Source organism: Candidatus Omnitrophota bacterium (assembly GCA_028712255.1).
Classification (GTDB): domain Bacteria; phylum Omnitrophota; class Gorgyraeia; order Gygaellales; family Profunditerraquicolaceae; genus UBA6249.
In genome coordinates, this window is sequence record JAQTQJ010000003.1 from 1 (window position 1) to 115,343 (window position 115,343).

Annotated in this window: 121 protein-coding genes, 8 tRNA genes, 1 other RNA gene and 2 pseudogenes (1 of these 132 running past the window's edge); 49 read left to right on the top strand and 83 right to left on the bottom strand. The window is 41.3% G+C overall.

Annotated elements, in window-relative coordinates:
• From PHC29_02065 to PHC29_02230, 34 genes are all read right to left on the bottom strand, one after another.
• Window positions 1-262 (bottom strand): hypothetical protein (locus tag PHC29_02065; protein ID MDD5108285.1); only part of this gene is annotated, 262 nt, incomplete at its 3' end.
• A gap of 146 nt (window positions 263-408) precedes the next feature.
• Window positions 409-1,020 (bottom strand): TetR/AcrR family transcriptional regulator, encoded by a 612-nt coding sequence (locus tag PHC29_02070; GenBank protein MDD5108286.1) that lies wholly within the window; start codon window positions 1,018-1,020, stop codon window positions 409-411.
• A 173-nt stretch (window positions 1,021-1,193) separates the two neighbouring features.
• Window positions 1,194-1,415 carry a hypothetical protein gene (locus tag PHC29_02075; GenBank protein MDD5108287.1) on the bottom strand — a complete coding sequence of 74 codons (222 nt, stop codon included), beginning with the start codon at window positions 1,413-1,415 and terminating at the stop codon, window positions 1,194-1,196.
• 195 nt (window positions 1,416-1,610) lie between these two features.
• Entirely contained in the window at window positions 1,611-1,835 is a 225-nt protein-coding gene (locus PHC29_02080; protein MDD5108288.1) for a hypothetical protein, read from the bottom strand.
• The gene (locus PHC29_02085; protein MDD5108289.1) at window positions 1,832-1,999 is read right to left on the bottom strand and encodes a hypothetical protein; all 168 of its coding nucleotides are present in this window, start codon (window positions 1,997-1,999) and stop codon (window positions 1,832-1,834) included. The genes PHC29_02080 and PHC29_02085 overlap by 4 nt, the downstream gene beginning before the upstream one ends.
• A 17-nt stretch (window positions 2,000-2,016) precedes the next feature.
• On the bottom strand, window positions 2,017-6,099 hold the full coding sequence (locus PHC29_02090; GenBank protein MDD5108290.1) for an NlpC/P60 family protein: 4,083 nt from the start codon (window positions 6,097-6,099) through the stop codon (window positions 2,017-2,019).
• Window positions 6,096-6,974 (bottom strand): phage BR0599 family protein, encoded by an 879-nt coding sequence (locus PHC29_02095; GenBank protein MDD5108291.1) that lies wholly within the window; start codon window positions 6,972-6,974, stop codon window positions 6,096-6,098. Before PHC29_02095 ends, PHC29_02090 begins: the two co-directional genes overlap by 4 nt.
• Window positions 6,975-6,980: 6 nt before the next feature.
• Window positions 6,981-7,562, bottom strand: coding sequence for a DUF2460 domain-containing protein (locus PHC29_02100; protein ID MDD5108292.1), 582 nt, complete (start codon window positions 7,560-7,562; stop codon window positions 6,981-6,983).
• Window positions 7,559-9,109: a hypothetical protein gene (locus PHC29_02105; GenBank protein ID MDD5108293.1), complete on the bottom strand. Its 1,551-nt coding sequence runs from the start codon at window positions 9,107-9,109 to the stop codon at window positions 7,559-7,561. Before PHC29_02105 ends, PHC29_02100 begins: the two co-directional genes overlap by 4 nt.
• Window positions 9,109-9,414: a hypothetical protein gene (locus tag PHC29_02110; protein MDD5108294.1), complete on the bottom strand. Its 306-nt coding sequence runs from the start codon at window positions 9,412-9,414 to the stop codon at window positions 9,109-9,111. Before PHC29_02110 ends, PHC29_02105 begins: the two co-directional genes overlap by 1 nt.
• Window positions 9,415-9,416: 2 nt before the next feature.
• Window positions 9,417-9,842 (bottom strand): hypothetical protein, encoded by a 426-nt coding sequence (locus PHC29_02115; GenBank protein MDD5108295.1) that lies wholly within the window; start codon window positions 9,840-9,842, stop codon window positions 9,417-9,419.
• Between the two features lie 18 nt (window positions 9,843-9,860).
• Window positions 9,861-11,003 (bottom strand): hypothetical protein, encoded by a 1,143-nt coding sequence (locus PHC29_02120; protein MDD5108296.1) that lies wholly within the window; start codon window positions 11,001-11,003, stop codon window positions 9,861-9,863.
• A gap of 11 nt (window positions 11,004-11,014) precedes the next feature.
• Window positions 11,015-11,473, bottom strand: coding sequence for a hypothetical protein (locus PHC29_02125; protein ID MDD5108297.1), 459 nt, complete (start codon window positions 11,471-11,473; stop codon window positions 11,015-11,017).
• On the bottom strand, window positions 11,470-12,075 hold the full coding sequence (locus tag PHC29_02130) for a hypothetical protein (GenBank protein MDD5108298.1): 606 nt from the start codon (window positions 12,073-12,075) through the stop codon (window positions 11,470-11,472). The genes PHC29_02125 and PHC29_02130 overlap by 4 nt, the downstream gene beginning before the upstream one ends.
• Entirely contained in the window at window positions 12,072-12,419 is a 348-nt protein-coding gene (locus tag PHC29_02135; GenBank protein ID MDD5108299.1) for a hypothetical protein, read from the bottom strand. Before PHC29_02135 ends, PHC29_02130 begins: the two co-directional genes overlap by 4 nt.
• A gap of 56 nt (window positions 12,420-12,475) precedes the next feature.
• Window positions 12,476-13,435 carry a hypothetical protein gene (locus tag PHC29_02140; GenBank protein ID MDD5108300.1) on the bottom strand — a complete coding sequence of 320 codons (960 nt, stop codon included), beginning with the start codon at window positions 13,433-13,435 and terminating at the stop codon, window positions 12,476-12,478.
• A gap of 23 nt (window positions 13,436-13,458) precedes the next feature.
• The gene (locus tag PHC29_02145; protein MDD5108301.1) at window positions 13,459-13,812 is read right to left on the bottom strand and encodes a DUF2190 family protein; all 354 of its coding nucleotides are present in this window, start codon (window positions 13,810-13,812) and stop codon (window positions 13,459-13,461) included.
• 20 nt (window positions 13,813-13,832) lie between these two features.
• On the bottom strand, window positions 13,833-14,843 hold the full coding sequence (locus PHC29_02150; GenBank protein ID MDD5108302.1) for a hypothetical protein: 1,011 nt from the start codon (window positions 14,841-14,843) through the stop codon (window positions 13,833-13,835).
• Between the two features lie 16 nt (window positions 14,844-14,859).
• Window positions 14,860-15,210, bottom strand: coding sequence for a hypothetical protein (locus PHC29_02155; protein ID MDD5108303.1), 351 nt, complete (start codon window positions 15,208-15,210; stop codon window positions 14,860-14,862).
• Window positions 15,207-16,406: a glycosyltransferase family 4 protein gene (locus tag PHC29_02160; GenBank protein MDD5108304.1), complete on the bottom strand. Its 1,200-nt coding sequence runs from the start codon at window positions 16,404-16,406 to the stop codon at window positions 15,207-15,209. Before PHC29_02160 ends, PHC29_02155 begins: the two co-directional genes overlap by 4 nt.
• A complete protein-coding gene (locus tag PHC29_02165) occupies window positions 16,393-16,890 on the bottom strand; it encodes a hypothetical protein (protein ID MDD5108305.1) in 498 nt (165 codons plus the stop codon). Before PHC29_02165 ends, PHC29_02160 begins: the two co-directional genes overlap by 14 nt.
• Window position 16,891: 1 nt before the next feature.
• On the bottom strand, window positions 16,892-17,725 hold the full coding sequence (locus PHC29_02170) for a hypothetical protein (GenBank protein ID MDD5108306.1): 834 nt from the start codon (window positions 17,723-17,725) through the stop codon (window positions 16,892-16,894).
• Window positions 17,718-19,463: a phage portal protein gene (locus PHC29_02175; GenBank protein MDD5108307.1), complete on the bottom strand. Its 1,746-nt coding sequence runs from the start codon at window positions 19,461-19,463 to the stop codon at window positions 17,718-17,720. Before PHC29_02175 ends, PHC29_02170 begins: the two co-directional genes overlap by 8 nt.
• Window positions 19,460-19,675 carry a hypothetical protein gene (locus tag PHC29_02180; GenBank protein ID MDD5108308.1) on the bottom strand — a complete coding sequence of 72 codons (216 nt, stop codon included), beginning with the start codon at window positions 19,673-19,675 and terminating at the stop codon, window positions 19,460-19,462. The genes PHC29_02175 and PHC29_02180 overlap by 4 nt, the downstream gene beginning before the upstream one ends.
• A gap of 205 nt (window positions 19,676-19,880) precedes the next feature.
• Entirely contained in the window at window positions 19,881-20,078 is a 198-nt protein-coding gene (locus PHC29_02185; protein MDD5108309.1) for a hypothetical protein, read from the bottom strand.
• A 39-nt stretch (window positions 20,079-20,117) separates the two neighbouring features.
• A complete protein-coding gene (locus tag PHC29_02190; protein MDD5108310.1) occupies window positions 20,118-21,968 on the bottom strand; it encodes a phage terminase large subunit family protein in 1,851 nt (616 codons plus the stop codon).
• Window positions 21,937-22,563 (bottom strand): hypothetical protein, encoded by a 627-nt coding sequence (locus tag PHC29_02195; protein ID MDD5108311.1) that lies wholly within the window; start codon window positions 22,561-22,563, stop codon window positions 21,937-21,939. Before PHC29_02195 ends, PHC29_02190 begins: the two co-directional genes overlap by 32 nt.
• Window positions 22,556-23,863, bottom strand: a complete 1,308-nt coding sequence (locus tag PHC29_02200) for a DNA methyltransferase (protein ID MDD5108312.1) — start codon at window positions 23,861-23,863, stop codon at window positions 22,556-22,558. Before PHC29_02200 ends, PHC29_02195 begins: the two co-directional genes overlap by 8 nt.
• Before the next feature lie 245 nt (window positions 23,864-24,108).
• Window positions 24,109-24,552 carry a helix-turn-helix domain-containing protein gene (locus tag PHC29_02205; GenBank protein MDD5108313.1) on the bottom strand — a complete coding sequence of 148 codons (444 nt, stop codon included), beginning with the start codon at window positions 24,550-24,552 and terminating at the stop codon, window positions 24,109-24,111.
• Window positions 24,553-24,563: 11 nt separating this feature from the next.
• Window positions 24,564-24,809 (bottom strand): hypothetical protein, encoded by a 246-nt coding sequence (locus PHC29_02210; GenBank protein ID MDD5108314.1) that lies wholly within the window; start codon window positions 24,807-24,809, stop codon window positions 24,564-24,566.
• Window positions 24,810-24,815: 6 nt separating this feature from the next.
• Window positions 24,816-24,998, bottom strand: coding sequence for a hypothetical protein (locus tag PHC29_02215; protein MDD5108315.1), 183 nt, complete (start codon window positions 24,996-24,998; stop codon window positions 24,816-24,818).
• Window positions 24,995-25,270 carry a hypothetical protein gene (locus PHC29_02220; protein MDD5108316.1) on the bottom strand — a complete coding sequence of 92 codons (276 nt, stop codon included), beginning with the start codon at window positions 25,268-25,270 and terminating at the stop codon, window positions 24,995-24,997. Before PHC29_02220 ends, PHC29_02215 begins: the two co-directional genes overlap by 4 nt.
• A 62-nt stretch (window positions 25,271-25,332) precedes the next feature.
• Window positions 25,333-25,905: a sigma-70 family RNA polymerase sigma factor gene (locus PHC29_02225; protein ID MDD5108317.1), complete on the bottom strand. Its 573-nt coding sequence runs from the start codon at window positions 25,903-25,905 to the stop codon at window positions 25,333-25,335.
• 116 nt (window positions 25,906-26,021) lie between these two features.
• Entirely contained in the window at window positions 26,022-26,237 is a 216-nt protein-coding gene (locus PHC29_02230) for a hypothetical protein (GenBank protein MDD5108318.1), read from the bottom strand.
• A gap of 170 nt (window positions 26,238-26,407) precedes the next feature.
• Here PHC29_02230 and PHC29_02235 point away from each other — a divergent pair, with 170 nt between their 5' ends.
• On the top strand, window positions 26,408-26,752 hold the full coding sequence (locus PHC29_02235) for a hypothetical protein (protein MDD5108319.1): 345 nt from the start codon (window positions 26,408-26,410) through the stop codon (window positions 26,750-26,752).
• Window positions 26,753-26,758: 6 nt separating this feature from the next.
• Here the strand turns inward: PHC29_02235 and PHC29_02240 are convergent, their stop codons facing one another.
• The 20 genes from PHC29_02240 to PHC29_02335 all read right to left on the bottom strand — a co-directional run bounded on the left by PHC29_02240 (window position 26,759) and on the right by PHC29_02335 (window position 46,000).
• A complete protein-coding gene (locus PHC29_02240) occupies window positions 26,759-27,073 on the bottom strand; it encodes a hypothetical protein (protein ID MDD5108320.1) in 315 nt (104 codons plus the stop codon).
• A 1,407-nt stretch (window positions 27,074-28,480) separates the two neighbouring features.
• A tRNA-Gln gene (locus tag PHC29_02245) sits at window positions 28,481-28,555 on the bottom strand.
• A gap of 107 nt (window positions 28,556-28,662) precedes the next feature.
• Entirely contained in the window at window positions 28,663-28,893 is a 231-nt protein-coding gene (locus PHC29_02250) for a hypothetical protein (protein MDD5108321.1), read from the bottom strand.
• 209 nt (window positions 28,894-29,102) lie between these two features.
• Window positions 29,103-30,395 carry a glutamate--tRNA ligase gene (gene gltX, locus PHC29_02255; protein ID MDD5108322.1) on the bottom strand — a complete coding sequence of 431 codons (1,293 nt, stop codon included), beginning with the start codon at window positions 30,393-30,395 and terminating at the stop codon, window positions 29,103-29,105.
• A complete protein-coding gene (locus tag PHC29_02260) occupies window positions 30,388-30,924 on the bottom strand; it encodes a 2-oxoacid:acceptor oxidoreductase family protein (protein ID MDD5108323.1) in 537 nt (178 codons plus the stop codon). Before PHC29_02260 ends, gltX begins: the two co-directional genes overlap by 8 nt.
• On the bottom strand, window positions 30,921-31,649 hold the full coding sequence (locus PHC29_02265) for a thiamine pyrophosphate-dependent enzyme (protein MDD5108324.1): 729 nt from the start codon (window positions 31,647-31,649) through the stop codon (window positions 30,921-30,923). The genes PHC29_02260 and PHC29_02265 overlap by 4 nt, the downstream gene beginning before the upstream one ends.
• Window positions 31,650-32,726, bottom strand: coding sequence for a 3-methyl-2-oxobutanoate dehydrogenase subunit VorB (locus PHC29_02270; GenBank protein MDD5108325.1), 1,077 nt, complete (start codon window positions 32,724-32,726; stop codon window positions 31,650-31,652).
• Between the two features lie 86 nt (window positions 32,727-32,812).
• Window positions 32,813-33,019 (bottom strand): 4Fe-4S dicluster domain-containing protein, encoded by a 207-nt coding sequence (locus PHC29_02275; GenBank protein MDD5108326.1) that lies wholly within the window; start codon window positions 33,017-33,019, stop codon window positions 32,813-32,815.
• Window positions 33,012-34,877, bottom strand: a complete 1,866-nt coding sequence (gene dxs, locus PHC29_02280; GenBank protein MDD5108327.1) for a 1-deoxy-D-xylulose-5-phosphate synthase — start codon at window positions 34,875-34,877, stop codon at window positions 33,012-33,014. Before dxs ends, PHC29_02275 begins: the two co-directional genes overlap by 8 nt.
• Window position 34,878: 1 nt before the next feature.
• The gene (gene xseB / locus PHC29_02285; GenBank protein MDD5108328.1) at window positions 34,879-35,121 is read right to left on the bottom strand and encodes an exodeoxyribonuclease VII small subunit; all 243 of its coding nucleotides are present in this window, start codon (window positions 35,119-35,121) and stop codon (window positions 34,879-34,881) included.
• Window positions 35,096-36,319, bottom strand: coding sequence for an exodeoxyribonuclease VII large subunit (gene xseA / locus PHC29_02290; GenBank protein ID MDD5108329.1), 1,224 nt, complete (start codon window positions 36,317-36,319; stop codon window positions 35,096-35,098). The genes xseB and xseA overlap by 26 nt, the downstream gene beginning before the upstream one ends.
• The gene (locus PHC29_02295; GenBank protein MDD5108330.1) at window positions 36,303-38,165 is read right to left on the bottom strand and encodes a hypothetical protein; all 1,863 of its coding nucleotides are present in this window, start codon (window positions 38,163-38,165) and stop codon (window positions 36,303-36,305) included. Before PHC29_02295 ends, xseA begins: the two co-directional genes overlap by 17 nt.
• On the bottom strand, window positions 38,166-38,945 hold the full coding sequence (locus tag PHC29_02300; protein MDD5108331.1) for a TIGR00282 family metallophosphoesterase: 780 nt from the start codon (window positions 38,943-38,945) through the stop codon (window positions 38,166-38,168).
• 59 nt (window positions 38,946-39,004) lie between these two features.
• On the bottom strand, window positions 39,005-40,561 hold the full coding sequence (gene rny, locus PHC29_02305) for a ribonuclease Y (GenBank protein MDD5108332.1): 1,557 nt from the start codon (window positions 40,559-40,561) through the stop codon (window positions 39,005-39,007).
• A gap of 46 nt (window positions 40,562-40,607) precedes the next feature.
• Complete coding sequence (locus PHC29_02310) at window positions 40,608-41,153, bottom strand: 5-formyltetrahydrofolate cyclo-ligase (GenBank protein MDD5108333.1); 546 nt, start codon at window positions 41,151-41,153, stop codon at window positions 40,608-40,610.
• A gap of 71 nt (window positions 41,154-41,224) precedes the next feature.
• Entirely contained in the window at window positions 41,225-41,662 is a 438-nt protein-coding gene (nifU, locus tag PHC29_02315) for a Fe-S cluster assembly scaffold protein NifU (GenBank protein MDD5108334.1), read from the bottom strand.
• Window position 41,663: 1 nt separating this feature from the next.
• Window positions 41,664-42,314 (bottom strand): methylenetetrahydrofolate reductase C-terminal domain-containing protein, encoded by a 651-nt coding sequence (locus PHC29_02320; protein ID MDD5108335.1) that lies wholly within the window; start codon window positions 42,312-42,314, stop codon window positions 41,664-41,666.
• A gap of 93 nt (window positions 42,315-42,407) precedes the next feature.
• Window positions 42,408-44,432: an ATP-dependent helicase gene (locus tag PHC29_02325; protein ID MDD5108336.1), complete on the bottom strand. Its 2,025-nt coding sequence runs from the start codon at window positions 44,430-44,432 to the stop codon at window positions 42,408-42,410.
• A gap of 93 nt (window positions 44,433-44,525) precedes the next feature.
• Window positions 44,526-44,999, bottom strand: a complete 474-nt coding sequence (locus PHC29_02330; GenBank protein MDD5108337.1) for a peptidylprolyl isomerase — start codon at window positions 44,997-44,999, stop codon at window positions 44,526-44,528.
• Window positions 45,000-45,064: 65 nt separating this feature from the next.
• Entirely contained in the window at window positions 45,065-46,000 is a 936-nt protein-coding gene (locus PHC29_02335; protein ID MDD5108338.1) for a hypothetical protein, read from the bottom strand.
• A gap of 418 nt (window positions 46,001-46,418) precedes the next feature.
• On the opposite strand from PHC29_02335, the gene PHC29_02340 reads away from it, so the two are divergent.
• On the top strand, window positions 46,419-46,781 hold the full coding sequence (locus PHC29_02340) for a response regulator (protein MDD5108339.1): 363 nt from the start codon (window positions 46,419-46,421) through the stop codon (window positions 46,779-46,781).
• 11 nt (window positions 46,782-46,792) lie between these two features.
• On the opposite strand, the gene ssrS is transcribed toward PHC29_02340, so the two are convergent.
• The 28 genes from ssrS to rpmH all read right to left on the bottom strand — a co-directional run bounded on the left by ssrS (window position 46,793) and on the right by rpmH (window position 65,715).
• A non-coding RNA gene (gene ssrS, locus PHC29_02345) (6S RNA) lies at window positions 46,793-46,952 on the bottom strand.
• 133 nt (window positions 46,953-47,085) lie between these two features.
• Window positions 47,086-49,116, bottom strand: coding sequence for a phenylalanine--tRNA ligase subunit beta (gene pheT, locus PHC29_02350; GenBank protein MDD5108340.1), 2,031 nt, complete (start codon window positions 49,114-49,116; stop codon window positions 47,086-47,088).
• Window positions 49,117-49,119: 3 nt separating this feature from the next.
• Window positions 49,120-50,133, bottom strand: a complete 1,014-nt coding sequence (gene pheS / locus PHC29_02355) for a phenylalanine--tRNA ligase subunit alpha (GenBank protein MDD5108341.1) — start codon at window positions 50,131-50,133, stop codon at window positions 49,120-49,122.
• A complete protein-coding gene (locus PHC29_02360; protein ID MDD5108342.1) occupies window positions 50,103-50,591 on the bottom strand; it encodes a DNA-binding protein in 489 nt (162 codons plus the stop codon). The genes pheS and PHC29_02360 overlap by 31 nt, the downstream gene beginning before the upstream one ends.
• Complete coding sequence (locus PHC29_02365) at window positions 50,588-52,093, bottom strand: TrkH family potassium uptake protein (protein MDD5108343.1); 1,506 nt, start codon at window positions 52,091-52,093, stop codon at window positions 50,588-50,590. The genes PHC29_02360 and PHC29_02365 overlap by 4 nt, the downstream gene beginning before the upstream one ends.
• Window positions 52,094-52,212: 119 nt before the next feature.
• Window positions 52,213-52,875 carry an NAD-binding protein gene (locus PHC29_02370; protein ID MDD5108344.1) on the bottom strand — a complete coding sequence of 221 codons (663 nt, stop codon included), beginning with the start codon at window positions 52,873-52,875 and terminating at the stop codon, window positions 52,213-52,215.
• A 2-nt stretch (window positions 52,876-52,877) separates the two neighbouring features.
• Window positions 52,878-53,531 (bottom strand): TrkA family potassium uptake protein, encoded by a 654-nt coding sequence (locus tag PHC29_02375; GenBank protein MDD5108345.1) that lies wholly within the window; start codon window positions 53,529-53,531, stop codon window positions 52,878-52,880.
• 91 nt (window positions 53,532-53,622) lie between these two features.
• A complete protein-coding gene (rplT, locus tag PHC29_02380) occupies window positions 53,623-53,970 on the bottom strand; it encodes a 50S ribosomal protein L20 (GenBank protein ID MDD5108346.1) in 348 nt (115 codons plus the stop codon).
• Window positions 53,971-54,083: 113 nt separating this feature from the next.
• Window positions 54,084-54,284 carry a 50S ribosomal protein L35 gene (gene rpmI, locus PHC29_02385; GenBank protein MDD5108347.1) on the bottom strand — a complete coding sequence of 67 codons (201 nt, stop codon included), beginning with the start codon at window positions 54,282-54,284 and terminating at the stop codon, window positions 54,084-54,086.
• A gap of 19 nt (window positions 54,285-54,303) precedes the next feature.
• Window positions 54,304-54,798 (bottom strand): translation initiation factor IF-3, encoded by a 495-nt coding sequence (infC, locus tag PHC29_02390; GenBank protein MDD5108348.1) that lies wholly within the window; start codon window positions 54,796-54,798, stop codon window positions 54,304-54,306.
• Between the two features lie 26 nt (window positions 54,799-54,824).
• Window positions 54,825-56,588 carry a threonine--tRNA ligase gene (thrS, locus tag PHC29_02395; protein MDD5108349.1) on the bottom strand — a complete coding sequence of 588 codons (1,764 nt, stop codon included), beginning with the start codon at window positions 56,586-56,588 and terminating at the stop codon, window positions 54,825-54,827.
• Between the two features lie 6 nt (window positions 56,589-56,594).
• Window positions 56,595-57,404 carry a hypothetical protein gene (locus PHC29_02400; protein MDD5108350.1) on the bottom strand — a complete coding sequence of 270 codons (810 nt, stop codon included), beginning with the start codon at window positions 57,402-57,404 and terminating at the stop codon, window positions 56,595-56,597.
• Between the two features lie 6 nt (window positions 57,405-57,410).
• A tRNA-Val gene (locus PHC29_02405) sits at window positions 57,411-57,487 on the bottom strand.
• 259 nt (window positions 57,488-57,746) lie between these two features.
• A complete protein-coding gene (locus PHC29_02410; protein ID MDD5108351.1) occupies window positions 57,747-58,172 on the bottom strand; it encodes a hypothetical protein in 426 nt (141 codons plus the stop codon).
• Window positions 58,173-58,253: 81 nt separating this feature from the next.
• Window positions 58,254-58,337: transfer RNA gene (locus tag PHC29_02415), tRNA-Leu, on the bottom strand.
• 9 nt (window positions 58,338-58,346) lie between these two features.
• Window positions 58,347-59,006 carry an LAGLIDADG family homing endonuclease gene (locus PHC29_02420; GenBank protein ID MDD5108352.1) on the bottom strand — a complete coding sequence of 220 codons (660 nt, stop codon included), beginning with the start codon at window positions 59,004-59,006 and terminating at the stop codon, window positions 58,347-58,349.
• 17 nt (window positions 59,007-59,023) lie between these two features.
• Window positions 59,024-59,095 (bottom strand) — tRNA-Cys (locus PHC29_02425).
• Window positions 59,096-59,100: 5 nt separating this feature from the next.
• The gene (locus PHC29_02430; GenBank protein ID MDD5108353.1) at window positions 59,101-59,646 is read right to left on the bottom strand and encodes a flavoprotein; all 546 of its coding nucleotides are present in this window, start codon (window positions 59,644-59,646) and stop codon (window positions 59,101-59,103) included.
• Window position 59,647: 1 nt separating this feature from the next.
• On the bottom strand, window positions 59,648-59,857 hold the full coding sequence (gene rpoZ, locus PHC29_02435; protein ID MDD5108354.1) for a DNA-directed RNA polymerase subunit omega: 210 nt from the start codon (window positions 59,855-59,857) through the stop codon (window positions 59,648-59,650).
• Between the two features lie 22 nt (window positions 59,858-59,879).
• Window positions 59,880-60,479 carry a guanylate kinase gene (gene gmk, locus PHC29_02440; GenBank protein ID MDD5108355.1) on the bottom strand — a complete coding sequence of 200 codons (600 nt, stop codon included), beginning with the start codon at window positions 60,477-60,479 and terminating at the stop codon, window positions 59,880-59,882.
• Window positions 60,479-61,315, bottom strand: a complete 837-nt coding sequence (locus PHC29_02445) for a YicC family protein (protein MDD5108356.1) — start codon at window positions 61,313-61,315, stop codon at window positions 60,479-60,481. Before PHC29_02445 ends, gmk begins: the two co-directional genes overlap by 1 nt.
• On the bottom strand, window positions 61,312-61,815 hold the full coding sequence (locus PHC29_02450) for a nucleoside-diphosphate kinase (GenBank protein ID MDD5108357.1): 504 nt from the start codon (window positions 61,813-61,815) through the stop codon (window positions 61,312-61,314). Before PHC29_02450 ends, PHC29_02445 begins: the two co-directional genes overlap by 4 nt.
• Before the next feature lie 3 nt (window positions 61,816-61,818).
• Complete coding sequence (locus PHC29_02455) at window positions 61,819-62,676, bottom strand: ParB/RepB/Spo0J family partition protein (protein MDD5108358.1); 858 nt, start codon at window positions 62,674-62,676, stop codon at window positions 61,819-61,821.
• A 59-nt stretch (window positions 62,677-62,735) separates the two neighbouring features.
• Window positions 62,736-63,500: an AAA family ATPase gene (locus tag PHC29_02460; GenBank protein MDD5108359.1), complete on the bottom strand. Its 765-nt coding sequence runs from the start codon at window positions 63,498-63,500 to the stop codon at window positions 62,736-62,738.
• 81 nt (window positions 63,501-63,581) lie between these two features.
• Window positions 63,582-63,782, bottom strand: a complete 201-nt coding sequence (locus tag PHC29_02465) for a Jag N-terminal domain-containing protein (GenBank protein ID MDD5108360.1) — start codon at window positions 63,780-63,782, stop codon at window positions 63,582-63,584.
• A complete protein-coding gene (gene yidC / locus PHC29_02470; protein MDD5108361.1) occupies window positions 63,779-65,356 on the bottom strand; it encodes a membrane protein insertase YidC in 1,578 nt (525 codons plus the stop codon). The genes PHC29_02465 and yidC overlap by 4 nt, the downstream gene beginning before the upstream one ends.
• Before the next feature lie 6 nt (window positions 65,357-65,362).
• Window positions 65,363-65,587, bottom strand: a complete 225-nt coding sequence (yidD, locus tag PHC29_02475; protein ID MDD5108362.1) for a membrane protein insertion efficiency factor YidD — start codon at window positions 65,585-65,587, stop codon at window positions 65,363-65,365.
• Entirely contained in the window at window positions 65,578-65,715 is a 138-nt protein-coding gene (gene rpmH / locus PHC29_02480) for a 50S ribosomal protein L34 (GenBank protein ID MDD5108363.1), read from the bottom strand. Before rpmH ends, yidD begins: the two co-directional genes overlap by 10 nt.
• Before the next feature lie 254 nt (window positions 65,716-65,969).
• On the opposite strand from rpmH, the gene dnaA reads away from it, so the two are divergent.
• The 46 genes and pseudogenes from dnaA (at window position 65,970) to mnmE (ending at window position 114,498) form a co-directional block, all read left to right on the top strand.
• The gene (dnaA, locus tag PHC29_02485) at window positions 65,970-67,304 is read left to right on the top strand and encodes a chromosomal replication initiator protein DnaA (GenBank protein MDD5108364.1); all 1,335 of its coding nucleotides are present in this window, start codon (window positions 65,970-65,972) and stop codon (window positions 67,302-67,304) included.
• Window positions 67,305-67,445: 141 nt separating this feature from the next.
• Window positions 67,446-68,540, top strand: a complete 1,095-nt coding sequence (dnaN, locus tag PHC29_02490) for a DNA polymerase III subunit beta (protein MDD5108365.1) — start codon at window positions 67,446-67,448, stop codon at window positions 68,538-68,540.
• A gap of 4 nt (window positions 68,541-68,544) precedes the next feature.
• Entirely contained in the window at window positions 68,545-68,829 is a 285-nt protein-coding gene (locus tag PHC29_02495; protein MDD5108366.1) for a hypothetical protein, read from the top strand.
• On the top strand, window positions 68,830-72,573 hold the full coding sequence (gene gyrB, locus PHC29_02500; protein ID MDD5108367.1) for a DNA topoisomerase (ATP-hydrolyzing) subunit B: 3,744 nt from the start codon (window positions 68,830-68,832) through the stop codon (window positions 72,571-72,573).
• 2 nt (window positions 72,574-72,575) lie between these two features.
• Window positions 72,576-73,424: a hypothetical protein gene (locus PHC29_02505; protein ID MDD5108368.1), complete on the top strand. Its 849-nt coding sequence runs from the start codon at window positions 72,576-72,578 to the stop codon at window positions 73,422-73,424.
• Window positions 73,400-75,832, top strand: a complete 2,433-nt coding sequence (gene gyrA / locus PHC29_02510) for a DNA gyrase subunit A (protein ID MDD5108369.1) — start codon at window positions 73,400-73,402, stop codon at window positions 75,830-75,832. Before PHC29_02505 ends, gyrA begins: the two co-directional genes overlap by 25 nt.
• Before the next feature lie 5 nt (window positions 75,833-75,837).
• Window positions 75,838-75,912 (top strand) — tRNA-Glu (locus PHC29_02515).
• Window positions 75,913-75,931: 19 nt separating this feature from the next.
• The gene (glmS, locus tag PHC29_02520) at window positions 75,932-77,770 is read left to right on the top strand and encodes a glutamine--fructose-6-phosphate transaminase (isomerizing) (protein ID MDD5108370.1); all 1,839 of its coding nucleotides are present in this window, start codon (window positions 75,932-75,934) and stop codon (window positions 77,768-77,770) included.
• Between the two features lie 75 nt (window positions 77,771-77,845).
• Complete coding sequence (rsmI, locus tag PHC29_02525) at window positions 77,846-78,499, top strand: 16S rRNA (cytidine(1402)-2'-O)-methyltransferase (protein ID MDD5108371.1); 654 nt, start codon at window positions 77,846-77,848, stop codon at window positions 78,497-78,499.
• A gap of 195 nt (window positions 78,500-78,694) precedes the next feature.
• Complete coding sequence (pyrR, locus tag PHC29_02530; GenBank protein ID MDD5108372.1) at window positions 78,695-79,234, top strand: bifunctional pyr operon transcriptional regulator/uracil phosphoribosyltransferase PyrR; 540 nt, start codon at window positions 78,695-78,697, stop codon at window positions 79,232-79,234.
• Window positions 79,234-80,166, top strand: coding sequence for an aspartate carbamoyltransferase catalytic subunit (locus tag PHC29_02535; GenBank protein MDD5108373.1), 933 nt, complete (start codon window positions 79,234-79,236; stop codon window positions 80,164-80,166). Before pyrR ends, PHC29_02535 begins: the two co-directional genes overlap by 1 nt.
• Entirely contained in the window at window positions 80,163-81,437 is a 1,275-nt protein-coding gene (locus tag PHC29_02540; GenBank protein ID MDD5108374.1) for a dihydroorotase, read from the top strand. Before PHC29_02535 ends, PHC29_02540 begins: the two co-directional genes overlap by 4 nt.
• A gap of 2 nt (window positions 81,438-81,439) precedes the next feature.
• Window positions 81,440-82,681 (top strand): endonuclease Q family protein, encoded by a 1,242-nt coding sequence (locus PHC29_02545; GenBank protein MDD5108375.1) that lies wholly within the window; start codon window positions 81,440-81,442, stop codon window positions 82,679-82,681.
• Window positions 82,681-82,752, top strand: a tRNA-Arg gene (locus tag PHC29_02550). Before PHC29_02545 ends, PHC29_02550 begins: the two co-directional genes overlap by 1 nt.
• Before the next feature lie 147 nt (window positions 82,753-82,899).
• Window positions 82,900-84,459, top strand: a pseudogene (carB, locus tag PHC29_02555) (carbamoyl-phosphate synthase large subunit).
• A gap of 45 nt (window positions 84,460-84,504) precedes the next feature.
• Window positions 84,505-85,305 carry a bifunctional DNA-formamidopyrimidine glycosylase/DNA-(apurinic or apyrimidinic site) lyase gene (gene mutM / locus PHC29_02560; protein ID MDD5108376.1) on the top strand — a complete coding sequence of 267 codons (801 nt, stop codon included), beginning with the start codon at window positions 84,505-84,507 and terminating at the stop codon, window positions 85,303-85,305.
• Window positions 85,302-85,988: an isoprenylcysteine carboxylmethyltransferase family protein gene (locus PHC29_02565; protein MDD5108377.1), complete on the top strand. Its 687-nt coding sequence runs from the start codon at window positions 85,302-85,304 to the stop codon at window positions 85,986-85,988. The genes mutM and PHC29_02565 overlap by 4 nt, the downstream gene beginning before the upstream one ends.
• Before the next feature lie 135 nt (window positions 85,989-86,123).
• Window positions 86,124-86,900: a dihydroorotate dehydrogenase electron transfer subunit gene (locus tag PHC29_02570; protein MDD5108378.1), complete on the top strand. Its 777-nt coding sequence runs from the start codon at window positions 86,124-86,126 to the stop codon at window positions 86,898-86,900.
• Window positions 86,894-87,829, top strand: a complete 936-nt coding sequence (locus PHC29_02575) for a dihydroorotate dehydrogenase (protein ID MDD5108379.1) — start codon at window positions 86,894-86,896, stop codon at window positions 87,827-87,829. Before PHC29_02570 ends, PHC29_02575 begins: the two co-directional genes overlap by 7 nt.
• Window positions 87,817-88,503: an orotidine-5'-phosphate decarboxylase gene (gene pyrF, locus PHC29_02580; protein MDD5108380.1), complete on the top strand. Its 687-nt coding sequence runs from the start codon at window positions 87,817-87,819 to the stop codon at window positions 88,501-88,503. The genes PHC29_02575 and pyrF overlap by 13 nt, the downstream gene beginning before the upstream one ends.
• Window positions 88,496-89,098: a hypothetical protein gene (locus PHC29_02585; GenBank protein ID MDD5108381.1), complete on the top strand. Its 603-nt coding sequence runs from the start codon at window positions 88,496-88,498 to the stop codon at window positions 89,096-89,098. Before pyrF ends, PHC29_02585 begins: the two co-directional genes overlap by 8 nt.
• A complete protein-coding gene (locus PHC29_02590; GenBank protein MDD5108382.1) occupies window positions 89,099-89,629 on the top strand; it encodes a DUF2764 family protein in 531 nt (176 codons plus the stop codon).
• 6 nt (window positions 89,630-89,635) lie between these two features.
• Window positions 89,636-91,372, top strand: a complete 1,737-nt coding sequence (locus tag PHC29_02595; protein ID MDD5108383.1) for a V-type ATP synthase subunit A — start codon at window positions 89,636-89,638, stop codon at window positions 91,370-91,372.
• 1 nt (window position 91,373) lies between these two features.
• A complete protein-coding gene (locus PHC29_02600) occupies window positions 91,374-92,672 on the top strand; it encodes a V-type ATP synthase subunit B (GenBank protein ID MDD5108384.1) in 1,299 nt (432 codons plus the stop codon).
• 78 nt (window positions 92,673-92,750) lie between these two features.
• The gene (locus PHC29_02605; protein MDD5108385.1) at window positions 92,751-93,368 is read left to right on the top strand and encodes a V-type ATP synthase subunit D; all 618 of its coding nucleotides are present in this window, start codon (window positions 92,751-92,753) and stop codon (window positions 93,366-93,368) included.
• Between the two features lie 8 nt (window positions 93,369-93,376).
• Complete coding sequence (locus tag PHC29_02610; protein MDD5108386.1) at window positions 93,377-95,131, top strand: hypothetical protein; 1,755 nt, start codon at window positions 93,377-93,379, stop codon at window positions 95,129-95,131.
• 59 nt (window positions 95,132-95,190) lie between these two features.
• Window positions 95,191-95,643 (top strand): V-type ATP synthase subunit K, encoded by a 453-nt coding sequence (locus PHC29_02615; protein ID MDD5108387.1) that lies wholly within the window; start codon window positions 95,191-95,193, stop codon window positions 95,641-95,643.
• A 94-nt stretch (window positions 95,644-95,737) separates the two neighbouring features.
• Window positions 95,738-95,814, top strand: a tRNA-Val gene (locus PHC29_02620).
• A 57-nt stretch (window positions 95,815-95,871) separates the two neighbouring features.
• A tRNA-Asp gene (locus PHC29_02625) sits at window positions 95,872-95,950 on the top strand.
• Between the two features lie 150 nt (window positions 95,951-96,100).
• Complete coding sequence (locus PHC29_02630) at window positions 96,101-97,615, top strand: hypothetical protein (GenBank protein MDD5108388.1); 1,515 nt, start codon at window positions 96,101-96,103, stop codon at window positions 97,613-97,615.
• 57 nt (window positions 97,616-97,672) lie between these two features.
• Window positions 97,673-97,999 (top strand): annotated as a pseudogene (gene metG / locus PHC29_02635) (methionine--tRNA ligase subunit beta).
• A complete protein-coding gene (locus PHC29_02640; GenBank protein MDD5108389.1) occupies window positions 97,999-98,505 on the top strand; it encodes a YkgJ family cysteine cluster protein in 507 nt (168 codons plus the stop codon). Before metG ends, PHC29_02640 begins: the two are co-directional and overlap by 1 nt.
• Entirely contained in the window at window positions 98,492-99,388 is an 897-nt protein-coding gene (locus PHC29_02645) for a phosphatidylglycerol lysyltransferase domain-containing protein (protein ID MDD5108390.1), read from the top strand. The genes PHC29_02640 and PHC29_02645 overlap by 14 nt, the downstream gene beginning before the upstream one ends.
• The gene (locus PHC29_02650; protein ID MDD5108391.1) at window positions 99,381-99,971 is read left to right on the top strand and encodes a 3'-5' exonuclease; all 591 of its coding nucleotides are present in this window, start codon (window positions 99,381-99,383) and stop codon (window positions 99,969-99,971) included. Before PHC29_02645 ends, PHC29_02650 begins: the two co-directional genes overlap by 8 nt.
• Before the next feature lie 144 nt (window positions 99,972-100,115).
• A complete protein-coding gene (locus PHC29_02655) occupies window positions 100,116-102,053 on the top strand; it encodes a PilZ domain-containing protein (protein ID MDD5108392.1) in 1,938 nt (645 codons plus the stop codon).
• A complete protein-coding gene (locus tag PHC29_02660; GenBank protein MDD5108393.1) occupies window positions 102,050-102,688 on the top strand; it encodes an endonuclease III domain-containing protein in 639 nt (212 codons plus the stop codon). Before PHC29_02655 ends, PHC29_02660 begins: the two co-directional genes overlap by 4 nt.
• Entirely contained in the window at window positions 102,660-103,805 is a 1,146-nt protein-coding gene (locus tag PHC29_02665; GenBank protein ID MDD5108394.1) for a M20 family metallopeptidase, read from the top strand. Before PHC29_02660 ends, PHC29_02665 begins: the two co-directional genes overlap by 29 nt.
• A 66-nt stretch (window positions 103,806-103,871) precedes the next feature.
• Window positions 103,872-104,861 carry a PAC2 family protein gene (locus PHC29_02670; protein MDD5108395.1) on the top strand — a complete coding sequence of 330 codons (990 nt, stop codon included), beginning with the start codon at window positions 103,872-103,874 and terminating at the stop codon, window positions 104,859-104,861.
• A gap of 174 nt (window positions 104,862-105,035) precedes the next feature.
• Window positions 105,036-105,692: an HAD family phosphatase gene (locus PHC29_02675; GenBank protein MDD5108396.1), complete on the top strand. Its 657-nt coding sequence runs from the start codon at window positions 105,036-105,038 to the stop codon at window positions 105,690-105,692.
• Window positions 105,693-105,851: 159 nt separating this feature from the next.
• Entirely contained in the window at window positions 105,852-106,841 is a 990-nt protein-coding gene (locus PHC29_02680) for an ATP-grasp domain-containing protein (protein MDD5108397.1), read from the top strand.
• On the top strand, window positions 106,842-107,843 hold the full coding sequence (locus PHC29_02685; GenBank protein MDD5108398.1) for an ATP-grasp domain-containing protein: 1,002 nt from the start codon (window positions 106,842-106,844) through the stop codon (window positions 107,841-107,843). It begins immediately after the preceding gene.
• Window positions 107,840-109,027: a lysine 2,3-aminomutase gene (gene ablA / locus PHC29_02690; protein MDD5108399.1), complete on the top strand. Its 1,188-nt coding sequence runs from the start codon at window positions 107,840-107,842 to the stop codon at window positions 109,025-109,027. The genes PHC29_02685 and ablA overlap by 4 nt, the downstream gene beginning before the upstream one ends.
• 185 nt (window positions 109,028-109,212) lie before the next feature.
• On the top strand, window positions 109,213-109,914 hold the full coding sequence (locus tag PHC29_02695; GenBank protein ID MDD5108400.1) for a DUF933 domain-containing protein: 702 nt from the start codon (window positions 109,213-109,215) through the stop codon (window positions 109,912-109,914).
• 96 nt (window positions 109,915-110,010) lie between these two features.
• On the top strand, window positions 110,011-111,567 hold the full coding sequence (gene purH, locus PHC29_02700; GenBank protein MDD5108401.1) for a bifunctional phosphoribosylaminoimidazolecarboxamide formyltransferase/IMP cyclohydrolase: 1,557 nt from the start codon (window positions 110,011-110,013) through the stop codon (window positions 111,565-111,567).
• A 128-nt stretch (window positions 111,568-111,695) separates the two neighbouring features.
• Window positions 111,696-113,129 carry a bifunctional folylpolyglutamate synthase/dihydrofolate synthase gene (locus PHC29_02705; protein MDD5108402.1) on the top strand — a complete coding sequence of 478 codons (1,434 nt, stop codon included), beginning with the start codon at window positions 111,696-111,698 and terminating at the stop codon, window positions 113,127-113,129.
• Window positions 113,116-114,498: a tRNA uridine-5-carboxymethylaminomethyl(34) synthesis GTPase MnmE gene (gene mnmE / locus PHC29_02710; protein ID MDD5108403.1), complete on the top strand. Its 1,383-nt coding sequence runs from the start codon at window positions 113,116-113,118 to the stop codon at window positions 114,496-114,498. The genes PHC29_02705 and mnmE overlap by 14 nt, the downstream gene beginning before the upstream one ends.
• A 10-nt stretch (window positions 114,499-114,508) precedes the next feature.
• Here mnmE and PHC29_02715 read toward each other — a convergent pair whose 3' ends face one another.
• Window positions 114,509-114,895 (bottom strand): response regulator, encoded by a 387-nt coding sequence (locus PHC29_02715; GenBank protein MDD5108404.1) that lies wholly within the window; start codon window positions 114,893-114,895, stop codon window positions 114,509-114,511.
• A 151-nt stretch (window positions 114,896-115,046) separates the two neighbouring features.
• Between PHC29_02715 and folE the strand changes: the two genes are divergently transcribed.
• Window positions 115,047-115,343, top strand: partial view of a GTP cyclohydrolase I FolE gene (folE, locus tag PHC29_02720; GenBank protein MDD5108405.1) — the 5' portion only. It continues 261 nt past the right edge of the window; the window shows 297 of its 558 coding nt (coding positions 1-297); its start codon is at window positions 115,047-115,049; its stop codon lies beyond the right edge, outside the window.

Sequence of the window (115,343 nt, forward strand, 5' to 3'; positions counted from 1 at the left end):
GGTAATCCATATTATTAGTCCAAGTCGATTGGCCGCTAATATGCGGCAATGCCTCGGAGCGGACTTCCCCGTAAACCCCTTTGCTTTTCTTAATCTCGCTATCCTTTATTTTTAATTCCTCGCTGGTATCCAGAGCCCGCTTGATAGTCTCATCCAGGCCTATTTGCAAAATAGAAACCTCCGCTGGGCTATCTGCTATAGCTATATTATAGGTAAATAGCGCAACTACACTGAAAGTTATAAGAAACATTATCCTTTTCATTTTATTCCTCAATGATGGTTTTGTGAACAATGCATCATTCTATGAACATTTGTTCACAATTAGAATATAACATTCACAATACCCTTTGTCAAGGCAATTTTATTAATATTTTAGTAAACTAACGGGAAGTGGTATTATGGTGGGAGCTACTTATTTGCAGTGCCGTTTAGGAATAATCTAAGGATTACGCCAGACAAATCAATTAAATTGTCGTTCTTTTCCTTCTTCTCTTCCAGCCATCTTTGAATAATCGTTTTTATAATAGAAGTAAACACCTCTGCGATTTGTCCCGCTTCAAAATCCCTGCTGACAACTCCCTGCTTTTGCGCCTCTTTCAACAGGCTAGTTGTATATTCTTGCATTTGTAGCCCTGTGGGAGATTTTAAAATTCTTCTTTCCGACAATAATTCGTTTCCCTCAGAAATAAATATACAAAAGAAATCCTGGTTCTTCTCAAAAAAGGCTAAACCTTCTTGCACAAAAATCTCCAGCTTCCTTCTTGCATCTTTCGCCTGCCCTATCTTTTCCTTAATTGATAGAAACATACTTTTCAATTTCTCTTCAAGCAAAGCAAGATAAAGAGCATTCTTATCTTTAAAATGCAGGTAAACCGTTCCAGTAGCGTACTGTGCTTCTCTTGCAATATCTCTTATTGTTGCTTTGTGATAGCCTTTTAAAGCAAATAAATGTTCGGCCGCTTTCAGGATATCGGATCTGCGTAATTGGTTATCTCTTTCTTTTCTGCTTAATACGGCCACTTGTTCTCCTTATGAATACTGTCTAATTAGTGAACAACTGTTCACAAATAAAATATAACATTCAAGTTTGCTTCTGTCAAGGTGAATTCTCCAATTTAATCGTCCAGAAATACGGCACAATAAAAAGGCTCTCTTTATATAGCTATTACGTTTCGCTAATTCTCTTCGGATTATTAGAAATCTACTCTTACTCCGGCCTTGGCGCCTACACCCTTGCGCTCGTCGGATTCCACGAATCCATATCCCTCAACAAAAGGGCTAACTTCAATCCCGGACTTCTTCTCCTCTCGCTTCTGATCCACAGTCACCTGTGCGCCAGGCTGAGCGATGATATGCGTGATCTGTTTGGTGGTTTGCGTGGGCATAAAGAATGCCCGGTAAATCGTCAGGCCCACAAAGCCGACAAGCGCGATCCCTGCCGCATAGCGTAGGGTTTTCACCCATGGCAAGAATTGAAAGAAGCTCCCTGCGAATTTGAGCAGACTAAATCTTTCGCTTTCCGCCATCCTGCACCTTACCTTTCAGCCACAGGTAAAAAAACATCCCTAGGCCGCCGACAATATTCCCGAGAGTAAAAGCTATCAATACCTTCATTTCTCCACCTCCTCGATTTTCTTATCTATCCGCTCTACGAGCGTTTCGACTCTTACCAGGCGTTCCCTGATTTCCTCGATACAGCTTACCCTTGATTCCATCGCGTCCACTCTATTATTCAATTGCCCATATCCAAAGGCAATCCCGGTAAGAGTAAGGATCAAAGTAATAGCCGCGCCTACAAACCCGGCTTTTAATCTTATCTTAGTTTCGCCGTTCATTTTTTATCTTCCTCCACTTTCTTTAGTATTTCTATAATCTCTTCCAGCTGCGCTACACGGCCCACGGTCTGCCAGTAAGCCACCTTCGCCTTCTCCTGCGATTCCTTCAACTGCACTGCCGTACCTTCCAGTCGCTTTAACTGCTGCTTCAATTCTTCCAGCATTTAATCCTCCAGTTGGATTATTTTTTATTTTGCATCAATGAAAGTTTTATAGCAAATGAGTCACCTGCATAAGCAGTTATACCTGATCTTCCTACCTTCCAGCGGATAAGGACCGTATATGTTCCTGCATTAACGGCTTCCCAATGATGAATTTGTGTTGGAAGTCTTTGATTGTAGAAAAGTATGCCTCCGGAAATATCAGCAAAAAGCCCGCCCACCCTTGCTCCGGTTTTCTCTACGCTGTTAATTAAAACCTGGATATCTATCCAGTCAGCCTGATCTTCCTGATAGTCCAGTCTTAAATCGCCTGCTTGAAATAAAATCAATAATTTAGTTGCGTCTGGAGTCGTAATCTGCGCGCTGATCAAATCGACATAAGAAGTACTGCCTGTCGACTTATTCGTAGCAGTAGCTGTTATTATTTCTGAAATGGCATTGGTCTCTAAAACCCGGCCTTTTATCACTCCGGTATTTACTTCCAACCCTGCTCCTGAGCTTAACTTATATCCTGTGGCACCAGCCACATAATCTGAGCTTTTTATATATTCATCCACCGTCAGGCTTCCCGTATTGACTGCCAACGCATCCAATTGATTCACATTTATCTTGTCGGCGTCAATCGAATCCGTATAAATCTTTCCGCCGTCAATCTTGGTTATATCAGAGCCGTGCGCCCAGCCTGTCGCAGTAGCGGCATCTATCAATTCCCACTCTCCTGCAATTATCTGATCATCACCTGGATTGCTAGCGCGGTACATCTTGTCGCCGTCGTCAGTATCAATCCATAAATCACCTGTGGCTAAAGCCGTAGGAATGGCGTCTTGTCGGAAGACGGTTATGCCTCCGCCACCACCGCTCTCGGATACCACCTGCCACGTACCCGATTGGTAGATATACAGCTTATTATTGTCGTCCGTATCAATCCAATAGTCGCCTTCATTCATGCCAGAGGTAGGCGCCTCGTCCTGATAATATGTCTTAGGCGGAATAGCGTCGCTGGCTAATTTGGAAAGTGTTATGGACTCAGCCGTAATTTTACTTCCATCCAAATCAAGGATCTTGGCATTCGTTACAATAAGGTCTTTTATCTGAGCGGATAAAGTAATAAGCTCCCCGGCTATAAGCTTTCTTGCGGATATTATGGCGTCGCCTATTTCCGCCTCATCTAAAGGCGTAAAGTTAATGGTGACGGCGGAAGAAAAGCTCCCCGGACCGTAAGTGTCTACTGCCCTTACTTTATAATAGGCCCGGTCTTTTATGACAAACTCATCTCCAACATCAGGCGTTCCTGACGGCCAGGAAGCTACCGTTACCTGTCCGGTCGAATTGTTATAGGCCGCAACTATTGCCTCCTGACCTTTATATGTTCCGCTTGTCTGCACTATCACGTCGCCGACAAAGTAATTAGTGCCGTAGCCAGCAATATCCGCGTCCGTAATGCTTGTGGCATCAACTGCGTCAGCCTTGGCGTCAACCGGTGCATTGCCCTGGACTATGGCCTCTGTGCCGGGGACCTTTGCCTCTAAAGATTCTTCTCCACCCCAGACATTGGTTGGAGACTTATAAACCTCGTATTGCTTTAAATCCGTATCGTTAACATCAGTCCATTCAATCTTGGCAAACCCGAACCACTGTGTAGCCGCGATGCTCGGTGCTGCAGGAGCCGCGTTCACCGGCGTGACAGACTGCGCTGCTTGAGAGTAATTGCCGGAGGTGTCAAAAGCCTTGATATAGTAAGTACCCGGCGTCCTGGATGCAGGAGAAACAATGGTGAATTTATTGCTTAATCCGTTATATATGAGATTACTGTTTTGCACTCCCCAGTCTGCATCCTCCAGCCTTATCTCATATCCTCCTAGGTCTTTCTCCGTATTCCTATCCCATTTAAATACGATTTCATTTGTGAAGGTATAACCAAAGTTGCTTACATTTGCCGGAGGGGAAAGTTTTCCAAGCACCGTTAAAGGTAAAGAAACTGTCCCATCCGATATAATTCCGTTTACTGAGACAGTTCTGACTTTTATATAATAAGTCTGCTCATCCTCTACCCCGTAAATCGTAAAATTAATATTACTCGTGGTTCCTATAACGATATAATCTCCTGAGCCCTTTTTGAGCTCAATTTGATAATGGCTTAAAAACACGCGGGAATCATCTGCCGGAGCGTCGAATGAAACTAAGATATCGGAACCCACGGTACCGTCTTTATGCAAATAATAATCGCTTTCTGAGATAACGAGATTGCCTACATCTGTAACCGCGGCATAGGGGTTTGCGGGAGTGCCGTAATCAAATGTTTCAATAGTTGCTCCATGCCGATCATTGTAAATAGATGAATTGTATTCCTGCGCGGTGATTTTATAGACATCCTTTTCATCCTCTTCAATGCGCTGGATGATAAACTGTTTATTCGTCCAGCCCATGAGCGAATGCGTGACCTCGATCACATCCCCTATCTCTTGGCCTACGGCATTTAAGGAAGTAGTAAACTCAACTGATAAAGGGCAGAGTTTAAGTTCATAAAAATACTGATTGCTTAATCTTGAGGCTTGAGTCTTTCTGTTAATTGAGGGGATAGTTAAGGTCTGCTCAACCAAACCGCGCTCATCCTGATCTACCTTATCCTCTGCTCCCCAAGCGAGGATCCGCGCATCATCCTGAGTAGGATCAAAGTATTCAATGCCGAAACGGTTAATCTTCTGATCCAATCCTTTTTGAATAATCCTTAAATCACGAATATCATCCTCATCAAATGAAGCTACTGCTGCCTGCGGTTTGGCTATAATAAGCTTTAGTTTTGAACCGCTCCTAATAAGCGCCCCTGCAAAGCCCACCAGCATCTCGCTTAAGTTATCCGAGGCTGCGCGCTTCTGGTCTATGCAGAAGGAAACCGTATATCTTGGCTCCTGTCCGCCTTGACCATCGCTTATCAGTTCCTGACAATAATCATAAACCTCGGCAAATGCCAGATCATCAATGTCAGCTGCTAAATAACCGCAACCTCCTATCTGCAGTTTCATTAAGAGATAATCCCTGGTGCAGGCTGAAGGATTATCAGAATAACTTTTGCTGCTTGTCCATTCTGCGCCGGTCCAGGTTGAAACTTTTCTTCCCCTGCAGATGCAGGTGATATTAGGCCTTCCGCCTTTTAATTTATCAGAGGTCTCAAGATGCACATGCAGCATGGCAGTATTGCGGTACTGGATGCCGTCTAAATCAAGGCCGGTGTCGTCTTGCACATTCTGCGTCGGCGTACCTAAGAATGCATGATACGAACACCCTGGGAAACTACCAATCGGCTCGCCGTTTAAACGCACGTCGGTGATACTTTCGATTTCGCCTTGGCAAAGAACGATTAATAAATCTATCTGCTCACCGCCCATCACCGGATTTTGAAACACAATATTTCCAGCTAAGCGTGCCTCTCCGTAAAGAACCGGTACCGGATATTGATTGCTTGAGGTAGTCTGAAGTTCGCCGAACTGATAGCGGGGCGATGCCGATGATCCGCCTGATTGCGACTGCTGGCGCGCTTGAATCGCCAAGCCTATCGAATAGCCGATCATGGCCGTTCCGATAAGACAGCCTATGGTCGTTAAGGATAAGGAAATTAAACCTCCGGCGATAAATGAGGCAGCAGCGTAATCAGCAATGACTAGGGCAACAGCAATAGCAGCTGGCGGGCCTGCGGGCGGAATGTAAATTTGTCCGTCTTTTTCACGTATAGCGAATAAAAAGTATTTTTCCCAAGAGGGCGTGAGCCGGGAAATCCTGGACTTGCCGTCTTTACGCGCGTGCAACATCCTGCCGTAGCCTAAATAAAGCCCTACATGCAGCTCATCATTAATCTTAAAGACTAAAACATCCTCTGCTTGAAGACCGTCTTTACTTACAAGGGTATTAGTTTCAATGACCTTTTTGAGGATTTCATCCTGCTTAGCTGGGTCAACCTCGCTTATCTTAGGCGCAATTCCTTTTACTCCTTTGGCGTTAAAATAAAGCTGCATCAGGCCCACGCAGTCTGTGCCTGAATAGTCACGGCCATCCTCAAGCCATTTAATGCCCACCAGTTTATTTAAGAGGTCCCGGTCTGTTTTCATTCTTCTTTACTAATCGGATTTATCAGCTGCGGGATGTGTTTAAAGCCGCCGAAATTTGCATGATTATTGTGCCGGTTTTTGCAGACATCAAAAGACTTATCGCAGCCTTTCTCAACGGAATAGGTATCCCCTGCATCCGGCGCCTGAGGCAGCGCATAATCTAAAATAAGCTTGTATTCGGCAGCAATGAAATCCACTACCTTGCGCTTGAGACCGTTATTAACACCTGAAGTAAACTTAATCACTCCGTCATTCCAAAAATCATCTGCCTCGGTTCTTGCCGCATCAATAACAAACCCGGTAGCTGATCCTGCATCCGCTGTCTGGCCGTTTATTCTCGTAGCTGCAACATTAAACTGACAAAACTCATCTCCGAAGATATAATTGCAGTAAAGCTGCTGCATACGTCCGGTTTCCACAGCCAGGGACTTAAGCTTTGACTTACATTCAATCTTAATGCTGATCTCGGTAAGCTCGGCAACTGCATTGACAATACCGTCAAACATTACCTTGGCATGCGTCTGATCTGTAAGCAGGTCGAGGAAAACCTTTCTAATAACTACCCGCCTGCCTCTTAGATCAATAGTGTTGAGCCAGTTGCTCCAAGCCCGATCCACATTGTCAAACTCGCCTGACACTGCCTCAATCTCTAACTGATTGCTTGCTGGTACAGCCGAGCGCTTTATCTTCAGCGGAATGTAATACTGTAAGACTCCGTCTAAATTCCAGAACTGGCACCTTTTATTGTCCGTGCAGAAATAATAGGTTGACGAATCGCAAGGACCCTGCGAGCCTAAATAAAAATCATACAGTTCAATAGGCCGGTTTTCCTGTTTCTGCGCTTCGTCTTTATATTGAGTCGTCAAATCCTGCATTGTTTTTTAGGGCGCCTGATAAATATTCCAAAGCACCTCTTTAAACTTTAAGGTAGTGTTATACAGCTTATACTGCACCAGCTCCCGCGAGAGCTTGTCATCATCAAAGCGCACCTGGATGTAGTATTCATAATCCGCTGTAATCACCACGCCTGCACTCGGGGCCGCAGTAAAGGTGATTTTTGCGATCTCATTGGTAAGGTCATTTAAAACTGTATAGCCGGATACCTGCAAGATGCCGTTTAAATAGACCTTAGCTGCTGCAGCATCAACCGGAAAATAATCCAGATTAAAAACTGTCTGCTCTCCATCGCCTGCTCCAACCGCCTCGCCTGTAATCGTAAAGCTCGTCGGAAACTTTACCCAAAAAGTATCGAACTTGCCTTTGCGCGCCTTAAAGAATTCCCAGATTAAATTTACTGCTTCTTCGTTTTCATTCTCAAGCCAGGTGTCAAGGGTGCGTATCGGTTTAGACCATTTAGACCTGCGCTTTTCCCTGCCCGAGTCCGCCTGAAAAATCAGTGTAGAAAACTCCACATCCTCTTTTAAGCCGAATTCAGGAGTAAAGGTTAAAACTTCTACGCTCATATGCGGTTGCGGATTGCGCTTCTTATAGGTTTATTTTTGTTTAGAGCGTCAATGATTGCGCTCTCAAAGATATCCGGATGCTGCACGAGCATATCCCGGAATGACTTTGCGTCATTAGCATTGATGTAAACGTTAAAAACCTGAGCCCCTTCAGATATGCCTTCTCCGCGGTTTAGCTTACGCAGGTTATTCGCACCTAATGCTGCCATGCCGCGCCTGGAAACTACTCCCTCGCCGCTCTGCGCAATTATCGGCACTTCATCGGGCGATAGTCCTGCATGCGCGTATACCGGCTGAACCTTCCCGCCTGAATGATAAACCATGCCTCCTTTATGGAAAAAGGGGATCATCCCCGGGAATATTGCGCCTATGGTTTTAATCAGGATTATTTTTGCCAAAACCTCTGCTAAAATATCCAGCATCATATTGCCGAATTCAACAAAGTAATCCTTGGCATCCTCAATTTGGCCGCGGAAGGCATCGCTAAAGAAGTGCTTAAACGCGCTTCCTAATGACCTGGCAGTGCCTTCGCCTATTGCCTTTATGGCATCAAAGGATTGCGCTACTTCGTTAATCTTTATGTCCTTGCCTAAGTTTCTAAGCGAATTGATAAAGCTGCCGATAGCAGCGCGCGCCTTGTCATAGCCTTTAACCAAACTGCCTTCTCCGGTAACCAAGATATTCGAGATTTTGTTTCCCACTCTCTCCATCTCAGTATCCGAGGCATTAATCAAGCTGTCTAAATTCTCCCTGAATTTTTTGATATGCTCGGCTGCTTCTCTGTAAGGCTCGCCGAGCTTTCCGGGAAGCTTTCCTAAAACCTCGTAGAACTTTTCTAGGCCAAGAGCTAATTTGTCAAAGCCGACTAAGAGGTATTTGATCAGTTTTACAAAACCGATGTAGACCATCTCTGCGCCAATCTCTGTTGCATTTAAGACCGGCACAGCCACATCCCTGAATTTAAGAAAAACAACGATAAGAATAGACACAGCAATAGCAATACCGGCAATCCAAGGATGCGCCAGAGCGAGCAAGGCAAGCTTACCAACTAAATCTAAAATTATCCCGCTTACCCTGATTAAACGGCCCGCAAGGCTGACCACTACTCCGCTTAAGGTTAAGAATATTCCGGTTATAGCAATTCCCTGAATAATCATCTGTTGGGTTGCAGGCGGGATACTATTCCATATTGCAAGAAGGTTACCGAATACATTGGCCAGTTTATGCACTACCGGCACCAATGCCTCGGCAATACTGACGCGCAAAGCGATAAAAGCATTTTCTAAACGCTTAAGCTCATTGGATACGGAAAGAGAGTATTTCTCCGAAGATTTAAAAGCTAATGCCAAAGGACCGGTTATGGCAGCGCCCATAAAGGTTAAGGTTGAGCCTACCTGGGAGATCTCCCGTCCTACCTGGCGCATAGTCATGCCCAGCTGCCGGGTAGAATTAGCAAACTTCTGCAGATTGCCTTCTATACCGGCAAGGCGCTTTGAGACCTCATCCTTTAGCTTCATGATGATTTCCAGTTCCCTGTTGGTAGGCATTAGTCCTTTTCCTCTTTAATTTTTATTACTTCTGCTGCAATAAGGCGCATTGCCTGGATAAATTTAAGCGGCTGATCTAACCAGCCGCCGGGATTAGGAAGAAATCCTTCTTTAAAAAAGATGTATGCGTTTAAATATTCAATGCTCTTTATGGTAACCAGACCTCTTGGGCATCTTGAAAACTCCCAATCTCCTATCTTCCACATCTCCGGGATGTTTGAGTCAGCTGCGCAGCCCCGCTCAAGCTTCAACGCATCGCTGCACTTTTGGCAGTCTAGCCCAAACTTAGGCAGCCAGACTGCCAAGACTAGTTTTTTGCCTCTTCCTCACTCAGTATGTTCTCTGCCAAGATTACCTCAGCCAGCTCATCGATAAGCGTCTTAGGGAACATAGAAAGTATCTCTTCGCTGGCTGCGGTATAATTCTTGCCGATTATTGATACTGAAACTGAGTCAAACTTAACCGGCTTCTTATCCCTGGGATCCAGAAAGCTATCTAGACCTTTTAAGCCGAACCTGACTACCAAAAGATTCCTTTTTGAGGCATTGATATTTGCCTTGGCTGGATCCTTAGGATTCTTTGAGCTAAACTCAAAAGAAGTGGTCTGGTCTTCGATATAGGCTCTTAAATAAGAATCAAGAGAGCCGATATGAAAAATCGTGGGGTTGTCTTTGTCCGGATCGAGTTTTGAATGATAGGGCTTAGTCTCGTAAATATTAATTCCGGTAAGCATGAGATATCCTCCTTAGGTTTATAAAGCTAAAATTGTCAATTCATCGTCGCCGGATGAGAGCGATCCGTTTAAATTAAAGCTGCTTTTAGCCAGCTGCAGTCCGTCTCTATCCTCATCCTCAACTTTGGTGTATTGCGCACGCGGGATGTAAAACCTGAACTTATTTCCGGCAACTGAGCCGACTATAAAATCAACTACCATCTCAGTACCTTGAAACCACTTGCTATGGAAATCATGCGCTGCGCAGGAAACCATCTCCGGATTAAATGAGCCGGAGACTTCTCTGCCGGTAATAGCAAAGGATAAGATTCCCCGCGGGTCATTCACATCATCCCGGACCGCCAAAGTATTCCCTACATCAATATCCATCTCGCCTATCTTTGCGGAATAGGCATCCATCGAGAAAAGCGCATTTAAGAATGCGGGCGGTTTAGTGGTTTCGTAGGTTACGCCTGCAAGAAAGGACACATCCGCAACCCCGGCTTCTACCCCTTGGAACTCAAAATCCAGAAACACCGGCTCCCCTGATTTAAAGCCAAGTTTTACCTTGCCGCGGGAGCCCTTTAAGAGCTTGCGTACTCCGTCTTCGTAACTGCCCTGGGTAAGCGAAGGGATATTTTCCGAAATCAGCTTAAACTCATTGCCGACAGCTGAAGGCGCAGAAGACGTCATGGCAGTTGCGGTTGAGGTTTCGCCGGTGATGGTTTCGCCTGACTGAAATGTCCCTGAAATAGACACAAACATAATCGCAGCTTGGCCATTGGCAGTATTAATCACTACCCTCCCCGTTGCTACAGATGTCCCGCCGGTAATGGTCTCTCCGTGCTGAAAAGGCCCGTTGGTAACCACTCCGATATCCATGGACTTTAAGGCGTTCACTCCGAATCCGCAGGCTTGAAGCAGCTTTGCCCACTCCGGCGCAGTTACAGTTGCGCCTGAGCCTCGCAGCTCTAAGCGAAAACTTAAAGCCGCTGGCCGTTTGCCGGGAATCTTAGCGATATTGGAAAAAGACGGCCTGGCAGGATTGCGCTCAAACATGGCAATGTCAAAACTCACCTTCGGGTTATAAACTAAAATCTTGGCATCAGCTGCAGCTAAAGTTTCAGCAGTGCCCTCTGCTGCCTCAATCTTCGCGGCAAGCTGTCTTTTGCGTGTAAGCATGGTTTAACCTCCTATCCCGAAACTTCGGGATCATCTTGTTTATGCTGGTAAATTATCTCAAGCTCTATAACAATACCCGCCTGCGGCTGGCCTTCTAAGGTCTCAAAAAGAACATTAGATTTGATATTGGTGTCTTTGGCAAAACCACCCCGGGTGTAATCAGCCATAAGGGCCTTCTCCATATCGCCTAACAAGCTGTTTAAGAGTGAATCTGTGGGCTGAAGATCAGCTGCGTCCTGCCTCATCCAGACATCCAGATAAACTGTGAATCTGCAGGTGGTAAAAGGATTTGGGCTGGGTTCTTTTTCTTCAGGCCCGGCGTTAATCACAATGCAGGGCACATTCAATAAAGAATTGCCAGACTGCCTCCAGCGCTGGACACTGGCGATATCATTGTGATAGCCGTTTGAGATTAAAATAGTTTCAAGCGCTGTCTTTAAATTTTCTAAAATGCTTTCTCTGACGGTCATACTTTATTCAGCGTTTTTTCAATAGATTTGTTTAAAATCTGGATGCGCTCGTTTTGCATCTCATCCCAGGTTTTGTAGAACATCAGTCTCGGCCGGATGCGCACGCTGTTCTTTAAGACAAAAAGAGGCAAGAGTTCGCGCAGTTTCTTTTTAACCTTGGCTAGGAAGGTCTTACCTCTCAGTTGAATAGGCACAACATTTTTAAGCAATCTCGGCTGGCGGTATTGTTTTTTTAACCTGCCGTCTGCTGTAAATAATTCTTTGCGCGCCGATAAAGGCACTGCAAGCTTTCCGCCTCCTGGATTCTTAAGCGTTGCCCCTTCCTCGTGCATGCGCGCAATCTTTGAGTCTGAAAAAATCACCATACCCATGCCTTCAATATTCTGGGATAATAAACTTGCCCGGCTGAAGTGCGTGAATATGCCGTGCGGCCTGCCCTTTATTCCCGGAGGGCCCTGCAGCCGTTCCTGACGGAATGTTTTTAAGAACTTGCGGCTGATGTGATCCATGCCGTCGGCAATCTCGTATTTAAGCTCCTTCGGAAACATCCTCAAAGCCCGCTCAAGATTCCTGGTATTTATCTCTAACGTTAATTCGCTCATTTCTGCACCAGCAAATGCCAGATGCCCTCGTCATGGTCTAAAATATCCGCAACTATCCAGCTGATAACCGCGCCTCCGATTGTTTCAGCAAATGAAACAATATCTCCGCCTTTATTTATTGAGGTAACACCCGCTGCTGCATCATTGGCAATAAAGATTTCACCCTGATTAAGAAGCACGCGACCGGTATCTTCATAAGCCGGATCTAAGCGTTTGCGGATTATGACCGCTTTAATTATTTTCGGCACTCCAGCCTTAGGCGTATATGTCAAATCTTCCGCAAATGCAGCTCCGTCAAGAAAAACCTTTATTACATCCTGCGTAACTTGCGATTTAAAAGTCATGACCTGTCCTTTCAAAGAAAGCCGGGGGAGATTTGATTCCCCCCGGCTCACCTTATTTAGGCGTCGACTTTCATCAGATGCGCAAAATACGGGTCAATGATCAGCTCATCGACATGCTGGCGCACGCGAAAGATATCGCTTCTGGCTGCGTCATCCCGGTACTGTTCGACCGTTGCATTATCCGGGCTGTCTGCACTCCACAAGAAGGTCCTGCCTACGCTTGGCACAGAAAGCCTCTCTGAAGCGTCGATTACCGCAACCAGCGCGTAGTCATCGCTCCAGATATCCGCTGAAACAAAGGCCTTGCCTTCTTTTGCGGAATTGTAAATTCCTTTGCCGACAATGATCCTCTGAATACCCAGGATATCTGCCAGGGCATTTAAGATCTCCGCTTCCGTCAGGCGCGCCACGTACTTGATGGCATCCTTTATGCCGGTATTTACAAGCAGCCGATCAATGTTGGCCTTGCTTATAACCAAGACGTTTGGCTCTAAGCCGCTGTTCTGGCGCACCTTCTCCCGGGCCGCTCTTACCTGCGCTACGGCATCTGTAGCCACGTTATCCCAGGGGTTAGCGGAATTATCCGTATACAGAGGGGCGCCCGTAAAGGTAGTGGCGTTAAAAACTACCGCAGCAATCCGCCTTTCCTGCGCCTGCAGGACCCTGCGGGTTACGATCTGCACTGTGGTAAGCTCTGCGTCAAAATCGGTAGCATACAGGGCTCGCTCTCCGTCATCCAGAGGGCCTTCTAAGCCAAACTCCTCGCAGTTATACTGCCTGTCCTTGGCTGAAAAACCGTCACGGTTGTAATTGCCTCTTGGCGCGCGCTTGGTGTCAGCCTCTCTAGTGATGCTCTCCCGGGTGATTGCCGGGAATATGCTTGCTTTTTTCTTGGTAGAGAATATCGGCAAAACCTGAGTCCCGATAAACTCATTCTGCTGCTGGATAAACTCCAAAGCAGCCTCTCCTAATTCCATCCTTGGCACTGCTCTTGTTCCCTGATAATCAACTCCCATCTGAATCCTCCTGTTCTGTTTAATTACGCTAACAACCCTTCTACGATTTCTCCGTCTGAGCCTGTGGCTTCAAGGACCACGCCTTGAATCGATCCGCTTACTGTAGCGCTTACCTTGCCGTCAGCTGCGCCGTAGAAGCTCCCGCCTACAGCTATTGCTCCGGCTGCGACGACCTTAAAGGTCCTGCCGGTTGACTTTAGATCAACTGAGACCATCTCTCCGGACACTGCCTTGGCGCTGGTTATGCCGATAAATGCCTCGCCTGCGTCCGCATACTCAACCTGGGTTCCGCTTCCTGCGGATAACTTTACCCTGCGGTAAGCCTCTAAATCCTCTCCTGCCGTAAAAGCCTTTGAACCGATATTAAACTGTGACATTTTACTTTCCTCCTTCGTTATTAAGGTTTTCTTTTTTCTGCCGTAGCCCTTAATGCTTCGGTCATGCTGCAATTATGCTCATCCTTGTAGGCCCTGGCGAGCTCCAAGTGAGTTTTCTGTTTCTTAGGCGGATTTTTATCTGCGTCAGGCCCAAGATTTGAAGGCGCGTTCTTTTCGAGTTCTGCAAGCCTCTTGTCTTTGAATTTTCCCAGCGCAGCCTCCACGCTGTCGCCTTTTTCTATTGCCTCCTGGGCAAGATCTCCCATACCCTCAAATCCCTTAGCCTCTTTTAAAACAGCAAGAATCCTCTCGCGCTCCTTTTGGCTGCCTGTTTCCCTGCCTTCTTTCAAAAGGACTTCGGTTAAATCCGACCTCTCGGTCTTTAACATCTCCAATGTTAAAGTTGATAGTTCCATATTCTCCACCTCCTCATTTTTGTTTTTGATTATCTCGATATCTAAATCTATATTTTCGCCCTTATCCTTAAGGGCGGTAGCTGAGGTATGCTCATCCGCTCCCAAAGCGCAGAAAGAGACCTCCCTTAAAACAGACTTCCTGAATATCGTCCCGGGGCCTTTAAGCTTCTGGCCGTTGACCTCGGCTGTCTCGCCTTCCTTGACCCTCTCAATTGCCAGAGGCGGGATGTAAATAGAAGCCTGCCAGGGGAAGCCTTCATCGGCAAGCTCTAAGGCCTCTCTGCCGTCCTCGGTCTTTTCCGAGAAAATCCCATCGGCAATAATGCCTCTTTTCTCATCTATGTGAACGCCTTCGGTCCAGCCGACAATGCGGTTAGAATTATGCTCCCGCAGCGCAGGCTTTTTCTCACGGCCTATAGAGACTCCGGACAAATCTATGGCCAAATTTCCCCAGAGCCAGTGGTTAAGCATTACCTTCCCGCTGTGCGCAACCATGCTGAATTTCCGCTTGCTTGTTTTTTCGCCTTCTTTTAAGGCGAGAATTGCAACAGGCTCATCTGCTTCCCTGAACCTCAAGGCTGCTTTCGGTATGTTTTCGGTTTTGGAATATGGCATATTCATCCCCCTTTTTTTAATCGACTAATTTCCCCTCGACGTGTCCTTTGTCGATAAGGAATTTTGCTATGATTTCCGCTACATCGTCAGCCAATGACTTCGCTGTAGTCTTGATATTCCTCATCTCGTCATACTCCCTACCTTCGATTCTGAACTCTTCGCCGGGCCAGTTGGGAATCTCGATATAGATCCCGCCCTGCTTAAAACACTTGGCTGTATAAACGACGAAATACCCGGGCTTATCGCGATATTGGCCAGACCGATAGATTTCCTCTTCGTATTTGCATATCCGCAAATGCGTGGCCTGGTCTTGCCTGTAAATACCAGACGGTAAACTTTCGGGGTTTTTAAGCTGTATTACTTTCATATCATCGATAAATAAATATCTTTTGTGTGCCTTGCGATTTCCTTCCAGGAATATCGCTTAGCTGTTTCTTTTGCCTGCCGTAACTTTTCTGGAACGGCTTTATGATTTCTGATAGCCTTAATCAAGCTCTCTGCGGTGGGCTCAATCAAGATCGCATTATCGTCATTACAAAATTCTTTCAAGCCTCCGGTGTTGCTTACTATCAAGGACGCTCCCAGGCCCATCCATTCCAGGGCGGTGATTCCAAACGGCTCGTGTAGAGAGGGCATAATCGCGATATCCGCAATCTTCATCAATTTCCACTTCTCCTCTTGAGGGCAAAAGTTAAGCCATTCGAAATTCGCGTATCGCTCCTTCATCTTCTTGATTTCATGGGTAAGCGGGTTGCATGGCTCCAATGTCGGCGAAAGGGCAGAGATCAAAACGAAATGATGGTCTTGTATTTGCCTGATCGCCTCCAGAATCTGCCAGACCCCTTTGGTCGGGACCATGCGGCCCACGAATACCACCAGGGGCTTGTCGTATTTCCTTTTGAGTTCTTCGTCGTATTTAATGCCCTGCAAAAATTCGTAATCCACTCCGTTAGGCACCACTTCTATTTTTTCCTCCAGCCAGTACTCCTCCTGCATCGCCCGCTTGTAATACTCGGATACCGTCAACAGCTTATTGCACGAATACAAGGCCGAGCCCTCCTGCTGGATGTCATAAAGATAAAAGGGATCTTCGGGAATCCGCTCGTGGGATAAGAATAAATTAAGGTGACAGGACAAAAGGACAGGGCATTTATACAAGGCCTTCAAATGCCTGACCACGCCCCAGAGGTTGGTATCGTGCAGATGGATCAGATCAAATCTCTCCCGGCCAAGAAAGGCGAGCGCGTTCTCGAGAAAAATATCATCCGTAATAATCTTCTGCAGAAACCCGACCCTGGTCAAAAGCTGGTTGGTGTTATAAACCTCTAATAACCGGTAATGATTCGGCTCGTGTTTCCAATCCTCGGGCTGGACGCGCTTTTTCTTGTTTCCCATCAAATAAAGTCCGCCCTCCTGGGTGTAATAATCAGCGCAAATGAGCGTCAATTCTATGTCTTCGAATTTCCTGAGCCCATCGCATAAATAGCGGGTATGCACGCCCAGGCCACCGTTGCTATCGAACGGACTGCCATTGATAAACATGAGGATTTTATTTGTAGACATGATAATTGCCTTTTATGGTTACGCTTGCGTCCTGCGTGGCATGGGAGTTCTGAAGGACCAGTTCGATCGTATTGCCTACAATCTGAACGCTCTTTATCCTGACCAATTGCCAGCCCGTATTGTTATAAAAGTTCCCTGAAAGAAAACCGTCATCCTCGTAAGCGTACCCTTTCACCCACCAGTCGTAAAAAACGCAAAGGCTAATCATATTCGTGCTCATACCTGCGCTTTGGGCTTTGGCATTGTTTATGTCGGTGGTGAACATGATGTAAGAATGCGCCCTGCGCCAGGATGAAACCGCTGCCTGCGGGACGTATAAAAGCAAATGCCCCATCTTGTAGTCCGCGCGACCCAGGGGAATAACAAGCGTGTAAGTCGTGCCTGCCGGAATAGCCTGGTTCGTGCAACCGAAACTCCCTTCTTCCCGGCCGCCTTTTTCGACCACGTCCAGCTTGCCTGTGATGGGATTAAATTTCATCGACATATTAGTTCCTGGTTATGGTGGCGATCTCGTTTCCCGGATTATAAGCTAAAGTCAAGACCGCAACCGCGGTGCCTGAAACGCCGCCCTTTTTGTATGTCACGGTTTCGATTTCTCCCTGGCCATTTCCGGAAGATACATAAGTCAAGGCGATATAATCGAAAGCCGGGATTTCAAAGCCGATTAATTTCCTAAGTTCCGCTAAAATCGCGCCGTCGCTTCCGCCTCCGACGTAGACATTACCGGCCCGATAAAATTTCTCGCCGTCTTCAGTCACCAGCCTGACGGGTATTGCCTCTTTGGGCTTTGTGTTCTTGACAAAACTATTGAAGATAATCGCCTTGAGCTGTTTCCAGAACTCCTCGCTCGAATCTTTGAAAAAATTAAATAACTTTCCGAAATCGAACTCTTTATACCAAACAGGTCTTTTAATGCTTACCTCATCAGGAAATTCTTTAGGTTTTATTTCCTTTAAGTTGGATACCCTTATCTCTTTCGGGTGCTCGCTTCTTAAATCCTGCGCGTTGGATATCTTGACCTCTCTCACGGCGTCAGGAAAGTTACTGACGAACACCCTGAATTCTTTGCCAAGCGTTTCCTGATATTTATCCAGGGCTTGTATGAGCTCGCGGACTTCATTCCTGATATCCTCAAACGTCTGGGAATCCTTGCCGTCCTTTATCAGCACATAGACCTTAGCGATGATATCAACGATGTCCTTCTGCCGGTCTAAAGACTTAAGCAGAAAGATATTTCTCTCCAAGTTGTCGTCCTCGGTTTGGGTGCCTAATAGCCGGCTGATTTTGTTTCGTTCTAAAAGGACGGCTTTCTTATCCATTAGCTAAAACCTCCGAAAGCTTATTTTTTATTCCGCAGAGCTCTTCTTTTAAGGCGCTGTTATCGTTCCCTATCTTCGCAAGCTCGCTGCTTAAGTTCTCATTTCTCTTTGTAACTTCTCCGGCGTCTTCTAGAATCTGACGAATCTCTTCTTCTTGCTGTGCTTCCTCTGTTCCCCCGTCTTTAGGAATTTTTGAGTCAGCGGTTGTCTCCGGAAGGCCGAGCTCTTTTCTTTTCTGCTCTTCTCTTGCCCTCTGCTCCAAAATCTCCTCCCAGTCTTTGCCCTGCCCAGCTGCTTCATCTGCTAAGCTTGAGATATTTCCCGTAATAGCCTCCCTGGATGCCTTTACTTCTTTAAGCGGATCCACCCAGGACCAGCCGGGAGCAATCCATCTTGCCCTCAGCCATGCAGATCTTGGCCTGCCTTTTTCGTAAAACTCAGCGGCCTCCAGCTCGCCCTTTAAGTACGCCTCTTCCAAAAGCATCTCCCAGACCGGCTGGCAGAGCTTTTGGGAGAGCCATTCCTGCCTAACCTTAAAATATCTCCTGGCTTCTAAGAGAGCTGCCCTTGCGCTTGAGTAATTGGTCTTAGAGAAATCTTTTGCCACCAGCTCATACGGAAGGCCAAGGGCTGCGGATATGGCTTTTAAGATTCTGTCTACGAACGGTTCAAACGTCGCGCTCGGCCTCTGGGGATTAAATGAGGTGATAGTCTCCCCAGGCATAAGATGCTTAATCATCCCGGGCTCTAAGGATTCCAGCATCTGACCGGAAGGATTTCGCTCGTAGGCGGAATTGACTGCCACATCCATCGAGGCCTCGGAAGTTATAAAAAGTGAGAAGCATGCTGCAATACGGCTGGCAACCAGCTCTGCCTCGGTATACTCGGCTAAATCTTTAAAATAGGTCAATACCGGAGCAAAAAAGGGAACGCCTCTGGTCTGGCCTGAACGCAAAACATAATACAAATGAAAAATATTTCTTCTGCCCATTACGCCCTTGGACTGGATTTCTATATACTGCTTTGCTTCTTCCGCAGACCGGTGATAGATATCTCCGGGGTGCGTCTTTTGAATAAAGTAGGAAACCGGCTCGCCGTTTTCTCCGATCTTGACGCCAGACCTGACTGCCTTGTCGCTTTTTTTATCAGCCGGGGTGTTGAGCCTGTCTGACTCAATCACTTGCAGGGCCAACGGGTACGGCCTGCCGTTAGTTTCCAATCTCAACGGGACGATTATTGCCTCGCCGTTTTCTAAGATCTGCCTGTCTACTAACTGCTGGATCTCATAGAAGTCCATGCGCTCTCCGGCATCAGCATAAGGAGTCCAGCGCCTCCATACCTTTTCGGCTTTTCTTTGGAATTCGTCTGCCAGCCCCTCGTCTATGCCAAGTTCTTCCTTATCCACCCTGCTCTGAGGCCTGATGCCGGTGCCGATGACATTTACAGTCATCGTTGAGGTAATCCCTGCGGCGTGCGCGTCATTTCTGTTTAAATCGCGACTGCGCTCCCGGATATCGGATAATTCAGGCAGCAAGTCCTGGTCTGCCGAGCCTCCTCCGGGAATCCATGACGACCTTAGGCGGTCCCTGCTTGCGCCTTTATACGCGCCGAACTTCTGAGAAATATTTATTGCCTCGCGGTACATCCTGCGCTTAAACCCGGCCTTGGGGGAAAAGAAAGAAACGATATTGTCTATTGCGCCCGCGATTCTTTCTGAAAGTTTATTTTTAATTTTCATGACGGCTTATCAAATTTTGCGTATGTGGTAGTGTCGTTTGAGCCTGCGATTTCTCTGCGCAATTGGTCGCGCAGCTTTATTAGTTCAGTAAGGGGAATATATTGAAGATTCCTTCCGCCGATAGAATAAGATTGCACAGCGCCGCCAGTCGTCCTGGCGTTAATGGCATTCTCGACGTTATCAAGCATCTCCTGCTTCGTGGGCACGCTCACAAAAAACTCCTTTTGCCTCATCCCAATAAAAAACCCGACTCCAACCGATGCATCGGAATCGGGTTTTTGCTGCTATTGGGCGCGGCAGCAGTGATCAGCTACTGCCGCTTTTTAAGTTTCCTAATTCAATATTACCCAAATACAGTTTTTTGGCAATAGGGTCGTTATGCTGTTATAGTAATAATTCAAATTTAGCCCTCTTGCTCTATAGACTTAAAATTATAGCCGCATTCTTTGCAGCGGTGATACCTGACCGGCGGATGACTCGCATACCAGCGGATCTTCTTTGATCCGCATCTTGGACACCTAAGTGGAATAAACCTGACAGCATAATCATCGCCTGTATTCCCGGGGCGACCGGCGCTTCTTTTTCTAACATCAACATTTCCTGAATGATTTTCATTTTTTAACCAATTCTCTTTTCTCTCAAGCCATCGCCCCATCAAAGCCAAGAGCCCTCTCTTTTGCGGATCCAAGCCTCTCTTGAATGGCCTTGGACTTCAGTTTTCGGCTGATAAACTCTTGTCGAATCATCTTTGCGGATATTTAATGCCCGGATAATGTCTGCGGCAGCCAAGGCATAAACCTCTGCATCGAGAAAGTGATTTGCTGCCGCCTCTTTCTTTTTCTGCCACACTTCCTTTGCCCGGCCAGTCGTGCGGTTACGTATTAATATTTTGTGTTCGGAAGTAAACTGAGTTAAATACTCCTCGTTCGAATTTTTAAAGATGTGCCATTTAACCGGATCCCGAGAAGTGACGAGCCGATTGATTTTGTCTTTATACTGCGTTACGTTCAAATGCCATAAAACAAGGCCTCCTGGAATAACTGCCCCGGTCCGCGAATTGATATCTATTTTGTTTGCACGATAGAAACGACCTCCGCTAATTTCTTCAACTCCCTTGATCGCTTTAGTCTTATCGGCCCAGTGACGGCAAAACCGGTATACCTCATCGGTTTTAAATCCCGAATCGATACATGACATATAGACAGTGAGAGTTTCCGCTGAACTTAATCTTTTATATTCCGTTTTGAACAATTCCTCTACTAGGTCATCCCAATACTCAACTCGTCCTGCGCGGATGAGCCATGATTCTTCATAATATCCCCAGCCTCGTATGACGAAATAAAAATGATCCTTCTGCACGTCAACGCCTGCAGTCAAAACCAAAACATCATCCGGAACAATTCCCTCGTCATAATCCCGGGCGAGATTGCGCACCTTATCTACCGTTGTCTCTTCAATCTTTTCTTCCCAAACCTCCGCAAGCCACGAATTGACGAAATTCATCAACAGCTCAATGTAGTCCTTAGACTTTAAGAACTCTGCTGCGATATCGCTCCATGTAAGCCAAGGAGAATAAAGAGAGCTGATCCAGAAACCGCGGTTTCTGTTTTTCTCTTTCTTCTCCGGAATCCACTCTCCGCTTAACATTATCTTTTGCTTCTGCGCGTCTTCTATCTTTCTGCCGCAATAGAAACATTCATACCAGGCAAGCCGCTCGTTTTTAATTCTCTCCGGCGATGATTCCTCTCTCGGCCATTTGATTTGACCAAATACCAAAACTTGCAATTTCCCGCAATGAGGGCAGGGAACGTAAAATCTCCTTTGATCTGACTTCTCATATTCCCGGAAGATATAACCTTCGCGTGTAGTAGGCGTTGAAACCTTAATTGTCTTTTTATTCCAAAAAGTCTTCTGCCTCTCTGAAGCAAGTTTTATCGGATCTGCCTCGCGGCCCGAAAACTTCGGATATTTATCAACCTCATCCAGAAATAGATACCGGATAGGCCTTGACGCAAGATCAGCCGGGCTGTTTGATCCTGCGAAATACAGGATCATGCGGTCAAAATGATATTCGAGTTTCGTGATATCATCGAGATTCTCGGGGAGATATTTATTTAATACCGGCGATGCTTCAATCATCGGGCGGACTCTATTATACGAAACGCTCTTTGCATCATCGGCCCGCGGCGAGACCATAAGCGTCGGACCCGGGTCCTGGTCGATTACATAACCCAGCATATTATACATTGCCTCAGTCTTACCAACTTGAGATGCAGCCATAACTGTTATCTCATCAACAAACGGATCCGTGAAAGCATCCATGATCCCTTTTAAATAGGGTGTCCTTGTTGTCGACCACTGCCCGGGCTCTGCGGAAGTCTTAACATCAAGGCGTCTGAACGTATCCGCCCACTCGCTCACCGTCATCTTATTCGGCAAAACCCACTCTTCTGCCGCATAAGGCAATACGGTGCTAACTATCGCTTTTGCTATTTTTATCCCCATTTTTCACACCCGCGAATTGATTGATGATATAACGCAACTCCGCGTCTAACATTTCGCACATAACCTTCGGATCCTGTTGATACAATTTTGGCGCGATGTATTTCGGAAGCCGCAAAAAACCGGCCTTAATCCCTCTTATTTGATTCTTAACAATTGAAGCGTGATCCGCAAAAGGAATAAGTTCTCCTTCTTTCTGCTTCAGTTCAAGTTCGCTTAATTTAGCGCGGTTCTTGCGGTATTCGTTTTCCCAATAATCTTTGCTGCCGTCTTCGGGATTCTGCGAGGCATAGAACCATTTAAAAACATCGCTGACCTTAAAGCGTGAAATCTCGCCTGAAGCGTCCCGGATAACCGGCATTCCCTGTTTGATGTAACGCCGGACCATGCGGGGTGATTTTTCTAAGAATACTGAAATTGTTCCGAGGTCGACCGTCCCGTCAAATACATCGGTTTCTTTCTTCTGCTCGGATTTTTCAAACTCCTCGAGCTCCTTAAGCTCTTTGGCAGATAGTGTCCCCCGCTGGAGTTTCTCAACAAGAGAAATGTAGCGTTTCTTGCGGGCAATCTCTATTAGATTCTGACTTTTTTCATCCATTACTATTTTCTCTATGCGCCTTTCTCCCCGAAAATTCTTCCCATCTTTTGACGGCCACGTCGCAAAAGATAGGCTCGATCTCCATTGCATAACAGCGCCTAGTTAACCGTTCTGCTGCAATGATCTGCGAACCGGAACCGCTGAACGGCTCGTAGCAGATATCTCCGGGTGACGTATGCACGCGCATAGGAATAGCAAATACCTCGGTAGGCTTAACCGTTGGATGATGCAGTCCGGGATTACGTTTCTTACCTTCCCAGTCCAGCTCCCAAACATCAGTATGATATTCAGGCTTCGTAGGATCGCCGGACCGAAAGAAATTGACCATCCACACACTGCCGATAGATTTGTCCTTTGGCTTATAAAGCGGCTTTTTTCCTTTAACCCACATAAGAAGACAAGGCTCATGCCTCCACGAATAAAACGAATACGTTAATACTGCGCAAGGCTTCACCCAAATAATCTGCTGATGGACGAGAACTCCGAGATCATCGCAGATTTCATCAATCATGCCTCTTCGTTTTGAGGCATGCCAAAGATAGAGCGCTGTGTTTTCTTTGATATGTTTAAGCCCCACCTCATAAAACTTTTTTATGAATTCCTTGGCATCCGGAATGTCGACCTCATGATAAACACCGGACCAATCGTGACCGCCGGTAGGCCTATCAGCTCCGGTGTAGTCGACACAGTAAGGCGGATCAGTAGCAAACAAACTTGCTTTCTCTCCAGCCATAAGCCTTGCAACATCTTCGTCGCTTGTAGAATCCCCGCAGAGAAGCCGATGATCACCTAATATCCAAAGGTCGCCTTTTTTAGTAATCGTCTCCTTGGGCGGTTCAGGAATATCATCCGGAAGCGTTTTGCCGTCGCCAATATTCTCAACACCCATGTCGCCAACGCTATCCCGTAAATTTTTGAGCCGAAGCGCAAGATAATCATCAGCCGCCTCTTTGCGCAGCCTCTCTAAAAGCGGAATAAGAGCCTGTGTCCACTGTCCGGCAATCTCCTGGTTATTAAGCGTGACATTCATTGCCTGCTCTTGAATTTCGTCAACGTCAACTATGATAGCCGGTGCGGTCTCAACGCCCTCCGCCTGCAAAATCTTATACCGCTGATGCCCTGAAATGATATGCATATTGCGCTTATTTACCACCAATAGGTCCACATAGCCAAACTTCTCCAGGCTATGCCGCAGGCCCGCCAAGGCCTCGTTCGATATTTCCCTCGGATTATAAGGCGCCGGTTTAATTTCCGATATCTTTATGTCACTAATCGCAGGCTTAATATTGATTTTTGCCACGCATCCCTCCTTTTCCTAACATATTGACCCATATTGACTTAAATAATCAAAGGGACGCCCCGTTTTGCCCCGTAGGTGCCCATTTTCATTGACATTGACATCAATTTCTAAACCTACAATCACTGAAAGCCCGCGCCTCGCCCGACCCGCGCCGCACACCCGCCTGGAAGGACCCGCAAGCTTTCTTTTAAGCAATAACCAGAGTTATGCACAATTTCACAGCCTCTACTACTATCTTTTGTTAGTTATCTCTTGTTATATATCTCTTGTTCGGGTGACACACCGGTCACTACCTCTGGTGACACCTGTGTCACTACTCCAGTGACAGCCCTGTCACTGGTGACATCAATGTCACTACTTGGTTGTGGATAACTTTTCACTCCTGAAATATTAAGCAGCTTATAAATATTCGGCTTACCCTTCTTCCTCTCAATCGCAACAGCCTTCAACCGCTCCAGCTGCTTTACTGCCCGCATGATCGTGCGCCGGGATACTCCGCAGTGATATGCCAATGTGGTAACAGACGGAAAACAGTCCTGCGCCTTAAAATTAGCGTAATAACAAAGCCATGAATAAACAGCAACGCCCATTGTCCCGGCATTCTCGCTAATGAGTCTTAATGCTGCCTTATCTATCCAAAGGAATTTGCCGTCGCGCAAATCCCTGATATCTATCTTTTCGTTTCCCATAAAAATGCCTTTTAAGTGAATACAAATTCGTACCAGGCCATCTTGCCTTTGAGGTTACGCTGGACGCATTCTTCTTTGCTTATTTTTCTTACTATGCCTCTGCGGACAAAATCCCTGACTGTTCTGTCGGCCCGGAGATAATAATTCTTAGTGCCAAAGGATATAACTTCGGCTTTAGAGAAAATTCTCTTTTGCTTACACCAGTTCAAAAGCTGCTTCTCCTTGGATAAGAATAAATCTCCCTGGCCATCATCCATTGTTCTTTACCGCCTTCCAATGATTAAAATAATACCGATAAGGATCGACGAAATTACAAAGAGCCAAATCAGCATCCTTATGAATTCTTTTGGATCCTTGCCAAACGGCCGATTTGCCTCGGCAAGTTTATCGCGGTTATACCAGCTCAAGCCTTTATAGAGTTTATTTAGTCCCTGAGTAACTTTCATGGCTCCTCGCCCCTCCTTATTCTTTCCACGGTAAATTTATCCTCGCCAAGCTTGCGGGTCATTATTCCGATAAATATCTGAGCAATGTATTCGCCTACATCGCTAGAGGTATCAATAGCTATCTTGTCATTTGTGGCTAGATAGCTGGTATGAAGCCTTACCCGTGCCTGGCCAAAGTTGTATTCAGCGGTTTCAATCGCGCGGGCTATCTCTTTCTCAATAGCTTTCTTGCCTATCTTTTCCTGGAATTTGAACTTGCATATATCGGTCATTTTCTTTGCCTCTATATATGTATACAGATTTTTTTCTTAAACTGTCACACCTCGTGTAAGAATTATTTCAGGTAGTCCCTTAGTCCCTCCTTTTCAAAGAGTTCTCTTATCCGAGCTATCTCACGATGAATAATCATTCTATGTTTATTAAGCTGCCTAGAGGCCTCGCTGATAGTCAGGCCTTCTTCGCCAAGCAGCTTGCATAATTTCTGTTGCTGCGGAGTAAGCTTCTGGTAAACTCTGGAAAGTTCTAACTTGAGTTCAGACTTAATTTGCGGCAGGACATCATCGCTTTCAGCGAGTTTGTCTTTTAAGGCAGGCTCATCTTCATTGTCATCAAAGGGTTCATCCAGGGATACGCTTTCGTAAAACGCCCTCCTTTTATCAGCATTGGCTTTCTCGGCAAGATTGATAAGCATATTCCTAACAACCTCAGCCATATATGTCCTTTTTGAAGCGCCACGTTTTGTATCGTAGCGATCGCGGACCTCAAGCCAGTGCATAAGACATTCCTGCAATAAATCGTCCAATCCTTCACGCGCCAAATATGTGTGCTCTTTTCTGTAATCATTAATAACTTTCTTGGCAACTGCAATCTCCCAACTCTCAAATAAACCTCCGTAATTGAGACTCATGAGACACCTCCTTTTTTTATTTCTTGAGGTGTCTTTAAATGAGCCCTAACTAACGTTAGCCCTTTAAAACTATGAAGTAAATCACGGAGGTCTCATAAATATATAAAGAGATACCGCTATTTGTGCCTTTTTACTTTCGTAAGATCATCGATTCCAAACAGCTCTCTTTGCGTTGGCTCTCTGCCCAGGATGCCGGTTAAAACTTTTATCACTGCCTCGCAGAGTTTTCTATTTCGCTGCTCTCTCTGTGAAGGCGAAAGGTTCTTCGCGTAAACCACCTGAATCCGGTCCCCGAATCGCTTATTAAAATCGCCTTTTATCCCTCGTGCCATATTTGCTCCCTACAGATGTATACAGATTTTTTTCTCAAACTGTCACACTCCTGTGACAAATTGTTAAAAAAATCGGTATATACATATAGAGGCATCGATTCCTCTTGACTTGTAGGGGTTTTGTTATAGGGTTGGGGTGTCCAAAAAATCTGAAAGGAGGTGACTACCACATGACTGCAGAGCAGAAAAAGAAAGACCGTGAGTTTTTGCATAAGCTTCATGCCAAGCATTACGGCAAGAAGAAAACAAAAGTTCAAAAAGCCAAAGCGCCGGTCGATAATTCTCCGTCGCCTAAGGAAGGTATTGTCTTAGCGGCAGGCAGCACGCGCAACGAACTAATGCTGACGGCTAAGCAGCGCGGAGTTAAGAATTTCCGGGTGCTTAACAAGCAGGAACTCGCCGACGTTCTCAAGAACATCGGCGATCAGAAAGCTGTTGATGCTATTGTGGCCGGGGCTGTGGCCAGATGGAAGGCTGGCTGGGGCAAAGGCAAAACGCGGAAAGCCCAGGCATAGCTATTCTTAGCCGCCAGGCAGAAGATACTCCTCTGCCTGGCGGATGCCTGCACTCAAATGTGGTAGAAATCTATGATCATAAAACCTAAGACAGATAAAACAACCAACAAAAAACGATACGTTATCTATACGCGCTGCTCCACTGACGACCAGGCCCAGGGAGACTTTACCACCTTGGACAGCCAGGCTTATCACTGCAAGAACTTGCTGGACGCCTTTGGATACGAGCTCGCCAAGATAGGCAACAAAGGCCGAATAGACGATGACGGATACTCCGGCAAGGATCTCAACCGGCCCGGCATCCAGACGATTATCGACCATGTGCGTAAAGAAACTGCCCCTTTTGATGGAATAATCTTCTTCCGCCTTGACCGCCTAACCCGGAATACCCGTGACCTCTACTGGCTTATTGATCTATTCAACTCCAAAGAGATCTCTTTCGTATCCGTACGCGAGAATCTTGACAGCTCAACCGCCATAGGCAGAGTGGTCATTGGTATACTTGGGATCTTGTCAGCCTTTGAGCGGGAACTCACCGGCGAGCGTGTGAAAGCCTCTTGCATAGCGCGTGTTCGCCAAGGCAAGTGGGTTGGCGGGATGCTGCCTTATGGATATAAGCTTATACCAGACGGACAACCTCTGCCTAACGGCCGCCAGCCACACAAGATCGTCCTTGATGAGAAGACATCTCTCCATCTTAAAGCTATCTGGGAGATGGCCGCAGATAATAAATCGCTTACGCAGGTAGGTCTTGAACTACATAGGCGCGGGCTAAAAACTCTAAACGGCAAGGAATGGCGCAGACAGGTTATCTCAAGGATCTTAAAGAATCCCTTCTATAAGGGCTACATCCAGTACAGCGGAGAGTATCATAAAGGCACTCATCCTCCAATTGTAGAGGAGTGGCTCTGGGAAAGGGCTAATAAGATATTGAATGCAAGACTCCCCGGCCACAACTTTGTGCAGAAGGAAAGATTCTACGAATACCTCCTAGCCGGTATCATTAGATGCGGCGATTGCGGAAGCCATATGGTCTGCAATTTCTCAGGTGGCCGTGGCCGGAGAAAGTTCTTTTATTATGAATGCAGCCGCTCCAAACAGGCCCTGGGATGCAAGGCTGCGCGCATCTCAGCAACCACCTTTGACAAAGCCATAATCGATTATTTCAGGCGGGCATCCAAGGACAAAAACATTATCATAAAGGCCCTTGGGGACGCAATGCTTGAGTCGCAGGCAAAGCTTAAAAAGATAGAAGCGGATCTTAAAGAAAAGGAAGCCAAACTAAATGGCTTCCGGCACCAGGCCAATAAGCTGCTGGAATTGGCCATGGGTAACACAGTAACCAAAGGCTCAACCTATAAAGACAAAATGGCCGAATTGGAAACTGAGATCGTAAAGCTGGAAGACGAAATAGACAAGCTGCAGGCCCAGAAGAGAGTCACCAGCATAAACGCCTCCTCCGGTGAGCTCGTATACCGTACCATGGGCTTTGCCATCCAGCACCTCGAAGATGCCCCTCCGGAAGCCCAGAAAAGCCTTATTCAGGCCTTGATTAAGGATATCTATGTCTATAGCGACCGGTTGGTAATCAATATGTATATTGATGAGCCGCTGGAAAGCATCCTCCCCACCGAAATAGCCTCTACAAACGAAAAGCGCCCTACAGAAGCCTGTAAGGCGCTTGCATCCACTGTATCGCTACCCGGAGTTTCGGATAGTTGTCAACAATGGCTGCCCCGCTTGGACTCGAACCAAGATAGTCAGATCCAGAATCTGAAGTCCTACCGATTAGACGACAGGGCAAATGTGTTAGAAAGTATATCGTGGATAAAAAGTTAAATCAAGCAATAAAATAGGGCGTTTCTCATGGTGGAAAACGCCCTATTTTGTTTTATTTACTCTTAAAAAAGCTACCAAAGATTCTCTCTTACCCAATTGTCAGCTTTTTTAATAAAACCCACATCGTCTTTAAAACCCTGGCTAAACCCTCCTGCTGTGTTTTGAGCAACCGCAACAGCAGTACAACCAGTGCCCTGGGCAATACCATAAGCAGCACCGCCTGTTCCTTTAATTATAGTACATCCGCTAGCCAAAGAAACAAAAATAAAAAGAATACCAAATAAAACACTCTTCCCAATCATTATTCTCTCCCTCATTAACCTAATTTACTATTAATATAATACCATAAAATAAAAAGGCAAGGGGAAATTTTATTGGCTTTTACTCCTGGGCATTGCCTGCCCGCTGGTAGTTTACCCCTTGCCTTTGTCCAAACTTTCTACTCAAATATAACATAAATTTACTATCAATATCAAGTGAGAAGGAAAAATATTTTTTGGGCGCATAGTTCTTATCTTACCCATTTTAAGAGCCTCTTAATGCTTTTTTCTTTCCCCAGATAATAAATTACTTCGAATAAGCCAGGCCCGATAGTCTTTCCGGTAAGGGCAACGCGTACAGGATGTATCAACTTTTTAGCCTCAATACCTAACTCCACCACTAATTCTCGAAAAGCGCCTTCAATATTAACAATATTAAAATCAGCTAAATTCTTAAGCCTATCTGCGAAAAGTTTAAACTCTTTAGATAGATCAGTAGCTAAATATTTTTTTACTGCATCCTCATCCATTATCAGCTCATCAAGAAAGAAAAAATCCGCCCAATCTACAAAATCATTGAGCCTGGGAAGCCTGGCCTGAAATAATTTTACTAAACCTAAAAGGAAATCCCGGTCAAAATTATCTTTGTTTATATAGTTCTTGGCTGCAAGAAGCACAACAAGCTCATCCATTAACTTTTGCGGATCAGCAGCTTTAAGATATTGATTATTCATCCAATCCAGCTTCTTTAAATCAAAGGTAGCTGCAGTTTTATTTACATTTTTTATATCAAATAAATTTACCGCTTCTTTGATACTGATCAATTCCCGATTGTCTCCCGGAGCCCAGCTAAGTAAAAGAAGGTAATTTAATAATGCCTCAGACAAATAACCCATCTTGCGGTAATCACTAATAGCCGTTGCACCTGTTCTTTTGGAGAGCCTGCCACCGTCAACCCCCATAATCAAAGGAAGATGCGCAAAAAGCGGTAATGGGAAACCCAGGGCTTGATAAATAAGGACTTGTTTAGGTGTATTAGAAATATGGTCATCCCCGCGGATAATATGCGTAATATTCATCTCTGCGTCATCAACGACACAGGCAAAATTATAAGTAGGGGTTCCGTCGGATTTAATTAATACCTGATCCTTAATTAACGTAGAATCGAATTCAATCTGGCCGCGGATTAAATCATTCACTTTTATCTTCTGCTTCGGGACCTTGTAGATTATTGCTTCCTTGCCTTCAGGAGATTTTTCAATATAGGCAAGGCCTGCTTTTAACAATTTATCCGCGTGCATCCGGTAGCTGTCAAAACGCTCGCTTTGATAATAAAGTTCATCCCAGGCAAAACCCAACCATTTAAGGCTATCAAGAATTTCGTCGACAAATTCAGGCTTGGAGCGCTCCTTATCCGTATCTTCAATCCTTAAGATAAATTTACCTTTTTGCGACTGCGCAAAAAGCCAGTTAAACAAAGCGGTACGTCCTCCGCCGATATGAAGATTCCCTGTTGGGCTAGGAGCAAACCTTACTCTAACCATGATTTAATTTTTCTCCTTCTGCCAAGGCCAATTCATTAACCTCTAAAATTTTTAAATTACCCGCAGGAGCCATAAACTTAAATACCTCTAAAATATTCTTGGTCTTAATAATCTTCTTGGCAGCTAGATATACGCCTAATGCCACCATATTGGCAACTTTAATATTGCCTAACTTTATGGCAATATCGGTAAACGGGAATTGTAATATTTTTACTTTGGCATATGAATCGCTTTTAGCTAAAGAAGAATTAAGAATTAATAAACCATTATTTTTAAGCTTACCTTTAAATCTTCCCAGTGAAGGATTGTTTAAAATTATAAGCGAATCCGCTTTGGCTATATAAGGAGAGCCTACTTCCTGATCAGAGATCGTAACCATGCAATGGCTGGTTCCTCCGCGCACCTCCGGCCCGTAAGCAGGAAACCAGCTAACATGCCAGCCTTGACGCATAGCTGCCTCTGCCAAGACCTTTCCCAAAAGCATCACCCCTTGACCGCCGCTGCCTGCGATAATTATGCGTTCGGTCATTTAATCCTTCCTAAAGGGAACTCTTTTTGCATCACATCCCTAATCCAATCCAATGATTCTTTGGGGCTTTGCCCCCAATAAGTCGGGCAAGGAGAAAGCACCTCCACTAGAGAAAATCCCAAATTATTTATCTGGTTTTCAAACGCCTGCTTGATTGCGCGCTTAGCCTTTAATACTTCCTGAGGTGAATGCAGTGAGACCCTCTCAACATAGGCTACCCCAGGTAATATTGCCAACATCTCTGAAATTTTCAATGGATAACCGTGTTTCTCTTTTACCCTACCTTCAATAGAAGTAGAGGTTTTTTGGCCTAAAAGCGTAGTAGGAGCCATCTGTCCCCCTGTCATGCCATAAACCGTATTGTTAATAAAAATTACGCTTAAATTTTCTCCGCGGTTTGCCGCATGTATAGTCTCGTTTGTACCAATAGCAGCTAAGTCCCCATCACCCTGATAGGTAAAAACAATATTCTGCGGATGCACTCTTTTTATAGCCGTTGCCACAGCCAGCGCCCGGCCATGGGGAGCTTCCGAACAATCAAAATTCCAGTAATCATAAGCCACCACAGCACACCCTACAGGAGCTATCCCGACAGTTTTTTCTCTTATACCTAATTCATCAACTACCTGAGCAACCAGCCGGTGCGCAGTACCGTGGCCGCAACCTGGACAATAATGCGTGGGTACATCATACAAAGACTCTGGGCGAAAAAATGTTTTTTCCATTTACTGAAGTAATATTTTATTAACTTTATTAATAATTTCTTCCTCGCTTGGAACCCCACCACCTGAGCGGCCAAGAAAATCAACCTTTTGCCTACAACAAACTGCCAATTTTACATCTTCAAGCATCTGGCCATAGGACATCTCAACCACCAGAAATTTAACCTTTTTATTTTTTATGCTAAACGGCACCTGCGGAAACGGCCAAAGCGTAATCGGACGAATCAACCCTATCTTCTTTCCCTGATTCCTTAACTGAATAACAGCGCCTTTGGCAATACGCGCCATTGTTCCATAAGCCACCAGGATAACTTTTGCATCGGATAAAAATATGCCTTCATAACGGGCTTCTTTTTTCCTAATCTGTTCATAATTAGCCTGGAGCTTAAGGTTAAATTCTTCCAAGGCCCCTTCACGTAAAAAGAATGATTTAACAATATTGGGTTTTCTTCCTTTACAACCGGTAAGCGCCCAATTCTTAAAAGTATTAACCTTATTCTTTTTTTTAGATAAATGTACCGGCTCCATCATCTGGCCTAAGATCCCATCTCCTAAAATCATAATCGGAATACGATATTTATCCGCCAACTCAAAACTTATTTTGGTAAGATCATATGCCTCCTGAACACAGGAAGGAGCCAAAACTATCAAATGGTAATCTCCATGGCCGCCGCCGCGGGTAGCCTGAAAATAATCCGATTGGGCAGGAGCAATATTGCCAAGCCCCGGGCCGCCACGCATAATATTGACAATTACCGCCGGAAGCTGAGAGCCGGCAATATAGGATATTCCTTCCTGCATTAAACTTATCCCCGGGCTAGAAGAGGAAGTCATCGACCTTGCTCCGGCAGCGCAAGCGCCATAAACCATATTAATTGCAGCCAACTCTGATTCCGCTTGAATAAATACTCCTTTGGATTGCTCCCTGCCTGTCCGGCAGGCAGGCATACACTTAGCCATATAAGCAATAATTTCATTTTGGGGAGTAATAGGATAACCGGCATAGAAATTGCAGCCTGCCTGAAGGGCGCCTTGAGCAATTGCTTCGTTACCACTTAATAATATCTTCGCTTTAACCATGGTTTTTAATACTATACAAAAGTTATAAGTTGTAGGCTTTAAGTCTAAGGCTTATATCTTACGACTTACAGCTTATCCCAAGCTTCTCATTCTTTATACACATCAATACAACAATCCGGACAAATTACTGCGCATTGCATACAACCAATACATTCTCCATTGGTATCGAATTCCACAAAATTTAATCCCTTTTTGTTTAATTTGGCGCTTTTCTTAAGTAAGCCCTTGGGACAGAAATTTACGCACAGAAAGCAACCCTTACATCTATCAGGATTAATTTTAATCTTAGCCATTGTTTTTTATATGCTGGCGGATGCTTGTGGCAATCCCCAAACCAGTCAATCCATATTTTTCCAAAAGCAACCCTCTTGCCCCATGAGGAATAAATTCAAACGGCAGTCCGATACGTTCAACATGCTTATCTAATTCTTGGGCAATAGCGCTGCCAAAGCCTTCCTGTTTTATTCCCTCTTCAACTGTAAAAACAAATTTTGTTTTGGCGCTTACATCTTTAATTAATTTAATGTCTAAGGGCCAAACAAAACGCGCATTAATTAAATTACCAAATAATCCTTCTTTATTCAATATTTCAATTGCTTCCTGAGCAGCCAAAACCATAGATCCCAAAGCAACAATTGTAAAATCTTTGCCTTCTTTAATCAGCTCCGCCTTACCCAACTTTAATGGAATAGGCCTATCCTCTACCAGAGTGGTTTCTGCTCGCGGATATCTTATCGCCACAGGCTGATTCAACCCTATTGCAAATTCCAACATCTGCTCCAACTCCTGGCCACCCTTTGGCGCCATAACCACTAGGTTGGGAATACTGCTTAAGTAAGCAATATCAAATATCCCCTGATGGGTAACTCCATCTTCTCCCACAATGCCTGCTCGGTCAATAGCAAATATTACCGACAATCCCTGCAATGAAACTTCTTGAATGATCTGATCATATGCGCGCTGCAGGAATGTAGAATATACCGCAACCACCGGTTTAAATCCCTGCTTGGCAAGCCCGGCGGCAAAACAAACCGCATGGGGTTCGGCAATCCCGACGTCAAAAAATCTCGTTGGAAAACTATCCCGGAACTTATCCAGGCCTGTTCCTTCCGGCATAGCCGCGGTTATCGCCAGAATCCGCTTATCGGATCCTGCTAACTGCACTAATTTATTTCTGAATATTTCAGTATAGCTTTTTACTCCGACTTTAGATTTTTTTACTTCTACCTCTCCTGTATTTATATCAAAACAGCCAATCCCATGAAATTTTACCGGGTTTTTTTCGGCAAACTCACAACCTTTACCCTTTTTAGTTACTATATGCAAAAGCCGCGGGCCTCTAATCTCTGTGATATTCTTTAAGGTTACAGTTAGCTTACTTAAATCATGACCGTCAATCGGGCCAAAATAACGAAAACCTAATTCTTCAAATAGTATACCCGGAACAAACAAGCCTTTTAACCCCTCTTCAAACTTAGACATAAGTTTTAACAGGCGACTGCCGCGTGGGACACGGCTTTTTAGAAAATTTTCTATGTTATTATGGAAACGGTTGTAAACCGGCAAGGAAATAATCTTATTCAAATAGTTACTGATTGCTCCCACATTCGGAGCAATGCTTAATTCATTAGTATTTAAAACTACCAAAATGTCTTTCTTCAGGTGGCCGGCATTATTCAAGCCTTCAAAACAAAGGCCGCCACTTAAAGAACCATCACCAATCACAGAAACTACCCTGAACTGCTCCTGGCAAGGCAATAGGTCTCTTCCACAAGCAAGGCCTAGCCCCAAAGAAACAGCATTTGAGCTGTGGCCGCTAGTGAAAGAATCATAAATCGACTCATCCTTCGAAGGAAAACCACTTAGGCCCTGATATTGCCTAAGCGTTGAAAAATTAGAATTACGTCCGGTTAATATTTTATGTGCGTATGCCTGATGCCCAACATCAAATATGATTTTATCTTTGGGGGTATTCAGAGAATAATGCAGGGCAATAATCAGCTCTACTGCACCGAGGCTAGAAGCAAGATGCCCACCGACCCCAGAGACAACCTCAATCATTCTCTGACGGATCTCTTGAGCCAGGATTTTTAGTTCTTCAATATTTAATTTTTTTAAATCCTGCGGTGAATTTATCTTCTCTAAAAACATTTTATTTACCTTCCATCCTTAAGTCTTCAAATTTCTCTAAAGAAAATTTTCCGTCCTTTTTCATAAGCAGTTCGACTTTACGCTGGGCATCCATTAAGACTTGCGAGCAGGATTGGGCGATTTTTATCCCTTCTTCATATTTCTTAAGCGATTCCCCCAAACTAATTTTTCCGCTGGCAAGCTCCTCAACAATCTTCTGCAGCTTTTTTAGGTCTTCCTCAAATATTGGTTTTTCTTTCATCACTAAATACCTCCTGTATAACACTGATAAAGGACCCTTTATGTAAAACTGTCCGTAACTTATCCCCCGGTTTTATCTGAGAAGTGTCTTTAACAATTAACCCTTCTGGTAAAAGCATGCTTAAACTATAACCACGGGATAATATGGATAGCGGGCTTAGAGTTTGGAGCCTTTGAATTAACGAACCATAGCGTTCAGAGGCTAATTCCAAAGAGTGGCGTATATTATAATTTAATCCGGTAAATAATTCATCCACCTGTTGTTGCTTTTCAAACAGACGATCAGCCGGGCTTTTGAGCATGTGAGTTAAACCCGTAAGCCTGTTTTTTAGCTGTCCGATTTGATCGCTGGCGGAAAAATTCAATTCATGTAAAGAACCAGCTAGCTGTGCTAATAAAGAATTTTTCTTATCAACAATAATCTTTGCTGCAGCCGAGGGGGTTTCTACAAATTCATCAGCAACTAAATCTGATAAAGTAGTGTTGATCTGGTGGCCTACAGCTGAAATTACCGGAAGCCTGGAACTATAAATCGCACGTGCTACCACCTCTTCATTAAATGACCAAAGATCTTCGGTGCTACCGCCGCCACGACTGACAATAATCAAATCTAATTTACCAAAATCATTCAAGTCTTTTATCGCCTGGGCAATCTCTACGGCTGCCTGTTCACCCTGTACTCTTACATCGCATAAAACCACATCTACACAAGAGGCTCCTTTTTTAAGAATTTGCAGGATATCGCGCACTGCGGCGCCGCCAAGTGAGGTAACTATCCCCACAGAAAAAGGCATCTGCGGCAGAGGCTTTTTATGGCTTATTTCAAAAAGTCCCTCTAACTCTAATTTTTTCTTTAGTTGTTCAAAAGCCAGCTGTTGAGCCCCTACCCCTTTAGGCTCAATCCGTTCTACAATAATCTGATATTGGCCACGCGGGCCATATACATCAACTTTCCCAAAACAAATAACTTTCAGGCCATCTTCAAGCTTAAACTTCAACCCCTTATTTGCATTGGCAAACATCGCTGCCATGATAAGGGAATTTTGATCTTTGAGCGAAAAATAAAAATGCCCGCTGGTGGCGGCTTTAAAATTAGAGACTTCTCCTTCAAGCCAGATTTCACCAATACTATTTTCAAACAAGCCTTTAATTACCTGAGTAATTTCAGAAACAGTATAAATATGTTTACTTATTTTCTGCATTTCTCGTCTCCACAGTTTCAGCCTTATCCGCTGGTTTTACCTCAGGAGGATTCCCGGCTGGCTTTACTTCAGCGGGTTTTGTTTCCAAGGCTTTTTCCTCTGGTTTTATCTCGGAGGCCGCAGTCGTGGTTTGACCTGCATTATCCAAAACTACAGGAGGCGCCGCGGGCTTTTTCTTAAAAACTAGCAGCTGTACTGAATATGGGCTTAATTCCACTGTCTCAATATAGCCTTGGCTAAAATCCACAACCTTTTCATCTTTTGGTTTAAATTCACAATCACGGCTGCATTTATTATCTACGATATATCTGCTAAAAATATAGGTATCTTTTAGGCCTTTAATGGAAATTTTTATTTTACGATTTAACGAAGAAAATTTATTTACCAGGTTATTTAATTCTATGGCGCGGCCAAACATCTCTTTGACCTTGGCGCTAAGCCTCAAAGTAGCAATATCTAGCTGTTTGGAAAGTATCTTTTGCATCCTGTCAGATTTAACTATGCCTAAAACCGCTTTTCTATCGGCGCTATTCAAATAAACTACCTTGCGCGATAAATAATTCATCGCGGCTTGCGGATCTATATAGCTATAAATAAGAAATGCCAAATAATCAGGCGACTTAGTAGGGATCACTCCCACAAATTCGTCACTAAATTTGGAAACGAATAACTCTTTACCCAACAAATTGAGCATACGGAAAACATTATAGCTGGCTTTAGCGTGGCTCTTTGATTCCGGATGTTCCGTATCAAATGAAAAAACTCCTACATTCCTGGTTGCCCCCAGGTTATTACCGCCGAAATCCTCCAGGGAAAAATAAACCTGATAATCTATCTGGGCCTCGTACATATTTTTAAGCCGCGATGGTATATAGCTGGCGCAAATATAAGAGTCTTTATCTCTTCTAGGTGACATATTAGCAATACCATCAAAATTCCATTCATCGACAACCAGTGGGATATTATTGTCAAAATGAAAATAACTTAGCCACTCTCTGATAAGTTTAATAAAAGATTTATTATAAATAGTATCCTGTTTTTCTTCTTGGGGATCGCTCGAATAAGCATGCCATGAAATAAAATCCAGGGGTAGGCGATAACTATAGCAATATTTTATTAACTCATAGATCAAACTGCCCTCGGGTGAAAGTATATTGTTAGGTTGAATATTCCTAAACCAGGCACTTACCGAAGGCCCGCCTAGCGGTATATTCATTTTAGTTTCCTGGCGTAACTCTTTTACGGCCTCTGCTATTACACGGTAAAGATTCAAGTATTCTGATCTTTCCCCTAAAAAGAAATCCTCCAGATCGGGCGCACTCCAAACTTCATACCAAATATTATATTTCTTCTGACAGCTTAATTTACGGATGGTATTCTTTACCAACTCTTTATATGCCTTTAAATTGTGAGGCGCACTGTTTCTATCAAGCACTCTGCCTAAACCATTTGGAGTGCCAAACAAATTAAGGATTACTGTTCCACCGCTATCGCTTATTTTTTTGATAATCTCTTCATAATTACCCAGAAGTTTAGCTTGAGCAGTTTGGTCGCCGGCCAGCTGCTGAATCTCCCAAAGATTATATTGAAGGCGATAAAAATTATTGAAACCTAAATCCACCTGCCAGAGATCCCGGGCATCTTTAGCAGCTATTGTTTGAGGTAAAGCTATATCGCGATGGGCACCTCTACCGCTTAAATCAATATTTGATTTATATATATTAGGAAGGCTGACTGTAGGGGAATTAGAATCTAAATTAAATTCCAGCTCATCGGGCACCTGGGCAAAACCGGTACCGCTTAAGAAAAATAACGAAACAATTAAAAGTAACAGAACCCGATTCATCTAAAGTTTTTTCTGAACCCTTAAGATCGAAATTGCCTTACCCGTATTGTCATTTATTTCAATAAGAGCCCCATGCAATTGGATATTTTCCTGGGCAACCTCAAATTTAACCGGAATAGAACTTAAAAAACGTGTAAGCACATCTTCTACTCTTCTACCGATTACCGAATCATACGGACCAGTCATACCTGCATCAGTCAAATAAGCGGTACCTTTAGGCAAAATTTTATCATCGGCAGTTTGAATATGCGTATGCGTACCCAAAATAGCAGAAACTTTACCATCCAGATACCAACCTAAAGCAACCTTTTCAGAAGTAGCCTCGGCGTGAATATCTACAATAATAATTTTGGTTTCTACTGACAGCTCCTGGCAGGCCTTAAGCGTGGTTTTAAAAGGACACTCCAGGGCCTCCATAAAAACTCGTCCATTTACATTAATCACTCCTACCTTTTGACCATTTTTGGCAATAAATACTGCTGCGCCGCTGCCAGGTGCTCCGCTGGGGAAATTCAACGGGCGCAGTATTCTTTTCTCCCGATTAATCAACTCAAAAATCTCAGGCCTCTTCCAAATATGGTCACCGGAGGTAAGCACATCCACTCCGGAAGTAAAAAGCTCATCGGCAACCTTAGCCGTAATTCCTGAGCCACCAGAAGCATTCTCCGCATTGGCAATCACAAAATCTATTTTTAATTCCTGCCTTAAAGGCACGACTAGTTTCTTAATCGCCTCTCTGCCTGGTGAACCAACGATGTCTCCGATAAATAGAATATTCATTTCTTGCGCATCTCCCAAACAATACTTAACTTGTCGTGGGACAGTCCCTACTGGCAACACTATTTAGCATACTCGATCGTGCGTGTCTCGCGGATTACTGTAACTTTGATCTGACCAGGATATTCCATCCCCTCTTCGATCTTTTTACGTATATCCCTGCATAAAGTAATTGCTTCGCTATCGCTTATCTTCTCCGGCTGTACAATTACGCGGATCTCCCGGCCAGCCTGAATAGCAAAAGATTTTTCTACTCCTTTAAATAAATTAGCAATTGATTCTAATTTATCCAGGCGTTTGACATATATCTCCAGGGTTTCCCTTCTGGCTCCGGGACGCGCGGCGCTTACCGCATCAGCGGCGACGGTTAAAACTCCATACATACTCTGCGGCTGCGCCTCTTCATGATGCGATTCGATTGCTGAAACAACTTCGGCGCTCTCGTTATATTTTTTGGCTAAATCAGCTCCTAACTTAGCATGCGTTCCTTCAACCTGATGATCCACTGCTTTACCGATATCATGTAAAAGCCCGATCCTGCGGCCCAGTTTAAAATCAAGCCCCAGCTCCGATGCCATTATTCCTAATAAAAAGGAAACTTCCTTTGAATGCTGTAGGGCATTTTGGCCGTAACTGGTGCGATATTTGAGCCTTCCTAAAAGTTTAATTATTTCCGGATGCAGGCCATTAATCCCTGACTCAAAAGCCGCCCGCTCTCCTTCTTCGCGGATCTTTTCGTCCATCTCCTTCTTGGTCTTCTCAACGATTTCTTCAATACGCCCCGGATGAATTCTTCCGTCGGAGATAAGCTTTTCTAGGCTCAAGCGGGCAATCTCGCGGCGCACAGCGTCAAATCCGGATAATGTCACAGCCCCCGGAGTATCATCGATAATTACATCTACTCCAGTTGCCATCTCTAATGCGCGGATATTCCTGCCTTCCCTACCGATAATCCGGCCCTTCATTTCATCATTAGGTAAATTTACCACGCTTACGGTCGACTCCACTGTATGTTCTGCTGCACAACGCTGGATAGCCAAGCTTAGAATCTCGCGGGCTTTCTTATCGGCAACACTACGTACATCTTCTTCCTGACGCTTGATAAATATTGCCTTTTCATTATTTAATTCATCATTGAGGCGGCTAAGTAAAATTTGTTTTGCTTCTTCTGCAGACAAAGAAGAAATTTTCTGCAATCTTTCTTTTTCTTCAGCCACCAGAGCAAGCAACTGATTATCTTTTACTTTTAAGGACTCCTCTTGTCGTTTAAGGTTTTCGCTACGCCCATCAATTTCTTTTTCCTTTTTCTCCAAGAGATCAAGCCTACGGTCGATATTCTCCTCTTTTTGCGTCAATCTCTTTTCAAGATTTATCGTTTCAGCCTTACGGTCTTTGGTCTCCCGCTCAAAATCCTGACGCATACGATACAAGAGATCCTTGGCTTCCAATTCCGCCTCCCGGCGTTTATCCAAAACCTCTTTCTTGGCTACTTCTAAGATATGCTCAGCTTCTATTTCTGCACTTTTTAGTTTTTTCTCTGCGACATGTTTTCTTAGAAAATAACCCGAGTATGCTCCGGCCAGAGCAATAAATATAAGCACTGCTATATTAAGAATCATTTCTATCCCCCTTTTTAACCTTGCTTATCAGGATTTTTTAGGAGTTTTAGGAGAAGATGATTTTTTTGACGCTTACATCAAAACTTGTGGTGGGGATTAAGGGTAGTATCTGGAAATCAAAAGCCAAACCTATAGAAGGCGTATCATCAGAAAGTTTACTTAAGAAACGGTCATAGCAACCCTTGCCGCGTCCCAAACGATTGCCTTTTTTATCAAAGGCTAATCCCGGGACAACAATAAGATCTAAATCTTCTGGCTTCACAAAAGTTTCTGTAGCCGGCTCTAAAACACCATAGGGCCCTTTTTTTAATTTAGCATGATCAACAAACATGGCTGGTTGCATAATTTCTTTATCTTTTCTGAAAATTGGCACACATATAAGCTTGCCTAACTTTATAGCTTCCCTAATCATTTCCTTAGTATCTACTTCTCCACCAAAAGCGATGTAAAACATCACTACCTTCGCCTTTTTAAAAACCTTATTCCTTAAAAGTTTATCTTTAATGAGTATACTTTTTCGGTTTCGGTCTTCCTCCTTCTGTATTTTTAATCTCTTAAGAATTTTACTACGTATTTGAGCCTTTGTCAACATGACTAAATAGGATGGTAAATGTTTAAAACAAGGGGACGGTTCTCTTTTTTAAGAGAACCGTCCCCTTGTTTTTACAAACAAGTTTCCCCTTCATGGGAATGTTGCTTATCCTCAAAAGGGGCAGGTTTTCCTTGCTTTTTATAATAATCTTTTAGTGCCGAACGTAATGCTTCTTCTGCTAAAACCGAGCAGTGCATCTTAACAGGTGGCAGGCCGCCTAAGGCTTCAGCTACCGCTTTATTAGTAATAGTTAATGCCTCACTTATGCTTTTTCCCTTAACCATCTCGGTAACCATAGAACTTGTAGCTACTGCTGCTCCGCATCCAAAAGTCTTAAATTTTACATCTACAATGATTTCACTTTCTATTTTTAAATACATCTTCATTACATCCCCGCAGACGGGATTGCCGACGGTACCGACACCGCTGGCATCCGGAATCTCTCCGACATTTCGGGGATTGGTAAAATGATCCATTACTTTTTCACTATAAGGGAGTGGGTCTGCCATATTATTTCATAATTAATTTATGTGGTTTATCTGATTTCTGAAAATCCCTTGGTTTGTGAATTTCTTTTAATGCTTTTAATTTTTTATTTTTATACATTTCATTGTAGATTAACACCCAAGCGCAGTCTTTTTGATTATCTACTTCACATTTACCTTTATTCACCCCACCGCATGGGCCGTTGAGCAGTCCTTTTGGACAAAGCGTAATCGGGCAAATTCCTGCAGTTTTACCTAAAACACATTCGGCGCACATCGAGCATTTTTCAAAAAAGTCACCCTTGGCATCCATTACTGCGCCGAATATAGTATCGCAGGCAGGAAAAACTACCAGATTCAGGCGGTCATTATCCTTAAACGACTGTACACCCAAACCACAGGCTAGAACCAAAACCGCATCTGTTAGGCGCAAAGCTTTTAAATTCTTGGATAGCTCACCTTTTAGTTTAGCTGCTACGCAAGGTGCAGAAGGAATGCAGTGGCCGGTAATAATTTTACCGGCGCTCACCAAATCCTTCTTCATTTTAAGAACTTCGACTTCCCCGCCGCTTTTACAGGTAGTTGCACACTCTCCACAACCTACTATAAATATTTTTTTATAATCTTTGAGGCTAAATAACAGCTCATCTAGAGGCTTAAGCTGACTGATAATCATAATAAAATTCTAACACACATTCTTCCCTATCTCAAGGTAAATCCAGAAACCGTTTCTATTTTTTGTTTAAAAAATAGAAACGGTTTCTTGTTTTTAGTCGCTAAAATAATCCTCTATATGTTCAAAAAAGGCCTTATTTCCGCTTCTTTTTTCTCCAATAATATCTTCGATGTCTATATCATCCAGCTCATTTGAGCCACCTGAGCTCTGCACATCTACGAATTTATTAAGCAGATTGCCCTGTTCAAGGAACCGGGAAACCTGAGTAAAAACCGATCCACCATTGTCCATAAAACTCCTAGGAGATCGGTCAATATGCGGTTTTAATAAAAACAAGTTTACTTTGGCGCGCGTTGAGGCAACATAAAACAGGCGCCTTTCCTCTTCAATCTCATCCTCTGTTTCTAACGACAGGTACGACGGGAGGTGCCCTTCTGCAACATAGATTAAAAATACCGTGTGCCATTCCAGGCCTTTTGCCGAATGTATAGTTGATAAGGTAAGCGGGGAGTCAGTGTTATCTTTTTTACCAGCTTCTATCAAAGCTCTCTCCGGTGGCTCTAAAGCCATGTCCACCAAAAATTGTTCCACTGTTTTATAACGTTGAGCTATTCTTAAGAGTGAATCCAAGTCATTCAAGCGTTTATTAAAATCATCGTATTTGATTTTTAATAGCGGCTGGTAATACGCAAGAAACTTTTCAATAATTTTATCCGGCGTGTCAATTTGACAATTCAGATCTTTTAATATTTCAAATAATTTCTTAAGCTCGCTATTTCTTTCCACTAACTCCTTAAAATCACCCTTATCTACAATCATTTGAATAATTTTTGCAGCGGTGACTGGGCCGATTTTAGGAATCAGTAAAAGAGCGCGTAACCAGCTAACCTGATCGTAGCTATTATAGGCAATGCGTAAATAGCTCATCAAGTCTTTAATGTGGGAAGCCTCCACAAATTTCTGTCCTCCGTATTTTACAAAAGGAATATTACGGGAGGCCAGCTCGATTTCCAGGTCATTGGAATGCCAGCCTGAACGGAAAAGTACGGAAATATCTTTTAAAGCAACCCCCTCCTCTTTCAGCTCCAAAATCTTATCTGCCACAAAAACCGATTGAGAATTCTCGTCGGGACAATCAACAAAAACAGGAATATTCCCGTCTTTTTTCTTAGTATAAAGGTTTTTCTCAAATTTTTCTTTAGCTTGGGCAATAACCGCATTGGTTAAAGTTAAAATCGGCTGCGTTGAACGGTAATTCTCCTCAAGGGTAATAATTTTGGTGCCTTTAAAAATTTTAGGGAAATCAATGATATTTTTAAAATTTGCTCCGCGGAAAGAATAAATACTCTGGGCATCATCGCCAACCACCATAATATTGGTATGGTCTGCTGCCAAAAGGCAAGCAATATGCGCCTGAAGCTTATTGGTATCCTGATACTCATCAACCATGATATATTTATATTTGGAAGATATGCTCACACGCGCACCTTCATGATTGCTTAACAGATTTTTTAAGAAAACTAATAAATCATCATAATCCAGGAGTGATTTTTGGCGCTTATATTTAGTATATTCGTTACGAATCTTTTTTATCTCTTCGGTAAATTCCATAAACTGCGGGTATTCATCGTAAAGCACATCGCTGATATCTACGGATTTATTTACACTTTTAGAAATTGCTTCTAAAATGGCATGTTTTCGCGGAAAGCGCTTTTCGGATTTATGAAAACCCAGCTGTGTACGTACCAAATTTACCGCATCCTCTGCATCCGCCTGATCGAGAATCGTAAAATTATTGCTTAGCTCTAGAAGCTTGGCATATTTCCTTAAAATCATATTGGCGAATGAATGAAATGTCCCGCCGGAAACATTTTTACAGCGCTCATCTAAAAGAATGCTTGCCCGCCGTAGCATCTCTTCAGCTGCCCTGCGCGTAAAAGTAAGCAATAAAATCTGCTCCGGGCTTACTCCTTGTTCAACCAAATAAGCTACCCGGTGCACTAAAACGCGAGTCTTACCGCTCCCTGCTCCTGCAATAACCAAGTGCGGGCCACAAATGGATTCCACTGCGGCAAGTTGGGCGGGATTTAATTCTTTATGATAATCAATTTTTTTCATTTAAATCTAGGGACCGTTTCTATTTTTTGTTTAAACAAAAAATAGAAACGGTCCCTTGTTTTCGGTTGGGAATCTATAAGTAGTTTTTTAGCTTTATTTTATATATGCCCGGATGATTTTTTGCTCTGCGATAGGCCGGTCTTCTGCGCCAACCGGAGTATTTTCAATTTTCTGCACTACATCTAAGCCCGAAACCACCTCTCCGAATATGGTATGGCGCATATTTAACCAGGGAGTTTGAGCGCAGGTAATAAAAAACTGGCTTCCGTTAGTATTGGGCCCGGAATTGGCCATTGCCAAAATTCCCGCTACATCGAATTTCGCTACTGGAGTCACTTCATCTTCGAAGGGTTTACCCCAGACTGATTCTCCTCCCATCCCGGTTCCGGTAGGGTCTCCACCCTGAATCATAAAACCTTTAATCACCCGGTGAAAAATTAGCCCGTTATAATAACCTTTTTCTACCAATTTCACAAAATTTTCACAAGCCTTGGGAGCGATATCGGTTTTAAGTTTAAGTTCGATATTTCCCTGATTAGTCTCTAGCACTACAATTGTTTCTGCCATAGCAAAACTCCCTCCAAAGCAAAATGTTAAACATAAGGTTAATATTAATACTGATATTTTGTTTTTCATAATAAGTTATTTCCCTCCTCTTTTTGTTGATTTTCTTCGATAGGTTTATCTAACTTTTCTTCCGCGGGTTTGGGCTCCTCCTGCTTAACTCCTTCAACGGGCGGCGCTTCTTCTACTGGGTGCCTCGGTTCTTCTATACGCTTATCCTCTTGTATCTGTATAGGTTTTTCTGTTTGTTTAACTTCTTCTACCTGCTTAATTTTTTCTTCTTTTTTAACCTCTTTTCTGAAATGTGCGATTTCTTCGGCAAAACTTTTTAACCTCTCTTGAGCAGCCTCTAAATCCTTCTCTAGCTGCGAATATTCCTCATTCAATTTATTAAACTCTGCCTTAGGTATCCATTCACTGATTTTCTCTTTACGGTTAAACTCAGCAATTGTATCCGAATAATCCTTAATACTCTTGAGCTGTTCTTCAATTTGATGCTTCTGCGCCTGTATCTGATCTTCTTTTAGCCGACAGGCTATCTCTTTTGCTTCAAGGGCTGATTTTAGTTCACGCAGCTGGCGTGAAAAATTTACATTTTTAGCAAACTCATCCTGCAGTTCTTTTTCTTTAGTTATAAATTTATTGCTTAAATCCGTATTCTCTACCTTTACCTTGGTCAATTCAGCTTCTGCCTTAGCTACCCACTCTTCCCTGCGCTTTAACTCATCAGAAAACTTCAATTCAGCTTCTTTGGCAACCATAAAAGTAGCATTGCCTTGCGCATATTCAGATTTCATTTTCTCTATCAGAATTCCCAGATCAACTACCTGACCCTGTAATCGTTGAATTTTCTGCTCCTTACCAATATCCACAGTAGGCAGCAGCGGATTTTCATTTTTTTTCTTTTTAATAGCTTCGGATTTTGGCGAAGAGAACACTCCAAAAACAGCATAAAGCACCATCCCTGCGCCTAAAAATGCCAATATTTGTAATGCCAGTATCATTTTAACCTACCTATATTTATTCATCGTCAATATCTTTTATTATATCAAAATTTGGAGAATAAAAAACTGTAATTTATTAACTGTAAGTTTTTAGCTTATAGCTTCTCCTAATATATACTATTGACAAACTGGTTAAATAGCGATAAATTATTATTGGGAAAAATAAACATGGTATTGTAGAAAAAAATACGCGCAAAGGAAGAAATGCAGAACAGCGCAAAAAATCAGGTTCAGCTAAAAACCCTGATTCATGACCCGAATATAAGTTCTAATATTCGGGTTTTTCTTTAAGCAGGAATTTTTTCAATTATATTCAAGAAAGGTACAATCATAAGGATGGTGCACTCTGGGCAAAGTCCGTTTACGGTAGAAGAAGAACATTCTATTTTACGTTACCATTAAATGAAAGAAGGTAAATATGGCAAAAAAGATCTTAATTATCGATGATGAACCAGATATTCTTAGGCTGGCGGCAATAAGATTGGAAGCTTCGGGTTATAAACTTACGGAGGCCACTGACAGTGAAAAAGCGCTCAAATTACTGGAGAAAGAAATACCGGATCTGATCCTATTGGACTTACTTCTGCCTAAAATGCAGGGGGGAGAATTTTGCAAAAAACTAAAATCTGATACTAGGTTTAAAAACATACCAATTGTGTTTTTTACCGCCAATGTAACCGGTATTGCGGATATAGTCAAAGAAACCGGTGCACAGGATTATATAATAAAACCCTTTGAGCCCGAAGAATTACTTTCCACAATCACAAAGTTTATACATTAAATCCTCTTAAAAAAATCCCCGCAAATGTGCCGTTGGAACGATATTCTGAACCGATTTGGTTTCAGGTGGGTACCCTCTTCCTAGGCACTCGTGCCTAAGAAATTATGGGTTCCCGTGAAAATTGTGTTGGTTCAACAATTATCAGTTTTCCAACGTGCACCGCAGGGATATTTAAAAGAACCGTTTCATTCTAAATGAAGTATAGCACATATTTATAACAGAATCAACCTACCCTGCGAAAATCCAGGGACCTTTCTATTTTTTGTTTAAACAAAAAATAGAAAGGTCCCTGGATTTTAGATTTTCAACGCAATCTTATGCCAAAACGCTCTTTTAATAGGAAACAGATTTCATTATGTAGTGGGTAAATTTCTTCTTCGGTGAGAGTACGCTCATCTAATCGATAAACGCATGATATGGTCAACCCCGTAAAACCTTCGGGTATTTGCTTGCCTCGATAATAATCTACAACTCTAGCCTGTCGTAATAATGAAGCACCTTTTGCCTCTATTGCCGAAATTAAATCCTTTACAGGCACTTCATTCTTAACCACAAAGCTTATATCTCTGGTAATTGGCGGAAATTTAGCAATATTTGAAAATTTCTTATCTAAGTTTATATGGCTCAATAATTTTTCTAAACTGAGCTCGGCCAAAACAACCTGCCTGTTTTTAATATCGAAGGCCTCCAAAGTTTGCCGTGCCAAATCCAGTATAAAACCTGTTTCCTCTTGGCCAACAATAATATCTATCCTATGGTCATCCTTACGGATAAAATCAAAACCCCTAACTCCAAGCCTGCTAAATAGAGTTTCTAGTATGCCTTTTAAATGCAGGAGAGTTATCTCGTCTTTAACCAATCCCTGCCTGGTCAAGAACGAATTGATTCCGCATAAGGCTATGCCTAAACAAGATTCTTCCCGGGTAGAATTAGCTCCTGCAGAAAAAGTATTGGCTATTTCAAAAACCTTAATACTTTCCTGCTGCTGGTCCAAATTGTAGGCAACACAACGAATAAGGCTGGGCAAAAGCGTTGGGCGCAAAACTTCCTGTTCACAACTTATAGGATTTAGAATTTTAACCAGATTTCTTTCGGTATTGATCCCTGATTTTACAAGTAGATTGCGGTCAACCAAGCTATAAGTAATCACTTCACGCAAACCCAAACCACTTAATATCTTCTTTATACCGCAAGTAATATTATTTTTATCAGAGATATTCTGGCCAAGCCTTATTACAGGAAGGGTTTTAGGAATTTTTTCATAACCATAAACACGAGCAACCTCTTCAATCAAATCTATTTGTAATTTAAGGTCTTGGCGAAAACTGGGAATCTTTACCAACAGGGTATTTTTTGTTTTGGCTCTTACCTGAAGCCCCAGCCCACTTAAAATTTGTTTAATCTTAATAACGGATAAAGTTAACCCTAATACTCTATTTACATAAGCTGCATCCAGCCTAATTATAGGGTTGGTTGATTTTTTTATCCCTATACTCTTATAAACGCAAGGCCTGCCAGAAGCTAATTTTAAAATTAATTCCTGTGCCGCTAAACTTGCAGTTTTGGCGGTTTCAAAATCCACCCCCCTTTCAAACCTGTACGCTGATTCAGATTGTATTGCCAACTTTTGCTTTGCCCGGCGCACAAGTATGGGATCAAATACCGCTGACTCAAGTAAAATATTACGCGTCTTAAAAGTTACCTCGGTTTCTTTACCCCCCATAATCCCGGCAATGGCTATCGGCTTATCTTTATCAGCAATTACTAAGATTTCAGGGTTTAATATTTCTTGCTGCCCATCAATAGTAATAATTTTTTCATCGGTTTTAGCCCTACGCACATTCACCTCTTTTTGGCTTAGGCTATCTAAATCAAAAACGTGTAGGGGCTGGCCTGTTTCAAATAAAATATAATTTGTAATATCCACAACATTATTTACGGGCCGGCAACCAAGGGAAGTTAGTCTTTTCTTGAGCCAATCAGGAGATGGCTCAACCAAAACATCACAAATAACCCTAGCACTATAAAATGAACAGTCTTTTTTATCGCTAACCGAAATTTTTACCGGTAAGCATTCTTTGCTTTTTATTTTTCTCTCTTTTAAATTAACCGTCTTAAATTTTAACCCGCAAATTGCGCCAATTTCACGGGCAACCCCTGTAACACTTAACCAATCTGGCCGGTTTGAGGTTATTTCAATTTCAAAAACAGAATCTCCCCCTATTTCCTCCAGAGAAACTACCTCTAAGCCTGCCATCGTCAGTTTCTCAGCCAGCTCTGCCGGAGGAATTTTTATATCAACAAAATCTTTCAACCAACTATAAGTAACTTTCATAGGTTAGAATTGTTTTAAAAATCTTAAATCATTCTCAAAAAATAATCTAATATCATTTATTCCGTATTTTAACATGGCTATTCTTTCCACTCCCATACCAAAAGCAAAACCTGTATACTTTTTGGGGTTATACCCTACCTGCCCAAAAACATTCGGATGGATCATGCCTGCTCCCAAAACTTCAAGCCACCCCTTTCTACCGCATACAGAGCACCCCTTGCCTTTACAGATAATACAAGAGATATCCACTTCTGCCGAAGGTTCGGTAAAAGGAAAAAAATGCGGACGAAAGCGCATTTTAATATCCTGGCCAAAAACACTCTTGACAAAAAGCTCTAAAATCCCTTTTAAATCGGAGAATTTTATATTTTCATCAACCATAAACCCTTCGATCTGATGGAACATGAAAAGATGGCTGGCATCTACCGCATCTGGCCGGTACACTCTTCCCGGAACAACTATAGCCAATGGCGGCTTATACTCCTTCATTACCCGCACCTGCACTGGAGAAGTATGGCTACGCAGAAGGAGCTTGGAATAATTTTTCAAATAAAAGGTATCAAAAGCATCGCGAGAAGGATGCTCTAGGGGAATATTTAACCCTGTGAAATTGTTATATTCTGTTTCAATTTCCGGGCCTTCAACAACAGAAAAACCCATGCGATTAAATATGGCGCAAATCTCGTCAATAATCTGGGTAATTGGATGGATACCGCCTAGCTCCTGGGCAATCCCAGGCATACCTACGTCTAAACTTTCTTTTTTTGAAACACTGCTGCTACTTTTTATAACATTTTCTCTTTCTTCAATAAAATTCAGGAGTTTATTTTTTAAGGCATTAACTTCTTTACCAAATGCCCCACGCTGCTCAACCGGAAGACCAGGTATTAATCCTGTTAACTCTGCCAGTAATCCCTTCCTGCCCAGGTATTTAATACGCACCTCTTCTAGGGCCTGCACAGAAGTAACTGCGGCTAGATCGCTTTCTATTTGCGCCTGAATAAGTTTAATATCCATATTAAAAATAATACTCCTAATAAAATAAGCCCCAAGCTTACTTTACCAAAGTTTAATTTCTGATTAATAATTTCTCCGCTAGCAACCTTATGCACTGTTTGCGCGTGAATATCCAGGTCTCCGCCATGTTCAAGGCAGGCGCGATGAAATATTCCAGTTATTTCAAGAATATCACCATGAGATTTGTAGTTCCCCGTAAAGTTTATTTCTTTTGTCAAACCAGCATTTATCCAAACACCGACGGCATTATCGCCATCATTTATATTTACCCAGGCAAACTCGCCGCGGCCCATTACATCCCCAATTACTTCACCAGAATATGTAATTACTTGTCCATCATACTGTTTAGCATGCGAAATCAATTCAGCGCTGCTTAAGCTCTGCGGAAAAGCAGCCTGCGGCCAAAAGATTGGAACAAAAAACAAGCTTATTAAAGTTAATTTAAAATTATTCCTCATTTTTTTCCTTTAATCGCCGCCGCTAAAAATCCGATTATCGCAAATACCGACATGAATTCTAAACGGCCTACCCACATCTGTATGATATAGGTAATCTTGAGCGCCGCGGGCATAGCAGCATTGGTTATCCCACAAGATAATCCTACATTGGCTGCTGCCGATGTAGATTCAAAAAGTGACTCTAAAAAAGAATACCCGTAAAACATTCCTATCAACGCTCCTAAACCATACAAAACAATATAAGCCAAAGTAATAGTCAAAGCGCTCCTGACGATCTTATCCTCTAAAAATATCTCTTTTATATGATGAAACTTTTCGATTACAACTGCTTTCTCAGGCATAATAATCTTCTTTATGTCTTCTTTAAGGGCTTTAAAAATAACTCCTAAACGCAACATTTTTATACCGCCGGCAGTAGAGCAGATACAGCCTCCCAAAGCCATAGCACAGATCAAACCAAACAAAGCCAAATTTCCCCATTCAGCAATAAACTGCTGGGCAGAGACCGTCATATAACCGGTGGTGGTATGGGCTGAAATAAGCTGGAAAAGGCCTTTGCGAAACAATGCAATCGCCTGAGGGTATACTCCTAGCTGATGTAAACCAATAGCCACAATAAAAAATGTCAACATAATGCTGATAAAGAATGTCCGGCTTTCAATATTCCTCAGGGTCTCTTTACGATTGCCAATCCATAATTGATAATGAAAATTAAAATTTAGCGAACCAACGATCATGATTACTATAGTTATTATCTCAAAGATTAAGCTGTGATAATAAAGTATATTTTGAGATTGCGGGGCAAAGCCGGCAGTATCAAAACCTGCCATAAAAATACAGGCGCCGTGGAAAAATGAATTTATTGGTTTTAGCCCGATACAAATACCTGTTATACCCAAAGTAATGGTACCGATGATTAAATATATTATACTGATTAACCAAATAAACCTGGCGGTATGTATAACATTTGGGAGCAATCTTTCATCCCGGCCTTCGCCTACATACATTTTAAAAGCACCGCTGGTCCCTTTGAGCAAAAAAGAAAGGGCAATAATAGCGATACCCTGGCCTCCGATAAAGGGCCCCAAATGCCTCCAGAGATTGTGCGCATAAGAGAGATGGTCTAAATCCTGCACCAAAGTCAGCCCCGTCGTAGTAAAACCTGACATGGTCTCAAAACATGCATCCAAGAATGATTTATAATGGCCGCTTAAATATAGCGGTAACGCACTTAAGACCATGGCCGCAATCCAAGATAGGCTTATAACAATCATTCCCTGCATCCAGTTTAGATCTTTATCCGTATGGCATATTTTAGTAAGTAGCAGGCCGATAAGAACGGATATTTCGATAGCAATAATAAAATCCAGTGCTGGGTTTACCTCTTTAAAAAACATCCCGATTAAAATCGGAATAAACATAGTTATGGCAAGGCCTAAAATGATTTTCCCAAGATAAAAACCGATAATCTTTAAATCTTCTAAGCGCGGCCTAAGGATCATAATTTAAAATATATTGCCAAACAAAATAAAAAAGCTGTTAGTATTATAAATAGGGAGTATAAAATTTCTGTAGTTATACCGAATATAGTATTTAAGGTAGGTTTAAATCTCATTATATGTTAGAGTTTTCCGGCTAAAAGGCTCAGCAATTGCGGTTCGTTGCCGATTAAAGTCAAGGCGATAACATCATCTCCAGATTTAAGCATGGTGTCTCCTTTGGGCAGAATCACCTCTTCTCCCCTTACAATGGAAACCAATACCGCATCCTTGGGTAAATTAATATCTTTCAGCTGTTTATTAATCACTGGAGCGTCGCTAGGCAGATCAACGCGTACAATAGCCAGCTTGCCGCGTTTAAAACTCATTAGATTTACAAAATCAGAAAATGAGACCTCTTCTTCAATAATCTTGGCAATTATTTTTGTCGAGTCAACCGGCACATCAATACCTAACTCGCTAAAAGCATACTCATTATCAGGGTTATTTACCCGTCCAACCGTGCGTTGGATACCGAATTTTTCTTTGGCTAATTGGCAAATAACCAGATTATCCTCATCATCTCCGGTTACTGCTGCCACAACATCAGCACGCTGGATTCCTGCTTCTTCCAGCATCCTTGGATCGCATCCATCACCATTAATTACCAACAACTCAAGTTCCTTAGCAATCTCCTCACAAATCTGGCGGTCTTTGTCAATAATACTGACTGTATGTTTTCCCTGACAAAGACGCTTTGCCAAAAAATAACCCACTTTACCTGCGCCAACTATCAAAATGTACATAGTTATTTTCCTTTTAGATGGAACTTTTCCCTGATTTCTTTAAGGCTGGAAACTTTAACTACTCCCATTAAGATATCTTTATCTTTCAGGACAGTTTTAGGCTCAGGTATAATAACCCCCTGCATTCTACGCAGGGCAACCACAATAAAATCTCCCGGAATATTTATATCCTGAATAATCTTTCCAACTAAATCATCTTTGATTTCAATCTCGAGCACTCCTAAATCCTTAGATTCAATTAGATAGCTGGAAAATCTGCTCTCAATAATCTTATCCCTGAGCATAGCCGAAAACAACATTGTCCCGCTAATAATATCTAGGCCAAGGGCTGCGTAAATATGGGCACGCTGCGGGTCATAGATACGTGCAAAAACTTTGGGCACGCGGAAAATCTTTTTAGCAACTTGAGCGCTAATTAAATTGGTGTTATCCCCATTAGCGACTGCGCAGAAAGCATCGGCCTTTTCAATCCCCACCTGCTTAAGGAGGGCCAAATCAAAACCATTGCCAACCATAGTCATCCCATTAAAGGTATCGCCAAGGCGGTTAAAAGATTCCCGCGACTTATCAATCACCACTACATCATGGCCTTCCCCGGATAAAAGCTTTGCTAATTCTGCTCCTACCCTACCACAACCCACAATAATTACATGCATGATCTCTCCAGCTTAAACTTTAAATCTCAAACAAAAGCTTTAAGCCGTAAGCTATAAGCTTAAAACTTAACACTTACAACTTACAGCTAATTTATTCTTTTGATTTTTCAACCAGTTTTTTAAAAGCATGGCTGTCTCTAACTGCTAAATCCGCCAAGATCTTACGGTCCAGGTTAATTTTAGATTTCTTTAACCCACTCATAAATGCGCTGTAGGTAATCCCAACTTCTCTACAAGCTGCATTAATTCGCGCAATCCAAAGAGAACGAATTTCCCGTTTTTTATTCCTGCGGTCCCGGTAAGAATATTTAAGCGCATGCATCAGGACCCTTTTTGCCTGCTGGTATTGCTTACTATGGTCTCCCCAAAAACCTTTCGCTTGTTTTAAAACTTTCTTTTTTCTTTTTCGTGTTGCTACACTGTGTTTAACTTTTGCCATTATTGATCTCCTTACCCACAAGGGTAACACCAGCGCAATTCCAATTAGCGCTGGGTGTAGCTTATTATTAAGGGTACATCCGCGTAAAACCTTTAAACGCCAGGTATTAGAATCTATCCATAAGGTAACATGGATTTAATAAACCTTACTTCTTTTTTTCCGGCAAGCGTCCGGCGCCTCTTGAGGTTCCTGATCTTCTTTGTTTTTTTAGATGAAGCCAGGTGGCTCTTGCCTCCGGGTGAATATTTGACTTTGCCTCTCTTGCTAATTTTAAAGCGTTTAGCTACTCCTCTTTTTGTTTTTAATTTTGGCATTCTTTCTCCTTATTATACCTTATTTTGGGGCAATCACAAAAGACATAATTCTTCCTTCTAGTGACGGCGTTTTCTCCACCACTCCATCGCTCTGTGTCGAATCAATAAATTTATCTAAAACCTTCCTTCCCAAATCCAAATGCTCCATCTGCCTACCGCGGAAGAAAAGATTAACTCTAACTTTATCTTTTTTCTTCAAAAAGCTGATCACTTGTTTAACCTTAGTTTCGAAATCATGTTCATCAATATTGGGTTTGAGCCGGATTTCCTTTAAACGCCCCTGCTTTTGGTGCTTTTTTGATTCACGTTCTTTTTTCTCAAGGTCATATTTAAATTTACTAAACTCAATAATCCGGCAGACCGGCGGATTAGCCGCTGGAGCAACCTCTACCAAATCCAACTCGTGTTGATTGGCAATCTCCAACGCCCTCTGCACAGACATTACTCCTAGCTGGCCCCCATCATGCCCAATAACCCTAATCTGCGGTGAACTAATTCTGTCGTTAATCCTAATAAACCTTTTTATAGCAGCCTCTCTTTCTATTTATGTTCCTGAATCCGGTTAATTAATTCCTCAATAAATTTATCTATTGCCACCACGCCCTGCTGGCCGCTTCCTTTTTTACGCACGCTTACCTGTTCCTGTTTTGCTTCACGCTCTCCTATAATTAAAGAATAAGGAGTTTTATTTAGCTCGGCTTCGCGGATTTTTTTATCCAGAGTTTCATTACGTGTATCTATCTCCACGCGTATATTATTACTTTCCAACTTATTCTTTACTGTCTGAGCATAAGGAATAACTGTTTCTTTAATCGGAATTAACAAAACTTGGACTGGACTAAGCCATAAAGGCAACTCTCCCTTGTAATGTTCAATCAGGGCCCCGATAAAACGCTCTAAGCTGCCCAACAGCACACGGTGCAGCATAATCGGCTGTTTTTCTTTTCCATCGGCATCAACATAGGCCAAATCAAATCTTTTAGGAAGAGCAAAATCACATTGGATAGTCGCGCACTGCCAAGTTCTCTTAAGCGCATCTTTTAATTTAATATCAATCTTCGGTCCGTAAAATGCACCATCTCCTTGATTAATCTCATAAGATATCCCTCTTTCTTTTAGGGCATCCTCTAGCGCATCTGTGGCCTTTTTCCAGTCATCATCTGAACCGATATATTTTTCCGGACGTGTACTTAACTCTACTCCCCACTGATCAAAACCAAAAACCTTCATTGTGTGAAAAACAAAATCAATGATGTTCTTTATTTCATCTCTGAGCTGCTCAGGCAAACAAAAAATATGCGCATCATCCTGAGTAAATCCGCGCACACGTAATAACCCGTGCAAGACACCAGCTTTTTCCCGGCGATAAACCGTACCTAGCTCAAAGAATCGTATGGGCAAATCTTTATAACTTCTAGTTTTTGATTTATAAATCAAGATATGCCCCGGGCAATTCATCGGTTTTAAAACAAATTCCCCGCCACACTTCTCGGCGGGCCCGCCAATGTTTTTGGCGGGCTTGCTATCCTCCATGTTGAGGATATACATATTCTCTTTGTAATATTCGTAGTGCCCGCTGGTCTTCCAAAGCGCAACATCCATAATGTGCGGAGTAATTACGATTTGATAACCACGTTTTAAATGTTCTTTCTTTTCATAATCTTCAATGATTGTGCGCAAAAGCGCCCCCTTAGGATGATAAAATACTAATCCGGCCCCTGCCTGCTCATGGTAAATATCAAAGAATCCTAATTGAGGGCCTAATTTTCTATGGTCACGTAATTTTGCTTCCTCTAAATTTTTTAAATACTCATCCAGCTCTTTTTGAGAATTAAAACATGTCCCATAAATTCTCTGAAGCATAGGATTAGTTTCAATCCCATGCCAATAGGCACCGGCAACCGATAGTAATTTGAAAACCTTAATCTGGCCGGTAGATTCTATATGTGGGCCGCGGCATAAATCAAGAAAAGAGGTACCAGTTTTATAAATAGAAACTTTTTCCTGCGCTAAATCCTGAATAAGCGAAACCTTATAATCCTCTTTTAATTTTTTAAATAACTCAATTGCTTGGGCCTTATCTAATTCTTCATGCAAGAATGGCTCATTTTTGGCAATAATCTGGCGCATCTTCTTTTCAATCGCCAACAAATCCTCGTCGCTAAATGGTTCTTTTTTGTCAAAATCATAGTAAAAGCCGTCCTCAATAGAAGGGCCTATGCCTAATTTAACTTCCGGCCATAATTGTTTTACAGCTTCAGCCATAATGTGCGAACAGGAATGTCTTAGTGTATTTAAGTCCATTTGTCTTTATTTAAGGTGAAATATATCCACGCGCATATCGTCGGAAATTTTGGGCGCAGGCGAAGCAGAGCCGAATTCAATATGAAACTTCGCTGTTTTATCTTGCGCCCCTAGTAATTTGAGAGTTCCGGTCTGCTCTAAGCCACCGGTAACAAAGCTTACCCCTTCTTCAATAGCCAATTTTTGTTCCGCTTCGTAGTCTTCAGTGGTAATCAAAACTTCTGCGCTATTTGCAGACAAAGATAAAAGCTTAATTTGAATAGTTCCTATTTCTCCTTCTATTATATTTACACCCTGTCCTAATTCCAGATCAAAACTTCCTTGCTTGCCTCGAAATGAAAAATTGGGCTGCTCAAATTCCGTATATTTATAGAGCGTAGTAATCTTGATTGCTTCCCGCTGGCCTAAGTCTTCGTATACATCTTTAGGAGCAGACTTTAAATATCTTCCGAAATAAAGGTTTGATAAAATATATGGCCCGTTCATTTTGTCTTTGAAAATTTTGTACCCATCAAAGTGAAGAGTAACGATGTTTACGCCTTTTTTTAAATCAAGATTATATTTATTATATACTTGATAAGGATGGCCTTCTTTAGACTTAAGGTCAGTTTCGCTTATCAAGAATCCTCTTATAAGATATTGATTGCCATCCACAGGCACATTCAATTCTACATCAATGTCTAGCTCATCCGCCTTGCCATCAGCATCTGAATCAACTTTATAATCCTTAAAGGAGCCGGTAAATACTTCAGCGGCCTCTAAGCGTGTAACCGCGGTCATAAGTGATATTATAAAGATTAGGTAGCTTACTTTCATTTTTATTGGTGGGCCCAGGAGGATTTGAACCCCCGGCCTTTTCCATGTCAAGGAAACGCTCTAACCAACTGAGCTATGAGCCCGTCACTGCGCTGTTGCTTATTCTAAGCTTTTCGAAATATCTATGCTACTTTTGTATCTATTACTCCTGCCGCATTCTAATGACGCTTCGTTCCTTAGGAGGGGGCAAGCCCCCCTCCTAACGCTTATAGTCTAATACAATGAGACGCTGGTCTCCCCCAACCGCGGGGAAATTCTTTCCCCGCACCCCTTGAGGTTTTTAACAGCATTTATTTTTACCACTAACGATATCCGCCAAAGGCGGATAGCTGTTAAAAACCTTCAGCTCTTATTCCTTACCAAAAAACTAAGACTTCTTTCATCTATGGAAGTCCTTTTACCCCACAAATCTTTCCTCATCGCACTTACTACTTTTATGTATGACGAATAATCTGGATTACTAATAAAATTCGCCATTTTCTTAATAACATCATCACTAGCGAATAAAATACTATTCAGCAATTCTGCTTCAACCTCATTCTTAAAATCTTGTATATTTTTTAAATCAGGTCTAAATTCTGACGCGTGACGCAATCCATTTTCCGGATCCAGAATTGTTAACATCTGGATAATTATAGATAAATATCTTTTACTTTTTAATTCATGTTCTTGTTCTTTTAGCTGCTTTTTCCGCTCGAATAGTGATTGAAAATATGCTCCCGATATTCCCGCTAATAAAGCAACTATAATCTGTGATAAGTTTGACATTTCATTAATTATAGACTATAGATCTATACTATAAATTAAACTGGACAGGAAGAAGCCGAATTCTTTCTACCCTTTAATAAATGCCGGGGGAGGGAATCGAACCCTCATATCCTTACGGACGGCGGATTTTAAGTCCGCATCGTATACCAATTTCGACACCCCGGCAAAATCATTTTAATTAAGAATCGTTTTGCTTTTGCTCCAACCGTAATCTGAACCCAAACATTCATTAGCCAATTTTATTTTTCTTTCTAACCCAAAACAACCTTTATAATAACAGCATTCAGCAATTTTTCTAGCGGCCATTTTACCATATTTTAATACCCGGGTATTAGCTGCATTCTTATGTCTTTTACCGCAAACTTTTAATAATCGCTCTACTTTATTATCCAGCCAAGCCATAAACTCTGCAGAGCCAGAATAAATCCTTAAACTCCATTGTTCTCTCTTATTAGTCGGATGTATCCAATGACGAATACAACCATCGCCATCAATAACACCTCTTAAAAAATCAGGAAAATATTGCCTTGGTATTTTTATCGCACCCAGCGTCAATGATTTTTTTGGCGTAAGCCCGACAGATAACAAAAATTCATAAAAACTTATATTCGCAATTTGCAAATGGTAAGATTGATTAATCCTACCTTTATTTTTCACGCCTATCTTATTCACTAAACTAAAACCCGATTTAATCTTCTCTAAAAACTCTGCGTCTTTTGAGGTTATATCAATATGTCTGCCATCTCTTGATAAACAGCCATCACTGGTAATCAAACCAACTAAATACCAAAGATTTGCTCCTTCAATTTTTAATTCTTTTCTGTGTGCTAGCATCTTTCAAAAAAGTTTTAAGGCGACGAGCGGATTCGAACCGCTGAATAGTTCTTTTGCAGAGAACTGCCTTACCACTTGGCTACGTCGCCAAAAACTATAATATATTTTTTACCTGCCTTACGATTTCTTCAGTCTCTGCTAAACAACCTATCCCCACTGCTCCACATGCAAGCAGGCCTCTAGTCGGAGCAATAAATTTATAGCCACAGGATTTTAATTTTGCGATATTGCTTTGAGTAATTTTATTTTTATACATATTCTCATTCATTGCCGGTGCGATTAAAACTTTTGACTTGGTTGCACAAACCGTGCAGGTTAAAAGATCGTCACAAATACCACAGGCAAGTTTTGCAATGATATTGGCGGTTGCCGGGGCAATTAAAATTAAATCCGCTTTTCCTGCCAAAGAGATATGTTCAATCTCCCAGGTTTCCTGCTCTTCGAAAATTCCCCCCCGATAAACGCGGTTGCCGCTTAAGCTCTGGAAAACAATCGGCTTAATTAATTCTTCTGCCTCTTTAGTCATCACCACGCAAACATTAAATCCGCTTTTTCTAAGCAGGCGTACTAAATCACAAGCCTTATAAATAGCAATACTGGCAGTTACGCCTAAAATAATATTCTTTGCAGCTTTGGCCATATTACTCTTTTTCCTTTGTTTTCCTGGCTTCGATCCTGCCAGCTGCGATTTCATGTAAAGCTACAGTAGAAGGCTTTACAGAAGCATCATCTGCAACTAATTTTGGCTGGCCTTCGGCAATCTCCAAAGCCCTTTTGGATGCCAAAATTACCAATTTATAAATTGACCCCATACTCTTATCTAAAAGTTTTTCCCTTCCCTCATAACCCATTTTTACCCCCTAAAAGTAAATGTTAAATGCGAATTTCTTGTAAAAATATATCTTTTAATTCTTCGAGTGCAATTTCTAAGTTTTGATTCAAAATACAATAATCGAATCGGCGCGCAGCTAATAATTCTTTAGCCGCCAGACGTATACGCCAAGCTACTTCTTTTTTATTAGTCTTACTGCAACGGCTTTGGATCCTAGCTTTAAGCACATCAAGCGAAGGAGGCAAAACAAAAACCCTTACCGTATTCTTAGGATATAATTTCTTAAGAATCGCGGCGCCCTTAAGATCTAAACATAAACCAATATTCTTACCAACGTTAATCTGGCTTTCTAATGGCCCCCTAGGCGTTCCGTAATAATAGCCCAAATACCTGGTCCATTCAAGAATTTTTTTTGCCCTTAACAGCTGCCGAAACTGATCTTGGGTAACAAAAAAATAGTCCTTACCCTCCTTTTCCCTAGAACGCTTGGGACGGGTGGTAACTGAACATGATTTTACAAGCAGCTTAGCGATTTTTCTGTCTTTGATTAAACAGCTCAGAAGGGTGGTTTTGCCTGAACCCGAAGGCCCGCAGATAATAAAAATTTTCCCCGGTTTATTTTTTATTTTTTCGGCTTTCACTACTCGATATTTTGCACCTGTTCGCGAATCTTCTCAATCTGGCTTTTCATCTGCACGGCACGTCCAGAAATTACCAAATCAAATGACTTTGCCGCCAAAGTATTAGCCTCCCTCTGCATCTCTTGTGTAATAAAATCCAATTCCTTGCCAACAGAACCGCCACTTGCAATTTTATGCTGGAAATTCTTAATATGGAAATGCAAACGGTCTATCTCTTCAGCAATATCGGCGCCTTTTTGAAAAGCCAGGCGTTCTTCAGGCGTTTGAATTTTCTTAATCCTATTCTTTATCGCCACTGTAAAACGCTGTTTGACAAAAAGCACATCTTTATTAAGCAATTCACTTCTACTCTTTAATAAACTTGCCAAGGCTGCCCCTTCTTTCTGACGGGCCTTCAATAAATTCATAAGTGCCTGCAAAAAAACGGGTTTAAGCTTATCCCAAATATGGCTTCCTGTAGGCCGGCTTTCTTTAAGCGATAAAATTCCGGGTAGGCGAATTAATGAATCAAGGGTTAAACCATCCTTGATTTTAAACTCCTTCTTTATGCCATTTAGCTCATGTAAATAATTTTTAAGTAGCTTGCGGTTTACAAATATACCATGGATAACCTGGTCTTTTATGTTTATAGCGCAATAAACCCTTCCCCGCCTGATTTGACTTTCGATTTCTTTCTTTAGTTTGTCCTCTAAAGAAATTAAGCCTTCCGGTAAATTAAAAACGGATTCTAAAAATTTATGGTTGGTGCACCTTAATTCCACACTGATTCTTCCGATAACATCAATCTCTATTTCATGACTACCAAAGCCAGTCATGCTGCTGATTATTTTTTTCATGCCCAAACCTTCCTCTCAACTTCTTTTTGTATTACATCTTTTACAGGATAAAGGTCAACAATAATCTCATCTGGATCAAACCAAAGCTTAATCTCCCTTTGTGCTTCAGAATCATTTGATGAAACATGGATTACATTTTCATATATTCCGCTGGTCGTAATTCTCCCATAAGAGCCACGGATAGATGTTGATTCCGCCTCCTCCGGATTGGTAGCGCCGGCCAAATCCCGGCATTTTTTTATTGCATCAATCCCCCAATAAACTAGAGCCATAACTTTTTTGCGGTCATGGAACTCCCCTTGCAGATATTGAATAATCTCGCCAAAAAAAGGCTTATCTTTTAAATGCTGATAATGCTCTTGCGCTAAAGCCTTTGATACACGCACCATTTTTGCAGCAACAATTTCAAGTTTTGTCTCGGATAAACGCGTAAGAATATTACCGGTCAAAGATTTTTTCAACCCATCGGGCTTAATTAATATTAAGACTGCTTGTTCCATTATTTATTTTCCTCCTTTAATAACACCAACTATGCGTTCTAAATCTTCCTGCGAATAAAATTCGATATTGATATGCCCGCGTTTTTTTCTTTTACTTATCCTGACCTTAGTGGCCAAGGCATGTTGAAGCTGTTCTTCAAGAATTGCCACAAGCGGTTCACGAGTGCCTTGACCGATACTTCTTTTTATTGAGCTAGGCCGTTTACTTTTTATCAGATTCTCCAGCTCGCGCACCGAGAGCCCCTTGGCAATGGTATCCTGCGCAAGCCTTCGCTGTTGGTTCTCGTCCTCAATCTCAAGTAATGCCCTACCGTGTGCAAAACTAATCCGGCCCTTTTTCATCTCCCCCTGAATTTCATGAGGAAGTTTAAGCAGGCGTAAAGTGTTAGTAATGGACACTCTTGCTTTACCTAAAACTTCACTGATTTTTTCCTGAGTAACTTGGAATTTATCAATTAAGTGTTGATAAGCATGCGCTTCTTCAATGGGATTTAATCCTTCCCTCTGGATATTTTCAATCAAAGCTAATTCAAGAGAATCCTGGTCGCTGACCTCTCTAACAATAACTGGTATCTCTTTTAATCCCAGCAAACTAGAGGCGCGAAATCTTCTTTCTCCGGCAATCAATTCATAATTGTCACCTCTTTGCCTAACCAAAAGCGGCTGAATAACACCTTTCTCTTTGATTGATTGCGCCAGCTCTTCAATGCTTTGCTGATCAAAATCTTCACGCGGCTGAAAAGGATTAGGTTTTATTTGTCCAGACTGGACATAAATAATCTCTTCTTTACGTGTTGTAGCATCAACCACCTTCTCAGGTATTAATGCACCCAAACCCTTTCCTAAAGCTCTTCTCTCCATTAAGCAGCTCCTTCCCATAAGGGAACACCGGCGCAATTCAAATAAACGCCGGGTGTAACTTATATTTGTAAGCCTAAAATTTCTCTGCTCAACTCTTCATATTTCTGAGCGCCTAAAGAGTCTTTATCATACAAGGCAATCGGCTTACCAAAACTCGGTGCTTCGGTTAAACGAATATTTCTAGGAATTACTGTATTATAGACTTTATCCTTAAAGTGATTGCGCGCTTCCTGAATAACTTCTTTAGTAAGATTGGTGCGAAAATCTGCCATAGTTAAAAGCACGCCTTCAACACTTAGGGTAGGATTAAGGTTTTCTTTTACAAGTCTAACTGTATTATGAAGTTGCGTCAAGCCTTCTAAGGCATAATATTCACATTGGACAGGAATTATTACTGAATCAGAAGCACATAGCCCATTAATCGTAAGTAATCCTAAGGAAGGCGGAGAATCAATAATCACAAAATCAAAATTTTCTTTTTCAATTTGCAAAGCCCTTTTTAATCTATACTCACGGCCAAGCGCCCCAACCAGCTCCACCTCTGCACCAGTTAAGTCTAAATTAGAAGGGGCAAGTAAAAGATTATCAATTGCTGTTTTTTGTAAAATATCGGCGAGCTTTAATTCTTCAAGAAGAATATGGTATGTGCTTTTTTGAATATCATGTTTATTTATTCCAATACCGCTAGTAGCATTTGCTTGAGGATCCAAATCAATGAGCAAAATTTTCTTCCCTGCCATAGCCAGGTACGCCGCGAGATTAATCGAGGTTGTAGTTTTACCTACCCCGCCTTTCTGGTTACAGATTGCGATTATTTTACCCATTGATATTATTATGGTTACGTAAGGTTCCCCGAGAAACGTACCTTTTTAACTAAATTAATTATCTCAAAACTAAAATACTTGTCAAGTATTTTCTTTGTTAGAAATTACGCTTACACGTACCTTTGCTGGCTTAGCTCCGGGCATACCAAAAAGCCCCTTTTTCTCCTCGACTACACTTTCTATTTTTACACGGTTGCGCGGGAGTTTTAATTCTTGCAAGGCCTTTTCAATGGCCTCTTCCACAGTCTTCCCTTCAACTTCAATATATTTTACTTTTTTCACTTTTGACTATTAATTTTTACTTGATAACTCAACATCAATATGCTATTTACAAACCAATAAAGTACCAATCCCGACGGCATTTGGTAAAAAATAACTCCAAACATGATCGGCATAATGATCATCATTATTTTTTGTTGTTGAGCAGCGTCACCAGTTGCTTTACCCATAGAAATCTTTTGCTGAACAAACATGCCAATAGCCATCAAAATTGGTAAAATATTTAATTGGTTGCCTAACAACGGTATTGAATTTTTAAAAACAAAAAGCTTGTCCGGAGAAGACAAATCCTTAATCCACCAGAAATGCGCTCCTCTTAAATCTACTGAACGAATTAACGCCTGATAAAGCGCAAAAAATATAGGCATCTGCAATAAAAGTGGCAAACACCCGCTAAGCGGGTTAACCTTGTGCTCTTTATATAGCTCCATGATTTCTTTATTTAATCTTTGTGGATTATCTTTAAACTCCTTACGTAGAGCTTCGATTTTAGGCTGTAAGATCTGCATCTCTTTCATGGAGCGCATTTGTTTAATCGATAGGGGAAATAATAGAAAATAGACTGCAATGCTTAAGATAATTATGGCCAAGCCCCAATTATGAACTAGGCCATAGAAAAATCCAAGAAGTTGTAAAAGAAGCTGAGCAATAAAATCAAACATCCCAAAATATATAATAGGTGTCCATTCTGGTTTAATGCTGTTTAGCAGCTTAAGATCCTGTGGGCCTAAAAATATGCGATATAAATGTCCAATCTGAGCTCCAGGTTTTAAATTCTCATCATTATAAAAAATACCCACTTCTGATTCTTGCGAATTAATTTTTTTAACATAACCGCTAGAGGTAAAATTAACGGGCTCAACAATAGCGCAAAAATACTGATCACGCAGCCCAATAAACTTCACGTCTGGAGCACTAAAATCTTTACCCGCTCCGAGGTGTAAGGTTTTTTCCTTGCCTCCCAGCAAAACGTCCTGATATCGTGCTTGGGAATTTTTAGCCGACAAATCTAATCTTCCTAAAACTAATTGAGGTTTTTGCAACAATAGAGGAGAGGATGATAAATTTTGGGTCTTAATCTCTAACTCTATGACATAACTATTGTTAGGAATAGTGAACTTCTTGACAATACGCTTATCTTGATCTTCATGGACAAAACTGATGGTATCTTTAGTTATATTTTGCTGTTTAAAAACAAGGCCTTCGTCACTAAGAAAACCAATTTTAAGCGGTAGACGGTGCTCAATGTTATTTTTAAAAATTACCTCTAAAATAGCGGCCCTATTTGGATTAAAAATAATTTCTCGACTATCTTGAGTAAATTTAACAGTCTCTTTCACCTCATTGGCGTCCGCAGATAATGGAGCGACGCCTGATGGAGACAAGGTTGTCCCTGTAGCTACTGAAGTCTGCAATTGAGCATTTATCGCATTAACTCCTTTATTATCAACTAGTTGCGGCTTATGGCTTTGGCCAAAGGAAGCCAAACCATTGCCTTCCGGCTTAGGAGTTAGAGCTGACCAGCTCAGTAATACTAATAAAGATAAGGCAATGGCTAGAACTAAACGTTTTTCCATAGAATTTTATATTAAGGGATCATACCCTGAGCGCCGAGAAAAAGGATGGCAGCGCAATAACCTGGCTAACCCCTTACATACTCCTCTTATTATTCCGTATTTTAAAATTGCCTGCTTAGTATAATCAGAACAGCTTGGTTCAAACCGGCAACATAGCGGCAAAACCGGCCTTAAAAATTTTTGATAGCCTGCTATTAAGGCGATTGAAAAATTTCTTAGCTTTAAATACAAAGCCTTTTCCTGCCTTTGCTCCGTCGGCGCGCTAAAAGCTTTCTACCGGATTTAGAAGCCATTTTACTACGAAAACCATGGCGCTTTTTACCGACAATGTTTGTAGGTGTCTTTAAATTTTTCTTCATCTTTACCGCTCCTTTAGATTGTTAAATACTTTCGAATTTTGTGAATTGTAACATACATTTATTGCAAGGTCAAGTTTTTTATTGACGCCCAAGCATATTGTTGTATAATAACTAACGTTTAACTTTTTTACTTGCAAGGATTTTGGTCTCTGTTATAATAGCTTTGTTTAAAAAATTTGCAGTAACTATTTTATCCACAGATTTATGCAAGTTGTGTATAAGCTGTTAACTCTGTAGATACGGTTATAAAAACCATGGTTGAGCTTATTAAGAATTGGGAAGAAGCACAGGTAGATTTAAAGACAAGGATGGGCGATACTATCTTTGCTACCTGGATAGCTCCGCTGAAGTTTTTACCTCAAGATAACCACAGTATAAATCTTGAGGCTCCAGACCAATTTTTCAAAGACTGGGTAGAAAAACATTATCTTGAACTTATTCGGGATACCTTAAAACGTAAGGGCGTGGATAATCTGTTAGTAAAGTTAGTTGTCAGCACCGCTCAAAGCGATTTATCTATTCCTTCTAACAATGAAATCAGTATCAAGAACGCTCCATCTGCTAGTTGTATCAATCTTAATTCGCGTTATACATTTGAAAATTTTGTTATCGGGGCTTCCAATAGGCATGCGCACGCCTATTCTTTAGCTGTAGCCAACTCACCGGCTAAAACATATAATCCATTATTCATTTATGGAGGAGTGGGGCTGGGAAAGACCCATTTGATCCAAGCTATCTGCCATCAAATAAAAAACAATAACCCAACGGGAATAAAAATATGCTATGTTTCGAGTGAAAAATTTACCAACGAGCTTATCGACGCTATAGCGCATCGTTCTACTAATGCTTTTCGCCAAAAATACCGCAACCTCGATGTCCTTGTTATTGATGATATTCACTTTATCGCAGGAAAAGAATCTACTCAAGAGGAGTTTTTCCACACCTTCAATACTTTATATGATGCTCACAAACAAATTGTATTCTCCTCAGATCGGCCGCCTAAAGAAATTACCAACCTACAGGAACGGCTGATTTCACGGTTTGGGTGGGGCCTGGCTACAGATGTCCAGCCCCCAGATCTAGAAACACGCGTGGCAATCCTAAAGAAGAAAATTGAACGTGAACCCGTCACGGTTCCCGATGATGTAATATTTTTTATCGCTCAATTAATTAAAACCAATATTCGCGAACTAGAAGGCGCCTTAATCAGAACGATTGCCTATTCTTTGCTAGAGGAAGCTCCGGTTACCTTACAATTAACTAAAGAGGTACTGAAAGACCTGCTCAAAGAACCTACAAAATTAATTACTGTAGATTTTATCCAACGCTGCGTAGTCGAGGAATTCGGAGTTTCTTTACAGGACCTTAAAACAAAAAGACGCAACAAACAAGTTGTGCTTCCACGACAAATTGCTATGTATTTAAGTAGGGAATTAACGGATTTATCTCTCCCGGAAATCGGAGAACTTTTTGGTGGCAAAGATCACACTACAGTTTTACACTCTTACAATAAAATCAAGGAAGAGATTATCCAAAACCCGGAGCTAAAAGGAAGGGTTGAAAAAGTTATTCAAGTTGTTAAACAGTAATGCCCAAGTTATTAGAATACATTATTTCTCCTAAATATGCCTCAAACAAAGAGTTATGTGCTTGTTAACAAAAAGTAGGTTATATTACGACTATTACTGTTTTAAGTATTGAAATATATATAAATAGAAGGAGATTGAAAAATGAAACTTCGAGTAGAAAAAAATCATTTAATTAGTGCAATTCAAGCTGTACAAAACATAATTACTTCAAAATCAGCTTTACCTATCCTTTCTAATATTTTAATTGAGACTCAAGGGGCACTTTTGCGCCTAACAGCAACAGATTTAGATATAGGAATAACCTGTGCAATTCCTGGGGAAATCCTGGAACAAGGTGCGATCACTATTCCAGCCAAGAGGTTTAGTGATATAATTAAAGAATTCCCTTTGGATGTAGTTAATATTACTACTAAAAAAAACAACCAGGTGATTATTGATTCAGATATGTGTCAGTTTAAAATTATGGGGTTGGCTAAAGAGGAATTTCCAAAACTTCCTGAATTTAAAGATAAAAAAGTGATTAAGATTGAGCAGGGTGCTCTAAGACAAATGTTGTCATTAACCTCTTTTGCTTCGTCATTAGATGAAACGCGTTATGTTTTAAATGGTATTTTATTTAAAATTAATAAAGGAGTATTGGTTTTGGTAGCTACTGATGGTAAAAGGTTGGCGATTGCCGAGAGAAAATTGGTTGGAGTGGAAGTAGATATCGAAGTTAGTATAATTATTCCTATTAAAACAATCCAGGAATTAAATCGTAATCTTAAAGATATTGGAGATCTATCATTAGTGATTAGTAGTAATCAAGCGCTTTTTGATTTGGGCTCTGTTGCGGTTGTATCGCGGCTTATTGAGGGAGAATTTCCGGATTATAAACAGGTTATTCCCGTAGCATCCGAAAATAAAATAAAAATAGAGCGCAGTCAGTTTTTGTTAGCGGTAAAGCGAGCCGCACTTTTGGCTACGCCGGATTACCAGGCGGTAAAGCTAGAGGTTTTTAAGAACAAGCTGGTTATTTCTAAGTCTACTCCTGATGTTGGCGAGTTTCATGAAGAGTTGGTAGTAGAGTATCAAGGAAAAGAGTTGGTGATTGGTTTTAACCCGGTTTATTTAATGGATGTTTTAAAGAGTTTAGATGAAGATGTTGTTAATTTAGAGTTAACCGATGGTGAAAAACCAGGAGTTATTCGTATTAGTGGCTATATTTATATAGTTTTACCTATGCGGCTTAATTAGAAATATGGAGCTTTTAAAAAAAACCCTAGATGAGGTTATGCGCGGGCTTGGTGTTAAAAAAAACAATTCCTCAGTCGGAGATCCTCAAGAATGGTTAAAAAAAGCCTTGACAAAGAAAGAGTTGCAGCATATAAAAGTTAAATATTTCAATAAGGGAATGCTTGGTTTAAGTGTTGATTCTTCTGCTTGGCTGTATATTTTAAGCTTAAAAAAAGAAGAATTACTAGAAGGGTTAAAAAAAGAAAATTCCGGAATCAAAAATATAATTTTCCGTATCGGAGAAGTTTAAGTGAAAAAAACCAAAGAAGAAACAAAAAATAATCCTAAGCCCGATGATAAAACAAAGGCCTACGACGCCACCAGTATTCAGGTTTTAGAAGGCATTGAAGCGGTCAGGCGCCGCCCGGCAATGTATATTGGAGATACTTCAACGCGTGGTTTACACCATTTAGTTTTTGAAGTTGTTGATAATAGCGTTGATGAAAGCCTGGGCGGATTTTGCGATTTGATTTCCGTAGCCATACAACCGGATAATAGTATAACAGTTATTGATAATGGCCGCGGTATTCCGGTGGATATGCATAAAACTGAACATAAGCCTGCGGTTGAGGTTGCTTTGACCACTTTGCATGCCGGAGGGAAATTCGACCACCGTTCTTACAAAGTTTCCGGTGGTTTGCACGGGGTAGGGGTAAGTTGTGTTAATGCGCTTTCAGATTGGTTGGAGGTAGAGGTAAAACGGGATGGGAAAATTTATCATCAAAGATATGAGCGCGGTAAAACGGTTTCTAAGCTTACGGTTATTGGCAAAAGCACTTCTACTGGTACTAAAATTACCTTTAAGCCGGATAAAACAATTTTTCCCAAAACAGAATATTCCTATGATATCCTTTCCCAGCGCCTAAGAGAGCTGGCTTTTTTAAACAGGGGATTGAAAATAAAATTAAATGATGAGCGTTCGGATAAAGAGGCTGTTTTTGAATTTTCCGGAGGCATTGTTTCGTTCGTTGAATACCTGAACAAGAATAAAAATCCCCTGCATAACAAAGTAGTTTATTTTGAAAAGCTTCAGGATGATGTGAATGTCGAAGTAGCCCTGCAATATAATGATGGCTATGCTGAAACTATGTTTTCCTTTGCTAATAATATTAATACTGTTGAAGGCGGGACACACTTATCGGGCTTTAAATCCGCTTTAACCCGCGGTATTAATCAATATGCCAAAGCCAAGAATTTACTTAAAGATAATATTGCGATTACCGGCGATGATGTGCGCGAAGGTTTAACCGCAGTTATTAGTGTTAAGGTTCCTAGCCCTCAGTTTGAAGGCCAAACTAAAACTAAGTTAGGGAACTCTGAGGTTGAGGGGTTAGTTGCTTCTAGTAGCTTTGAGGCACTTTCTGGCTATTTTGAGGAGAATCCTTCGGTTGCCAACAAAATTATCGATAAAGTAATTGTAGCTTCGCGAGCCAGGGAGGCTGCGCGCAAAGCGCGTGAATTGACCCGGAGAAAAGGAGCCTTAGAAGGAGCTGGCCTTCCCGGAAAACTAGCGGATTGTTCTGAACGCGATGCGGCATTATGTGAGCTGTATATTGTGGAAGGCGACAGCGCCGGAGGATGTTTTTTTGGAGATACAAAAGTTGCTTTAACCGACGGACGTAATGTTGCCTTGAAAGAATTATTAACCGAAGAAAAATCCGGTAAACAACATTATTGTTATACCATTAATAGAGAAGGCGAAGTTAGTATTGGAGAAATAAAAAACCCAAGAATAACCAAAAAATCAGCCGAGGTTATTAAAGTCATTCTTGATAATAATGAAGAAATTATTTGTACTCCTGATCATAAGTTTATGCTAAGGGATGGTAGTTATAAAATGGCAAAAGATTTAATTCCGCAGGATTCTTTAATGCCGCTGTATCGCAAATATTCAAAAATTGGCCACCGCATTATAATTGAAGGATATGAAATGGTGTTTGATTTAAAGTCGAATAAGTGGATTTTTACCCACTTATTATCTGATAGATATAATTTAAATAGAAGTGTTTATTTAAAAGAACATGGGAATACAGTCCATCATAAAGATTTTAACAAATTAAATAATAATCCGGATAATTTAGTGCGTATGAATAAAGAAAAACATTTTTTATATCATACAACTGTTCTTGAAAAGACGCTGCATAGCAAAGAGGTAAAAGAAAAATCCAAAAAGGCACATCAGACGAAAGCGCATCGAGAAAAAGTTAGAAAAATTATGAGTACGCCGAAAATGAAACAGATGTTGAGTCAAAGAGCAAAAAAACAATGGGAAAATGATGAATATAAAAACTATATGATGCAGAAGTGTTTAGAATTCTATTATAGCCACCCTGATTATCAAAAGAAAAATAATCAAATTTTAGACTCTAACCAAAAGAATTATTGGTCTAAAGAAGAGAATAGATTAAAACAAGCCAGTAGGGTAAAAAAATATTTTAGCATCCATCCCGAAGCCAGAGAATATTTATTTAAAAAAGCCAAAACAGAATGGTCTGATACTAAGCTCTTGGCATGGAGAAAGCATAAGACTCAGGAGCAGCGGACGCCAGAATTTAGAACAAAGAGAACAGCCGCTTATAACCAGACTTATTTAGATCATAGTTTAGCTTTTGCCAGGATGGTATACGAGAGCCATGACAGCCTTTCCCTCTATAATGATGAACGAAGCATTCTGCCTATCCGTGATAATAATGTAGTAAAATTTAGCACTCTTTTAAACAGGTTTTTTGCTAATAATGAAAATAATTTGTTAGAAGCGGTGAAAAACTACAATCATAAAATAAAACGCATTGAAAAGCTTACGGAAAAATTTGATGTTTATGATATAGAGGTTCCGAATACGCATAATTTTGCTTTGGCTAGTGGCGTGTTCGTGCATAATAGCGCCAAACAAGGCCGAGATAGAAGGTTTCAGGCTATTCTGCCGATCAAAGGAAAAATTTTAAATGTTGAAAAATCCCGCTTAGATAAAATTTTATCCAACGAAGAGATTCGCACGATTATCACCGCTTTAGGTACGGGTATTGGCGAAGAATTTGACCTGTCCAAATTGAGGTATCACAAGTTAATGCTTATGGCAGATGCGGATATCGACGGTTCGCATATCCGTACATTGCTTTTGACTTTATTGTATCGCCAATTGCCGAAATTGGTTGAGGAAGGCCACGTTTATATTACTCAGCCGCCTTTGTATAAAATTAAAAGAGGCCAACGCGAGGAGTATATTCAAACCGAACAGCAGATGGATGATATGCTTTTAGATTTAGGGCGTGAAGGGCATAAATTGATCCGGGTAAAAGATAAGCAAACTTTTACTGATAATCAATTTAAGGAGCTTTTAAAGCTTTTGGTTGAACTGGACAAGCTAGGCAGGTATTTAGATAAAAAGGGAGTAAACTTTGCAGAATACCTGAGTTTTAGGCATCCAAAGACCAAAAAAATGCCTATTTATAGGGTAAAAGTGGATGGAAAAGACCAATTTGTTTATTCTGATAAAGAGTTGGCCGCGCTTACAGAAAAAGAGGGTAAAGAGATTGAACAGGATGTTCTGCATCTCTTTGAGGCACAGGAAATTGACGAATTCGTTTTGAAAATAGAAAAATTAGGAATAGAATTTGAAACGTATTTTAGCAGTATTATAATCCCCAAGCCCGGCACCGTGAAAGAGGGGGAGAAAAAAATTAAAGCAATTTATCGCATTGAGAATGATGGTGATGTAAAAGAGGCCTTTAGTTTAAAAGACGCGCTTGTTTATATTAAAGAAGTCGCATCCAAAGGTATGCATATTCAAAGATATAAAGGTTTAGGAGAAATGAATCCGCAGCAACTCTGGGATACAACGATGGATCCTGAGAAAAGGACTATTCTACAGGTAACTTTAGAGGATGCAGTTGAGGCGGATAAAATGTTTACCGTGTTAATGGGGGATCAGGTTGAGCCTCGGCGTGAATTTATTGAAAACCATGCCCATCAGGTAAAGAATTTGGATATTTAACTATGGAAATAATTATACCGGTTCAAGAGAAAAACAACGCTATTTCTCCTGTTTCCATTTTTAAACAGGCTTGGCGCGTTTGCTGGAAAAATGTTGGTAAGTTGAGCGCAATTTACTTGATTTTCAATTTACCGGTTACTATTATTTCTTTGTTCCCTGCGGTAAGGCAGTTTGCGGATCAAAAGCCGAGTTTGGCAGCCTTGCTTTGGTTTTTATTTTTGATTGTAATCAGCAGTTGGGGGCATGTTGCTTTATTGCTGGGCGCGAACAAGGCGGTCAGTACTGAGGATTATACAATTGGCCAGAGCATAAGCCAATCCAGGCTGTTTTTAGTAAAATATTTAGCACTCATTTTAAGTGTTACGTTATTCATTATGGTCATTATAATAGTGGCCGGAGTATCTGTGGTGGTAGCTTTGGTATTTTTGTCAGAGATTAACAAAATGTTGGCGGCGCTGATTTGTTCTGTTTTAGTAATTGTAGCTGTTTCTTCTTTAGTTTTCTTTTTACTGCGTTGGTCTATATCTGTATTGGTGTGCGTTTTTGAAAACAGTGGGCCCGTTTCGGCTTTAAAACGCAGTTTCTGCCTTGTTAAAGAACATATTAATCCCGTAGTAGGAGTTTATGGATTAATTATGGTAGTGGGCATAGCTTGTTTGGTTCCTATAGTTATTGCCGGGGCATTATCGTCCACAGGTTCGGATCTTAACCGAGCGCAGTTGGGATCGGTAATATACATGGTGCTTATTAATGCTGTATTGGTTCCGTTTTTTACAACGATGATAGTAGTATTATATAGAAAATTGAGAGAAGTATCAGAGGATTCATGTATACACGCAACGATAAAATAATTCAGGTTTACATTGAAGATGAGGTTAAAGATTCTTATCTAAATTACGCCATGAGCGTTATTGTCGGCCGCGCTTTACCTGATGTGCGCGATGGCTTAAAGCCCGTGCATCGCAGGATCCTTTATGCGATGCGCGAACTCAATCTTGAGCACTCCAAACCATATAAAAAATGCGCTCGTATCGTCGGCGAAACCATGGGTAAATACCATCCGCATGGCGATGTTGCTATTTATGATACGTTGGTAAGAATGGCTCAGGATTTTTCTTTACGATATCCTTTGGTCGACGGCCAAGGCAACTTTGGCTCGGTCGATGGTGATGCTGCAGCAGCTATGCGTTATACGGAAGCCCGCTTGGATGCAGTTGCTGATGAGATGTTAAGCGATATTGAAAAGGAAACGGTAAATTTTGGGCCAAATTTTGATTCATCTTTAAAAGAACCCCTGTTATTACCGGCAACCTTGCCCAACCTTTTGGTGAATGGTTCAAGCGGTATTGCCGTAGGCATGGCTACTAATATTCCACCTCATAATTTAACTGAAGTTTGCGAGGCGATTATTTATATCCTGGATCATCCTGAAGCAGAAATGAGAGATTTAATGCGTTATATTAAAGGGCCGGATTTTCCTACTGGGGGCTTAATTTGTGGTAAGGGAGGGATTAAAGATGCCTATACTACCGGGCGAGGTAAGCTTCTTGTACGCGCTCGGGCGACTGTCGAGCATCAGAAAAATGGCAAAGATCTGATTATTTTTACCGAAATTCCGTATCAGGTACAAAAGTCTGCCCTCATTGAGTCAATTGCTGGTTTAGTTGATGATAAAAAAATCGAAGGCATTTCAGATATCCGCGACGAGTCAGACAAAGAAGGCATGCGCATTGTCGTGGAGCTCAAACGCGATATTGAGTCTCAGATTGTTTTAAACCAGCTTTTTAAACATACTCAGCTGGAAAACACCTTTGGCATTATTATGTTGGCGTTGGTGGATAACCGGCCTAAAGTTTTAAATCTACGCCAGGTATTGGATTGTTATATTGAGCATCGCAAGGTAGTTATCCGTAGGCGTACGCAATTTGAGCTGGATAAAGCTTTAAAACGCGCGCATATTTTGGAAGGCTTAAAAATCGCGCTCAAATTTATTGACCGGATTATTAAAGTTATTAAGACCTCTAAGAGCGTAGAGGCGGCCAAATTAAATTTAATGAAGGAGTTTGAACTTTCAGAAATTCAGTCTCAGGCGATCCTGGAGATGCAATTACAACGCTTAACTGCTCTTGAGCGTGACAAAATTGACGCAGAGTATGCGGAACTTTTGAAGAAGATTGAAGAATGCCGGGCAATTCTGGGTTCACTTAAAAAAATTGAAGCTATTATTAAAGAAGAGTTAGAGGAACTAAAGAAAAAATATGGCGATAGCCGCCGCACCGATATTGTAGGAGAAGCAGAGGAGCTGGAGGTTGAGGATTTAATTGCCGAAGAGGATGTAGTGGTAACGATTAGCCATGGTGGCTATATAAAACGGCTGCCGGTAAGCGCTTACCGCAAACAAAAACGCGGAGGCACAGGGTCCACAGGGGCAGAATTAAAAGAAGAGGATTTCAGCGAGCATCTTTTTGTCGCTTCAACTAAAGATTACCTGCTTATTTTTACTGATAAAGGGCAGGTGCATTGGTTAAAGGTTTATGAAATTCCTCAGGCCAGCCGTATATCCAAAGGTAAAGCTATTGTTAATCTTGTACAGATGGAGCAGTCAGCCAAGGTTAGCTCAACTATTCCTGTAAAAGAATTTTCTGCGGATAAGTATTTGGTTATGGTTACTAAGATGGGCCAAATTAAGAAAACAAGGCTTGAGGCATACGGCAATCCGCGTAAAGGCGGGATTATCGGGATCACTTTGGATAAAGATGATATATTGATTGGCGTAGAGATGACTGATGGAAAACAGGAACTGCTTATCGGGACTCAACAGGGTAAGGCAATAAGATTCTCAGAAGACAAAGTGCGTGAAATGGGTAGGGGTGCTCATGGCGTGCGTGCGATATCTCTGGCTAAAAAAGATGAAGTTATCGATATGGTCGTTCCTCAAAAGGCATCAACAATATTAACAGTTACGGAATTAGGTTTTGCAAAGCGTACTACCATTGATGAATATAGATTGACTAGCCGCGGCGGCAAAGGTGTAATTAATATTAAAGTTACAGATAAAAACGGTCAAGCAGTAAATTTAAAGACTGTAAATGACAGAGATGAACTGATGGTCATTACGCAGAACGGAATATTTCTGCGCTGTGCGATAAAAGACATTCGCTCGACCGGCCGTTCCTCGCAAGGCGTGCGCTTAATTAAGTTGCAAGATAAAGATCGAGTTTCCTGCGTTGCTCCGGTGATTGCGGAAGAGGAAGCATAAAATTCGACCCCATCGTCTAGCCTGGTCCAGGACAAGAGCTTTTCAAGCTCTCGACACGGGTCCAAATCCCGTTGGGGTCAATAAAATTGTAGGTACTTAATGTGCGGAATAGTCGGATATATTGGTGAAAAAGAGGCACAGCCTATTTTATTATCCGGTTTAAGGCGCCTGGAATATCGTGGTTATGATTCTAGCGGCATAGCAATAATCCTTCCTAAAAAAGATAGCATAGGTATAAGAAAATCTCCCGGAAAAATCAATGCTTTAGAAAAATTAGTTAAGAATAAACCTCTTGGCGGTGTAGTAGGAATTGCGCATACTCGCTGGGCAACACATGGAGCTCCCACGCAGGCCAATGCTCATCCTCATCATGATTGTTCCGGACAGATTGCTGTCGTACATAATGGAATCATTGAAAATTATGAGGCTCTCAAGCTTCAGTTAATTAAAGAAGGGCATATTTTTAGTAGCCAGACAGATACTGAAGTAATTGTGCACCTAATCGAAAAATTTTATAAAGATCTCCCCCTTGAAGAAGCAGTATGTAAATCCCTTAAATTATTGATAGGTTCATTTGCTATTGGCGTAATTTCGGCAAGAGAACCAAATAAATTAATTGGTGCCCGTTTTGGCAGCCCTTTGATTGTAGGTGTAGGGAAAGGAGAAAACTTTCTTGCCTCGGATGTTCCGGCAGTGTTGGGTTTTACCAAAGAAGTTATTTTTCTTGATGAAAATGAAGTGGTGGTTTTAGGCAAAGATAATTTTAAAGTAAGCACCCTTGAGGGAAAAACCGTTTTTAAGAATATTACACATATTAATTGGGATATAGACCAGGCAGAAAAAAACGGGTTCGATCATTTTATGCTCAAGGAAATTAACGAACAGCCAAAAATTTTAGAAAACCTGATTAATTCTCGTATTAATAAAGAAACCGGTGCGATATTTTTTCAAGAGCTAAATATTACGCAGGCTCAGCTTAAGGAAATAAAAGAAATATTTATCGTTGCCTGTGGGACTGCCTATCATGCCGGCATGGTCGCCAAATATGCGTTGGAATCAGTTTGCGCAATCCCTACCCAGATTGATGTTTCAAGTGAATTCAGGTACCGGGATCTTTTGATTGGCCCGGAAACCCTGGTTATTGCTATTAGCCAATCAGGGGAAACAGCCGACACCTTAGCAGGTGTCCGAGAAGCCAAGCGTCGCGGTTCAAAAGTAATTTCCATATGCAATGTTTTAGGCTCGACATTAACCCGGGAATCCGACGGTATAATTTATACCCATGCGGGGCCTGAGATCGGAGTTGCCTCGACTAAGGCTTATACCGCCCAGTTAGCCGCTTTGTATTTATTTTCTTTTTATCTAGCCCAAATAAGCGGAGTTTTACCTGCTGCAAGAATAAAAAAATTATTGGATGAATTAAAAAAAGTCCCCAAGCACCAGATTGAGATTTTGAAATGGCAAAAGAATATCTCCAGGCTTGCGCGTAAACATTCGCACCTAGGGTCATTTTTATATTTAGGCAGGAATGTAAATTACCCCACGGCCTTAGAAGGAGCATTGAAACTAAAAGAAATTTCTTATATTCCGGCTGAGGGGTATGCTGCCGGAGAAATGAAGCATGGGCCGATAGCATTGATTGATGAGTATCGGGCGGTGGTTTGTATTGCGCCTTCCTCTAAAGTTTATGAAAAAATGATTTCCAATATTCAGGAGATCCGCTCGCGCAAAGGGAAAATCATTGCTATTGCCACTGAGGGGGACCGAGAAATTCAAGAATTAACCCGTGAAATAATTTATATCCCAAAAATAGAAGAAATGTTCTCTCCCCTTTTGGTAGTTTTACCACTGCAATTATTAGCATACCATATTGCTGTTAAGCGTGGTTGTGATGTGGATCAGCCGCGCAATTTAGCCAAATCGGTAACTGTAGAATGAGCCATAAGCGGTAAGTTTTAAGCCGTAAGCTTACAACTTATACCTTTTGTTTAGAGTTAGTATCTGGGGCCTAATATGCTATACATTATTGCTACTCCAATCGGTAATTTACAAGACCTAACCTTTAGGGCGCTGGAAGTTTTAAAAAGCGTAGATTTAATTGCCTGCGAGGACACGCGGCATACCAAAATCTTGCTTATCCATTACGGGATTACTTGTCCTACCACAAGTTTTTTCCAGCACAATCGATTTACTAAAGGCGAGTATTTAATTGGTTTATTAAAAGAAGGCAAGAATATTGCTTTGGTTTCTGATGCTGGTTCTCCGGGGATTCTCGATCCCGGGTATAATCTAATTAACCTGGCAATACAGAATAATCTGGAGATGACTTTTATCCCCGGCGCGGCAGCTTTTGTCAATGCGCTGGTGCTTTCAGGAAAACCGGCGCATGAATTTTATTTTGCCGGATTTCTCCCTAATCGTACCGGTGCGCGTAAAAATCAACTGGAGAAACTCAAAAAACTAGGCTGTACCCTGGTTTTTTATGAGTCCTGCCATAGAATTCTGGCTAGTTTGGAGGATGTCAGTTTGGTGTTTGGTGACCGGGAAATCACGGTTGCCCGGGAATTAACCAAAAAGTTTGAAGAAATCCTGCGTGATAGCCCTAAAAATATTCAAGAAAAACTGAAGGTAAACAAGCCGCGTGGTGAGTTTGCAATCGTAATTTAACCTTGACAAAGAGGAAGTTGATGGTATACTTAAACCAATAAATGGACCTTTAAGCCCGGCTCTGCGAAGCTGGCAAGGTAGATAAGATGAATACTAATCTGATCAAAAAATATGAACCCTTGGCTAACAAAGCCAGGGGTATTTTATGCCGGGGGACGGTTCTCTTAAAAAAGAGAACCGTCCCCTTTATTTTAAATGAAAGAAAAAGCTAAAATTCTGGATCAGGACGGAATTTCTCGTGCGATCATGCGTATTGCCCATGAGATTATTGAGAAGAACAAAGGGACAGCAGATTTATGCATCGTAGGTATCAGGAATCGGGGGGTTTATATCGCAGAACGTATTGCCGAATGCATTAAGAAAATTGAAGGGGCTGATATTCCATGTGGAGCTTTAGATATCACCCTTTACCGTGATGATCTGGCTTTGGCTAGCGGCCAGCCGCTAGTGCGTAAAACAGAGGTAGATTTCGATATTAATGAAAAAAAATTGGTATTGGTTGATGATGTGCTTTATACCGGCCGTACAATCAGGGCGGCATTAGACGCATTGATTGATTTTGGCCGGCCCAAATCCATACAGCTGGCGGTTTTAGTGGACCGGGGGCATCGCGAGTTGCCAATACGGGCGGATTTTGTAGGTAAGAATATCCCCACTTCTAGTAAAGAATCTGTGGAAGTACATTTGCAAGAGCCTGATGGCAGTGATGAAGTGTTAATTGCGGAGAAGGAATAATGGTTTGGACTAAAAAGGACCTTTTGGGCCTGGAGTATTTAACTTACGAAGAGATTGAAATTATTTTAGATACCGCCGAGTCATTTAAAGAAGTTTCTACAAGAGAAATTAAAAAAGTTCCAGCCTTACGCGGTAAAACCACAGTGAATCTTTTTTATGAGCCATCTACGCGCACACGTGTATCTTTTGAAGTAGCTGCCAAACGGCTTTCTGCTGATGTAATTAATATTGCCACAGAGACTTCTAGTGTACGCAAAGGAGAAACATTAATTGATACTGGTAAAAACATTCAGGCGCTTAAGGCAGATATAATTATTATGCGGCATAATTGTTCGGGGGCAGCGAACATGCTTGCTCGCGCTTTAGATATCAGCGTGGTAAATGCCGGAGATGGCTGGCATGAACATCCTACTCAGGCGCTGCTTGATATCTTTACATTAAAAGAAAAATTGGGAAAAATTAAAGGTTTAAATGTTGCTATCGTCGGAGATATTGCCCATTCCCGGGTTGCCCGTTCCAATATTTGGGGGTTGACTAAATTAGGGGCTTCTGTAACGTTATGTGCTCCAGAAATGCTTATTCCGCCAGGAATTGAATTAACCGGAGCAAAGATATCCAGCAATATCGACGAAGTATTAAAGAAATCCGATGCAGTAAATGTTTTAAGAATGCAGTTTGAGCGCGATAGTGGCGCAGCATTCCCAGAACAGCTGGATTATTTTAAAAAATTTGGCATTACCGAAGAAAGATTAGCTAAAGCTAAAAAAGATATCGTGGTGATGCACCCGGGGCCGATTAACCGCGGGATTGAGATGTCTAGCGGGGTGGCAGATGGGAAAAATTCTGTAATTTTGGAGCAGGTGACTAATGGTATCGCCGTGAGAATGGCGGTTTTATTTTTAGTTAGTCAAGCTAAAGAAGCAAAAAAATGAGCATATTGATAAAAGGTGGCAGAGTAATTGATCCAGAAAACAAAATTGATGCGATACTGGATGTTTTGATTGAGGGTAATAAAATATTCAAAGTTGCTAGGAATATCCAAGCTAAGCCCGAAACTATAATTGATGCTGATAATAAAATTGTTGCTCCTGGGCTTATTGATATACATGTACATTTACGCCAGCCAGGCAGAGAAGACAAAGAAACAGTAGCTACTGCTACAGCTGCTGCTGCCAAAGGCGGAGTAACTACAGTTTTGGCTATGCCTAATACTCAGCCAGCGATGGACTGCGCAGAAAGCGTAGAGTTATTACAGAGAATCATTAAGCAAAGTACAAAAGTTAACGCGCTTATTTGCGGAACGATTACTAAAGGACGCTTTGGCAAAGAGCTAAGCGATATTGCTTCGTTAAAAAAATCCGGTGTTTACGCCATATCCGATGATGGATCTTCTGTGGATAGTGATGAATTAATGTGTGAGGCATTAAAAAAAGCAAAAGGATTAGGCCTCCTAACTATTTGTCACTCGGAAGATAAAGAGCTTGCGCAAAAAGGGCTTATCAATTTAGGCTTTAATTCTACACGTTTAGGGTTGCGTGGTATCTCCAATGAATCGGAGTATAAAAGAGTCAGGAGAGATACCGATTTAGCAAAGAAAACCGGCGCCTCAATTCATATTGCCCATGTTAGTTGCCGTGAATCTGTAGAGATCATTGCTCAGGCTAAGAAAGAAGGTGTTTTAGTGACCTGCGAAACTGCGCCACATTATTTTGCCCTGACCGAAGAGGCGCTTTTAGGATATGATACAAATATGAAGATGAATCCACCATTAAGAAGCAAAGAAGACCTTTTGGCGATAAAGCAGGGATTAAAAGACGGTACAATCGATGTGATTGCCTCGGATCACGCCCCGCATACGGAAAATGAAAAAGATATTGAGTTTGAGCGCGCAGAGTTTGGGGTAGTAGGATTGGAAACCGAGCTTTCTGTGAGCATAACCGAATTATTGCTTAAGAAGATTTTAACTTGGCCGGAATTAATAGAGAAATTTTGTTTAAATCCCGCTAAGATACTCGGAATAGATGCAGGTAGGCTAACAAAGAATGCGCCTGCGGATGTAATTATAATTTCTGACCAGCAATTATGGGTAGTGGATAAGCAAAGCCTGATCTCTAAATCCAAAAACTGCGCTTTTCTTGGTAAAACACTCAAAGGTATAGTCGATTACACAATCTGTAATGGTAAAATAGTATATAAGAGGTAAAGATGGAATTTATCGCTGATTTTCATATCCACTCTAAATATTCCCGGGCTACCAGCCGCGATATGGATATCAAGCATTTGGCTGAATGGGCCAAGCTAAAAGGGATAACCTTAATGGGCACGGGTGATTTTACCCATCACCTGTGGCTGGAGGAACTAAAACATTCATTAGAAGATTGTGGCAATGGCTTATATAAATATGCTGGTATATATTTTATGCTTACTGCGGAGATCAGTAGTATTTACTCTAAGGGTGGTAAGGGGTACCGGGTACATAACCTTATTTTTGCCCCTTCTTTTGCTGTTGTAGATAAAATTAACAACGCACTTTTTCGCCGCGGCGCGAATCTTTCCAGCGACGGCCGGCCGATTGTTGGTTTATCTGCTGCAGAAATTGCCAGGATTGTTTTTGATATTGATGAAAATTGTATGGTTGTGCCCGGCCATATCTGGACGCCATGGTTCTCCGTGTTTGGCTCAATGTCCGGATTTGATAAAATCGAAGATTGCTTTGAGGAACAGACACCCAAGATATTTGCGCTTGAGACTGGATTAAGCAGTGATCCGGCGATGAATTGGCGTTTAAGCGCGCTGGATAGATTTACATTAATTTCTAATAGCGATTCGCATTCTCCATCGAAGATTGGCAGAGAGGCAAATGTTTTTAATTGCGTGTTGGATTATAAAATAATCCGTGAAGTTTTAAAAAATAAAGATAAGCAAAAATTTTTATATACGATTGAATTTTTCCCTGAGGAAGGTAAATATCATTTTGACGGCCACAGGCTTTGCGGTATCCGTTGGTCGCCGCAAGAGACAAAAGATCACAATGGTAAATGCCCTAAGTGCGGTAAACCTGTTACCGTTGGGGTAGTTAATCGGGTGGAAAAGTTAGCTGACCGCCCAGAGGGCTTTAAACCGGATAACGCAATTCCATTTAAGAACTTAATTCCGTTTGCTGAGATAATTGCGGAAGCCAAAGGCGTAGGAAAGGCTTCTGTAAATGTTGAAAGAGATTATCTTGCTTATTTACCCAAGTTCAGTACGGAGTTTAATATTTTACTTAAAGCATCAAAAGAAGAGCTGCTTAAAAGTTTGCCTCCTAAAGTTGTGGAGGGAGTTTTACGTGTACGCGCAGGCAAGGTGAATATTAAGGCTGGTTTTGATGGTGAATACGGGATAATTTCGATATTTGATGATAATGAGCAGCAAGAAAAAACCGAGCAGCAGTTAAGTTTATTCTAGCCCCTGTAGCGCAACGGATAGCGCATCAGCCTCCGAAGCTGGTGGTACAGGTTCGATTCCTGTCAGGGGCAAAAAAGAAAGGTTATTAACAATGTAGGGGAGGCTTAAGTATCTCCTACAGTTGTGGATAAGTTAGTTTTGAGATAGCTCACAATTACGTAAGTGGAGTAAATTAACCATAATTTAGGCAAAATATTGAGTAAAGTGGAGACAAAATGAAAAAAAAGGTGGTAATTTTAGGAGGAGGTCCCAATCGTATAGGCCAAGGAATCGAGTTTGACTATTGCTGTTGCCATGCGGCGTATGCTTTAAGAGAAGAAGGCGTAGAAAGTATTATGGTTAACTGTAACCCTGAGACGGTTTCAACTGATTATGATACTTCTGACCGGCTTTATTTTGAGCCGCTTACCTTTGAAGATATTATGAATATTATTGATAGAGAGAAGCCATTGGGTGTAATTGTACAATTTGGGGGTCAGACTCCGCTTAATTTAGCTGTGCCTCTGCTTAAAGCCGGGATTAATCTTTTAGGAACAAGCGCTGATAGTATTGATATTGCTGAAGACCGTAAACGTTTTAAACAAATGCTGAATAAACTTGGGCTCCTGCAGCCGGTTAATGGAACCGCATTTACATTTGCACAGGCAAAAGAGGTGGCTAATAGAATAGGGTACCCGGTATTGGTACGGCCCTCATATGTATTAGGCGGCAGAGCCATGGAGATTGCCTACGATGAGCAGGTTTTAGAAAAGTTTATCAAGGAAGCTTCAGCGGTTTCAGGAGAGCATCCTATTCTAGTGGATAAATTCCTGGAGGATGCCATAGAAGTTGATGTTGATTTGATCGGAGACGGGGAAGATTTTATAATCGGCGGGATTATGGAACATATCGAGCAGGCGGGGGTGCATTCTGGTGATGCAGCGATGTCTCTGCCAACATATACTTTATCCGCCCAGATATTAACAGAAATTCGTCAGGCGACAATTCATATGGCCAAAGAATTAAATGTGGTGGGCTTAATGAATGTGCAGTATGCGGTCAAGGATAGTAAAGTTTATATATTAGAGGTTAATCCCCGCGCTTCGCGCACCGTGCCGTTTGTTTCTAAAGTAATCGGAGTACCGCTGGCAAAATTAGCAACCAAGGTTATGTTAGGGAAGAAATTAAAGAAGTTGGGTTTTACTAAAGAAATTATACCTGGGCACGTGGCTATTAAAGAATCGGTATTTCCTTTTAATCGTTTCCCGGGGGTAGATATAATCCTTGGGCCGGAGATGAAATCTACTGGCGAGGTAATGGGTATCGACGCAGATTTTGGGCAGGCATATATCAAGAGCCAGCTTGCTGCAGGGCAGAAATTGCCCAAGAAAGGAAATGTTTTTATTTCTGTCAACGACCGCGATAAAAGAAATATTATTTTAATTGCCAAGAAACTAAAAGATTTAGGTTTCAAAATATACGCTTCCAGTGGAACAGCTCAGGCATTGGCTAAAAGTAATATTGCGGCCAAAGTTTTACCAAAGATTTCAGAGGGTAGGCCTAATGTGCTGGATTTAATGAAAGAAGGTAAGATCCAGCTGGTGATTAATACTCCATCAGGGAGGATTCCGCGGCTGGATGAGGTAAAAATTCGCTCACAGGTTATTTTGCATGGTATACCTTATAGTACGACTATTTTTGGCGCCCAAGCTACGGTAAACGGAATAGAGGTATTGATGAAGAAAAAACTTAAAGTCAAATGTTTACAGGAGTATTATAAAACAAAACAGTCATCTTGAGTCTGCCTGTGGCGCACTCCTCAGAATGATGGAGCTAGCGATATTATGCCAGAACTACCAGAAGTTGAGACAATTAAGAATGACCTTAAACAGGTAATTTTAGGCAAGAAGATTACCAAGGTCAGCGTGCATAACCCAAAGGTTATCCGCCAGCCAACGCCGGCAGTGTTTATTAAATCCTTAGAGGGACAAACCGTAAAGGGTATTTTACGCCAAGCCAAGCTTTTAATTTTTGAATTATCCAATGGTAAATTTTTGACTGTTCACTTAAAAATGACAGGGCAACTGGTTTATCCCGGAGGGGCAAAGGAAAGCCGGGTAGCAATTCATTTTACCGATGGTTCTATTCTAGATTTTAATGACCAGCGCTTATTTGGCGAACTGCGCTTGGTAGAGGATTGGAAAAAGTTAAAATTTATTCAGAATCTTGGCCCGGAACCATTTGGTTTGACTTTAACCGATTTTAAGGTTATGCTCTCTAAGAGAAAAACTAAAATCAAGCCTTTGCTTATGGACCAATCATTTATTTCCGGGATTGGCAATCTCTATGCTGCGGAAATTTTATTCCGGGCAAAGATTAATCCGCAAAGGCCTGCTCAAAACCTAACTGAAAACGAAATTAAAGCCTTACATAAAGAAATTAAAGATGTATTAACTAATGCGATTAAGCATGGAGGCTCTTCGGTAGATAATTATGTGCGGGTTTCCGGTAAGCCGGGGGATTATGTCAGGTTCCACCGGGTTTATGGGCGGCAAGGTAAGCCTTGTTTTGTCTGTAAAAGCCTGATTAAAAGGATCTCTCAGGGGGGTAGGGGAACCTATTTTTGCCCTAAGTGCCAAAAATGAAAAAGCGCCTTAAGATTAACGGAATAATTATGGTCTGCGCCGGAATCGGGGTTATATTGTACCCTAATGTTTTTTTTCGGAGCTATTCGGTAGGTTTTTGGGAAAAGGGTTTAGGCATTATTGGTTTTTCACTTATTCTTCTGGGGCAGATTATTCGCGTTTGCGCCCGGGGATATAAAGCAGAAAATTCTCAGGACAGCCAGGCATTAATACAGGGCGGGCCATATCAAGTGGTACGTAACCCCATGTATGTAGGGATATTTTTAATCGGGCTTGGAGTGGTGTTAGCGGTTTTTAAATGGTGGGCAGCAGCTATTTTTATTATAGTTTTCATTATTCGTTATATTCTGCTTATCTATAAAGAAGAAAACAAACTCTTATCGATGTTTCCGGATTCCTACCCGGAGTATTGCCGTAAGGTCCCCCGTATTTTCCCTTCCCTATCCACCATAATTAAATTGGATATTATTGAGTACCTGCCGATAAAAATAAATTGGTTTCAAAAAGAGATTGGTTCGATTCTTGCGTTACTTTTATTAGTTTTGTTAGTTGAATCCTTGAGGGGGATTTCCAAGGTTGGATTAAAGGCATATCTTGCACAGTCTACATGGTTATTTATACCATTTATTTTATTTACAATTTTAATAATTTTACTTAATCAACGGATGCATCAAAAAAAGTAATAGTTCGGTGTTTAAAAATAATCGTGTCATTGCGAGCCCGAAGGGCGAAGCAATCTTTTAAGAGATTGCTTCGTCGCTTCGCTCCTCGCAATGACACTAATAGCGTCTTCCAAGAGTTAAGCTGTTAACAAAAAAATGAACCCAGTTCAAATAAAAGCTAAAATAATTTCCAATAAAAGATTTAAAGAAAATTACTGGCATTTGGAATTTGAGGCAGGAATAATTGCTAAAAATGCTTTACCGGGGCAGTTTGTAGATATTAAGGTTGGCGATGGATGCGAGCCCTTATTAAGAAGGCCTTTGAGTATTCATGGAGTAAAAGGTGTTAAAGTTAAACTTTTTTATGAAGTTATTGGAAGGGGCACCCAGATTTTATCCACAAGAAAACCAGGGGAGTTGTTGGATATTATTGGCCCGCTAGGCAATGGTTTTAATTATAGGCAGCAGGCTAAAGTATCTGAAATTAAAAATATCCTGGTTGCTGGGGGTATGGGGGTTGCTCCGCTGTTTTTCTTGGCTCAAAAAATAAAGGTAAGTAAGCCACTGGTTTTAATCGGAGCTAAAACAAAAAGGCAAATTCTCTGCGCACCGGAGTTTAAAAGGTTAGGTTGTATTTTAAAATTAGCTACCGATGATGGCTCAGCGGGATTTAAAGGCAAGGTTACAGATTTATTACAAATTATTTTAGAACAAGCCAAGCCGGTAAGATTATTTTCTTGCGGTCCAGGCCCAATGTTAAAAGCGGTAAGTGAAATTGCCAATGAAAATAAAATCCATACACAGCTTTCTTTGGAGGAGCATATGGCTTGCGGTATCGGTGCTTGTTTAGGTTGCGTTGTGGCTACTAAAGGCGGCTATAAAAGGGTTTGTAAGGATGGCCCGGTTTTTTCCAATGAGGAGTTGGCATGGTAAGGAAGGCTAAGCCAGATTTAAGCGTAAGTATTGGAAATCTTAAACTGAAGAATCCGGTAATGGTAGCCAGTGGTACTTTTGGTTACGCCGAGGAGTTTAGGGATTTTATTGATTTAAAAAAACTGGGTGCAATTGTTACTAAGACTATTACTATTAAGGGCCGCCAGGGTAATCTTGCCCCTCGTACTTGCGAAACTCCTGCTGGTATGCTTAATTCTATAGGACTAGAGAATCCCGGTATAGATAAATTTATCAAAGAAAAACTTCCTTTTTTAAAGAAATTAGCCATTCCAATTATTGTAAGTATAGCTAGCGAAGAAAGCCCGGAGGAATTTGCTATTTTGGTTAAGCAGCTGGATTTGATAGATGAAGTTTCCGCAATTGAATTAAATATATCATGCCCTAACCTGCAAAAAGATAAACTTATTTCCCAGGATGCTTCCGATACTTTTAAATTAGTCAGCGTAGTACGTAAGATTACGCAAAAATGCCTAATTACTAAACTGTCCCCCAATGTCACTTCGATTTGTGAAATTGCGCAAAGTGCCAAAGATGCAGGAACTGACGCGTTAGCCTTAATTAATACGCTTGGTGGTATGAGTATTGACGTAAACAAGCGTATTCCAAAACTAGGCGCATGGGTGGGCGGTTTGAGCGGACCGGCAATCAGGCCTGTTGCGGTTAAGATGGTTTGGGAAGTATATAATAAAATTAAAATTCCCATTATCGGCATGGGTGGTATAATGGATACAGAAAGCGCTTTGGAGTTTTTTATTGCCGGCGCTACAGCTGTGAGCGTAGGAACCGCAAATTTTATTAATCCTCAAGCCAGCCTTGAAATTATCGGGGGGTTAAATCAGTACATGACAGACAATGATATTGGGAATTTAAGCGGCATAATTGGCAGATTAAAAACATGCAAAAATTAAACTCTCCTGAGATTATACTCGCCTTAGATGTAGACACTATAGAGAGTGCAAAAAATTTTGTAGACAAGCTTTATCCCAAAATTAAAACTTTTAAAGTTGGAAGCCAGCTTTTTACCGCCTATGGCCCGGAGATCATCCGTTTGCTGCATGAAAAAGGCGCTACGGTTTTTCTGGATCTTAAATATTTTGATATCCCCAACACTGTAGCCGGGGCTGTGGCTGCGGCAGTAGGCCTTAAAGTAAAAATGCTTACTTTGCACATTTGCGGCGGGGAAGAAATGATCAAGGCTGCCGTAGATTCGGCAAAAGCGCAAGCACAAGCGTTAAATATACCCAAACCTTTATTGATCGGGGTAACGGTTTTAACCAGTAGCGCGGCAAAATCGAAAGACGTCTTAAAATTGGCACAAAAAGGAATAGATAGCGGTTTGGATGGTATAGTCTGTTCTGTTGTCGAGGCCGCAGCCCTGCGTAAGAAAATAAAAAAAGGATTTTTTATAATTACTCCCGGAATAAGGCTGGCTAAAGCTGTTACCGATGATCAAAAGCGCACAGCCACGGTAAAAGAAGCGGTAGATGCCGGAAGTGATTTTTTAGTTATCGGAAGGCCTATATTGAAAGCGGATAATCCAAAGGCACAAGTAGAAGAACTTTTGGGAGATATACATGGCTAAAGAAATTAAGGACTTAATTGCAAAAATTCAGACAGAAGGTATAAAAATAGCTGAGGATAAAGCGAGAGAAATAGAGGCTAAGGCGCATGCCCAGGCGCAACTTATTATTGTTCAGGCGCATGCCCAGGCAAAAAAGATTATTAGTAGCGCGCAGGAGCAAGCAGATAATACTAAACGCTCTATGGAAACTTCTCTTGCTCAGGCGGGCCGCGATTTTCTGATTACATTGAGAGCCCGAATTAACGCGGTTCTTGATCGCCTAGTGGCAGAGAATATCCGTCAGAGCCTGACTCCGGAAGAGTTATTTAAGATCATTTTGGCATTAATTAAAGGGGCTTTGGGTAAGGAAGGTTTGCAGGTTATTGTCACTCTCAGCCACGAAGACCGCAAGCATCTGGAGAAATTTTTCTTAAAAAAACTTATTGAAGAAACCAAGTCGCAGATTATGCTTAAATCCAGCGATGAGCTTGGTGCAGGGCTGCGCATTAGTTTTGATGCCGGGAAATCGCATTTTGATTTTTCCGATACCGCTTTAGCCGAATATATTACCGCAAATATCAGGCCTGAGTTAGGCCGGATACTAAAAACAGAATAAATGCCGAATTTCTATATTTATTTAATTTCTAGCCTGCCGATGTTACATTTTACGGTAAATCCAACAATTAGTTTGGAGGTTTTTCTGGATCGCTGCGCCCAGCTTATTCCAGAGAAGGATCTGGATTTGATTAAACAGGCTATTTCTACCGATGCTTATGCTTTGGATTTACCCCAAAATAATATACTTTTGAAATGGAAAGAATTTGATCTGGCGCTAAGAAATGAATTGGCTCGCGCCCGGGCAGCCCGTAAAAAGATTAACTCAGAGAGGTTCTTACGCCCAGGTGCGCCTTTTGATATAAATATAACACATATTGCCCAGGCAAGTTTACGCCAAAACTCTATTTTAGAATCAGAAAGGTATTTGGATCTTGAGCGTTGGCAGTTGCTGGATAAATTAGCTATGGGGCATTATTTTGATTTCGATTTTCTTTTGATTTATGCTTTAAAGTTAGCTATCCTGGATCGCTGGGTTAAAATTGGAAATTCTGATAAAGCAGGGCTGATTGAAAAAGTATTGGCGCATTAATTTATGATGAATAAAAGAATAGGGCATATAGCGGAAATCAACGCAAATATGGTTACTGTTAAACTGGATGACTTTGTTATCCAGAATGAGGTGGCTTATATCCTGCATGGAGAACAGCGCCTGAAAGCAGAGGTAATTCGTGTCAGAGCTAACTGCGCACAGATGCAGGTATTTGAAAGTACCACAGGCCTAAAAGTAGGTGAGCAGGTTGAATTTAGCAATGAGTTACTTTCTGTTGAACTGGGCCCTGGATTATTAGGCCAGATTTTTGATGGCCTTCAGAATCCGCTCCCTGCTTTAGCCAAACAATGCGGGTTTTTCCTTAAAAGGGGTGTTTATTTAGAGGCGTTAACAGAAACAGAATGGGAGTTTACTCCTTTAGTAGAAACCGGCGCGAAGGTTTTAGCCGGTAGTAAATTAGGATTTGTTCCGGAAAAGGTTTTTAAGCATTATATTATGGTGCCTTTTGGGTTAAAAGGAGTTCTGGAAGTAGTTGAAATATCGAGCCGGTTAACCCGCAAGATCCATGAAAGAATTGCTGTTCTAAAGGATCAATCCGGAAAATTACATGACGTTTTTTTAAAGCAGAGCTGGCCGGTTAAGGTTCCTATCCAGGCGTATGCTGAAAAATTACAACCTAGCCAGCCGCTAGTAACCAAAATGCGCCTGATTGATTCTTTATTTCCGGTTGCCCGCGGCGGAACTTATTGTATTCCCGGGCCATTCGGCGCGGGAAAAACTGTTTTACAACAATTGACTAGCCGGCATGCTGAGGTTGATATCGTAATTATTGCGGCCTGCGGCGAACGTGCCGGAGAAGTAGTGGAAACGCTAAAAACATTTCCAGAACTAATTGACCCGCGCACCAATAAGCCGCTTATTGACCGTACGGTGATTATTTGCAATACCAGCTCTATGCCCGTCTCTGCCCGCGAATCCAGTGTTTATACTGCAGTTACCTTGGCAGAATATTACCGTCAGATGGGTTTGAGTGTGCTTTTATTGGCAGATTCTACCTCGCGATGGGCCCAGGCTATGCGCGAGATGTCCGGAAGGCTTGAGGAGATTCCCGGGGAAGAAGCATTTCCCGCTTATCTTGAATCGCGTATCGCTTCTTTTTATGAAAGGGCTGGATTGGTTAGGTTACATGATGGCACATTTGGGTCTGTTACTATTGGAGGGGCAGTTAGCCCGGCAGGCGGAAATTTTGAGGAGCCGGTTACTCAGGCTACCCTTAAAGTTGTAGGGGCTTTTCACGGACTTTCCCGCCAACGCTCCGACGGCCGCAGGTATCCGGCAATTGACCCGCTAATTAGCTGGAGCAAATATAAAGGTTTTATCGACGATGAAAAAGAAAATTCCGCTCATGAGGCTTTACGCAGGAGCCATGAGATTGCCCAGATGATGAAGGTTATCGGAGAGGAAGGTACCTCGCTTAAGGATTATATCGGATATCTCAAGGGCGAGTTTTTTGACTCTGTTTACTTGCAGCAGAATGCTTTTGACGCAGTTGATGAGGCTACTTCCAAAGAAAGGCAGCTTTATATTTTTGATTTTATCCATGATATCCTGTTTGCTGATTTTAAATTAGAAAATAAAGAAAATGCCCTGCATTTTTTCCAAAAAATAGGGCAGTTATTTCGTACCTGGAATTCAAGCCTTTGGAATAGCGCAGAGTTTGAGCGCATCGAGGAAGAGATCGCTATATTGCTGGAAGAAAAAAGAATACCGATTGAGAAATGAAATGCAGAAAGTCTATACTAATATAATCCAGATTGCCGGAGACGTAATTACTGTTGAAGCTGAGGGCGTGGGCTATAATGACATTGCCCAGATTACTTTACGTTCCGGAACAAGCCTGGCTCAGGTTATCCGTATTAATGGCAAGAGAGTATCTCTGCAGGTTTTTGCGGGAAGCCGTGGGATTTCTACGGGTGATAAAGTACGTTTCTTGGGGCATTCGATGCGCGTGGCTACCGGAGATAATTTATTAGGGCGCATATTTAACGGGAGTGGTATACCTTTGGACCGGGGACCTGAGCTTTCGGAGAACTTGGTGGATATCGGAGCGCCTCCGGTTAATCCTGTAAAAAGAATTATTCCCAACAAAATGATCCGCACGGGGATTCCTATGGTTGATGTTTTTAACTCTTTGGTTGAATCCCAGAAGTTGCCTATTTTCTCTATTGCCGGAGAGCCTTACAACGAACTCTTGGCCAGGATTGCCATTCAAGCTGAAATTGATATTATTATTTTAGGTGGCATGGGTTTAAAATATGATGATTACCTGTTTTTTAAAAACACTTTAGAACAGCACGGAGCTTTAAGCCGTTCAATATTTTTCATGCATACCGCATCCGATCCGGTAGTAGAATGCCTTCTGGTTCCGGATATCGCTTTGGCAGTAGCAGAAGATTTTGCTTTAAAAGGTAAGCGTGTGTTAGTTTTATTAAGCGACATGACCAATTTTGCCGATGCCTTAAAAGAGATATCCATAACTATGGAGCAGGTTCCTTCCAACCGTGGTTATCCTGGAGATCTTTACAGCCAGCTTGCCAGTCGTTATGAGAAAGCCGTGGATTTTGACACTGCAGGTTCTATTACGATTCTTGCGGCTACTACTATGCCGGGCGATGATGTAACGCATCCTGTGCCGGATAATACGGGTTATATTACCGAGGGCCAGTTTTATCTAAAAGGCGGGGTAATCGAACCCTTTGGTTCGTTGAGCCGGCTTAAACAGCAGGTAAACGGAAAAACTCGCGCCGACCACCGTACAATCATGGATACAATGATTCAGCTTTTTGCCAGTTACCGGGAGGCTCTGGAGAAACAGTCGATGGGGTTTCAGATGAGCGCCTGGGATAATAAACTGCTTAAATATGGTTTACTTTTTGAGAAGAACATGATGTCGCTTAAAGTAAATATTCCTTTGGAAAAAGCCCTGGATTTAGGTTGGCAGATTTTAAGCGATTGTTTTGTCCCTGAAGAGACCGGGATAAAGCTTTCCATTATCGAGCAATTCTGGCCTAAAAAGCAGTAGATAGAAAAATATGGGGACGGTTCTCTTTTTTAGAAATATTTTGTAATAAAAAAGAGAACCGTCCCCCAGATTCTAATTATGGCAAAGATAAAACTTACTAAAGGCGAATTAAAAAGGCAGCGTGATGCCTTAAAGCAGTTTGAGCGTTATCTTCCTACTCTGCAATTAAAAAAACAACAACTACAGCTTGAAATACTTCAACAAGGTTTAATTCTTGAGGAAAGAAAACAATTAATTTCTAAAAAAAAGCAGGCAATTGACTTTTGGATTGGTTTGCTTAGCGATGAAGCGGTTAATCTTAAGCCCTTCTTGTTGCCGCATAAAATAATTACTCATCCTAAAAATATAGCGGGAACGGATATTTTTGTTTTTGACCAAATAGAATTTACCGCGGCAGAGTACGATTTATTTACCATGCCTTTATGGGTTGACGCAGCTATTGATGCGTTTAGGGCAATTATTGTTTTGAAGGAAGAAATTATGGTGATTGAGCAGGGTATAGCTATATTGCGCCAGGAGTTGCGTATTACTACCCAAAGAGTAAATCTTTTTGAGAAGGTAAAGATTCCGGAAGCAGAAGAAAATATCCGTTTAATTAAAATTTATATCGGTGATCAGATGGCTAATGCAGTTGGCCGGTGTAAAATTGCCAAAAGAAAGATCGAAGAACTGGCCTTGGCAGGAGGATTAGCTTGATTGTACCCATGAAAAAAGTAGTAGTGGTTGCTCAAGGCAAAGACAGCTTAAACGCCGTAAGCAGCTTACGTAGGCTTGGGGTTTTGCATGTCGAGCATCAGCAGCCTCCCAAAGGTAAAGATGTCGACTCTCTGCTTGAGACAATCGCTTTGTTTAACCAGGCATTAAGTGTTCTGTTGGGAATAAAAACTGACCCACAACATATTTTTGTTGAGAAAGAAGTAACTGACGGGCAAAAAGTTAGCCGGCACATTATTGAGTTATATAAACATAAGGAACAATTAGCAGAATATTTCCGCACCATTTCTATACGCATTAAGCAATATGAAGAATGGGGTGATTTTGATCCGCAAGGCTTTACGGATTTAGCTAAACATAATATCTTTGCGGCACTTTTTCAGATACCACTTAAACAGCTTGATTCTCTTCCCGAGGATATTGTAATTAATAAGCTTTCTGTTAAAGGAGGGGTTGCTAATTGTATTCTCCTGCGTACGCGCCCAATAGATATTGGAATTAAAGAAATCCCTTTGCCTCAGATGAGCTTATCCCAAATGCTCAAACGACGAGAAGATGATAGCCAGAGTATCCGTGACATAGAGCAGCAGTTGACGGATCAACTTAGTTATGTAGTTTCTTTAAACAAAATTAAATCTGCCTTACAAAAAGAACTGGAGTTTCAGGAGACGCTAAGTGGTATGGGCCAGGCAGAGACGCTAACTTATATTAGCGGTTATATTCCTTCTGATAGCACAGAAAAATTGATTTTCTTGGCGCATCAGGAGCAATGGGCATTGGCAATAACCGAGCCTTACGAAACAGACACTGTTCCGACATTAATTCGTAATCCGCGCTGGATCTCAGTAGTTAGCCCGGTTTTTAAGTTTTTGGAAGTTTTTCCAGAATATCATGAGTGGGATATTAGCCCGGTTTTTATTTTCTTTTTTGGCCTTTTCTTCGGTATGCTTATTGGTGATGCCGGCTATGGTGCTGTTTATATGCTTTTGACTTTCTTGGTGCATAGAAAAATAGGCTCAAAAGTCAAAGATAAAACCATTTTTTTTCTCTTTTATTTATTGAGTTTATGCGCTATTATATGGGGGCTGTTAACCGGAACGTTCTTTGGACAGGAGTGGTTCTTAAAAATTGGGTATAAGCCTCTTGTACCTGCCTTAAATAATCCCAGCACTATCCAGGCGTTTTGTTTTTTTGTAGGAGCATTGCACCTTAGTGTTGCCCATATCTGGCGGGCGGTAATTAAACTGCCTTCTGTGGCGGCTCTTGCTGATGTTGGCTGGATTGGCGTGATTTGGTCTGTATTCTTTCTGGCAAAGATGCTTATTTTGGGAATACCCTTGCCTTCTTTTTGTACGTGGTTAATTGTATCCGGGATAAGCCTGGTGGTTTTATTTAATAATCCCCAGAAGAATATTCTTAAAATATTCAACATTGATTTAATTACGTTGGCTTTAAGCTTGATAAGTAGTTTCGGCGAAGTGGTTTCTTATATCCGTCTTTTTGCAGTAGGGCTGGCAGGAGTGGCTATCGCCGACACTTTTAACTCTATGGCCGCTGGTATTGGTTTTGGAAGTGTAGCTGCTTTATTAACAAGTGTTTTTGTTATTATGCTTGGTCATATTTTATGCCTTGCTTTAGGCCCCCTATCAGTTTTAGTGCATGGGATAAGGCTTAATGTTTTGGAATTCTCCAGTCATGCTAATATTTCGTGGAGTGGCATGGCGTATAAGCCATTAAGGGAGTAAAACATGGGGACACGGTTCTCTTTTTTAAGAGAACCGTGTCCTAGATTTCGGAGGATGATATGGAGCAAGGATTAATGATGCAGTTTAAAGATTTGGGAGCGATTTTAGTATTGGCATTTTCGGCGTTTGGCTCTGCTATGGGTACTGGTATTGCTGGAATGAGCGCTATTGGAGCATGGAAGAAGAATTATTCGCAGAATAAACCAGCTTCTTTTATGTTGGTAGCTTTTACTGCTGCTCCCCTGACGCAGACTGTGTACGGAATGATTGTTATGAATAAAATGCTGGAAATTGTTACGGCTAAAGGCTTATATCTTTGGAGCGTGGGAGCGTTTGCCGGTTTGGCAATCGGGTTATCGGCTTTTTTTCAAGGTAAATGCGCCGCTTGCGCCTGCGACGCCATGGGCGAAACCGGTAAAGGATTTGTTAATTATATCGTCGTTTTAGGCATGACTGAAACCGTCGCTCTCTTTGTGATGGCTTTCTGCATGACGCTCTTAGGTAAGTTTTAAGAGAGGGGCGATTAGCTTGAGTTTCAGCCGTAGGCTGATCCGCCTTCGGCGGAGGTTAGTTGTATTTGCTGTGAACATATTCATAAATTAATTTGGGCGATTAGCTCAGTTGGTTAGAGCATCTGCTTTACACGCAGAGGGTCAGGGGTTCAAGTCCTCTATCGCCCACCATTTAAAAACTTGTTGCAAATAATAAGGTTTTAGGCTAGAATTTAGCCTCTTATGTTTGGGGTCGTAGCTTAGCCTGGTTTAAAGCGCCTCCCTGTCACGGAGGAGATCGCGAGTCCGAATCTCGTCGGCCCCGCCAGTAAAATTAAGCGCCGTAAATTACTTACGGCGCTTTTTATTACATCGCTTGAGTTTTTTCTGTCCCGATGATATTATAGCTTAAGTTGTTAACAAGGTAGGGGATACTTAAGTATCCCCTACGGTTGTGGATAATTATTAGAATTAGGAAATGTTAAAAAAGCCCGGTTTTGTCTTAATCTTAACCCTCAGTTTCAATTCTTTGGTTTACAGCTACGAATTACTTAACACCGATCAGCTAGCGTTGTCATTAGATAACTACCTGCGTACGGATCTGGTAAGTTTTAAAAACGTAGTAGATTTGGATAGTCATAATAAGGATGATTATACCCTCTATTTGGGCATAGATTATAGCTTTGCTTTCAGTGGAGATTTTAAAGAGTCAGGAAATAAATTTTATCTTAAACTTGAGCGTAACGGGCCTTATGATTACAGCGCGCCGCTTTTTATCCACAATACACTGATTAATTCCGGTGGGAGAGTTGAAAAATACCGCAACACAGAATTGCTTCCGCAAGTTGAGGAATTTTGGCTTGATTCCAAACTCGCTGATATTTTTGGGGTTAAGGCAGGATTGTATATTTATGAAGTAGGAAATGGTTTTTCCCTTAACGGCAATTATGAAAATTACGGGGTTACTTTATATCAACAGACGCAAAATATCTTTTGGCGGCTTTATTACTGCCGCCCGGATTTAGTTTATAAAAATCGTTTAGGCCCGCCGATTGAGCAAGAAAAAGAGCAGGGCCAGAAATATGAACCTAATGCCGCTAATTTTTTTGCCACTGATGTAAAGATAGTTGCCGGTAAACAGACTTTTTGGCCGTATCTTGGGATGTTGGCTGATTATACTTCTAATGGTAAAAGGGACAGTCTTTATGCAGCTAGCGTAAATCGAGATTTATTGGGGACATTTGGTACTGCCTGGGAATATAAGGATGAAGATTTTACTTTGAAATTGGAAGCAGCGCATAATTTCGGCTATGCTCATAGTCAAGATAGTGCTTATAAAGATATTGCGCATACCGGTTACATGTTTTATTCAGGGCTTGATTATACTTTAGGAAAATTTATTCCGGAGTTGCAATTTTTATTTTGTTCCGGGAATAAAGCCACTCCGCAGGACGCAGAAAACGGTGAAACTAAATATGCCGGAGGGAAAAACCGTGCTTTTAGCTATTCTTCTCCCACAAACCTTAATTTAAGTGATACAATAAGCAGTAGCAATGTGAATATGCTTCCGATTGTGGCTATGGGCGGAGGATATGGTTTAAATTACGGAGTACCGCGCCCAAAAACATTTTCTTCCGGAGATTTTGAAAATTTGATTATGCCATCAGTTGGTTTTGATTATAATTTTACTGAGAAACTCTGTGTAAGTTTATACGGGTATTATTTAAGGGCATTCAATAGGCCGGTGGGAACTTTAAACGGGCAGGGAAAATATCTTTCCCGGGATTTAGGGGCTGAGGCGGATTTATTTGTCGATTATAAAGTAAACACGCATATGACAGTTGGTTTTTTAGGTGGTTATTTTATCCCGGGGGCCTTTTACAAAGAAAGGCGTGATGATGTAGATGGCAGTTTATTTAGTCCTTTTGTACGCGGGGATGGACACGTAAATAATGCTTATCAAATTGAATGTTATGCGGAGTTAAAATTTTAAATCAAGGGGACGGTTCTCTTTTTTTAAGAGAACCGTCCCCTTGATTCTAAACAGGAGAAGAATATGGCAACCATTGATGATTTTAGAAAATTAGAATTAAGAATAGCGCAGATAAAAGAGGTTAATGATCATCCTAATGCGGATAAATTATTAATTTTGACGTTAGATTTAGGGGATAGGCAAAAGCAGGTGGTTGCCGGTATAAAAGCTTTTTACGTTAAAGAGGATCTTATAGGTAAGCAAGTGGTTTTAGTGGATAATTTGGATCCTGTGATTTTGCGCGGAGTAGAAAGCCAGGGAATGATCCTGGCAGGTTCAGATGATTGCACTTTGGCAGTGGTTAGCCCGGATAAGAAACTAAAACTTGGGAGTATTGTAAAGTGATGAAACAATTTGTCCCCCAGGAGTTTTGCCTTAAATGTAAGGGTTGTTGTAGGTTTAAAGATGCAGATTCTGTGTGGAGCCCTTGCCTTTTGGATGAAGAGATCCAGGATTTACTGGATAAGAAAGGTATTCCTGCGGCCTCGATTTCGATTAAACGCCGTCTGCAGCTTATCGCTAATCCTGAAGGCCCGGATTTTATCTGCCCGTTTTTAAGTAGCCCGGACAATAAATGTAAAATTTACGCTACGCGGCCATTTGAATGCCAGCTGTACCCATTTTTAATTAATCTACGTAAAGGCAAGGTACTGCTTACAGTTGATTTAAATTGCCCCTATGCATATGAGAAGATAAATAACCAAGAAGCTAAAGATTATATTATTTACCTAACCACCTATCTTAATTCTCCAAAAATCATCAAGATGTTAAAAGATAACCCGCAGATTATTCAGGCCTATGAAGAGGTGCGGGAGATTACCGAATTAAACTTGCCGCATGAAACTAAATAAATTAGCCTTAAAAGACAAAAAAATATTTTATAAATATCTTGCTTTAGAGTCCCACGAGTTATCAGCGTATTCTTTTGCAAATATTTATATCTGGAGAGCCCTCTATGATATTAAATGGGCGGCAATTGAGGGCAGCCTCTGTGTATTTTTTAGCGACAAAATCGGTTGTTTTATGTATCTTGCGCCACTGGCAAAAGAAAAGCAGCCTCAAGTTTTAAGGCAGGCATTTGCCGTGATGGATAAGATTAATCAAAATAAGGATATCTCAAGGATTGAAAACATTGAGCAGAGAGATTTAGAATATTATCGGGCCCTAGGGTATCTTTGCCATGAAAAATATCCGGATTATCTTTGCCTGCGCGACGATTTAGCGCATCTAGCGGGGAATAAATTTAAATCCCAACGTGCTTCTTATAATTATTTCATTAAACATCATGATTTTGATTTTAGTAGAATGAAGTTAATTGATAAAAAAGACTGTTTGAATTTATTTAATCTTTGGCTAAAAGAACGCAGTAGGCAATCTAATGATGACATTTATTGTGGGATGCTTGAGGATAATCGTAAGGTAATCAAGGGTACTTTTGCCGAATATAAACACCTGGATTTAGAGGGTATAGTGGTAAGAGTTGAGGGGAAGATCAAGGGGTTTAGCTTCGGCTATCGATTAAACCGGCAAACATTTTGCATACTTTATGAAATAACCGATCTTTCGGTAAAAGGCCTGGCGCAGTTTATTTTCCGCCAATTCTGCCAGGAATTGAAAAGCTATAAATATATCAATATTATGGATGATTCGGGCCTAGAGAACTTGCGTAAAGTAAAACTTTCTTATAAACCCGTACGTTTAATTCCAGCTTATATTGTTACTAGAGATGCCTGAGCATATTGACGATGTAGAACTTACTATATTCGACACTGAAACTACTGGTCTCTACTCTGATTCGGGAGACCGTATAGTTGAATTGGCTGCTTTACGAGTCAAGGGTAAGGAGAGGATAGCTGTATTTGATATGCTGCTTAATCCTATGCGCGAGATTTCTCCGGGAGCCTTTGCCGTAAATAAGATTACTCCTGAGATGCTAAAAGATGCTCCAGGTGCGCAGGTAGTCATTCCCAGCTTCTTAGATTTTATTAGCGGCAGCTGCCTTTGTTCATATAACGCGGAATTTGATTTAAGTTTTATAAATAATGAGCTTAAATTATTAAGTTGCCCGTCAATTAATAATATAGTTGTCTTCGATGTGCTTACTATGGCTAAGAAGCTTATGCCGCGTCTTTCGCGTTATGCGCTTTGGTTTGTGGCCAAGGAATTGGGAGTGCAAACAACACAAAAGCATCGGGCATTTTCCGATGTGGAGATGACCTGGGAGGTTTTTACCAAGCTTAAAACTATCTGTGGGCAAAAAGGTATCACAAATTTTACTGATTTTTCCAATCTGTTTGCTTTTCAGCCTAAAGCTTGAAAACAAGGGACCGTTTCTATTTTTTGTTTAAACAAAAAATAGAAACGGTCCCTGGATTTGCCTGGATTTGGCACATTCACATTGCATTAACTACCATTTGTTATAAAATATAAACCGTGATATTTAGTTTAAAAAAGAGGGAAGATGCTATTTAAAAATAAGACAAATCCTGCTGTAGAGCAGCGCAAGTATCTGCGATTGGATACGGTTTTTCCAGTGCAGTTTCGCCTGGAAGAATTGGATGGGGCTATCCCTTTGTCTGGCTGGTTGCAGGGATTTACCAATAATATAAGCCGCGGCGGCATCTGCCTTTTTATAAACAATATCGATCAGGAACTGTTTAAACTGATTAAGGAGAAAAAATGTAAATTATCTTTAGAGATCGATATCCCTATAAGCAAAAAACCAATTTCCGCCCAAACCAGTATCGTCTGGGTCCAAGAGGCTCATGAAGGTAACCGTAAATACATGGTAGGTTTAAACTACGATCATATACCTGTAAGTCAAAATAACATGCTAATGCGTTATAGTTGGTTTAGGAAACTTTTTGTTCCGCTATCTTTATCGATAGTTGCGCTCCTTATTTTAATCTTAAGTATTAATAGTTATTTAAATTTTACCTTAACTTGCAGTAATAAGCTGTTAGTGGAAAAGCTTGCTAGCGTATTAAAAGATTCAGGTTTGGCTAAACAAAAAATAGAAAAGATTATTGCCCAGCGGCAGGATTTGCAAGTAAATCTTAGGTCTTTAGAAGAACGTATTAAATCTCTTGGGTCGCAAAAAACCCAGATAGAAACAATTAACCCGGATCGGATTAAACAGCTTAATGAATCAGTTGCCGTCTTAACCGTAGAGAAGCTTGCTTTAGAAGCCAAATTAACCGAAGCTTTGCATACTGAAAATTTTGCGGTTAAAGAATTATCTAAGTTAGACGAAAAGAAAGTGCAACTCCAGAAGGCCATACTCGATAAGATGTATCAGTGGCTTAAGGTGCATCAGAATAATCGTACCGGGCTGGTATCAAGTTTTGAAGGAGATCAGGATATCGCTAACTGGTCATTTACTTATGATTTGGCTTTGCTTATACAGGCCTATACGTACTTTGAAGATTTCGACCGTGCAAAAAAGATTTTAGATTTTTTTGCTCATGATGCCAAAAGAGAAAACGGCTGGTTTCTTAATGCCTACTATTCCGATGATGGCGGCCCCGCAGAATTTATAATGCATAGCGGGCCTAATCTGTGGGTGGGGATTGCCATTATGCAGTATATGCAAAAAAGCAAGGATAGAAGTTATCTAGATTTAGCCCAAAGTATTGCCTATCCGATTATTAGCCTGCAGAATGCAGACACAGATGGTGGTATCCGCGGCGGCCCGAATGTAGAATGGTATTCAACAGAACATAATCTTGATGCTTATGCATTTTTTAATATGTTAGCCAAGGTTACCGGAAAGAAAGTATATACACAGGCAGCGCTTAAGGCGATTAACTGGCTACTTGCGCACACTTACGACCGGCCGGATTTACCGGTTAAGCGCGGCAAAGGAGATTCTACTATTGCCACAGATACCTATGCCTGGTCGATTGCTGCCATCGGGCCGCAAAAATTGCAGGAGTTGGGCATGAACCCGGATAAGATTATGGAGTTCGTAGAAGAGAATTGCGGCGTAGAAGCTGGCTTTCTGAAACCAGGCGGAGAGAACGTAACAATAAAAGGATTTGATTTTGCTCCGCAGCTGCACCTAGCCAGGGGATGCATAGTTTCATCGGAGTGGACCGCCCAGATGGTTGTCTCTTATAAAATCATGGAGGATTTTTATTCTAAAGGCGCTGATCAAGCCAAAGCGGCTATTTATAGAGAAAAAGCGCAGATGTATCTGAACGAGCTGGGGAATATGGTTATCTCTAGTGCTTCTCCTTCAGGCCAAGGACAAGGGTGTCTACCTTATGCTACCCAGGACCATGTTGATACCGGGCATGGGTGGATGACTCCTAAAGGCAGCCATACAGGTTCGGTGTCGGGGACAGTCTATGCTCTTTTTGCCTACTATGGCTTTAATCCTTTAGAACTTAAAGAATGAAACAGAAGTTAAACCGTATATTCAGCCGGCTTAATTTAGCCTTTGGAGCGCAGCATTGGTGGCCTGCCGATACTGCTTTTGAAGTAATCGTCGGAGCGATTCTTACTCAGAACACCAATTGGTCTAATGTTGAAAAAGCAATCGCAGCTCTTAAAGAAAAAAAATTATTAAATCCTCAGAAGCTTTACCGGCTTAGGCCAAAGGAACTTGCTGTTTTGATTAAAAGCACTGGCTATTATAATATTAAGGCGGTTAGGCTCAGAAGCTTTTTAAAATTTTTCTTTGATACCTACGCGGCAAAAATTAAATCTATGGCCAAACAGGATTTAATTACTTTACGCAAGCAATTATTTGAGGTAAATGGTATTGGGCCTGAAACAGCCGATTCCATATTACTTTATGCTTTAAATAAACCGATATTTGTTGTTGATGCCTATACCAGAAGGATACTTTTGCGGCACGGGTTAATTAAAGAAGAAGATGATTATTCCCAAGTACAGGATATTTTTATGCGCAATCTTAAAGTAGATACAAAACTATTTAATGAATATCACGCTCTTTTAGTAAAATTAGCCAAGGATTACTGCCATAAGCAGAATCCTAAATGTGAAATTTGCCCGCTACATGGTCAATAAAAAACGCCTGAAAAAAACTATTCAAAAACTAATCTCTCTGGATTCCCAGAATCCTCCTGGAGATGAAAGCAAAATTGCTGATTTTGTAGTTGCGTATTTAAAGGTTCTAGGTTTAAAAGTAAAAACATATTCATTTAAAGATAAAAGAGTAAATGTTTTGGCAATTCTTGAAGGAAAAAATAGTACAAAATCACTTTTAGTTACCCCGCACTTAGACACAGTTCCTGCAGGCAATAGCTGGAAGAGTAACCCATTTTGCGCAAAGATCGTCGGGGATAAAATTTATGGTTTAGGCACAACGGACTGTAAAGGTAATCTTGCTTCTTTGCTTGAGGCGATTAGTTCCATAGTCGAGGACAAAGTAGCCATTGATTATAATTTAATTTTCGCTGCAACTGCTGATGAAGAAAGCGGTTCGGCTCTAGGTTTAATTCCACTGCTTAAGCGTGATATTTTAAAAGCAGATGCAGCAGTTGTGCTGGATGCGGATGATTTTGAGATCGTAATTACACAAAAAGGGCTGATGCATCTTAAGGTGTATATTAAGGGAAAGAAAGCCCACGGGGCTTATCCTTGGTTGGGGGTAAATGCCATAGATATAGCAGCTAAAATTATAGTCGATCTTAAAAAACAACATAAGAAGTTTCCTAAAAATAAATATTTAAGGTTTCCTACGATAAATGTTGGTACAATAAAAGGAGGAGATAAAGTAAATGTAGTTAGCGACTGGTGTGAGTTCGAACTTGATTTCAGGTTTCTCCCGGGTTCCTCTGCTAAAGAACTATTAAATAATTTAAAAAAAACCCTTACTAAATATACTAAGAATTTCAAAATCGAAATTCAGGGAATTCAAAATCCCTATTATATCGATATGCACCATCCTTTGGTAAGCGGTTTAGTTTCAGCGATGAAAGACTTAGATATTAAGCCGCGTATAAGCGGTTCGGAAGGGGCAACGGTAATAACTTTTTTTAAAGAAAAAAACATTCCGGCAATTGCCACTGGATTTGGCACAGAAGGTTGTGCGCATATTGCCGATGAGTATGCCTATTTGAATAATTTATATAATGGCGCAAAAGTTTTGGTACAATTTCTTAAAAATTATAAATTTAGTTAACCAAAAATATGACACCTAGCGTTAATTGGTATTGCGCGGGTGTTCCCTTCTGGGAAGGAGAAAAAAATGGAACCATTGATTATTTCTAAAAAACCCCGTCTTAAAAAACCTTATCTGATTGTTGCCTGGCCGGGTATGGGGGAGGTAGCATTTAAGGCGGCCAATTTTTTGATTGAAGAGTTAAAGGCAGTGGAATTTGCCAGTATCTCCCCGGAAGAATTTTTTTATTTAACCGCAAGCGTGATCTCCGGCGGAGTTTTAGATGTTCCTGCGCTTGCCCAGGGGAAGTTTTATTATTGGAAAAATCCTGCTGCAAAGCAGAGGACATCTTTAAAGGGCGACCTGATTATTTTTTTAAGTAACGCCCAACCGGATTTATCCAAGGCGGATAGTTACTGTAAGATAATTATCGGCTTGGCCAAAAGTTTAGGCGTAGAAACAGTTGTAAGTTTTGCATCTATGCCTCAGGCAACTGACCATACGCAAGATTCCCATCTTTGGTTTGCGGCTACCGACCAAAAAACGAAAGAAAGTTTAAAGAAATATAATTTTAGCCCATTGGAAGACGGACAAATCAGCGGAATGAACGGGTTATTTTTAGGTATAGCCAAAAAAGCAGGATTAAAAGGTTTCTGTTTGCTTGGAGATATTCCTCTTTATACTATTCAGATTGAGAATCCTAAGGCTTCGGCCGCAGTGCTCGAGGGCTTAGGGAAAATCTTAGATATACAGATAAATTTAGAGCTACTAAAAAAACAGGCTCAAGCGATGGAGAACGAAATCAATAAGCTGCTTGATTATCTAAACTTAGGTTCTTCCGGCCAATCCGCGCCAATAGGAGAGGATGAGGTAGAGTTAATCAAAAAAACTTTGAGCCAGCTTACTAAATTACCAGTTTCCGTAAAAGAAAAGATTGAGAAGCTTTTTGAGGAAAGCCGCCTGGATATTACCAAAGCAAATGAGTTAAAGGCCGAATTAGATAAGTGGAATGTTTACAAGGAATATGAAGATAAATTTCTGGACCTTTTCAGAAAAAATCTTGATAAGGGGAATTAATTAATAAATACCGACAACAAAGCTATTTTTTAAGATATAAATTTACATTTGTCATTCTGAGGAGCGAAGCGACGAAGAATCCCCGTAGTATAAGATTCTTCGCTACGCTCAGAATGACGCAATTTAGATAGCAATGAATGGATAATAACTCGTAATGAGGATGAGGAATTAAAAATGGCGGGCCAAATAAAAGTTGTTTTATTCGATTTAGGCAGAGTATTGGTAGATTTTGATCATAAGCGGGCTGCAGAAAGAATCTCTTTCTTCTGTACTAAAAGCCCCCAAGAAATATATAATCTTTTTTTTGAGTCAGAGGCAACGATTGCCTTTGAAGCGGGAAAGATTTCCCCGGAAAATTTCTATCTTCGGGTTAAAGAGATGCTGGATTTGAAACTTAGTTATGAATCATTTATTCCGATATGGAATGATATATTTTATTTAAGCCCCAAGAATCGTTCAATTTTCAAGCTGGTAAACTCTTTGCGCGCAAGGTATAAAACAGCCCTGCTTTCCAATATAAATGCCCTGCACTATGAATATGTAAAGAAAAATTTTCCAGTGTTCGGGGTTTTTGATGAAATTTTTCTATCTTTTGAGCTGGGGTTAATTAAGCCTGATAAGGAAATTTATAATTCGGTTGTCCGTAAACTCAAAGTTAACCCGCAGGAAATATTTTATACCGATGATAGAGCTGATTTAGTGGAGAGCGCCAAAGCTCTAGGGTTAAGGGGGTCTGTTTTCACAAACCTTGAGCAATTAGTTAACGATATTCAAGCTGCGGGAATAGTTTTTATCGACGATAAAAATAAAAATTCAAATCCTTATTTTTAAATAGAATTTACTTGACAACACCGAAATATTGTGGTAAAAAAATAACATAGATACAATATTTTGCATAATTTTTCGGAGGTTTACAAACTAAGTTGGAAAAAATTGGATGATTCTTAAGAGGCTCATGAAAAACGAAACCAAACATGAGCCTTTTTTATTATGAAAACCGTCGGATTAACCTACGATTTAAAAACCGATTATAAATTTAAAGAAGGTGACCCGCTTGATGCCAATGCGGAGTTTGACTCTTCTTCGACAATCAATGTCATTGCCGATGCTATAGCCGCTAACGGTTTCAAAGTAAAAAAGATAGGCAATGCCAATAATTTATTAGAGAAGATTGATAATCTCGGAGTGGATATTGTTTTTAATATCTCCGAGGGCCTAACCGGAAGAAACCGCGAATCCCAGGTTCCTATTTTACTTGAAATGGCCGCGATCCCTTTTGTAGGGGCAGATGCTTTAACCTTAGGGCTTACTCTGGATAAGGTTATGGCCAAAAAGATTTTTATTGCGGAAAAAATACCCACCCCTAGATTCTTCGAAGTAAGTTCTGCGGATGCCTTGATTGACCAGGACCATTGTAAATTTCCCCTGATTGTAAAACCACGCTTTGAAGGTTCTTCAAAAGGTTTAAGCGAAAGTTCTCGCGTAGAGAATACCGAAGAGCTTGAAAAACAGGTTGATTTTATTACTAAAACCTACAAGCAGCCAGCTCTTGTGGAGGAGTTTATTTCAGGGCAGGAGTTTACGGTAGCCATTGTCGGCAATAAAGAGCCTGAAGTTATGCCTGTGGTACAGATAAAGATAGACGGAAAATTAAAATTAAATGATAAATTTTATACTTTTGCGCGGATTACCTCCGATAGGTTAGAGTATATTTGCCCGGCAAAGATTTCGGCTGAGTTAAAGAAAAAATTAAATGATTTAGCTCTCAAGGTCTATCGTTCTGTAGAGTGTAGAGATTTTGGTAGGGTGGATTTTCGGGTGGATAATGAAGGTAATCCATATGTATTGGAGATAAATCCCCTACCGTCCTTGTCTACTGAAGATGTTTTTATGCTTATTGCTAAAGATATCGGGATTACTTATGAACAGATGATTGGTAAAATTTTAAATAGCGCTCTCATAAGAAATGGGTTAAGCTAAATGAAAGTTGCCCTGACCTATAACTTAAAAAAGAAAGATCCTTTAAAGCCGGCAGACTATTTTTCTGAGTGCGATTCTGCAGAGACGATTAATTGTGTTATTTCGGCGCTCAAAACCAAAGGTCATTCTGTCGAGGCCATTGACGTAGAGTACCCGGCGCTGTTTTCATATTTTAGAAAAAATCGCGTAGATATGGTATTTAATATTGCCGAAGGAAAACATGGGCGTTTTCGTGAATCCGAAGTGCCAGCGGTGTTAGATTATTTAAACATACCTTATACTGGATCAGATACTTTTTCTTTAGCTTTGGCTTTGAATAAAACTTTGACCAAGAAAATACTTAAGGCAGAGAATATCCCCACTCCTAATTTTCAGCTTTTTATAAAGGGTGATGAATCGTTGGATGAACAGTTAAAGTTTCCATTGATTGTAAAACCTAATTGCGAAGGTTCGGCAAAAGGGATAAATAAGACTAATGTAGTTGAGAATAAAGAGGATCTTTTTAAGAAGATTAAGGAATGTATAGAGGTGTATCAACAGGAGGCTTTGGTTGAGGAATTTATCGAAGGCAAAGAGTTAACCGTCGGTATTTTGGAGAACGGTAAAACAAGAGTGCTGCCGATTCTAGAGATCGATTTTGCTAATTGTAAAAAAAGCGGAGAGTATTTTTATTCCTGGAAAATGAAAGAATTTCAGGGAAATAGTGAATTGGGACTGGTTCCTGAATTTCATTGCCCGGCCCGCTTGGATAAGGATATTGAAGATAAAGTAAAAGATGTGGCCTTGCGCACGCACCGTGCAGTAGGCTGCCTGGATATTTCACGCACGGATATTCGTTTGGATAAATTTAATGTGCCTTATGTTTTGGAGATCAATCCACTGCCGGGGCTGGATCCTAAAGAATCTAATTTTCCCATGATGGCATATGCTGCCGGGATGAAATATGAAGATCTTATTGAGGCAATACTGATGAGCGCCTCAGAAAGGAAAAGGCTCAATTGAATAATCCGTTAGGTTTAGAAAACCAAAAAGTGCAAGTAGAAACGCCAGCTATTGTGCGGCCTCCGAAGCGCTCACGTGATTATCAGCAGATTTCTCTTTTTAAAGATGTTAATCCATTAGATTGGGAGGATTGGCATTGGCAGCTCAAACACAGGATTTGCGCCAAAGAAGAATTAAGCCAGATTATTAAGCTTACTCCCGAAGAAGAGAAGGGTCTTGATAAGGCTAAAGGTAGATTAGCCATGGCGATCACCCCCTATTGGGCAAGTTTAATTGATACTGATGATCCAAACTGCCCGATCAGAAGGCAGTCTGTTCCTGTTGGCGATGAGTTCTCTATCTCTCCGCATGAGATGGCTGATCCGTGCGCAGAAGACAGGGATTCTCCTGCCCCACATTTAGTGCATCGGTATCCGGATAGGGTTTTGTTGTTGGCTACGGAACATTGTGCAATGTATTGCCGTCATTGCACCCGCCGCCGGCTGGTGGGGGATCATGAAGAGAAGGATTCAAATCCGGAGACTAAATTTGACACAGCTTTAGAATATATTAAATCTAACCGTAAGATAAGGGATGTATTAATTTCCGGAGGAGACCCGCTTACATTAGAAGACGCAGCATTAGAATCTTTAATTTCCAAGATTCGTGCTATATCCCATGTCGAGTTGTTAAGGATAGGCACGCGTGTGCCGGTAACTCTACCACAGCGTATTACCGAAAACCTGGTAAATATGCTCAAAAAATATTCGCCTATTTGGATGAGTATTCATTTTAATCATCCTAAAGAAATTACCAAGCGCTGTAAGAATGCTTGTGATATGCTTGCTGAAAGCGGTATACCTTTAGGAAGCCAATCAGTGCTTCTTAAAGGTATTAATGATCGTCCGTTTATTATGAAACGGCTGGTGCATGATCTTTTGCAGATAAGGGTAAGGCCTTATTATATTTATCAGTGCGATCCGGTCAGGGGTACGCAGCATTTCCGCACTCCTGTGGCCAGCGGAATAAATATTATCGAGAAATTACGCGGACATACCTCAGGTTATGCGGTTCCGACCTATGTTATCGACGGACCGGGCGGCGGAGGGAAGATCCCTGTTGGGCCAAATTATATTCTTTCTCAGGCCAAAGGTAAATATGTACTGCGTAATTATAAGGGCAAGATTTACACCTACCTGGAATAATCTAAAAACAAAGGGGACGGTTCTATTTTTCCGTCACCTAATTTTATGATACTTATCCCAAAGTGTCATTGCGAGCGAGCGTAGCGAGCGAAGCAATCTAAATAAAAGATTGCTTCGTCGGGCTTCGCCCTCCTCGCAATGACACTTAGAAAATTTTGGGGAAACTCTACGAAAGAAGGTAACGAGTGAAAATAAGCGCATTTGCATTGCAACAAGTTGTTTTAGGCAAACATAACGTCAAAAATGATAAACTTGATCAGGCAGATAAGTTAGTCAAGGCCAAGAAAAAAACCTATCCTCAGGTGGAGCTAGCCGGTCAGGAGGCAGCCCAAGAAGCCGATGCGATAATTATCCCTAAAGACGCCAAAATGGATTTGATTCTTGGGGATCTGGATTTTGTGGAGACCCGCTTGAGCAAATCTCCGGAGGAAAAAGAAAAAATAATTCTAAGCAGAATGAAAGCTGCTTTAGAAAAAGAGAATTTTATTTCTTCGATTGGTTTAACTGAGCAGGAAAAGGAAGTTATTTCCGGATATGGCTTATTTACGCTTAAACCGGTAGTGGTAATCACAGAAGAGGAATTGGTTGATATAAGTACTTTGTTGGCCCGTGTTTTAGCTGAGAGTGGGTTTATCAATTTTCTTACCGTTGGAGATAAAGAAAATCGCGCCTGGTTAATTAAGCAAGGTACTACTGCCTGGATGGCCGCAGGAGCAATTCATTCTGATATACAACAGGGTTTTATTCGCGCTGAAATCATAAGTTTTGCGGATTTTATTTCTTGTGGCGGAGAAACCGGCGCCAAACAGGCCGGCAAAATGCGTCTTGAGCAAAAAGAATATATTATGCAGGATGGGGATTTGGTTAATTTTAGGTTTAATAAGTAATTCTGTGTCATTACCAGGAGCGAAGCGACGAAGCAATCCTACTATTTAAGATTGCTTCGTCCGCCTTCGGCGGACTCGCAATGACACAACTCTCAAATGATTAAAATTAAAAGAGCGCTTATCAGCTTATCGGATAAAACCGGTATTGTAGAATTCGCTAAGGAGTTAAATAAACTTGGCGTAGAGATTATTTCATCTAGTGGCACGGCTAAGCTTTTGCGGGAAAATAATATTACCGTGACGGAAGTTTCTGCATATACGGGGTTTCCTGAAATACTCGACGGCAGAGTAAAAACACTGCATCCTAAAATTCATGCGGGGCTGCTTGCTAAGCGTGATAACCCTAAACATATGGAAATTTTAAATGAGCATAATATTGGGCTTATTGATATGGTCGTAGTTAATCTGTATCCTTTTGAAAAAACTATTCAGAAGCCAGATGTGAGCATTGAAGAGGCCATCGAAAATATAGATATCGGCGGGCCGGCCATGTTACGTTCAGCTGCAAAGAATTATCAGTCTGTAGCGGTGATCTCTAACCCCAATCGTTATCCACAGGTAATCGCCGACTTAAAAAAGAATAATGGTGCTCTTTCGCAAGATTTAATGCGCCAGCTAGGTATTGAAGTTTATGGGCATACCAGTAAGTATGATGCGGCAATTTATAATTATTTAAGTAATTATAATCAATTTCAAAAACAAGTATCAGTTTTTCCCGATGAGCTGGTTTTAAGTTTTGAAAAAATACAAGATTTACGTTATGGAGAAAATCCGCATCAAAAAGCGGCTTTTTATAAAGAAAAACCTAAATCTTACGGTTTGATTAATTTAAAGCAACTGCAAGGCAAGGGACTTTCTTTTAACAACATCCTGGATCTTAATTCTGCGGTTGAATTGCTTAAGGAATTTCAAGGGCCGGCCGCGGTTATCGTTAAACATAATAATCCCTGCGGTGTTTCGGTCGATAAGGAGCTAAGCAAAGCATTTTTAAACGCCTGGAATACAGATAAACTTTCGGCATTTGGCGGTATTGTGGCGTTAAACCGAAGATTAGATTTAAAAACCGCAAAGGTAATAATTAAAAGCGGTTTTCTAGAATGCATTATTGCTCCTGCTTTTGATAGGCAGGCGCTAGATTTATTTAAAGATAAGAAAAATTTACGCTTGCTTGAGTTAAAAGATCTAAGCCCGATTGATGAGCTGGAGTTTAAGCGCGTAAGCGGCGGCATGCTTTTACAGGGCAAGGACCTTTTAACTTTAAATGAAAATGGCCTTAAGGTAGTGACTAAGAAAAAACCAAGCAAGGCGCAGATACAAAGTTTAATTTTTGGATTTAAGGTTGCCAAGCATGTTAAATCTAATGCTATAGTTTTAACCTGTGGTTATAAAACTGTTGGAATTGGCGCAGGACAGATGTCCCGCGTGGATTCAGTAATGATTGCAAAAAATAAATCCGGTAAGCTCAGTAAAAACTGCTGTTTGGCTTCCGATGCATTTTTCCCTAAGCCGGATGCCATAACCTGGGCGCATAAAGCAGGGGCAAGGGCAATCATTCAGCCTGGTGGCTCTATTGCCGATAAAGAAATTATCGCTGCCTGCGATAAATATAAGATTGCCATGGTTACCACAGGCATAAGGCATTTTAAGCATTAGAAACGAAGGGGACGGTTCTGTTTTTACTCTATGTCATTCCCACGAAAGTGGGAATCTAAAATTAGATCCCCGCTTCCGCGGGGATGACAGAAAAATATAACCGCCCCCTGATTTATAAAAGATGACTTATGTTTTCTCCAGCCGAAGTTTTTAAATACCTGAATTCCTTCGTTAACTACGAAAAAAATACAAACTATTCTTATAAAGAAGCGTTGAAACTCAAGCGTGTAAAGGATTTTTTATCCTTAATAGGTAACCCCCAGGAATCTTTACGCGTGATTCATATCGCCGGGACAAAGGGTAAGGGGTCAACTTGCGCTTTTGTTGCCTATATTCTTAAACAAGCAGGTTTTCGTGTTGGTCTTTATACTTCTCCTCATCTGATTGATTTCCGGGAGAGGATTAGAATTTTGACTCCTGTAGGCGTGTCATTTCCAGGAGTGTTAGCGGCGAAGCAATCTAAGAAACGAGATTGCTTCGTCCGCCACCGAATCAATGTCGGGCTCGCAATGACACAAGGTATGATTCGTGATTTCGAGGGGATGATATCACAAAAGGAATTATCCGCCTTGGTTAGCGAATTAAAGCCAGTAATTAATAAATACAATCGCCAATCAAAATACGGAGCGCTTACTTTTTTTGAGGTTTACACGTCTTTAGCCTTTTTGTATTTTAAGCGCAGGAATGTTGATTTCGCTGTTTTAGAAACCGGCATGGGTGGCTCACTTGATGCCACTAATGCTGCGACTTCCTTGGTTTGCGGGATTACCCCGATTAGTTTTGAACATGTGCAGAAATTAGGCTCTACTATTACGCAAATTGCTGGTGAAAAAGCAGGGATTATAAAAAATAAAGGTGCGATTGTAATTTCTGCTCCCCAGGATAAAGAAGCTGCAAAAGTTATTAGCAATAGATGCAAAAGGTTTCAGGCTAAGCTTTATGAGGTGGGCAAGCAGATAAAATATTCTAAGAATAAAAATGGTTTTATGATTCATGGCCTGCGCAGAGACTATAAAGATCTGCGTCTGCGGCTCTTAGGTGATCATCAAATGGCCAATGCTTCTGTAGCTGTGGGTTTGGTTGAGGCTTTGAGATTTTACGGTTTTGATATCGGTAACCAAGTAATACGTTTGGGACTCAATAATACAATCTGGCCGGGTAGATGCGAGGTGTTAAGTGAGAATCCTTTGGTTGTTTTGGATGGGGCACAGAATTTGGCTTCGGCAGAAGCTTTGAAGTCAGCGATAAGAAAAAATTTTTCCGCTAGGGGAGGAAAATATAAAAAACTCATTCTGGTTTTAGGAATATCTGATGATAAAGACATCCTAGGAATTTGTAAAACACTTGGTCCTTTGGCTGATCAGATTATTCTTACTCGCGCAGCCACAACTCGCGCACTTGACCCTGTGCAATTATCCGGATATTTCAAAAGAAAAGTATATTTGACCCAAAGCGTAAAAGAGGCTAAACTCTTAGCTAAGAACTTAGCGCATAAAAGGGATTTAATTTTAGTAACCGGCTCATTATTTGTGGTTGGGGAGTATAGGGATGTTCAAAGATAATTTAGAAGACACAATTGCTGCAATTTCAACTGCCCAGGGCCAAGGAGGTATTGGTATTGTGCGCCTAAGTGGGCAGCGGGCCCTGTCTATTGCAAATAAGATTTTTATTCCTGCTGGCAAAGGTAAGGTTCTGGATTTTAACAGTTATACTATGCATTACGGTAAAATATGCGACGGCGCCAGATTTGTTGATGAGGCTATCCTTACGGTTATGCGTAAGCCTAAGTCTTATACGCGCCAGGATGTTGTCGAAATAAATTGCCATGGTGGAGTTTTGGCTCTACGTAAAGTCCTGGATTTGATTCTAAGCAACGGGGCAAGATTAGCTAGCCCCGGAGAGTTTACTAAGCGGGCTTTTTTAAATGGAAGAATCGATTTGGCTCAGGCAGAAGCAGTCATGGATATTATTCAGGCAAAAACTGATTCGGCGCTTAAAGTGAGCCTAGGGCAATTAAGCGGAGGCCTATCAAAGAAAATAAACAAAATCCGCAAGGATCTATTGGATGTTTTAGTTTCTCTGGAAGCAAGTATCGATTTTCCTGAGGAGGATATCCAGAAACATGATATGCCCGAGTTATCCAGAGCCCTTAAGGCTATCGATATTGAATTAAATAAATTATTAGATGAATCTTACTGCGGCAGAGTATTGCGTGAAGGTATTCACGTGGTTATTTGCGGTAAACCAAATGTGGGTAAATCTTCTCTTCTAAATGCCCTGCTTAAAAAAGAGCGTTCTATTGTGACTGCTGTTGCCGGCACAACGCGTGATACAATCGAGGAGATGCTTGATATAAAAGGTATACCGGTAAAAATTGTCGATACTGCAGGAATTCTCAAGCCCCGCGATCTAATTGAGAAAAAAGCTGTCTCTCGTTCAAGAGAGCATATTTTATTAGCTGATCTGATAATTATTTTATTTGACGCAAGCCACCGGCTTATTGAGCAGGACCGGAAATTAATCAGGGAAATAAAAAATAAAAATGTCATTGCGGTAATCAATAAAATTGACCTGAGTCAGCGTATCGAAAAAGATCAAATTAGCAAAGCATTTCCTAAAGTAGTTAAACTTTGCGCAAAGAATGCAAAAAATATCAGTTCCTTAGAGGATGCAATTAGCGAGTTTGTTTATAAAGGAAAAGTATTTACCCCGGAGTCAATGCTGGTAAGTAATTTAAGGCATATCCATGCGCTCAAAGACACCAGGAAACTTATCTCTGAGGCCAAGGTTGGTTTAAAAAATAAGCTGCCACTTGAATTCGTCGCGCAGAGCCTCAAGGATGCCTGTGTTTATTTAGATAGAATATTGGGTAAAAGTTTTTCAGAGGATCTTTTAGACAGGATTTTTACTGATTTTTGTATCGGCAAATAACATCTTACGGTTAAAACAAACTTTCTTTATTAGCGATAACTTTGGATATTTCTCTGCATAAGTTGGCCAGGGAAAACGGCTTGACGAAATAACCTACCGCGCCTAATTTGTAGGCCTTTTTTATATCAACTAAGTCGCCAAAACCGGAGATAATGATTATGGGAATGCCGTGGGTTTCCGGCTCGTTATTCAAAATCTCGCAGATTTCGAATCCTCCCAGATCCGGCATAAGCAGATCAAGCAATATAAGGTCGGGTTTGAATGATTTAATTGAACTTAAGACTTTTTTAGGCTCTTTGCAGGTTAGTACTTCAAAACCACATTCGGATAGGGAGTCGTTCAGAAGGGATAATATTTCTTCCTGGTCATCGACAACAAAAATCCGCTTTTTTGACATTTTGGTTTCTAGCAATAAAACTTTCGTTTATGACTATTCAACCTTTAATTAATAGTATAGTTATATTTAGGGCAATAGTCAAAGAAAAACTTATTGCAGAAAGATAGTTTTCATTAGATAATAGGTTCTCAACTTATTTATTAGAGGATATATGAATACGGAAAAGATCGAAAAAGCAGTGCGTCAGATTCTTGAAGCAATTGGCGAAAATCCAAAAAGGAAGGATCTTTTGGAGACACCACGCCGGGTTGCCCAAATGTATGAAGAGATATTTTCAGGTATCAAACAGGACCCGGAGAAAGAGCTGGAAGTTATTCTGGACCAGAAACACCATGAGATTATTCTTTTACGCGGCATACCATTGTATTCTGTCTGTGAACATCATCTCCTGCCTTTTCTTGGCAGGGCAAATATTGCGTATATCCCCAAGAACGGAAGAGTGACCGGG

Coding starts and splice junctions, on each gene's coding strand:
- PHC29_02080 (MDD5108288.1), bottom strand. CDS start 1,835: ATGAACGGCGAAACTAAGATAAGATTAAAAGCCGGGTTTGTAGGCGCG.
- PHC29_02085 (MDD5108289.1), bottom strand. CDS start 1,999: ATGCTGGAAGAATTGAAGCAGCAGTTAAAGCGACTGGAAGGTACGGCA.
- PHC29_02090 (MDD5108290.1), bottom strand. CDS start 6,099: ATGAAAACAGACCGGGACCTCTTAAATAAACTGGTGGGCATTAAATGG.
- PHC29_02095 (MDD5108291.1), bottom strand. CDS start 6,974: ATGCAGGATTTGACGACTCAATATAAAGACGAAGCGCAGAAACAGGAA.
- PHC29_02100 (MDD5108292.1), bottom strand. CDS start 7,562: ATGAGCGTAGAAGTTTTAACCTTTACTCCTGAATTCGGCTTAAAAGAG.
- PHC29_02105 (MDD5108293.1), bottom strand. CDS start 9,109: ATGCCTACCAACAGGGAACTGGAAATCATCATGAAGCTAAAGGATGAG.
- PHC29_02115 (MDD5108295.1), bottom strand. CDS start 9,842: ATGCTTACCGGAATTAATATTTACGAGACTAAGCCCTATCATTCAAAA.
- PHC29_02120 (MDD5108296.1), bottom strand. CDS start 11,003: ATGCTTACACGCAAAAGACAGCTTGCCGCGAAGATTGAGGCAGCAGAG.
- PHC29_02125 (MDD5108297.1), bottom strand. CDS start 11,473: ATGACCGTCAGAGAAAGCATTTTAGAAAATTTAAAGACAGCGCTTGAA.
- PHC29_02130 (MDD5108298.1), bottom strand. CDS start 12,075: ATGAGCGAATTAACGTTAGAGATAAATACCAGGAATCTTGAGCGGGCT.
- PHC29_02135 (MDD5108299.1), bottom strand. CDS start 12,419: ATGACTTTTAAATCGCAAGTTACGCAGGATGTAATAAAGGTTTTTCTT.
- PHC29_02140 (MDD5108300.1), bottom strand. CDS start 13,435: ATGGGAGTTGATTATCAGGGAACAAGAGCAGTGCCAAGGATGGAATTA.
- PHC29_02145 (MDD5108301.1), bottom strand. CDS start 13,812: ATGTCACAGTTTAATATCGGTTCAAAGGCTTTTACGGCAGGAGAGGAT.
- PHC29_02150 (MDD5108302.1), bottom strand. CDS start 14,843: ATGCCATATTCCAAAACCGAAAACATACCGAAAGCAGCCTTGAGGTTC.
- PHC29_02155 (MDD5108303.1), bottom strand. CDS start 15,210: ATGAAAGTAATACAGCTTAAAAACCCCGAAAGTTTACCGTCTGGTATT.
- PHC29_02160 (MDD5108304.1), bottom strand. CDS start 16,406: ATGTCTACAAATAAAATCCTCATGTTTATCAATGGCAGTCCGTTCGAT.
- PHC29_02165 (MDD5108305.1), bottom strand. CDS start 16,890: ATGTCGATGAAATTTAATCCCATCACAGGCAAGCTGGACGTGGTCGAA.
- PHC29_02170 (MDD5108306.1), bottom strand. CDS start 17,725: ATGGATAAGAAAGCCGTCCTTTTAGAACGAAACAAAATCAGCCGGCTA.
- PHC29_02175 (MDD5108307.1), bottom strand. CDS start 19,463: ATGAAAATTAAAAATAAACTTTCAGAAAGAATCGCGGGCGCAATAGAC.
- PHC29_02185 (MDD5108309.1), bottom strand. CDS start 20,078: ATGAAAATCATTCAGGAAATGTTGATGTTAGAAAAAGAAGCGCCGGTC.
- PHC29_02190 (MDD5108310.1), bottom strand. CDS start 21,968: ATGGGGATAAAAATAGCAAAAGCGATAGTTAGCACCGTATTGCCTTAT.
- PHC29_02195 (MDD5108311.1), bottom strand. CDS start 22,563: ATGGATGAAAAAAGTCAGAATCTAATAGAGATTGCCCGCAAGAAACGC.
- PHC29_02205 (MDD5108313.1), bottom strand. CDS start 24,552: ATGGGAAACGAAAAGATAGATATCAGGGATTTGCGCGACGGCAAATTC.
- PHC29_02210 (MDD5108314.1), bottom strand. CDS start 24,809: ATGGATGATGGCCAGGGAGATTTATTCTTATCCAAGGAGAAGCAGCTT.
- PHC29_02215 (MDD5108315.1), bottom strand. CDS start 24,998: ATGAAAGTTACTCAGGGACTAAATAAACTCTATAAAGGCTTGAGCTGG.
- PHC29_02220 (MDD5108316.1), bottom strand. CDS start 25,270: ATGACCGATATATGCAAGTTCAAATTCCAGGAAAAGATAGGCAAGAAA.
- PHC29_02225 (MDD5108317.1), bottom strand. CDS start 25,905: ATGAGTCTCAATTACGGAGGTTTATTTGAGAGTTGGGAGATTGCAGTT.
- PHC29_02230 (MDD5108318.1), bottom strand. CDS start 26,237: ATGGCACGAGGGATAAAAGGCGATTTTAATAAGCGATTCGGGGACCGG.
- PHC29_02235 (MDD5108319.1), top strand. CDS start 26,408: ATGACTGCAGAGCAGAAAAAGAAAGACCGTGAGTTTTTGCATAAGCTT.
- PHC29_02240 (MDD5108320.1), bottom strand. CDS start 27,073: ATGGTCGATAATCGTCTGGATGCCGGGCCGGTTGAGATCCTTGCCGGA.
- PHC29_02250 (MDD5108321.1), bottom strand. CDS start 28,893: ATGATTGGGAAGAGTGTTTTATTTGGTATTCTTTTTATTTTTGTTTCT.
- gltX (MDD5108322.1), bottom strand. CDS start 30,395: ATGGTTAGAGTAAGGTTTGCTCCTAGCCCAACAGGGAATCTTCATATC.
- PHC29_02260 (MDD5108323.1), bottom strand. CDS start 30,924: ATGACCGAACGCATAATTATCGCAGGCAGCGGCGGTCAAGGGGTGATG.
- PHC29_02265 (MDD5108324.1), bottom strand. CDS start 31,649: ATGGAAAAAACATTTTTTCGCCCAGAGTCTTTGTATGATGTACCCACG.
- PHC29_02270 (MDD5108325.1), bottom strand. CDS start 32,726: ATGGTTAAAGCGAAGATATTATTAAGTGGTAACGAAGCAATTGCTCAA.
- PHC29_02275 (MDD5108326.1), bottom strand. CDS start 33,019: ATGGCTAAGATTAAAATTAATCCTGATAGATGTAAGGGTTGCTTTCTG.
- dxs (MDD5108327.1), bottom strand. CDS start 34,877: ATGTTTTTAGAGAAGATAAATTCACCGCAGGATTTAAAAAAATTAAAT.
- xseA (MDD5108329.1), bottom strand. CDS start 36,319: ATGCAGAAAATAAGTAAACATATTTATACTGTTTCTGAAATTACTCAG.
- PHC29_02295 (MDD5108330.1), bottom strand. CDS start 38,165: ATGAATCGGGTTCTGTTACTTTTAATTGTTTCGTTATTTTTCTTAAGC.
- PHC29_02300 (MDD5108331.1), bottom strand. CDS start 38,945: ATGAATATTCTATTTATCGGAGACATCGTTGGTTCACCAGGCAGAGAG.
- rny (MDD5108332.1), bottom strand. CDS start 40,561: ATGATTCTTAATATAGCAGTGCTTATATTTATTGCTCTGGCCGGAGCA.
- PHC29_02310 (MDD5108333.1), bottom strand. CDS start 41,153: ATGTTGACAAAGGCTCAAATACGTAGTAAAATTCTTAAGAGATTAAAA.
- nifU (MDD5108334.1), bottom strand. CDS start 41,662: ATGGCAGACCCACTCCCTTATAGTGAAAAAGTAATGGATCATTTTACC.
- PHC29_02320 (MDD5108335.1), bottom strand. CDS start 42,314: ATGATTATCAGTCAGCTTAAGCCTCTAGATGAGCTGTTATTTAGCCTC.
- PHC29_02325 (MDD5108336.1), bottom strand. CDS start 44,432: ATGAAAAAAATTGATTATCATAAAGAATTAAATCCCGCCCAACTTGCC.
- PHC29_02330 (MDD5108337.1), bottom strand. CDS start 44,999: ATGGCAGAAACAATTGTAGTGCTAGAGACTAATCAGGGAAATATCGAA.
- PHC29_02335 (MDD5108338.1), bottom strand. CDS start 46,000: ATGATACTGGCATTACAAATATTGGCATTTTTAGGCGCAGGGATGGTG.
- PHC29_02340 (MDD5108339.1), top strand. CDS start 46,419: ATGGCAAAAAAGATCTTAATTATCGATGATGAACCAGATATTCTTAGG.
- pheT (MDD5108340.1), bottom strand. CDS start 49,116: ATGAAAGTTACTTATAGTTGGTTGAAAGATTTTGTTGATATAAAAATT.
- pheS (MDD5108341.1), bottom strand. CDS start 50,133: ATGGATATTAAACTTATTCAGGCGCAAATAGAAAGCGATCTAGCCGCA.
- PHC29_02360 (MDD5108342.1), bottom strand. CDS start 50,591: ATGAGGAATAATTTTAAATTAACTTTAATAAGCTTGTTTTTTGTTCCA.
- PHC29_02365 (MDD5108343.1), bottom strand. CDS start 52,093: ATGATCCTTAGGCCGCGCTTAGAAGATTTAAAGATTATCGGTTTTTAT.
- PHC29_02370 (MDD5108344.1), bottom strand. CDS start 52,875: ATGTACATTTTGATAGTTGGCGCAGGTAAAGTGGGTTATTTTTTGGCA.
- PHC29_02375 (MDD5108345.1), bottom strand. CDS start 53,531: ATGCATGTAATTATTGTGGGTTGTGGTAGGGTAGGAGCAGAATTAGCA.
- rplT (MDD5108346.1), bottom strand. CDS start 53,970: ATGGCAAAAGTTAAACACAGTGTAGCAACACGAAAAAGAAAAAAGAAA.
- rpmI (MDD5108347.1), bottom strand. CDS start 54,284: ATGCCAAAATTAAAAACAAAAAGAGGAGTAGCTAAACGCTTTAAAATT.
- thrS (MDD5108349.1), bottom strand. CDS start 56,588: ATGGACTTAAATACACTAAGACATTCCTGTTCGCACATTATGGCTGAA.
- PHC29_02400 (MDD5108350.1), bottom strand. CDS start 57,404: ATGAAAGTAAGCTACCTAATCTTTATAATATCACTTATGACCGCGGTT.
- PHC29_02410 (MDD5108351.1), bottom strand. CDS start 58,172: ATGTCAAACTTATCACAGATTATAGTTGCTTTATTAGCGGGAATATCG.
- PHC29_02420 (MDD5108352.1), bottom strand. CDS start 59,006: ATGCTAGCACACAGAAAAGAATTAAAAATTGAAGGAGCAAATCTTTGG.
- PHC29_02430 (MDD5108353.1), bottom strand. CDS start 59,646: ATGGCCAAAGCTGCAAAGAATATTATTTTAGGCGTAACTGCCAGTATT.
- rpoZ (MDD5108354.1), bottom strand. CDS start 59,857: ATGGGTTATGAGGGAAGGGAAAAACTTTTAGATAAGAGTATGGGGTCA.
- PHC29_02445 (MDD5108356.1), bottom strand. CDS start 61,315: ATGAAAAAAATAATCAGCAGCATGACTGGCTTTGGTAGTCATGAAATA.
- PHC29_02450 (MDD5108357.1), bottom strand. CDS start 61,815: ATGGAACAAGCAGTCTTAATATTAATTAAGCCCGATGGGTTGAAAAAA.
- PHC29_02455 (MDD5108358.1), bottom strand. CDS start 62,676: ATGGAGAGAAGAGCTTTAGGAAAGGGTTTGGGTGCATTAATACCTGAG.
- PHC29_02460 (MDD5108359.1), bottom strand. CDS start 63,500: ATGGGTAAAATAATCGCAATCTGTAACCAGAAAGGCGGGGTAGGTAAA.
- yidC (MDD5108361.1), bottom strand. CDS start 65,356: ATGGAAAAACGTTTAGTTCTAGCCATTGCCTTATCTTTATTAGTATTA.
- rpmH (MDD5108363.1), bottom strand. CDS start 65,715: ATGAAGAAAAATTTAAAGACACCTACAAACATTGTCGGTAAAAAGCGC.
- dnaA (MDD5108364.1), top strand. CDS start 65,970: ATGGTTGAGCTTATTAAGAATTGGGAAGAAGCACAGGTAGATTTAAAG.
- dnaN (MDD5108365.1), top strand. CDS start 67,446: ATGAAACTTCGAGTAGAAAAAAATCATTTAATTAGTGCAATTCAAGCT.
- PHC29_02495 (MDD5108366.1), top strand. CDS start 68,545: ATGGAGCTTTTAAAAAAAACCCTAGATGAGGTTATGCGCGGGCTTGGT.
- PHC29_02505 (MDD5108368.1), top strand. CDS start 72,576: ATGGAAATAATTATACCGGTTCAAGAGAAAAACAACGCTATTTCTCCT.
- gyrA (MDD5108369.1), top strand. CDS start 73,400: ATGTATACACGCAACGATAAAATAATTCAGGTTTACATTGAAGATGAG.
- glmS (MDD5108370.1), top strand. CDS start 75,932: ATGTGCGGAATAGTCGGATATATTGGTGAAAAAGAGGCACAGCCTATT.
- rsmI (MDD5108371.1), top strand. CDS start 77,846: ATGCTATACATTATTGCTACTCCAATCGGTAATTTACAAGACCTAACC.
- pyrR (MDD5108372.1), top strand. CDS start 78,695: ATGAAAGAAAAAGCTAAAATTCTGGATCAGGACGGAATTTCTCGTGCG.
- PHC29_02535 (MDD5108373.1), top strand. CDS start 79,234: ATGGTTTGGACTAAAAAGGACCTTTTGGGCCTGGAGTATTTAACTTAC.
- PHC29_02540 (MDD5108374.1), top strand. CDS start 80,163: ATGAGCATATTGATAAAAGGTGGCAGAGTAATTGATCCAGAAAACAAA.
- PHC29_02545 (MDD5108375.1), top strand. CDS start 81,440: ATGGAATTTATCGCTGATTTTCATATCCACTCTAAATATTCCCGGGCT.
- mutM (MDD5108376.1), top strand. CDS start 84,505: ATGCCAGAACTACCAGAAGTTGAGACAATTAAGAATGACCTTAAACAG.
- PHC29_02565 (MDD5108377.1), top strand. CDS start 85,302: ATGAAAAAGCGCCTTAAGATTAACGGAATAATTATGGTCTGCGCCGGA.
- PHC29_02570 (MDD5108378.1), top strand. CDS start 86,124: ATGAACCCAGTTCAAATAAAAGCTAAAATAATTTCCAATAAAAGATTT.
- PHC29_02575 (MDD5108379.1), top strand. CDS start 86,894: ATGGTAAGGAAGGCTAAGCCAGATTTAAGCGTAAGTATTGGAAATCTT.
- pyrF (MDD5108380.1), top strand. CDS start 87,817: ATGCAAAAATTAAACTCTCCTGAGATTATACTCGCCTTAGATGTAGAC.
- PHC29_02585 (MDD5108381.1), top strand. CDS start 88,496: ATGGCTAAAGAAATTAAGGACTTAATTGCAAAAATTCAGACAGAAGGT.
- PHC29_02590 (MDD5108382.1), top strand. CDS start 89,099: ATGCCGAATTTCTATATTTATTTAATTTCTAGCCTGCCGATGTTACAT.
- PHC29_02595 (MDD5108383.1), top strand. CDS start 89,636: ATGAATAAAAGAATAGGGCATATAGCGGAAATCAACGCAAATATGGTT.
- PHC29_02600 (MDD5108384.1), top strand. CDS start 91,374: ATGCAGAAAGTCTATACTAATATAATCCAGATTGCCGGAGACGTAATT.
- PHC29_02605 (MDD5108385.1), top strand. CDS start 92,751: ATGGCAAAGATAAAACTTACTAAAGGCGAATTAAAAAGGCAGCGTGAT.
- PHC29_02610 (MDD5108386.1), top strand. CDS start 93,377: ATGAAAAAAGTAGTAGTGGTTGCTCAAGGCAAAGACAGCTTAAACGCC.
- PHC29_02615 (MDD5108387.1), top strand. CDS start 95,191: ATGGAGCAAGGATTAATGATGCAGTTTAAAGATTTGGGAGCGATTTTA.
- PHC29_02630 (MDD5108388.1), top strand. CDS start 96,101: ATGTTAAAAAAGCCCGGTTTTGTCTTAATCTTAACCCTCAGTTTCAAT.
- PHC29_02640 (MDD5108389.1), top strand. CDS start 97,999: ATGAAACAATTTGTCCCCCAGGAGTTTTGCCTTAAATGTAAGGGTTGT.
- PHC29_02645 (MDD5108390.1), top strand. CDS start 98,492: ATGAAACTAAATAAATTAGCCTTAAAAGACAAAAAAATATTTTATAAA.
- PHC29_02650 (MDD5108391.1), top strand. CDS start 99,381: ATGCCTGAGCATATTGACGATGTAGAACTTACTATATTCGACACTGAA.
- PHC29_02655 (MDD5108392.1), top strand. CDS start 100,116: ATGCTATTTAAAAATAAGACAAATCCTGCTGTAGAGCAGCGCAAGTAT.
- PHC29_02660 (MDD5108393.1), top strand. CDS start 102,050: ATGAAACAGAAGTTAAACCGTATATTCAGCCGGCTTAATTTAGCCTTT.
- PHC29_02670 (MDD5108395.1), top strand. CDS start 103,872: ATGGAACCATTGATTATTTCTAAAAAACCCCGTCTTAAAAAACCTTAT.
- PHC29_02675 (MDD5108396.1), top strand. CDS start 105,036: ATGGCGGGCCAAATAAAAGTTGTTTTATTCGATTTAGGCAGAGTATTG.
- PHC29_02680 (MDD5108397.1), top strand. CDS start 105,852: ATGAAAACCGTCGGATTAACCTACGATTTAAAAACCGATTATAAATTT.
- PHC29_02685 (MDD5108398.1), top strand. CDS start 106,842: ATGAAAGTTGCCCTGACCTATAACTTAAAAAAGAAAGATCCTTTAAAG.
- purH (MDD5108401.1), top strand. CDS start 110,011: ATGATTAAAATTAAAAGAGCGCTTATCAGCTTATCGGATAAAACCGGT.
- PHC29_02705 (MDD5108402.1), top strand. CDS start 111,696: ATGTTTTCTCCAGCCGAAGTTTTTAAATACCTGAATTCCTTCGTTAAC.
- mnmE (MDD5108403.1), top strand. CDS start 113,116: ATGTTCAAAGATAATTTAGAAGACACAATTGCTGCAATTTCAACTGCC.
- PHC29_02715 (MDD5108404.1), bottom strand. CDS start 114,895: ATGTCAAAAAAGCGGATTTTTGTTGTCGATGACCAGGAAGAAATATTA.